This window comes from Bacillus sp. IT-79MI2, assembly GCF_949768135.1.
Taxonomy (GTDB): Bacteria; Bacillota; Bacilli; order Bacillales; family Bacillaceae_G; genus Bacillus_A; species Bacillus_A pseudomycoides.
The window spans coordinates 1-115023 of the sequence record NZ_CATKPV010000046.1 but is presented as its reverse complement, the minus strand read 5'-3'; the positions used below and the strand labels follow the sequence as shown (position 1 = coordinate 115023).

The 115023-nt window shown below is 34.5% G+C and carries 100 protein-coding genes, 13 pseudogenes, 1 riboswitch and 2 other annotated features; of the genes and pseudogenes, 42 read left to right on the top strand and 71 right to left on the bottom strand.

All coding sequences use genetic code 11. The features are described 5' to 3' along the window. Positions 1–107: 107 nt before the first annotated feature. From ACM6HU_RS04745 to msrA, 3 genes and pseudogenes are all read left to right on the top strand, one after another. On the top strand, positions 108–524 hold the full coding sequence (locus tag ACM6HU_RS04745; RefSeq protein ID WP_016114374.1) for a DUF1259 domain-containing protein: 417 nt from the start codon (positions 108–110) through the stop codon (positions 522–524). 593 nt (positions 525–1117) lie between these two features. Further along, positions 1118–1222, top strand: a pseudogene (locus tag ACM6HU_RS04740) (SDR family oxidoreductase); the annotation flags it as partial. 90 nt (positions 1223–1312) lie between these two features. Then, positions 1313–1849, top strand: a complete 537-nt coding sequence (gene msrA, locus ACM6HU_RS04735) for a peptide-methionine (S)-S-oxide reductase MsrA (protein WP_016114373.1) — start codon at positions 1313–1315, stop codon at positions 1847–1849. Between the two features lie 186 nt (positions 1850–2035). Here the strand turns inward: msrA and speB are convergent, their stop codons facing one another. Next, a complete protein-coding gene (gene speB, locus ACM6HU_RS04730) occupies positions 2036–2980 on the bottom strand; it encodes an agmatinase (protein ID WP_414848017.1) in 945 nt (314 codons plus the stop codon). 518 nt (positions 2981–3498) lie between these two features. Between speB and ACM6HU_RS04725 the strand changes: the two genes are divergently transcribed. Then, on the top strand, positions 3499–4575 hold the full coding sequence (locus ACM6HU_RS04725) for an N-acetylmuramoyl-L-alanine amidase family protein (RefSeq protein ID WP_414848016.1): 1077 nt from the start codon (positions 3499–3501) through the stop codon (positions 4573–4575). A 157-nt stretch (positions 4576–4732) separates the two neighbouring features. Here ACM6HU_RS04725 and ACM6HU_RS04720 read toward each other — a convergent pair whose 3' ends face one another. Continuing rightward, the gene (locus ACM6HU_RS04720; protein ID WP_016114369.1) at positions 4733–5371 is read right to left on the bottom strand and encodes a FusB/FusC family EF-G-binding protein; all 639 of its coding nucleotides are present in this window, start codon (positions 5369–5371) and stop codon (positions 4733–4735) included. Between the two features lie 142 nt (positions 5372–5513). Continuing rightward, positions 5514–5777, bottom strand: coding sequence for a CD3324 family protein (locus ACM6HU_RS04715; RefSeq protein WP_016114368.1), 264 nt, complete (start codon positions 5775–5777; stop codon positions 5514–5516). A 340-nt stretch (positions 5778–6117) separates the two neighbouring features. Between ACM6HU_RS04715 and ACM6HU_RS04710 the strand changes: the two are divergent. Continuing rightward, positions 6118–6381 (top strand): annotated as a pseudogene (locus ACM6HU_RS04710) (polysaccharide deacetylase); the annotation flags it as partial. Between the two features lie 51 nt (positions 6382–6432). On the opposite strand, the gene ACM6HU_RS04705 reads toward ACM6HU_RS04710, so the two are convergent. After that, positions 6433–7770, bottom strand: a complete 1338-nt coding sequence (locus tag ACM6HU_RS04705; RefSeq protein WP_016114366.1) for a sodium-dependent transporter — start codon at positions 7768–7770, stop codon at positions 6433–6435. A 303-nt stretch (positions 7771–8073) separates the two neighbouring features. Then, positions 8074–8297: a binding site (T-box leader), on the bottom strand. 230 nt (positions 8298–8527) lie between these two features. Between ACM6HU_RS04705 and ACM6HU_RS04700 the strand changes: the two genes are divergently transcribed. After that, positions 8528–10162, top strand: coding sequence for a polysaccharide biosynthesis protein (locus ACM6HU_RS04700; protein WP_016114365.1), 1635 nt, complete (start codon positions 8528–8530; stop codon positions 10160–10162). 50 nt (positions 10163–10212) lie between these two features. Here the strand turns inward: ACM6HU_RS04700 and cysK are convergent, their stop codons facing one another. The 5 genes from cysK to ACM6HU_RS04675 form a co-directional block, all read right to left on the bottom strand. Continuing rightward, complete coding sequence (cysK, locus tag ACM6HU_RS04695) at positions 10213–11130, bottom strand: cysteine synthase A (protein ID WP_016114364.1); 918 nt, start codon at positions 11128–11130, stop codon at positions 10213–10215. A gap of 15 nt (positions 11131–11145) precedes the next feature. Next, positions 11146–12354 carry an MFS transporter gene (locus ACM6HU_RS04690; RefSeq protein WP_016114363.1) on the bottom strand — a complete coding sequence of 403 codons (1209 nt, stop codon included), beginning with the start codon at positions 12352–12354 and terminating at the stop codon, positions 11146–11148. 361 nt (positions 12355–12715) lie between these two features. Continuing rightward, positions 12716–14278, bottom strand: a complete 1563-nt coding sequence (locus ACM6HU_RS04685) for a Vga family ABC-F type ribosomal protection protein (protein ID WP_077295108.1) — start codon at positions 14276–14278, stop codon at positions 12716–12718. A 330-nt stretch (positions 14279–14608) separates the two neighbouring features. After that, complete coding sequence (gene hflX, locus ACM6HU_RS04680) at positions 14609–15868, bottom strand: GTPase HflX (RefSeq protein WP_016114361.1); 1260 nt, start codon at positions 15866–15868, stop codon at positions 14609–14611. A 549-nt stretch (positions 15869–16417) separates the two neighbouring features. Further along, positions 16418–17212 carry a polyphosphate kinase 2 family protein gene (locus tag ACM6HU_RS04675; protein ID WP_077295106.1) on the bottom strand — a complete coding sequence of 265 codons (795 nt, stop codon included), beginning with the start codon at positions 17210–17212 and terminating at the stop codon, positions 16418–16420. A gap of 114 nt (positions 17213–17326) precedes the next feature. On the opposite strand from ACM6HU_RS04675, the gene ACM6HU_RS04670 reads away from it, so the two are divergent. Then, on the top strand, positions 17327–18148 hold the full coding sequence (locus ACM6HU_RS04670) for a YwqG family protein (protein ID WP_016114359.1): 822 nt from the start codon (positions 17327–17329) through the stop codon (positions 18146–18148). Between the two features lie 559 nt (positions 18149–18707). Here ACM6HU_RS04670 and ACM6HU_RS04665 read toward each other — a convergent pair. Beyond that, positions 18708–19181, bottom strand: coding sequence for a MarR family winged helix-turn-helix transcriptional regulator (locus ACM6HU_RS04665; RefSeq protein ID WP_016114358.1), 474 nt, complete (start codon positions 19179–19181; stop codon positions 18708–18710). Positions 19182–19334: 153 nt separating this feature from the next. On the opposite strand from ACM6HU_RS04665, the gene ACM6HU_RS04660 reads away from it, so the two are divergent. The 4 genes from ACM6HU_RS04660 to ACM6HU_RS04645 all read left to right on the top strand — a co-directional run bounded on the left by ACM6HU_RS04660 (position 19335) and on the right by ACM6HU_RS04645 (position 22628). Beyond that, the gene (locus tag ACM6HU_RS04660; RefSeq protein WP_016114357.1) at positions 19335–19919 is read left to right on the top strand and encodes a DUF3238 domain-containing protein; all 585 of its coding nucleotides are present in this window, start codon (positions 19335–19337) and stop codon (positions 19917–19919) included. 129 nt (positions 19920–20048) lie between these two features. Beyond that, entirely contained in the window at positions 20049–20633 is a 585-nt protein-coding gene (locus ACM6HU_RS04655) for a DUF3238 domain-containing protein (protein WP_016114356.1), read from the top strand. Positions 20634–20707: 74 nt separating this feature from the next. After that, positions 20708–21334 carry an FMN-dependent NADH-azoreductase gene (locus tag ACM6HU_RS04650; protein ID WP_016114355.1) on the top strand — a complete coding sequence of 209 codons (627 nt, stop codon included), beginning with the start codon at positions 20708–20710 and terminating at the stop codon, positions 21332–21334. A gap of 163 nt (positions 21335–21497) precedes the next feature. Next, positions 21498–22628 (top strand): MFS transporter, encoded by a 1131-nt coding sequence (locus ACM6HU_RS04645; protein ID WP_077295104.1) that lies wholly within the window; start codon positions 21498–21500, stop codon positions 22626–22628. A 102-nt stretch (positions 22629–22730) separates the two neighbouring features. On the opposite strand, the gene ACM6HU_RS04640 is transcribed toward ACM6HU_RS04645, so the two are convergent. From ACM6HU_RS04640 to ACM6HU_RS04625, 4 genes are all read right to left on the bottom strand, one after another. Continuing rightward, the gene (locus tag ACM6HU_RS04640) at positions 22731–22859 is read right to left on the bottom strand and encodes a hypothetical protein (protein ID WP_016114353.1); all 129 of its coding nucleotides are present in this window, start codon (positions 22857–22859) and stop codon (positions 22731–22733) included. 388 nt (positions 22860–23247) lie between these two features. After that, positions 23248–24531, bottom strand: coding sequence for an MFS transporter (locus tag ACM6HU_RS04635; RefSeq protein WP_414848015.1), 1284 nt, complete (start codon positions 24529–24531; stop codon positions 23248–23250). A gap of 396 nt (positions 24532–24927) precedes the next feature. Further along, positions 24928–25491 carry an undecaprenyl-diphosphatase gene (locus tag ACM6HU_RS04630; RefSeq protein ID WP_016114351.1) on the bottom strand — a complete coding sequence of 188 codons (564 nt, stop codon included), beginning with the start codon at positions 25489–25491 and terminating at the stop codon, positions 24928–24930. 682 nt (positions 25492–26173) lie between these two features. After that, positions 26174–26770 (bottom strand): DedA family protein, encoded by a 597-nt coding sequence (locus tag ACM6HU_RS04625; protein ID WP_033671108.1) that lies wholly within the window; start codon positions 26768–26770, stop codon positions 26174–26176. Between the two features lie 636 nt (positions 26771–27406). On the opposite strand from ACM6HU_RS04625, the gene ACM6HU_RS04620 reads away from it, so the two are divergent. Beyond that, the gene (locus ACM6HU_RS04620) at positions 27407–27808 is read left to right on the top strand and encodes an SMI1/KNR4 family protein (RefSeq protein WP_016114349.1); all 402 of its coding nucleotides are present in this window, start codon (positions 27407–27409) and stop codon (positions 27806–27808) included. Between the two features lie 81 nt (positions 27809–27889). Here the strand turns inward: ACM6HU_RS04620 and ACM6HU_RS04615 are convergent, their stop codons facing one another. Continuing rightward, positions 27890–29602, bottom strand: a complete 1713-nt coding sequence (locus ACM6HU_RS04615; protein WP_044880802.1) for an MFS transporter — start codon at positions 29600–29602, stop codon at positions 27890–27892. Positions 29603–29676: 74 nt separating this feature from the next. Beyond that, entirely contained in the window at positions 29677–30219 is a 543-nt protein-coding gene (locus tag ACM6HU_RS04610; protein ID WP_077295100.1) for a PadR family transcriptional regulator, read from the bottom strand. A 293-nt stretch (positions 30220–30512) separates the two neighbouring features. Between ACM6HU_RS04610 and ACM6HU_RS04605 the strand changes: the two genes are divergently transcribed. Further along, the gene (locus ACM6HU_RS04605; RefSeq protein ID WP_016114346.1) at positions 30513–30974 is read left to right on the top strand and encodes a hypothetical protein; all 462 of its coding nucleotides are present in this window, start codon (positions 30513–30515) and stop codon (positions 30972–30974) included. Positions 30975–31018: 44 nt separating this feature from the next. Here ACM6HU_RS04605 and ACM6HU_RS04600 read toward each other — a convergent pair whose 3' ends face one another. From ACM6HU_RS04600 to ACM6HU_RS04585, 4 genes are all read right to left on the bottom strand, one after another. Then, on the bottom strand, positions 31019–32281 hold the full coding sequence (locus ACM6HU_RS04600) for an MFS transporter (RefSeq protein ID WP_016114345.1): 1263 nt from the start codon (positions 32279–32281) through the stop codon (positions 31019–31021). 227 nt (positions 32282–32508) lie between these two features. Next, positions 32509–34125, bottom strand: coding sequence for a YndJ family protein (locus ACM6HU_RS04595; RefSeq protein ID WP_414848014.1), 1617 nt, complete (start codon positions 34123–34125; stop codon positions 32509–32511). Continuing rightward, positions 34113–34742, bottom strand: coding sequence for a DUF4166 domain-containing protein (locus ACM6HU_RS04590; protein ID WP_016114343.1), 630 nt, complete (start codon positions 34740–34742; stop codon positions 34113–34115). Before ACM6HU_RS04590 ends, ACM6HU_RS04595 begins: the two co-directional genes overlap by 13 nt. 4 nt (positions 34743–34746) lie before the next feature. Next, positions 34747–35655, bottom strand: coding sequence for a DoxX-like family protein (locus ACM6HU_RS04585; protein ID WP_414848013.1), 909 nt, complete (start codon positions 35653–35655; stop codon positions 34747–34749). 214 nt (positions 35656–35869) lie between these two features. Beyond that, positions 35870–36056: riboswitch (Lysine riboswitch) on the top strand. A gap of 232 nt (positions 36057–36288) precedes the next feature. On the opposite strand from ACM6HU_RS04585, the gene ACM6HU_RS04580 reads away from it, so the two are divergent. The 3 genes from ACM6HU_RS04580 to ACM6HU_RS04570 all read left to right on the top strand — a co-directional run bounded on the left by ACM6HU_RS04580 (position 36289) and on the right by ACM6HU_RS04570 (position 39471). Then, positions 36289–37518, top strand: coding sequence for an aspartate kinase (locus ACM6HU_RS04580; RefSeq protein WP_016114341.1), 1230 nt, complete (start codon positions 36289–36291; stop codon positions 37516–37518). 145 nt (positions 37519–37663) lie between these two features. Next, positions 37664–38383 carry a response regulator transcription factor gene (locus tag ACM6HU_RS04575; protein ID WP_414848012.1) on the top strand — a complete coding sequence of 240 codons (720 nt, stop codon included), beginning with the start codon at positions 37664–37666 and terminating at the stop codon, positions 38381–38383. Further along, entirely contained in the window at positions 38380–39471 is a 1092-nt protein-coding gene (locus tag ACM6HU_RS04570) for a sensor histidine kinase (RefSeq protein ID WP_016132712.1), read from the top strand. The genes ACM6HU_RS04575 and ACM6HU_RS04570 overlap by 4 nt, the downstream gene beginning before the upstream one ends. A gap of 190 nt (positions 39472–39661) precedes the next feature. Here the strand turns inward: ACM6HU_RS04570 and cyoE are convergent, their stop codons facing one another. The 6 genes from cyoE to asnA form a co-directional block, all read right to left on the bottom strand. After that, positions 39662–40585 carry a heme o synthase gene (gene cyoE, locus ACM6HU_RS04565; protein ID WP_016114338.1) on the bottom strand — a complete coding sequence of 308 codons (924 nt, stop codon included), beginning with the start codon at positions 40583–40585 and terminating at the stop codon, positions 39662–39664. A 275-nt stretch (positions 40586–40860) separates the two neighbouring features. Beyond that, positions 40861–41664, bottom strand: a complete 804-nt coding sequence (locus ACM6HU_RS04560) for a DUF4097 family beta strand repeat-containing protein (protein ID WP_077295096.1) — start codon at positions 41662–41664, stop codon at positions 40861–40863. 21 nt (positions 41665–41685) lie between these two features. Continuing rightward, positions 41686–43263 carry a hypothetical protein gene (locus ACM6HU_RS04555; protein ID WP_016114336.1) on the bottom strand — a complete coding sequence of 526 codons (1578 nt, stop codon included), beginning with the start codon at positions 43261–43263 and terminating at the stop codon, positions 41686–41688. Continuing rightward, positions 43247–44137 carry an ABC transporter ATP-binding protein gene (locus ACM6HU_RS04550; protein ID WP_016114335.1) on the bottom strand — a complete coding sequence of 297 codons (891 nt, stop codon included), beginning with the start codon at positions 44135–44137 and terminating at the stop codon, positions 43247–43249. The genes ACM6HU_RS04555 and ACM6HU_RS04550 overlap by 17 nt, the downstream gene beginning before the upstream one ends. Before the next feature lie 605 nt (positions 44138–44742). Beyond that, positions 44743–46758, bottom strand: a complete 2016-nt coding sequence (locus ACM6HU_RS04545; protein ID WP_016114334.1) for a class I SAM-dependent methyltransferase — start codon at positions 46756–46758, stop codon at positions 44743–44745. Positions 46759–47274: 516 nt separating this feature from the next. Further along, positions 47275–48258, bottom strand: coding sequence for an aspartate--ammonia ligase (gene asnA, locus ACM6HU_RS04540; protein WP_016114333.1), 984 nt, complete (start codon positions 48256–48258; stop codon positions 47275–47277). Between the two features lie 70 nt (positions 48259–48328). Further along, positions 48329–48589, bottom strand: a binding site (T-box leader). A gap of 603 nt (positions 48590–49192) precedes the next feature. On the opposite strand from asnA, the gene ACM6HU_RS04535 reads away from it, so the two are divergent. Then, complete coding sequence (locus ACM6HU_RS04535; RefSeq protein WP_016114332.1) at positions 49193–49330, top strand: DUF3934 family protein; 138 nt, start codon at positions 49193–49195, stop codon at positions 49328–49330. A 144-nt stretch (positions 49331–49474) separates the two neighbouring features. On the opposite strand, the gene ACM6HU_RS04530 is transcribed toward ACM6HU_RS04535, so the two are convergent. From ACM6HU_RS04530 to ACM6HU_RS04500, 7 genes and pseudogenes are all read right to left on the bottom strand, one after another. Then, the gene (locus ACM6HU_RS04530; RefSeq protein ID WP_414848011.1) at positions 49475–52696 is read right to left on the bottom strand and encodes an SNF2 helicase associated domain-containing protein; all 3222 of its coding nucleotides are present in this window, start codon (positions 52694–52696) and stop codon (positions 49475–49477) included. 226 nt (positions 52697–52922) lie between these two features. Further along, positions 52923–53184: pseudogene (locus ACM6HU_RS04525) on the bottom strand (LysE family transporter); the annotation flags it as partial. 136 nt (positions 53185–53320) lie between these two features. Then, complete coding sequence (locus ACM6HU_RS04520; protein ID WP_414848010.1) at positions 53321–54253, bottom strand: response regulator; 933 nt, start codon at positions 54251–54253, stop codon at positions 53321–53323. A gap of 1 nt (position 54254) precedes the next feature. Beyond that, positions 54255–55559, bottom strand: coding sequence for an ATP-binding protein (locus ACM6HU_RS04515; protein WP_414848009.1), 1305 nt, complete (start codon positions 55557–55559; stop codon positions 54255–54257). An 82-nt stretch (positions 55560–55641) separates the two neighbouring features. Continuing rightward, entirely contained in the window at positions 55642–57375 is a 1734-nt protein-coding gene (gene malS, locus ACM6HU_RS04510; RefSeq protein ID WP_414848019.1) for an oxaloacetate-decarboxylating malate dehydrogenase, read from the bottom strand. Positions 57376–57427: 52 nt separating this feature from the next. Next, complete coding sequence (gene aspA, locus ACM6HU_RS04505; protein WP_016114326.1) at positions 57428–58867, bottom strand: aspartate ammonia-lyase; 1440 nt, start codon at positions 58865–58867, stop codon at positions 57428–57430. A gap of 24 nt (positions 58868–58891) precedes the next feature. Next, positions 58892–60163 carry a cation:dicarboxylate symporter family transporter gene (locus ACM6HU_RS04500; protein ID WP_016114325.1) on the bottom strand — a complete coding sequence of 424 codons (1272 nt, stop codon included), beginning with the start codon at positions 60161–60163 and terminating at the stop codon, positions 58892–58894. 517 nt (positions 60164–60680) lie between these two features. On the opposite strand from ACM6HU_RS04500, the gene pyrH reads away from it, so the two are divergent. Then, positions 60681–61424 carry a UMP kinase gene (gene pyrH / locus ACM6HU_RS04495; protein ID WP_016114324.1) on the top strand — a complete coding sequence of 248 codons (744 nt, stop codon included), beginning with the start codon at positions 60681–60683 and terminating at the stop codon, positions 61422–61424. A 177-nt stretch (positions 61425–61601) separates the two neighbouring features. Here the strand turns inward: pyrH and ACM6HU_RS04490 are convergent, their stop codons facing one another. Further along, positions 61602–62270 carry a hypothetical protein gene (locus ACM6HU_RS04490; RefSeq protein WP_414848008.1) on the bottom strand — a complete coding sequence of 223 codons (669 nt, stop codon included), beginning with the start codon at positions 62268–62270 and terminating at the stop codon, positions 61602–61604. Between the two features lie 350 nt (positions 62271–62620). Here ACM6HU_RS04490 and ACM6HU_RS04485 point away from each other — a divergent pair, with 350 nt between their 5' ends. Then, on the top strand, positions 62621–63043 hold the full coding sequence (locus tag ACM6HU_RS04485) for a GNAT family N-acetyltransferase (protein ID WP_414848007.1): 423 nt from the start codon (positions 62621–62623) through the stop codon (positions 63041–63043). Between the two features lie 171 nt (positions 63044–63214). On the opposite strand, the gene ACM6HU_RS04480 is transcribed toward ACM6HU_RS04485, so the two are convergent. The 6 genes from ACM6HU_RS04480 to ACM6HU_RS04455 all read right to left on the bottom strand — a co-directional run bounded on the left by ACM6HU_RS04480 (position 63215) and on the right by ACM6HU_RS04455 (position 69644). After that, positions 63215–64426 (bottom strand): phospholipase D-like domain-containing protein, encoded by a 1212-nt coding sequence (locus ACM6HU_RS04480; RefSeq protein WP_414848006.1) that lies wholly within the window; start codon positions 64424–64426, stop codon positions 63215–63217. Between the two features lie 110 nt (positions 64427–64536). Next, positions 64537–65682: an ABC transporter permease gene (locus ACM6HU_RS04475; protein ID WP_016114320.1), complete on the bottom strand. Its 1146-nt coding sequence runs from the start codon at positions 65680–65682 to the stop codon at positions 64537–64539. Position 65683: 1 nt separating this feature from the next. After that, positions 65684–66793 (bottom strand): ABC transporter permease, encoded by a 1110-nt coding sequence (locus ACM6HU_RS04470; RefSeq protein WP_016114319.1) that lies wholly within the window; start codon positions 66791–66793, stop codon positions 65684–65686. Positions 66794–66825: 32 nt separating this feature from the next. Beyond that, the gene (locus ACM6HU_RS04465; RefSeq protein ID WP_016114318.1) at positions 66826–67764 is read right to left on the bottom strand and encodes an ATP-binding cassette domain-containing protein; all 939 of its coding nucleotides are present in this window, start codon (positions 67762–67764) and stop codon (positions 66826–66828) included. Positions 67765–67897: 133 nt separating this feature from the next. Then, positions 67898–69001, bottom strand: a complete 1104-nt coding sequence (locus ACM6HU_RS04460; protein ID WP_016114317.1) for a sensor histidine kinase — start codon at positions 68999–69001, stop codon at positions 67898–67900. A 4-nt stretch (positions 69002–69005) separates the two neighbouring features. Next, a complete protein-coding gene (locus tag ACM6HU_RS04455; RefSeq protein ID WP_044880819.1) occupies positions 69006–69644 on the bottom strand; it encodes a response regulator transcription factor in 639 nt (212 codons plus the stop codon). Between the two features lie 220 nt (positions 69645–69864). On the opposite strand from ACM6HU_RS04455, the gene ACM6HU_RS04450 reads away from it, so the two are divergent. From ACM6HU_RS04450 to ACM6HU_RS04435, 4 genes are read left to right on the top strand one after another with little or no spacing between them, the layout of a single operon-like run. Continuing rightward, positions 69865–70410, top strand: coding sequence for an RNA polymerase sigma factor (locus ACM6HU_RS04450; RefSeq protein ID WP_255255005.1), 546 nt, complete (start codon positions 69865–69867; stop codon positions 70408–70410). Then, a complete protein-coding gene (locus ACM6HU_RS04445) occupies positions 70407–70859 on the top strand; it encodes a hypothetical protein (protein WP_016114314.1) in 453 nt (150 codons plus the stop codon). The genes ACM6HU_RS04450 and ACM6HU_RS04445 overlap by 4 nt, the downstream gene beginning before the upstream one ends. Continuing rightward, positions 70852–71922, top strand: coding sequence for a hypothetical protein (locus ACM6HU_RS04440; RefSeq protein ID WP_088093780.1), 1071 nt, complete (start codon positions 70852–70854; stop codon positions 71920–71922). The genes ACM6HU_RS04445 and ACM6HU_RS04440 overlap by 8 nt, the downstream gene beginning before the upstream one ends. Next, complete coding sequence (locus ACM6HU_RS04435) at positions 71919–72875, top strand: LiaF transmembrane domain-containing protein (protein ID WP_016114312.1); 957 nt, start codon at positions 71919–71921, stop codon at positions 72873–72875. The genes ACM6HU_RS04440 and ACM6HU_RS04435 overlap by 4 nt, the downstream gene beginning before the upstream one ends. A gap of 87 nt (positions 72876–72962) precedes the next feature. On the opposite strand, the gene ACM6HU_RS04430 is transcribed toward ACM6HU_RS04435, so the two are convergent. The 3 genes from ACM6HU_RS04430 to ACM6HU_RS04420 all read right to left on the bottom strand — a co-directional run bounded on the left by ACM6HU_RS04430 (position 72963) and on the right by ACM6HU_RS04420 (position 76693). After that, positions 72963–74210, bottom strand: a complete 1248-nt coding sequence (locus ACM6HU_RS04430) for a DUF445 domain-containing protein (protein ID WP_088093781.1) — start codon at positions 74208–74210, stop codon at positions 72963–72965. A 191-nt stretch (positions 74211–74401) separates the two neighbouring features. After that, positions 74402–75757: a D-serine ammonia-lyase gene (locus ACM6HU_RS04425; protein WP_016114310.1), complete on the bottom strand. Its 1356-nt coding sequence runs from the start codon at positions 75755–75757 to the stop codon at positions 74402–74404. A 381-nt stretch (positions 75758–76138) separates the two neighbouring features. Continuing rightward, complete coding sequence (locus tag ACM6HU_RS04420) at positions 76139–76693, bottom strand: TlpA family protein disulfide reductase (RefSeq protein ID WP_016114308.1); 555 nt, start codon at positions 76691–76693, stop codon at positions 76139–76141. Positions 76694–76862: 169 nt separating this feature from the next. Between ACM6HU_RS04420 and ACM6HU_RS04415 the strand changes: the two genes are divergently transcribed. Beyond that, positions 76863–77561, top strand: coding sequence for a Type 1 glutamine amidotransferase-like domain-containing protein (locus ACM6HU_RS04415; protein ID WP_016132706.1), 699 nt, complete (start codon positions 76863–76865; stop codon positions 77559–77561). 73 nt (positions 77562–77634) lie between these two features. Here ACM6HU_RS04415 and ACM6HU_RS04410 read toward each other — a convergent pair whose 3' ends face one another. Together ACM6HU_RS04410 and ACM6HU_RS04405 are read right to left on the bottom strand one after the other, a co-directional pair. Beyond that, positions 77635–78963: an MATE family efflux transporter gene (locus ACM6HU_RS04410; protein WP_414848005.1), complete on the bottom strand. Its 1329-nt coding sequence runs from the start codon at positions 78961–78963 to the stop codon at positions 77635–77637. Positions 78964–79074: 111 nt separating this feature from the next. Continuing rightward, positions 79075–79839 (bottom strand): DUF2087 domain-containing protein, encoded by a 765-nt coding sequence (locus ACM6HU_RS04405; protein WP_016114305.1) that lies wholly within the window; start codon positions 79837–79839, stop codon positions 79075–79077. A gap of 412 nt (positions 79840–80251) precedes the next feature. On the opposite strand from ACM6HU_RS04405, the gene ACM6HU_RS04400 reads away from it, so the two are divergent. Further along, positions 80252–81010, top strand: coding sequence for a nucleotide disphospho-sugar-binding domain-containing protein (locus ACM6HU_RS04400; RefSeq protein ID WP_229165998.1), 759 nt, complete (start codon positions 80252–80254; stop codon positions 81008–81010). Here the strand turns inward: ACM6HU_RS04400 and ACM6HU_RS04395 are convergent. The 6 genes and pseudogenes from ACM6HU_RS04395 to ACM6HU_RS04370 form a co-directional block, all read right to left on the bottom strand. Further along, on the bottom strand, positions 80965–81354 hold the full coding sequence (locus tag ACM6HU_RS04395; RefSeq protein WP_016114303.1) for a hypothetical protein: 390 nt from the start codon (positions 81352–81354) through the stop codon (positions 80965–80967). The genes ACM6HU_RS04400 and ACM6HU_RS04395 overlap by 46 nt on opposite strands. 92 nt (positions 81355–81446) lie before the next feature. Next, a complete protein-coding gene (fumC, locus tag ACM6HU_RS04390; protein WP_414848004.1) occupies positions 81447–82835 on the bottom strand; it encodes a class II fumarate hydratase in 1389 nt (462 codons plus the stop codon). Between the two features lie 150 nt (positions 82836–82985). After that, positions 82986–83219: pseudogene (locus tag ACM6HU_RS04385) on the bottom strand (TerC family protein); the annotation flags it as partial. 192 nt (positions 83220–83411) lie between these two features. Further along, the gene (gene nhaC / locus ACM6HU_RS04380) at positions 83412–84815 is read right to left on the bottom strand and encodes a Na+/H+ antiporter NhaC (protein ID WP_016114300.1); all 1404 of its coding nucleotides are present in this window, start codon (positions 84813–84815) and stop codon (positions 83412–83414) included. Positions 84816–85154: 339 nt separating this feature from the next. Beyond that, on the bottom strand, positions 85155–85685 hold the full coding sequence (locus ACM6HU_RS04375) for a cysteine hydrolase family protein (RefSeq protein WP_016114299.1): 531 nt from the start codon (positions 85683–85685) through the stop codon (positions 85155–85157). Positions 85686–85781: 96 nt separating this feature from the next. Next, a pseudogene (locus ACM6HU_RS04370) lies at positions 85782–86321 on the bottom strand (TIGR03943 family putative permease subunit); the annotation flags it as partial. Between ACM6HU_RS04370 and ACM6HU_RS04365 the strand changes: the two are divergent. After that, positions 86312–86871: pseudogene (locus tag ACM6HU_RS04365) on the top strand (CobW family GTP-binding protein); the annotation flags it as partial. The pseudogenes ACM6HU_RS04370 and ACM6HU_RS04365 sit on opposite strands and share 10 nt — an antisense overlap. Positions 86872–86907: 36 nt before the next feature. Here the strand turns inward: ACM6HU_RS04365 and ACM6HU_RS04360 are convergent. Continuing rightward, positions 86908–87243: a DUF3784 domain-containing protein gene (locus tag ACM6HU_RS04360; RefSeq protein ID WP_016114296.1), complete on the bottom strand. Its 336-nt coding sequence runs from the start codon at positions 87241–87243 to the stop codon at positions 86908–86910. A 155-nt stretch (positions 87244–87398) separates the two neighbouring features. Here ACM6HU_RS04360 and ACM6HU_RS04355 point away from each other — a divergent pair, with 155 nt between their 5' ends. Together ACM6HU_RS04355 and ACM6HU_RS04350 are read left to right on the top strand one after the other, a co-directional pair. Next, positions 87399–88364 (top strand): DMT family transporter, encoded by a 966-nt coding sequence (locus ACM6HU_RS04355; protein WP_016114295.1) that lies wholly within the window; start codon positions 87399–87401, stop codon positions 88362–88364. A 16-nt stretch (positions 88365–88380) separates the two neighbouring features. After that, the gene (locus tag ACM6HU_RS04350; RefSeq protein ID WP_016114294.1) at positions 88381–89052 is read left to right on the top strand and encodes a GntR family transcriptional regulator; all 672 of its coding nucleotides are present in this window, start codon (positions 88381–88383) and stop codon (positions 89050–89052) included. A 62-nt stretch (positions 89053–89114) separates the two neighbouring features. Here the strand turns inward: ACM6HU_RS04350 and fbpA are convergent, their stop codons facing one another. Both fbpA and ACM6HU_RS04340 read right to left on the bottom strand, forming a co-directional pair. Beyond that, positions 89115–89285 carry a Fur-regulated basic protein FbpA gene (gene fbpA, locus ACM6HU_RS04345; RefSeq protein WP_016114293.1) on the bottom strand — a complete coding sequence of 57 codons (171 nt, stop codon included), beginning with the start codon at positions 89283–89285 and terminating at the stop codon, positions 89115–89117. Positions 89286–89501: 216 nt separating this feature from the next. Further along, a pseudogene (locus ACM6HU_RS04340) lies at positions 89502–89680 on the bottom strand (cation transporter); the annotation flags it as partial. 223 nt (positions 89681–89903) lie between these two features. Here ACM6HU_RS04340 and ACM6HU_RS04335 point away from each other — a divergent pair. Next, complete coding sequence (locus tag ACM6HU_RS04335) at positions 89904–90977, top strand: WD40/YVTN/BNR-like repeat-containing protein (RefSeq protein ID WP_016114291.1); 1074 nt, start codon at positions 89904–89906, stop codon at positions 90975–90977. A 46-nt stretch (positions 90978–91023) separates the two neighbouring features. Here ACM6HU_RS04335 and ACM6HU_RS04330 read toward each other — a convergent pair. From ACM6HU_RS04330 to ACM6HU_RS04320, 3 genes and pseudogenes are all read right to left on the bottom strand, one after another. After that, positions 91024–92119: pseudogene (locus ACM6HU_RS04330) on the bottom strand (DUF4179 domain-containing protein). Beyond that, a complete protein-coding gene (locus ACM6HU_RS04325; RefSeq protein WP_016114289.1) occupies positions 92116–92682 on the bottom strand; it encodes a sigma-70 family RNA polymerase sigma factor in 567 nt (188 codons plus the stop codon). Before ACM6HU_RS04325 ends, ACM6HU_RS04330 begins: the two are co-directional and overlap by 4 nt. A gap of 254 nt (positions 92683–92936) precedes the next feature. Then, positions 92937–93731 (bottom strand): protein phosphatase 2C domain-containing protein, encoded by a 795-nt coding sequence (locus ACM6HU_RS04320; RefSeq protein ID WP_033671830.1) that lies wholly within the window; start codon positions 93729–93731, stop codon positions 92937–92939. A 162-nt stretch (positions 93732–93893) separates the two neighbouring features. Here ACM6HU_RS04320 and ACM6HU_RS04315 point away from each other — a divergent pair, with 162 nt between their 5' ends. From ACM6HU_RS04315 to ACM6HU_RS04305, 3 genes are read left to right on the top strand one after another with little or no spacing between them, the layout of a single operon-like run. Beyond that, on the top strand, positions 93894–94304 hold the full coding sequence (locus tag ACM6HU_RS04315; protein ID WP_016114287.1) for a MarR family winged helix-turn-helix transcriptional regulator: 411 nt from the start codon (positions 93894–93896) through the stop codon (positions 94302–94304). Beyond that, positions 94288–94617 (top strand): DUF3147 family protein, encoded by a 330-nt coding sequence (locus ACM6HU_RS04310; RefSeq protein WP_016114286.1) that lies wholly within the window; start codon positions 94288–94290, stop codon positions 94615–94617. Before ACM6HU_RS04315 ends, ACM6HU_RS04310 begins: the two co-directional genes overlap by 17 nt. 12 nt (positions 94618–94629) lie before the next feature. Next, positions 94630–95565, top strand: coding sequence for an alpha/beta hydrolase (locus ACM6HU_RS04305; RefSeq protein WP_077295086.1), 936 nt, complete (start codon positions 94630–94632; stop codon positions 95563–95565). A 46-nt stretch (positions 95566–95611) separates the two neighbouring features. On the opposite strand, the gene ACM6HU_RS04300 is transcribed toward ACM6HU_RS04305, so the two are convergent. The 8 genes from ACM6HU_RS04300 to ACM6HU_RS04265 all read right to left on the bottom strand — a co-directional run bounded on the left by ACM6HU_RS04300 (position 95612) and on the right by ACM6HU_RS04265 (position 102065). Further along, positions 95612–96001: a hypothetical protein gene (locus ACM6HU_RS04300; RefSeq protein WP_016114284.1), complete on the bottom strand. Its 390-nt coding sequence runs from the start codon at positions 95999–96001 to the stop codon at positions 95612–95614. 119 nt (positions 96002–96120) lie between these two features. Further along, positions 96121–96684: a histidine phosphatase family protein gene (locus ACM6HU_RS04295; RefSeq protein ID WP_016131308.1), complete on the bottom strand. Its 564-nt coding sequence runs from the start codon at positions 96682–96684 to the stop codon at positions 96121–96123. Positions 96685–96828: 144 nt separating this feature from the next. Then, positions 96829–97917, bottom strand: a complete 1089-nt coding sequence (locus ACM6HU_RS04290; RefSeq protein ID WP_016131307.1) for a serine hydrolase — start codon at positions 97915–97917, stop codon at positions 96829–96831. Positions 97918–98052: 135 nt separating this feature from the next. Continuing rightward, positions 98053–98679, bottom strand: a complete 627-nt coding sequence (locus ACM6HU_RS04285) for a cupin domain-containing protein (protein ID WP_033671093.1) — start codon at positions 98677–98679, stop codon at positions 98053–98055. 171 nt (positions 98680–98850) lie between these two features. Beyond that, positions 98851–99012, bottom strand: coding sequence for a hypothetical protein (locus tag ACM6HU_RS04280; protein WP_016132696.1), 162 nt, complete (start codon positions 99010–99012; stop codon positions 98851–98853). 165 nt (positions 99013–99177) lie between these two features. Further along, positions 99178–99972: an SDR family oxidoreductase UcpA gene (ucpA, locus tag ACM6HU_RS04275; RefSeq protein ID WP_088093785.1), complete on the bottom strand. Its 795-nt coding sequence runs from the start codon at positions 99970–99972 to the stop codon at positions 99178–99180. Between the two features lie 164 nt (positions 99973–100136). Beyond that, positions 100137–100661 (bottom strand): DUF4398 domain-containing protein, encoded by a 525-nt coding sequence (locus tag ACM6HU_RS04270; protein WP_016114279.1) that lies wholly within the window; start codon positions 100659–100661, stop codon positions 100137–100139. Positions 100662–100796: 135 nt separating this feature from the next. Continuing rightward, positions 100797–102065 carry an MFS transporter gene (locus ACM6HU_RS04265; protein ID WP_016114278.1) on the bottom strand — a complete coding sequence of 423 codons (1269 nt, stop codon included), beginning with the start codon at positions 102063–102065 and terminating at the stop codon, positions 100797–100799. A gap of 118 nt (positions 102066–102183) precedes the next feature. On the opposite strand from ACM6HU_RS04265, the gene ACM6HU_RS04260 reads away from it, so the two are divergent. The 6 genes from ACM6HU_RS04260 to ACM6HU_RS04235 all read left to right on the top strand — a co-directional run bounded on the left by ACM6HU_RS04260 (position 102184) and on the right by ACM6HU_RS04235 (position 105254). Then, positions 102184–103398, top strand: coding sequence for a helix-turn-helix domain-containing protein (locus ACM6HU_RS04260; protein WP_414848003.1), 1215 nt, complete (start codon positions 102184–102186; stop codon positions 103396–103398). A 68-nt stretch (positions 103399–103466) separates the two neighbouring features. Beyond that, positions 103467–103646 carry an H-type small acid-soluble spore protein gene (locus ACM6HU_RS04255; RefSeq protein ID WP_006094378.1) on the top strand — a complete coding sequence of 60 codons (180 nt, stop codon included), beginning with the start codon at positions 103467–103469 and terminating at the stop codon, positions 103644–103646. A gap of 226 nt (positions 103647–103872) precedes the next feature. Continuing rightward, positions 103873–104208, top strand: a complete 336-nt coding sequence (locus ACM6HU_RS04250) for an antibiotic biosynthesis monooxygenase family protein (protein WP_088093787.1) — start codon at positions 103873–103875, stop codon at positions 104206–104208. Between the two features lie 3 nt (positions 104209–104211). After that, positions 104212–104817, top strand: coding sequence for a dienelactone hydrolase family protein (locus ACM6HU_RS04245; RefSeq protein ID WP_016132692.1), 606 nt, complete (start codon positions 104212–104214; stop codon positions 104815–104817). A gap of 12 nt (positions 104818–104829) precedes the next feature. Then, positions 104830–105009: a hypothetical protein gene (locus ACM6HU_RS04240; protein ID WP_016114273.1), complete on the top strand. Its 180-nt coding sequence runs from the start codon at positions 104830–104832 to the stop codon at positions 105007–105009. Continuing rightward, entirely contained in the window at positions 105006–105254 is a 249-nt protein-coding gene (locus ACM6HU_RS04235) for a hypothetical protein (protein ID WP_016114272.1), read from the top strand. The genes ACM6HU_RS04240 and ACM6HU_RS04235 overlap by 4 nt, the downstream gene beginning before the upstream one ends. Positions 105255–105780: 526 nt before the next feature. Here the strand turns inward: ACM6HU_RS04235 and ACM6HU_RS04230 are convergent. After that, a complete protein-coding gene (locus ACM6HU_RS04230) occupies positions 105781–107127 on the bottom strand; it encodes a SpaA isopeptide-forming pilin-related protein (RefSeq protein WP_016114271.1) in 1347 nt (448 codons plus the stop codon). Between the two features lie 827 nt (positions 107128–107954). On the opposite strand from ACM6HU_RS04230, the pseudogene ACM6HU_RS04225 reads away from it, so the two are divergent. Then, a pseudogene (locus ACM6HU_RS04225) lies at positions 107955–108036 on the top strand (IS6 family transposase); the annotation flags it as partial. Beyond that, positions 108021–108182: pseudogene (locus ACM6HU_RS04220) on the top strand (IS6 family transposase); the annotation flags it as partial. The pseudogenes ACM6HU_RS04225 and ACM6HU_RS04220, both read left to right, overlap by 16 nt. Positions 108183–108240: 58 nt before the next feature. Here the strand turns inward: ACM6HU_RS04220 and nrdG are convergent. Continuing rightward, positions 108241–108690 carry an anaerobic ribonucleoside-triphosphate reductase activating protein gene (gene nrdG, locus ACM6HU_RS04215; protein ID WP_016114269.1) on the bottom strand — a complete coding sequence of 150 codons (450 nt, stop codon included), beginning with the start codon at positions 108688–108690 and terminating at the stop codon, positions 108241–108243. Continuing rightward, positions 108687–110554: pseudogene (locus tag ACM6HU_RS04210) on the bottom strand (anaerobic ribonucleoside triphosphate reductase). The gene nrdG and the pseudogene ACM6HU_RS04210 overlap by 4 nt, the downstream one beginning before the upstream one ends. A 442-nt stretch (positions 110555–110996) precedes the next feature. Between ACM6HU_RS04210 and ACM6HU_RS04205 the strand changes: the two are divergent. Then, positions 110997–111704, top strand: a pseudogene (locus ACM6HU_RS04205) (IS6 family transposase). Positions 111705–111835: 131 nt separating this feature from the next. On the opposite strand, the gene ACM6HU_RS04200 reads toward ACM6HU_RS04205, so the two are convergent. Then, entirely contained in the window at positions 111836–113203 is a 1368-nt protein-coding gene (locus ACM6HU_RS04200) for a glycosyl hydrolase family 8 (protein ID WP_016114266.1), read from the bottom strand. A gap of 414 nt (positions 113204–113617) precedes the next feature. Continuing rightward, positions 113618–113848 (bottom strand): annotated as a pseudogene (locus tag ACM6HU_RS04195) (IS4 family transposase); the annotation flags it as partial. Between the two features lie 196 nt (positions 113849–114044). On the opposite strand from ACM6HU_RS04195, the gene ACM6HU_RS04190 reads away from it, so the two are divergent. Beyond that, positions 114045–114398, top strand: coding sequence for an SdpI family protein (locus ACM6HU_RS04190; RefSeq protein ID WP_016114264.1), 354 nt, complete (start codon positions 114045–114047; stop codon positions 114396–114398). A 452-nt stretch (positions 114399–114850) separates the two neighbouring features. Here the strand turns inward: ACM6HU_RS04190 and ACM6HU_RS04185 are convergent. Further along, a partial coding sequence (locus ACM6HU_RS04185; protein ID WP_414848018.1) for a choline-binding protein A occupies positions 114851–115023 on the bottom strand: 173 nt, incomplete at its 5' end.

The window sequence follows — 115023 nt, the reverse complement described above, 5'->3', positions numbered from 1 at the left end:
AAAATCTGCATGAGCCTATCGCATGAACTATACGATAATATAAGATAAATCTTTTTTATCTTATAACTCTAAATACATCATTTTGTACGATAAAGGGGAGTAGATCCATGAATGACTTAAATATTCTTTGCGGACAATTTGCTACAATTCTTAAAGGAAAAAGTAAAATAAATCAAAATGGTTGTTCGGTATCTTTACGTCGCAATTTTAATGTTCTTGTTCAAGGAAAGCTGAGTGGCTATGTAATACCTGTAGGAGTAAGTTTTGAATCTTTGGATCAAAGTGGAAATGCTTTAAATTTAGGAGAAATTGCTGTTTTGCAAGAAGAAATCCCTTCATTTATGCGTTCAATTGTGCAACAGGGAATTATTGTTAGTGCTTTACACAACCATTGGTTATATACGAGTCCATTAATCATGTACATTCATCTCCAATCAGTGGAGCCCCCATTACATTTTGCGAAAAAATTAGCAAATTCTTTTTCAGCCTTAAGTAGTTATCCGGTTGCTGACACCGAGAGTTAATGTTAGACGAATCATGTGTATTTACTTTTACTAATAATGTGCAATTATACCAAAATAATCATTAAAATAAGATCCATTTTACTACAACTCTTATCATTTGAATGAATATATAAAAGCTAAAAGAGAACTCACCGTTCTTTTGCGACTGTTACCTCTTATCATCAAAAGTCCAATTTTTATAGGGAGTAAGAGTTTTCTTTGCCTACTTATTTTTAGGGTCAAGCTATTCGTACAATTATTGGCTGATAGGAAGTTTTCAGGTACTTCACCGTTTATACTCCAAATAAAAATTTGCTACTGAATCTAACCGTACACCTACCCTAACCTTCTGTTCTTGCATCTTTTTTAGATCCTAGGAGATATAGCTCAATTCAACTTATGAAAATTCATCGCATTCCAATATAATGAATTTTCACGCTATTTGCAATAGCCTGAAATATGAATCGTTGTTCTTTAATGCGCCTCCATAATGATTCAGATTCATCATTAAGTCATTTGTATAGCCAGCTTAAATTCATTGTGAGGAATACAAAAATGTTCACACTGTCTACAATCCCTTTAACTTTCTTTACAGTAACCTAAGAAGTGAGCAAGGTGAAATAGAGGACATTGCAGATACTGCTGCATTTCTTGCTTCCCCTGATAGCCGTTGGATTACCGGTCAATTGATTGATGCGAGCGGTGGTTCTTGTCTATAAAAAACATATAGTTTCAAATCTTTTTTATTGCGCAATAAAACAATTTATATAATACTAGATAAAACATATCTATTTAGGAGGATTACAGCAATGACAGAAAAAACATACGAACTCGCAACCTTTGCAGGTGGCTGCTTTTGGTGCATGGTAAAACCATTTGACGAACTTCCTGGTATTCAAAAAGTTGTTTCAGGCTATGCTGGTGGTCATATCGAAAATCCAACATACGAACAAGTGAAATCAGGAACATCTGGACATTTAGAAGTTGTTCAAATTACATTCGATCCCTCTATTTTTCCTTATCAAAAATTGCTAGATTTATATTGGCCACAAATTGATCCGACTGATGACGGTGGACAATTTTTTGACCGTGGGCCATCCTATCGCACAGCAATTTTTTATCATAATGAAAGCCAAAAAGAACTAGCTAAGAAATCAAAGCTAGCAATAGCAGAAAGCGGTATGTTTAAGGGTCCAATCGTGACGGAAATTCGTCCAGCTGCTCCTTTTTACGAAGCGGAAGAATATCATCAACATTTTTACAAAAAAAATCCTGAGAAATATGCTCAGGAACGTAAAGAGTCCGGTCGTGAAGATTTTATTGAAGAAAATTGGAAAAAGAATTAATCATATCTCTCACTACCTTTTCAATAATTTGAACAGGTAGTGTTTTTTTATTACCTGACATCTTGCTATGGTTAACTTTTATTATCTTTTAAAAATTCCTGCTTCATGAACAACGAGAATACTTTAGGTCAATGAGAAGATCTTCTCATTGACCTTTTTTATTTTCCAATATAATAAATCATTTCTCTACTTATTCGCTGCATTTTTCAACTGTAATGCAATCAAACTAGCAAAATCATGTACTAGTGTCGCAGCTAATAAAGAAGTAATTTGAGCTTGATCATATGGCGGTAACACTTCCACTAAATCGAAACCAATATAATTAAAACCACTTAATGAACGCACCATATTTAATGTCTCACGACTGTTAAATCCCCCAACTTCTAATGTCCCTGTACCAGGCGCACAAGATGGATCTACAAAATCAATATCAAACGTTAAGAAACACGGTGTATCGCCAATCGTTGTTCGCATTTGCTCAAGGACACTTTCAAAACCACGATTACATAATTCTGCTGTTGTAATAACGTTATATCCTAAGTCATTGCTAGCTTCTATATCACCAGGATGATTCAATGTTCCACGAATTCCAATTTGAAATACTTTGTCTGGCTGTAGTAACCCTTCTTCATGTGCACGTATAAACGGCGAACCGTGCCAATATTTTTCCTCATAATATGTATCCCATGTATCTGTGTGCGAATCGAAATGAATCATTGCCACAGGTCCATGAACTTTCGCTGCCGCACGAAGGCTTGCTAATGTAACAGAATGATCCCCTCCAAGACCTATTGGAATGATTCCTTGCTGCATTAACCCAAAAACGGCTTCCTCTGTTAAATCATAGCTGCGATGAATATTATGTGGAATCACAGAAACATCACCAATATCAATCGCATTTGTGTCATCAAACGGATAAACATGATGAATCGGATGATATGGAAACAAAGTCATCGATGCTTGACGGATTGCTTGTGGAGCAAAACGCGCACCAACGCGAAAAGAAGCAGCAGTATCAAAAGGCATCCCTAAAATAGCCACTTTTGCTTGCTCATTACTTGAAGGTAATCTCATAAATGTACCTGTCGTACAAAATTCCGGTTTTACATCTGGTGTTAGTGGATATTTCATTTCTCATTTCCCCTTTTCAAACATAATTTTTTGCACCCGAAAGAAACTTTTTTTATATGAATGTTTTTTTATTAAAGTGCAAAAATCATGCCATATAGAAAATGATTCGTTACCCTCTATTCACTCTTTTTCTGTCTATGCATAATTGAATAGCTTATTCTAATCAACATACAAAGTATGAAAAATAGTTTTTATTAAAAGGCAAGAAATTTCATAAATCACTTATTAAAAGAGTGCGTTTATAAAATGGCACACATGATATAATAGGCGTTTTTATTTTACATATATAATTGTAATTGGTGCGGTCTATTCAAGGGATGATAATGATTCAAGAAATAAAGTAAGTTACTTAAATTGGAAACCCACTTAATTTATGACAAAAAAGCAAATTAAATTTCAATAAATCAAAAAACATTACATTTATATTACAAGACACATTGATTATTTCAATATTACAGAATATAATTCTTTTGTGAAAATAAAAACTAAAATTATTCATTATTTGGGGGATATGGAAAATGAAGAAATCTATTTTACCAATTTTAATGGCTGCAATGTTTGTAGTTCCTACAGTTTCTCATGCAGAAGAAAATGTAGTTGTTCAAAATCATACATATGCAATTGAGCAAGGTGAAGTAAATGGGGCTATGGTTCCACATTGGTCAAAATATGGAGGTTCTTGGTATTACTTTAATGAAGATGGTAATACAGCTAAATATTGGAAAAAGATCAACGGCACTTGGTATTTCTTTGGTAAAGATGGAATTATGGTTACAGACTTGAAAACTATTAATAAAAAAACATATTATTTTAATGATAATGGAGCTATGATGACAGGTTGGAAACAATTTAATGGACCTGTGTCTTATAACGGAAAATGGCGTTATTTTAATGAAGATGGCTCCATGGTTAAAGATTGGAAAAATATTAAAGGCACTTGGTATTACTTCGATGAAGAAGGATTCATGGCCACAGATAAAAAAACGATTATAGGACAAACATTTTACTTTAATGATAATGGCAACATGGTGACAGGTTGGAAACACTTTGGTGGTTCCGACGGCTGGCATTACTACAATGAAGATGGTTCCATGGCTATAGGGGAAAAATTGATTAATGATAAAGGGTATTATTTTAATGATAATGGGACTATGGTGACAGGTTGGCGTGAGATTACTAGTGGGCCCTATAAAGGCACTTGGTATTACTATAATGAAGATGGTTCCATGGCTACAGCATGGAAAAATATAAAAGGGACTTGGTATTTCTTTTATGGAGATGGGACTATGGCTACAGGCTGGTTACCAGCAGGCGATACTTGGTACTATCTAAATGCAAATGGTTCTATGGCTACTGGCTGGTTAAAAGAAGGATCTACTTGGTATTATCTAAATACAAATGGTTCTATGGCTACTGGCTGGTTAAAAGAAGGATCTACTTGGTATTATCTAAATACAAATGGTTCTGTGGCTACTGGCTGGTTAAAAGAAGGATCTACTTGGTATTATCTAAATACAAATGGTTCCATGGCTACTAGCTACCTGTTCATTGATGGAAAGTGGTATCGCTTTGCAGATAATGGCGTTATGATCTAAGTGAATTTCAATGGGTAGAGATTTACATCTCCTACCTATTGAAAAGTATCCCTAGACCTGTTCCCTCTATTCTTTAGGGAACAGGTCATTTTTGTTTTCTTGAACTCACATACAATTATAGTGATGAATGTAGTTTAGTACGATCTTTTGCAATAATTTATTTCCTCAATCTCTCAATAAAGTCATGTAATTTATCAAGTGAAGTCATATTCTGATTACACACTATACTATCTTTGCAAATATAGTTTCCTTTCTTAACAAAGGTACCTGGTACATCACCTTTTATTTCAACTAAAAACATCCCTACTTCTTCATGACCGTGGCATAATGAGCAAATGCCCTTTTTATTTATACTTTGGAATGTGCCTTGCAAGCCAACAAACTTATTTTTAGCCTTTGCTACAATAAACTTTCTGCCCGTTCCTTTATCAATCCAACCTAAATACGACATTTCTTTCATATTTATTTCTTCTATTTCAGGAAGCTTCAATTTTTTAGCTTTAGGAAATATTTTTTTTAACGCTTGTGGTGTAATTTCCTGAAACGGAATAACATATGGATTTAACTGAAGTAAAAACGCTTCTGCGTTCTCTCTATTTTCAACTGCCAAAATCGTATCGATTATTTTTTTTTGTTCATCAGTAAGATTTTCAAAAACATGTAACACTTTTTCTATTGCAAGAGACTTCAGCGCAGCAATAACACCTCTATCGTTTGCTGTTGCGTGTCCATGCGCTAGAATATGAGTTTGTGATTTTATAAAATTATATTGATCACTTCTAATAAATGCTTCCATTATTATCACTCCATACAAATTGTTGATCTCTTTTTATTGTATACAATACACTTATTTTATAAAATGTCGAAAACGATTCATAAACAAAGTATACACAAAAAGCACTGATTATTTCTAATTGAATAATCAGTGCTTTTCATTATTATTTTGAATACACGATTTTTTTTATCGTTTCCGTAGAAAGAAAGTATTCCTCTGCTAATCGATGAATGGTAGTTCCACTTTTAAAAGCATGTTTAATGTCTCTATTCCGTGCATCAAGTTGCTTTCTTCCGCCAGATCGTGCACCCCATTTATAATGTTTAGTTTCTTGTTTTGGAATGTAAATTGTTTCACCTTGTACATACTTTTGAATTTCTGCAATTAAGCTTTCTGGTAAAACAGTCGCTGCCTTTACGTATTTCATTTCTGCTCGCCCCTTATTTTTTATAGTTCATTTCAATAAGGTGCAAAGCCAAATATAAAAGAAATGATACGAGCTCATTTTGGCGATTGAATATTACTTGTCTACCTCACGCAAAGTATCGCCATTTCCATACTTGGCTTTGCATGAGACGCTGCAGTGTCTGGCAATTGTATTGTAATCGCCATATCAACACCTCCTAATATACCTTTTGATTCAACTTTATTATATGATAAATTTTCCTCACTTGCATCCCACTACTTTTTAAAATTAAAAATAATGTGAGGGCGCTTTATGAACAAAAGAATCATTACATCATTGATTATACTAACCACTCTTCCTACTCTTTGGAACTTATAAATTAATGAATTCACGAACGTATCAACTATTTGGTAAATTAACAAATCGAGTAGAAACAAATCAAAAAGTCTTCGCCCTAACCTTTGATGATGGTCCTACAAAAAATGTAGAACCTGGATCTATCATTTTATTACATTCCATGTATGACGATTCTGATAATTCCTTAAAGACCATTGAAGGCATTTTAGATTCTTTATCTAAAAAAGGCTATCAATTTGTTACAGTAAACGAATTGCAGAAAAGATAATTCTATAATTAAAAGGCTCTAGCATAACGTTATGCTAGAGCCTTTTGTACTTTAAATCACTCCAATTACATTTAAAAATACGGTAATAATTGCAATTGGCGCTATATAGCGAAGTAAGAACAACCATAATACAAATAATTTATAGCCTTTATTTTTACTTACACCCAGTTCTTTCATTAATACATCTTTCTTCATTTTTAACGGCACGAAGATTGCAACTAATAATACACCAAGCGGCATAAGAACGTTACTTACTGCAAAGTCTGCTAAATCAAACACTGTTTTTCCAAAGAGCTTCACATCACTTAATACACCATATGATAGTGCCGATGGAATTCCAACAACAAAGATTAGTAATCCAACAATCAATGCCATTTTTTCACGTTTTCCCTTTCCTTTTTTTGTTAAGGAAGCAACACTAATCTCTAACATAGAAATTGCAGATGTTACAGTAGCAAAAAAGAATAGTAATAAGAAAATAATGAAAAATAGTTTTCCAAATGCCATTTTACTGAAGATAGCCGGTAATACAATAAATAGTAATCCCGGTCCTTGAGATGGCTCCATTCCAAATGCAAATACAACCGGGAAAATTGCAAGTCCCGCAAGTAATGTAATAACAAGTGTTAAACCAACAATAGAAAATGCTGAACGCGGTAAATTTTCTTCTTTCGGCAAGTACGAGCTATACGTTACCATTACTGCCACACCGACAGATAATGAGAAGAACGATTGCCCCATCGCATATAAAACAACCTCAGACGTTACATGCGAAAAATCAGGTTGTAAGAAGAAACGTACCCCTTCTCCCGCTCCATCTAATGTAAGCGCACGAACAATTAACACAAAGAACAAAACGAATAGTGCTGGCATAAAGTATTTATTTACTTTTTCAACACCATTTTGCACGCCTTTACTTACGATAAAAATAGTAATAAGAATAAATAATAGCTGTGATCCAACTGCTAAATATGGATTGGAAATGATTTCACCAAATGTTGCTTCGTATGCACCATTTCCTTCCCATAGTCTACCTGTAATTGCATTCCATAAATATAATAAAATCCAACCTCCTACAACACTGTAGAAAGAAAGCAATATGAAACATGTTACAATCCCTAACTTACCAACCCACGGCCATAATGTTTTAGGAGCGATCTCTCTATACGCATCAACAGCCTCTTTTTGCGTACTTCTTCCGATTGAAAATTCTGCCAATAATAAAGGTAAACCAATCAGTAAAGTAAAACCAATGAATATTAGGAAGAAGGCACCGCCCCCTCCAATACCGGCCATATACGGAAACTTCCAAATTGCGCCAAGGCCAATTGCTGAACCTGCTGCAGCTAAAACGAAACCTAATTTCGATGTCCATTGCTGTGAATTCATCTTTCTATCTCCTCTCTTCTTCTATTTTTTCTTGTTATTACATTTCATACTTACTCGTATTGTTCTATCCTCTTCCCTTTCTAATACAACCACTTCCCTTCAGAAACAAAAAATCGCCCCTACAGTAACGTAGGGACGATAAAAATATCGCGGTACCACCCTAGTTGTGAAGAATACTAAGAAACTGCCGAAATAAAAAAAGCCCCTACGAAAACGTAGGGACGATAAAATATCGCGGTACCACCCTAGTTATGAAGATACAACTAAAATAACCCCTAAATAAAAAACGTCCCTACGTAAAAACGTAGGGACGATATATATCGCGGTACCACCCTAGTTGTGAAAAAATTCTTCACCACTTTATTTGATAACGGTATATACTACCGTCTTTCATTTCTTCACAATGTGAGATTTATGAAAGATGCTCCAGGACGAACTTCATGAATAATCTATATACTGATTCGCACCAACCATCAGCTCTCTGTCATAGGGAGATTTTCACTACTTTACCCTTTCATTGCCCAACTATATGTTTTCCGAATTGATTACTATCATTTTTATCATACAATAAAAAGAGTGTCAACTGATTTTTTTGAATTTTTATGTATTAATTTGCTATTTGTTGCTATAAAAATTCAAAATATGACTTTTTGATGAATACTATTGCACGACTTATGGTTTATGCTTTATAAAATCCACTGACAGGTTTATAGTAGTATAGGATGATTGTAACAGAGCACGAGTAGGAGGAAAGGTTTTGTCTACTTCAAAAGTTTTAAAAGGTACAGCTTTACTAAGCGGTGCCACAATGATTTCGCGTATTTTAGGCTTTATATACTTCTTTCCCTTTCAACTATTAGTTGGTGAACAAGGGGTTGCTTTATATGCGTATGCATATTCTTGGTATGGCATCTTGCTTAGCTTTTCAACAGCCGGCATTCCAATTGCTGTATCGAAATTTGTCGCTAAATATAATGCATTAGGTGACTATAACACAAGTAAGAAACTGTATAATTCTAGTGTGAAAATCATGCTGCTTATGGGTTTCGCTGGATTTTTAATCTTATTTATCGGAGCACCTTACGTATCGCAGTTTATTATTCGTTCCAAAACACCTGATCCGGGGTTTATCGCTGATGTAACACTTACAATGCGAGCATTAAGTTTTGCGCTCATTATTGTTCCAGCAATGAGTGTAACACGTGGATATTTCCAAGGATTCCAACATATGAAGCCAAGTGCTGTTTCTCAAGTTGTGGAACAAATTGCACGTGTCATTTTCATTTTAGTAGGTAGTTTTATCGTTTCAAAATTACTAGGTGGTTCCGTTGCTTCTTCTGTTGCAGTCGCTACATTCGGAGCTGTTATTGGAGCAATTGCCAGCGTTTCAATTTTAATCATGTATTGGAAAAAATATAATCATTTAAAACCACCTGCAGGCGAACTAAAAACAAGGGCTTCAAACGTTTCATTAAAAAGCATTTATATGGAGCTACTTCGTTACGCAATCCCTATTGTTTTTGTAGGGATCGCTATTCCACTTTATACTTTAGTGGATCAATATACAGTTGCTGATGCACTAAGAGCAATTGGAACACCGCTTGAAACTGCGAATGCGATTTTCGCTTATATAACGAACTATGCTCAAAAATTAATTATGATTCCCGCTTCGCTCGCAACTGGATTTTCACTTACGATTATTCCAGCGATAACAAAATCATTTACAAGCGGGAAACTAGAAGAATTACAAGAACAAATTACAAAGATTTTCCAGTTGTTATTATTCTTCACAATCCCTGCTGCATTCGGACTCGCTAGCATCGCATATGACGCATTCCGAATGGTATATATGAGTCCTGATACCGCTTTAGGCGGGTCTCAATATTTAATTTCTTATGCACCATCAGCAGTATTAAGTGCGATTTTCACTGTTTCAGCAGCCATTTTACAAGGCATTGATTATCAGCGAAAAACAATGATTGCATTCTCAGTTGGTATTCTCGTAAAAATCTTAGTGAATACGCCACTTCTATATCTATTAGGTGGGCATGGAGCAGTACTTGGAACAATTCTTGGATATCTCGTTTCTGATATCATTATGCTATATTGCATCGTCAAATTTGCGAAGTTTGATATTGCAGAAACAGCTAAAACAGTATTTCTTATTACAATTTACTCCGCAGCAATGTCCGCTGTCGTAATAGGATTAAAAACGATTATCGGATGGCTAATCCCTGGACAACCTTATATCGAATCATTGCTAATCGTTATTATTTGCGGCGTGGTTGGAGGAATTGTCTATCTTACTTTCGTATTAACAAGTGGCCTAGCATCACATATTCTTGGTGATCGGATTGGTCGTTTACCTATATTAAAAAAATTAGTAAAATAAAACAAAGAAGAGATTGTATATGATACATACAATCTCTTTTATTATGTTTCTTATTCAAACAATCCCATACTTAAATAACGCTCTCCCGTATCAGGTGCAATACATAACACTTTCTTACCAGCACCTAATTGTTTTGCTATCGTGATTGCAGCATAGACCGAGGCACCTGAAGATGGTCCTACTAATATCCCCTCTTGTTTTGCTAGATTTCTCATTGTACTAAGCGCTTCTTCATCCGCAATTTGAATAATTTCATTATATATTTCCGTATTTAAGTTTTTCGGAATAAACCCTGGGCTTGTTCCAACCAGTTTATGAGGACCCGGCACACCACCAGATAAAACAGGAGATCCTTTCGGTTCAACTACTGCAATATATAAATTTGGTAGTTTCTCTTTCAATGTTTCCCCTGTGCCAGTAATGGTTCCACCAGTTCCGGCAGTTGCTACAAATGCATCTAACTTTCCATCCATTTGTTCATAAATTTCAAGAGCTGTTGTATAGCGATGAACATTCGGGTTTGCTGGATTTTCAAACTGCTGCGGAATAAAGCTATTTGATATTTGTTTTTGTAATTCTACTGCCTTCGCAATTGCTCCTGGCATTCTTTGTTCTGCAGGTGTCAAAACAACTTCTGCTCCATATGCCTTAAGCAAGTTAATCCGTTCTTTTGACATATTATCCGGCATAATTAAAATCGCTTTGTATCCTTTAGCAGCTGCGTTCATCGCTAAACCAATCCCTGTATTTCCACTTGTTGGTTCAATAATCGTATCACCTGGCTTAATGAGACCTTTCTCTTCCGCCATATGAATTAAATTATACGCCGCTCGGTCTTTCACACTACGAGATGGATTAAACATTTCCAATTTCACATACACATCTGCCGCATCTTCTGGAACGAATCGCGATAACCGTAAGACAGGTGTATCTCCAATTAATTCTGTAACATTTTGACATAGTTTCATAGCGCAGCCCCTATTCTATCGTGTTTTTCGATCGCTTGGTAGTAACCATGACGTAAGTCCAATTAATGGTAAACAACTACATAATACCATAATAAATTGCAGACTATACACGTCTGCTAATTTCCCAAGAACAACGGCACCTAATGCTCCAAGGCCAAACGCAAGACCGACAATTAATCCTGACACCATTCCAACTTTTCCCGGAACAAGCTCCTGCGCATACACAACAATAACACTAAAGCTACTGGAACTAATAAAACCGATACATAAAAATAACGGCACAACCCACGCTAGAGAAACATGTGGTAATAAAAGTGCAAGCGGCGCAGAACCTATCATTGAAAATACGATAATATTTTTCTTACCAAATCGATCTGCTAATGGCCCGCCAAAGAATGTACCCAGTACCCCAGCAATCATAAAAGCAAATACAAAGTACTGTGCATTTCTAATAGACAAACCATAATGCTCGATTAAATAAAACTGATAGAAGTTCCCAATGCCAGCTCCATACCAAGAACGAACAAAGGTTAAGAAAACAAGAAGAACAATTACAAACTTAATACGTTTACTAACAATTGCATTCTCCGCCTCAAGTGCAGCTCGTTTCTTTCTTCGCATCGCACCATTTACTAACTCTTTTTTATACCAATTTGAAACAAAAATTAATAACACAATACCTACCGCTGCAAAAGCCGTGAATCCAAGTGATCCAATTTGCCCAAGCGGAACAAAAATTAGTGCTGTAAAAATTGGTGCAAGAGAATTCCCTGTATTTCCTCCTACTTGATAAATTGACTGCGCTAACCCTCGCTTTGCACCAGCTGCCATATACGCAACACGTGCGCCTTCAGGATGAAAGACTGCTGATCCTAATCCGATAAATAAAACTGAAATAATAACGATAATAAAGTTTGGTGCGAACGCAAGTCCAATCATCCCAAGCATACTCGAAAACATACCGAGCGGTAATAAAAATGGAGATGGTTTCTTATCTGAATACATCCCAAACACCGGCTGCATAATCGATGACGTCATATTTAACGCGAATGCAATCCATCCTACCTGCATATAAGACAAATTCATCGACTTTTCCAAAATAGGAAACAGCGCCGGTACAACAGCTTGCATCGAGTCATTTAAAAAATGACCGAAACTAATCGCAAATAAAATACGATATATCGTTGGTGAAGCTATTTTATTTTCCTTTGAAACTGCCTGCATAATTCACTCTCTCCTTCCCTAAAAAACAGAAAATGTAACTAATTAACATTACAACTTACTGTAATAATTTCTGATTTTTAAAACATTTTCTATTCTATACTGGTTTTATTTCTTTTTCCAGCAACACAACTTCGATTTCACCTATATACATAAATCATTAAATTTATATATTTTTATAACGTTGAATGGAAGGAGTTTTCTTTAGATTATTTTATATCAGCAAAGATGAAGAGAGAGACAAACAAGATTGTTGCACTCTTAAGTTCTATCCGCATGTTAGCAAAAACAAAAGACAGCACCTAGCTCAAAAAAAGTACATCACTCCATTAGTCGTGATGTACTTTTTTCTAATCAACTTTAATTATAATTCTCGTTTTTCTTTTAAAAGTTTTTGAAATTCTATTTCTAATTCTTCGGACGGTTCAATACTTAAGCGACTTAGCACTTCCGATATTTTTGTTTCAAGTAAAAGAAGCTTATCTTCTTTCGTATCTCGCGTCTTTCCCACTTGATTGAGTTTATATTGCTGATAGTTCCCTTCAAATAATTCAATCTTTTGATTACGAATTGTTAAAATTCGCGTAGCAATATTTTCGATAAACCGGCGATCATGCGAGACAAAAATTACACTCCCTTCATATTCTTTTAGAAGAGACTCTAACGCTTCAACAGCTTCCATATCAAGAAAGTTCGTCGGCTCATCTAACACTAAAGTATTAATATCACTTAAAAATAGCTTTGTCAGCGCTACTTTCACTCGCTCACCGCCACTTAAAACCCCTACCCACTTATAGACATCATCTCTGAAAAAATGCATTCTCGCAAGAACTGTTCGAATCAGTGTTTCATCCTGTTTTGAAGAGGATTGGACATTCTCGATAATTGATTTCTCTGTATCTAATATGTTTAAATTTTGACTAAAATATCCAATTTTAACAGCCGGTGAAAGCTTAATACCATACTCTTGGTTCATGATTTTTTTTACAAATGTCGTTTTCCCACTTCCATTTGAACCGATAATCGCTAATTTATCACCGCCTCGAATGTGAAAACTTGTTTTGCTCCAAAGCACACGTTCCCCAACTTTACCTGTTACACCATCTACACGAAGAATAATCCGGTTTTTAAACGTTTCTGCATTTGGCAAATTCATCTTAATTGGCGAAAGCTCTTTTACTTTTTCTACCTTTTCAAGCTTTTCTAATCTCGTTTCAATGGCCGTTGCTGTTTTTTGTAGCTTCTTTTGCTTTTTGGCAAAGTATGGCTTTGCTCCTGTAATTCTCGCTTCGGATTTACTTACCTTTTTTGGCGCCTTTGTTGCTCTTTCCGCTTTTTTCTCCTTTAACTTCAATGCTTCTTCCAACTGCCTTTTCTTTTTCTCATACTTTTCATACGCTAATTGTTCTTGATTGAGCTCTACTTCTTTTTGTTTTACATAATCGCTATAGTTGCCTGTATACTCTTTTATCTTTCCTTCATCCAATTCCCATATCGTTGTACAAAGAGCATCTAAAAATGCACGATCATGTGAAATAATGATAAATGCTCCTTGCCACATATTTAGCTTCTTCTCCAACCATTCGATATGTTCTGTATCGAGGTTTGTGGTCGGTTCATCTGCAAGTAAAAGCTCTGGATCTTTCAGAAGAGCTTTTTGGATATATTCTTGCGTCACTTCACCACCGCTTTTTGTTGTATCTGTTCGTTTAAGCTGCGGTAAAAGTTCACACCCAGTATGTTGAATAACGCTCCCTTCTTCTGGAGAAATTTTTCCAGCTAACATTTGGAATAACGTTGTTTTCCCACTTCCATTTCTACCAACTAATCCAATTCGAGCATTTTTATGGATTTGCAATTGATCCACATCTAGTAATAAACCATCCTGTACATAGTACTTTATATGATTAGCTTCTAATAAAAACATAGTAACATCTCCTTTTATCCAATGTAGGAGACAAAAAATGCCCCCTATATCCATTCAGAATAGGAGGCATAAATCATTTATAGGTGTACCCCAAAAGAGACTACCCCTTTTAGATCCAACTATAGAAGTCCCATCCTATTCTGAAAAACGCAAATTGAAGACATCACAAATAACAGAGTAATGATCTGCTAAAAATAACCTTCAATTGTTTGCTTTCGTAAATAGGATTAGTACTTCATGTAATTGGTTCACCCTTCCGTTCTTTCAATTTCATTAACGCTATTTTTAGTATAGCTAGAAATTTCAAATAAAATCAATATCTTTTTCATTTTAAATAACAAAACGCTTATATTTTTCAAAATCACTCGTCTTACATTCAAGTGAAATTTTCGTACCTTCATTTTCATAACTCGTAGATGTAACATGTGCATAATCATTGAAATAAGAAACAACTTGCCCTTGGTCATAAGGAATTAACATCTCACACTTTGTATACTCTTTGTAAATGTGAGAACGAATCATTTCTACAAGTTCTTCAATCCCAATTTGTTGTTTTGCAGACAGATATACTCGGTCCTCCTGGGTTTTCGGAATTTCAACATCCATCATATCTGATTTATTATATGCGTAAATGGTCGCGATATTTTCAACACCAATTTTCTTTAGTGTTTGGTTTGTAATCTCAATTAATTGTTCATAATTTGGATTTGCATAATCGACCACATGAATCAATAAATCTGCCTCCGCTACTTCTTCTAATGTAGAACGGAATGCCTTTACAAGATGATGTGGCAACTTGCTTACAAAACCAACTGTATCTGTTAATAAAAACGATTTATTATCTGGAAGTTCAATATTTCGCACTGACGTTTCCAACGTCGCAAATAGCATATCCTTTTCGAATACTTGTTTCTCAGTCGAACCGTTAAAGATCTCAAGCATCGTATTCATAATCGTTGATTTACCAGCATTTGTATATCCCACTAATGAAACAACAGGGATTTCATTTTTCTTACGCTGTTTACGCTGTGTTTGTCGCTGCGCAACAAGCGCTTCTAGCTCTTTATTTAATACTGCAATCTGTTCTTCAATTTTACGACGATCGAGCTCTAATTTCTTCTCACCAACACCTTTGTTTTTCGTACCAACGCCGCCGCTCTGTCTTCCTAAAGATTCACGAAGACCAATTAAACGTGGCATCATATATTGCAGGTGCGCTACTTCAACTTGCAACTGTGCTTCTTTCGTCTTAGCACGCTGCGCAAAAATATCTAAAATTAAAATGGTACGATCAATGACCTTACAATCTAAGTCAGCTTCTAAATTTCGAATTTGCGAAGGTGATAACTCATCATTAAAAATAACCATATTCGCATCTGCTTCCTTCACAAAAGCAGAAACTTCTTCAATTTTCCCTTTTCCGATATAATGCGATGGATTCACGCGATGTAAATTTTGCACAACTTGCCCTACAACTTCCACATCACACGCTTCCGCAAGGTTTGTTAACTCCTCCATTGAATATTCAAAATCACTTTCATTATTTAAATTCACTCCGACTAATATTGCTTTTTGTACTAGTTCTTCCATATATTCATTCCTCCATTTCGATTACGTAAAATTAAAAAACACAGGTCACTGCCTGTGTTTTTCGTAAACGGATGAGAGTGCGACAAATAAACAAAAGAAAGCATAGCTTTCAAATTGTTACATGGCCAATACGTCACAAATGATATACGTATCCCTAAAAAACATACACATATATCACATCATTCTATTATAAAGGCAAAACAAAAAGAGGGCGTATTCGTCCCTCCCTCTTTTCACATATCAGTTCAATAAAGGGTTCCTTTAAAATAGGCAGACCAATCCCGTTCACTCTGCACACAGACAGAGCCTTTGAGCGCTATTCAATTATCGGCACAAAGTATTGAGACGTAATCTGATTAAAATCAAAGGAGACCCCTCCGTTCATTAAAAGTTACATAAAGCTTAGCATAATTATACTGGTTTCACAAGAATAAACTTCAATTATGGGCATAAACAAATTCATTAATTTTCGATAATATTCTTCATTTTTTGCATACACTTCTTATGATGAATAACGTTCAATCCCTTGGAAATTTAATACATTATATCTTACACACGTTCGCTTTCCTCTTGCATGTTCTCTTTCATTTCATGATAGTATGATGGCAATTCGATTCCATGCTCCACAAAATAATCTTCAATTAATGAAATGATTACTTTCAATGTTTTCACACGTGCATATAATTTATCGTTACTGGCGATAATATTCCATCTTGCATTCGGTTTATCTGTTTTCTCAAACATTTCTTCGATTGCCTCGACATATTCATCCCACTTTTCACGATTGCGCCAATCTTCATCTGTAATTTTCCATCTCTTCAAAGGATTTTTCTCACGATCTTTAAATCGTGCCAGCTGCTCATCTTTACTAATATGATAGAAGAATTTTGCTACTATGTAATGATCATCTGTTAATCGTTTTTCAAAATCATTGATTTCATCATATGCTCTCGTCCATTCTTCCTTTGTAGCAAATCCCTCTACACGCTCTACCAATACACGACCATACCAAGAGCGATCAAAAATTGTGATTTGACCATACTGAGGAATTTTCCGCCAGAAGCGTTGCAAATAATGGTAACGTTTTTCATGAGAAGCAGGCGCACCAATTGGATTTACTTGAAATCCACGCGGATCCAGATGCTCAGTAATTCGTTTAATTGCCCCTCCTTTTCCAGCCGCATCCCAACCTTCCATCGCCATAATAACGGCTATTTTTTCTTTTTGTAAAATTTGCTGCAACGCTAATAAGCGCCTTTGATACTTTTCAAGCTTCTTATTATACTTTGATTTTGATTCCATTCTTTTCGTTAAATCTACCTGAGCAAGACGATCTTTTGTCATAAAATAATCCCCCTTTTCCTACACTAACGCTATTTTAACATAATTTTCAATATTTTTGATTATTTCCAGAAAATACAAACAAGTTGTTGTACAATAAGAATGGGGTGATACATTATGAAACAAACACTACAAAATGTGCTCGGAAAATATAGTGCCATGCATCTAGAAAAACATATTTTAAATTCTCTTGAGCCAACAATTCAAATTCGTCTACGTAAAGGATCTGATGAGCAAATAGCAATAGGAACGTCCAAATTAGGGGGTTTTCCAGATTTACCTGATGAATTAAAGATTCCAACATACAACGACATACCGCTACACTTTATTGGACAACTGAATTTAGAAGAAGTACAACCTTATCACAAAGGAAACCCACTGCCTACGAAGGGCATGCTGTATTTCTTTTATGACGCAGAAGAACAACCGTGGGGATTTGACCCGAGGGATATGGGAGGACACTGCGTTCTGTACACGAAAAATATAGAAAACCTAAAGCGACGAGAACTTCAAACAGAAGTGTTCCCTCCTTCCATCATTTCCTTTCAAGAAACATGGACATTAGCAAAAGAAAAAATCGAAAAAACAGGTTTATCAAATGATGATGAATGGGATCTTTATAAAGAAATAGAAGATTTATATCTCGATGGACTGCATCATTTACTCGGCTCCGCACAAGCTATTCAATCAGAAGAAATGGCGGAAGAGTGTCATCTTGTTACAAACGGAATCTCTTTAGGAAATGGGTATCCTTCAGATAAAGAGATAAAACATTTGCCTGGCAGTCCTCAAGATTGGATGTTACTGTTACAACTTGATACTAACGATGAGTCTGGAATGTACTGGGGAGACACTGGCTTATTGTATTTCTGGATCAAAAAAGAAGATTTATTGCGAAGAAACTTTCAAAATACATGGCTGATTTTGCAATGTTGTTAAATCAACCATGCATTTACAACATATCCCTCTCCTCTGTTCCTATACATTGCTGTAATTGGTATAAAGCGAAAGAGAATAGAAAAAACGGCTAACTTTTTCTATAAAGTTGGCCTAGTCATTATAATTCAAACTCCGCTATACGAAGAAATATGGTAACTGCTTGTGAACTCCTTTGCCCCTTAGTTTTTGCATCATATTGTCCACATGATTACGGACATGCCTTTTTGTTATTAAATAATTCATCTATAGTATCAAGATACCCCTCCGCCTCCTTGGCAGTGGAAAGATTGAAATATTTATATAGACCCAAAATTTGTTTGGATCTATAAAGACTAATCATAAATTCTCTAATATATACTCTTCACTAAAATACAAAGAAGCTACCCAATAATCAAAATGGGCAGTCTTCCTTATTTCACTTCTTCCATTCCATCCAATGATTCCTGAAACAAAAATTTTGTGCACATTCGATAGAAAAGCACCTACTTTTATCATTTAGGGGATTATCTGTTTCCTAAGTTAATGGGTGTTTAGTTGGTCATCTTTGTAAACTCTACGTTTACCAAACAGGTCTTAACCTCGATGATGATTTACCTTCATTTGCTTCATAAACTAATTTTGTTAAATCCTCTTTGAGCATTTGCATTCGTTCAGCGCCTATGTTTTCAATCCAACGTTGTTCAATTTCAGTTAGTATCTTCTCTTTTGCTTGCACTACTAGCCAACCTTTTTCTGTCAAAACAATAATTTTCCCTCTCTTATCAGTTGGATGCGCTTTGCGCATTACATAACCACTTTTCTCAAGATAATCCACCATTTTACTCACAGCTTGCTTTGTAATTCCTAAATATTCGGCTAGTTCTATACCTGTCGCTCCATTAGGAGTGATGCATTTAAACATAAAACCATGTACAGGTCTAATGTCTCCAAATCCCAATTCACTCAATTTGTCATGTAGTTCATTGATTGATGCGCTAAAGGATAATGACAAAAGTGACGTAAGATCCAATTCACTAAATACTTGATGACTCATACATAAAACCTCCTTAAACAAAGTCAATCAGGTTGACTACATCTAATTTCTATTGTACTATATGGAATATAGTCAATCAAATTGACTATATTTAGTTATAAGAGATATAAGGGATTCAACGAAACAAAAATTAATAAATTATGGAGGTTTCTCATGGCTAACATCGTGAAAATTAGAGGAAGTGTCTTTGCCCCGTATGCTTGGTTGGAACCTATTAAAGATCCTACAACAGGAAAACTTTTTGAATATACTGGTGATGCACGTGAATTTACACCTTATGCTGTAAACACAATGCGGTCGAGATTAGAGCAAGAAGTGATTATTGATTTTTATAAAAAAGAAATTTTTTCACATGCAAATGCTTGTATCGTAACTGTGAAAATTACAAATCCAGATGGTTCTATCGAGTATAAAAAAGGGAAAACAAGCACAGAAAATATTGTATGCACTAATGTTGTGTGGGGTACTGATGAAGTTTCTTTTAAAATGAGTGCAAGTGCCAGCAATCCTTTAAATACAGCAGCACCTGCAGCTGACTATGTATTAACTATACACGTTAACAAAAGTGGGGTTGCACATATTGAGGGTGCACATGATGGGTTCCCCTGCTATGAATTTTATAAACAAACAGATTTTGATCCATTTGAATTAATATATACACATGATTTCAGAAAAACTGGTGACACTCCAGCAGCGCTAGCTGGGGAAATGGAATACAGTTTTAAAACGACAATCTAGATATAAATACTGAATAGAAGTTTACAAGCAGCAAAAATATTTATACGAAAGAAATTGCGATCTGTTTTGCTCAATGGGTCAATATTATTATTATCCAAAATAAAATTAAGAATTGCAGAGGTGTGTCTCATGACTAATATCGTTAAAGTTAGAGCAAGTGTATTTATTCCAATGTCTTGGACTGAACCTAAGAAGGATACTCAAACAGGAAACGTGATTCAATTCGAAGGTGACTCACGTGAATTTACACCATATGCTGTAAACGCTATGCGTTCCAGAATTGAACAAGAAATAGTTATAGATTTTTATAAAAAAGAAATTTTCACATATGCGAATACCGGCATAACAACAGAAAGAATCACAACTCCTGATGGTTCCGTTAATAAGAGAACAGGAAAAGCTAGTACGGAAAATATTTTGTGCACTGATGTTGTATGGGGGTCAAATGACGTCAAATTTAAAATGAGTGCAAGTGCTAGCAATCCATTAAATGTATATGCACCTCCTGTTGACTATCTATTAACTGTACATGTCCAAAAAGATGGTACTGTCGATATTGAAGGTGCACATGATGGATTTCCTTGTTATGAATTTTATAAGCAAGTAAATTTTGGTCAGTTTGAGAAAATTCATACACATGACTTCAGAGAAACTGGTGATACAGCTGAAGCTCTAGGTGGAGACATGGAGTATAGTTTTAAAAAGATATTATAAAGAACAATATAATACCCTTTTTATTAAATAAATATATAACAACATAAGAGAGTGAGTAACAGGAGGAATAGAGAATGACAACAGTTTTATTTGTAAAAGCAAACAATCGTCCAGCAAACCAAGCAGTTAGTGTGAAATTATATGAGGCTTTTTTAGCAAGCTACAAAGAATCACATCCAAATGATACAGTGGTAGAGCTTGATTTATACAAGGAAGAATTACCATATGTAGGTGTAGATATGATTAACGGTACATTTAAGGCTAGTAGAGGATTTGATTTAACAGCAGAAGAAGCAAAGGCTGTATCTGTTGCTGATAAATATTTAGATCAATTCCTTGCAGCTGATAAAGTTGTATTTGGTTTCCCGTTATGGAATTTAACAATTCCGGCTGTACTACACACATATATTGATTACTTAAACCGCGCGGGCAAAACATTTAAATATACGCCAGAAGGTCCAGTAGGTCTTATTGGAAATAAGAAAATTGCATTATTAAACGCAAGCGGCGGTGTATATTCTAAAGGTCCAAAAGCTGAAATGGAAATGGCTGTTAAATATGTAGCAAGTATGATGAGCTTCTTCGGTGTAAAAGATATGGAGAAAGTCGTGATTGAAGGCCACAACCAATTCCCTGATAAAACAGAAGAAATTATTGCTGCAGGGCTTGAAAAGGCTGTTAAAGTAGCAAGTACGTTTTAATTAACAAAACACTTGGCACTCAATATGGCAGTACCAACACTTCTATAGCGGTGGTACTGCTTTTTTATTTGCTTATCTCGTTACTTTTGGGCAGTAAAAACCCAATTGATGCGAGCTTTCCATTCTCAACTTATTAAACGATAGAAAGCAGGATTACATTACAATGGAACGTTTATGGACAAAAAGCTATATAATGCTGACAATTACAGCATTATTACTATTTAGTGGTTTTTATTTACTAATGCCAACATTGCCTATGTTTATTAAACAATTAGGTGGAAGTGAATCTCAAGTTGGATTTATTATTGGAGTGTTTACAATATCAGCAGTCATTTTTCGTCCTATTGTTGGAGGATTAATGGATCGATATGGCAGGCGGGTATTTATAATAAGTGGACTACTATTTTTTGCAATGACAATGTATTTTTATGATTGGGTAACAGGAATTGTATTTTTAGTTGTATTACGTATCTTACATGGAATCGGTTGGGCAATTGCTACAACCTCGATAGGAACGGCTGTGACTGATGTTATTCCACAATCTCGTCGCGGAGAAGGAATGGGATGGTATGGACTTGCAATGACTTTAGGCATGGCTTTAGGACCAATATTAGGTCTTTGGGTAGCAAAATCATTTTCATTTCATTATCTATTTCTTCTATGTACAGCATTAGCAATTATTGCATTCATACTTGCACTTGGCACAAAAGTCCCAGTAGTTCAACATACATCAAAAAAACCAATATCATTTTTTGAAAAAACCGTTTTACCAATCGCTATTGTTACATTTTTCCTATCCTTTACTTTTGGTGGCATTACAACATTTTTACCACTGTTTGCGGCGAAAATTCAAGTTAATGTTGGTACTTTCTTCTTAGTTTATGCTGTTACACTTATAGTAATTAGACCACTTGCGGGAAAGATATCCGATAAACATGGAGAAGGAGTCATTATTGTTCCTGCGCTTTTTATACTGATAGTCGCACTATTAGTCCTAACAATGACAAATGGGCTTATCGGACTAGTTATTACAGCTATTTTGTACGGAATTGGATTTGGATCGGCACAACCTGCTCTTCAAGTAGCAACTATACGATTAGCTCCACCAGAGAAAAGAGGAGTGGCAAACGCTACATTTTTTACTGCTTTTGATTTAGGGATTGGTTTAGGAGCTATTCTTCTAGGATTTGTTTCACAGCTCATGGGATATCAAATGATATTTATTGTTTGTGCTGTATCGGGACTTATTAGTTTGTTAATTTTTATTTTGTTTGTAAAAAAGACACTAAAATAATTATAAAATTTACGAAAAAACTGACTACCTGTTCCCTATAGAATACAGAGAACAGGTAGCCAGTTTTTTCTGATATACGCCCCATTTTAAGTGTTTACTTCATTAAACAAGAGACTTTGTATCTTTTCGCTTTATAAAATATGATTCTAAAGCTTGTAAAAACGCTTCCTCTACCTTGAGTGTTCCGTATGTTTCATTTCCAAGTTTAAGTGGGGATGCTTTCCTTGTCATGTAACATCACCTCACTCCAATATATGCAAAAACACTTTATGGACTAACCTATTTTCCAAAAACAGCATTAATTTAATTACATCAGTAAAAGTTTTCTATACTATATATTTACTCAGTAAAATATACCGAATTGAACTTTATCGAATCGTATTCATTTGCAAACACTACACATCACATTACTAATATGATTGCAGACAAGCCTTCTACTAAAATACACCTTTTATCAGCGGAGGGCTTCAGCCTCTACTAAGCTATTAAAAGAAGATATACCTCTTACAATTTTATGAGATTCATTTTATGCAGTAACTTCTTTGATTTCTTCTAGCAACTATCTATCCATCTCTTTTTCTCTGTCAGTACAAATCAATCTGCAAAACTTTCAGGACTTCTATTTTATGTCATGCTCTTCACCTTTTCGAGACCAAATCACAACAGGAACGAGCAACAAGGCTAAAGCCCCTCCAGCTAATGATAATGCCGTATAGCTTGCATTAGCTACCACCATGCCTGACATTGCTCCCCCAGAAGCTCCTGCCAGCGCAATAAAAACATCTACTTTCCCTTGTGTCTTTGCACGCGTTAAAGGTTCTGCTGCATCAACAATTTGAGCAGTCCCACTTATTAATCCAAGGTTCCATCCTAAACCAAGTAAAGAAAGAGCAATGATCAGGAGAATTAAAGAATCGCTCGGTGCAATGGCAGCTACCACTCCCGCACTAAGTAGTATAACTCCGGAAGCAATACTCATTGCCATTCTACCAATCTTATCAACAAGAATTCCTGTAACGAGTGATGGAAGGTACATTGCTCCTACATGAAATCCAATAACAAGGCCCACTTCATTTAATCCATGCCCATGGCGTTCCATATGTACTGGAGTCATAGTCATAATCGCAACCATAACAATTTGAGTAAGTATCATAACAATTGCCCCGACTGTAACGCCTCTTGTATTTTCTATTGATTTCTTAGTTATCACATGCCCTTTATTTGTCTGTTCCTGTTTATATGTTTCTATCATGTTCGCTATCATTAATGGATCTGGACGAAGCATAACGAACAGTACGAGACCTGCTAACAAAAACGCAGCTGCTGATAATATGAATGGACCAGCAAGTTTAGGAATACCAATAGAGAGAGCGAAATTCCCCATTACACCCACCAAATTGGGTCCTGCTACCGCACCAAAAGTCGTCATAACCATTGTAATACTAATCGCAGTTGCCCTTTGCTTCTTATTTGCTAAATCTGTACCAGCATAACGAGCTTGTAAATTTGTGGCTGTGCCTGCACCATATATGAGTAAGGAAGCAAGTAAGAGAATAATACTATTTGTTAAAGCTGCGATTACGACACCAATAGCACCAAGCCCACCTACCATAAACCCTGTTGCAAGCCCAATCCGGCGCCCATAACGTTGAGACAGCCTTCCTACTATTAAAGCTGCTCCTGCAGATCCCATTGTAAACATGGCTGCTGGCAATCCTGCGAATACATCTGTTCCAAGCATTTGCTGTGCAAGAAGTGCACCTACAGTAATACCAGCAGCTAACCCTGCGCCACCAAACATTTGTGAAATACTTACGATTACTAACGTTCGTTTATATAACTTTTGTTGTTCTTCTGCTGTATACATATGATTCCTTATTGAACCATCAGCTTTATCGAGCATTTTCTCACCTTCTTTATGAAAGATTTTCCTTTTTTAAATGTACTATGTTTAATGTTTCCTATTCAATAACATTTTCATCTGTTCTCTTAGTTCTAAAAGAGAAAAACAAAAAAAGTTGTCCAAACACCTTGAGTTAGGGCAGTCTTTTCTTAGGCACAAATATTTTCTATTTATAAAACTAAGCTTCTCTTATATACTTTTAATCCATACCTAAAAGCCCCCTATTTAATTAGGAGGCTATCAGTCTTTTAATCTTATAAAACACACTTCCACAGTTTGTAGGAATACTTCTTCAATACACACTTACTAAAAATCGTGTAACCATGTTTCTGCTTTTATCTATTCTCTTATGCGCATGAAAGCTAGCACTCATCCAACCGACTCGACTCTTTTTAGCTAGTTTTCCCCTTGAAAAATAGGCTTTGCAATCAATGTAGAAACAGGACGTATTTTAAATACAACATACTGCGTAAATAATGCTATCAATACTCCATGTACAATTCCTGCAATTACATCAAATGGATAATGCACTCCTACCCATACTCTCGAAAACGCTACAACGAGTGCTAAGAAAAACCAAGTATATTTAAAGCGATAGGCAGATAATAATAGTGTAGCTGCAATTACAATAGCTGATGTTGCATGATCACTTGGAAAAGAAGAATTGGCAGCATGATCTACGAGTTGTGTGATGTTATGTGAGATAAAGGGACGGTCTCTATAAATAAATAACTCAATAAATCTATTTATGGAATAAGCTAAAGTAAACGCAACAATCGATTGAAAAGCCATTACACGAAAATTAGGTTTATTCTTTATCCATAACAGGATGAGTAGCAACACGAAAGCATATTGTACATATTCTGCAAATACAATCATTACATTATCTATTAATGGATATTCCTGTACTTTACTATTTATAAAGTTGAACCATTCATAATCTAAATCTTTAAAATTCATTACATAATCTCCTTTAATGCTTTAGTCCACTCTACATTTTAACAAACTCTACCTTATTAAATGATTTTTCATAGGATTCTAATAAATTCTTATTATATTTTTTATTGTTTTCCACCTACAAATCATATCCTATTCAATTTTAAATAGATTACTCACAATGTACTATCTTATTTTGTGACATAAACATTACATTTTTGTAAGGTTCTTTTTTCATTTTGATAGTTCAACTTATCTGAAATTTTATAAAAAAAATTCAATGTTAACAAACACACTAACATTCACATTCATTATAGGATTACTCCTTACTTAAATCAGCAAAAAGAGGGACCCAAAAATAAAAATAAATATTATTAGGCTGATATTGCAGTTGTTGTAATACTAACGATTTGTGGCTTGTATAAAGAATACAATGAAGAGATTAAAATTAGTAATGAAGACAAGACCATAATTCAACAAGCTATATGCTGATTATTTATTTTATAATGAGGCCATAATTCGCATCGTCAGACAATGAAAGATTACATGATTTGAATAGAGAAAAGACCGACTCACGCATAGAAGTCGGTCTTTCATTTTGTCAACAAAATCAATAATATAATAAATTCTTGTCATTATTTGCAGGCAGTACATATCGCTAATTTGCATATGCTTTAAAATAATATTTATTATGATTATCCATCGCTCATCGCCTATCTTTTTTGAATCGAAAGTATAAAACAGCCAAACATGCAATAATCAATAATAAAATCACAAGAACAAAACCATAATGGTGAACATAATGTCCTACCTGACGCCATTTTTCTCCGACCACTAACCCTAACTTAATAAAAGTGAAACTCCATAATAATGCTCCCGAATACGCATAAAGGCAGAATGCCGAAAATCGATAGCGGGAAATCCCAGCTAAATAGGCAGTAACATGTCGAACTCCGGGAATAAAATAGCCAATAAACAATAGAGCAGGACCAATTTTTTGGAATAAAACCTGCGTCCGATTTATTTTCTTTTCTGTAATATGTATTTTCGGACCAAATTTTTTCAAGAATGGAATCCCGAGTTTCACTCCTAACACATAACTAATAGAAATACCAATTGACGATCCAATCCATGCACTTAGTAACGCAAGCAGAAATTTCATTTTTCCCTTATATACATAGTATCCTACAAACGTTAATAGCGTTTCATCAGGTATCGGTAATCCGATAATTCCCCCCACCAAAGCAATAATAATCCCAAAATATCCGAAATGCGAAATGAGATAATGCAATTGTTGTTCTATTTGTAATCACCATCCATACCAATTGCGAACTGGTATCTCAATCATTGAGACACTTTTCAAACAAAAAACATTATATACCTCCTAGTATTATTCCAATAAACCCCATTAAAATTCTAACCGTATAACTTACTTCCAAATATAAAGTGAAACTTCCATCAGTGGGAGTCTTCACTTCCCCGCAGATGGTTAGCTGAACGAATCGAGCTTTTACGAGATAAAATGTGGTACTAAACTTTTTTCTATATTTTCAAAATGAAATTGTATGGATTTTTCTTTTTTATCCAATATAGTTAATTTAAACAGGAATTTTGTATTATGCTAATAATAGCCTCTATTCCATTGTGTTTATCTCTAGAACTAGTAATATAAAAGATAAATAAGCGAGTCACATAAGATTTATGGTTTATAAGAAAAATCAAAGTTAACAAAACAGATAAAGTGAAACTTTAATCAGTGGGGGTTTTCTTCATCCCCCACTGATTATTAGCCTTCACCAATCGGGCTTTTACGGGCAGTTGATCCCCCACCTACCTTCCTTGTTTCTCTCCGAATCTTGAGGTGGGGATCTTACTGCCCGTTAATGCGGGGTAAATTTATAATATGTGGTTACACAAAAAACGTTTGGAGTGTTTACAAATGGTATACAAAGATATTATTAAAAAGATTCATGATGCACCTACTGATTATGATTTTAGTACATTAACTGATTCTATTATTGAGGAAGAATCCATGCTTAACGGTGTACCCCAAGATTATATTTCCTTCTTAAAGGAAGTGGGCTATGGATCTGTTTCTAATTCCTATTTTATGTTCTACGGAGGACTTATCGAAGCAGATGAAATATATGATGCGGATGACAATCCAGAACTGAAAAATGTTTTACTATTTGGTGATAACTTTGCCGGCGATGCTATAGGCTTTCATATAACAAATAACTGGGAAATTATTGAGATTTGGCATGAAGACGTATCAATCGTACCAAGGGAGGAAAAGAGTTTTACAGAATTGGTTCAAAACATATTTTCGAAAGAGCTTTAAGTTAGTAGTTACTTGATATAAAACAGAAAAACATTCCACTAATGCAGCTGCGGAATGTTTTTCTCTAATTAAACTTACTTTCTAGCCTTTACTCATTAAAACCTTTCTTCTTTTACCAACCCAGGGCTTCCCTTCATAAAACACCAAACTCACCAAACCACAAATCAAAATGATTGGTACACTCAGTTTATATAAATCTGTAAAACTCATTGCCATCTTGCTTTCTGCATAATGACTAACATCATTTGAGAATGCGAGAATCTCTCCTCTTACTTTTTCTTGTTTTTCCTCAATTATTTTTGTTACTTGCTTTGTAATTCCCTCTCTTTTTACCTCTCTATATTCCACTGGAACTCCGTTTAAGGCTTCGTTCACTTTTTCATGAATCAATTTCTCTTTTTGTTCCTTGCTCAAGCCGAGATCGTCTTCACTTTGTTTCTTTTCAGCATTTGATTCTAAACTTTTATCTCGGATTTTTTCTTTTGTTATTTGCAATATTTTTTCTTGCTCAACCTGATCCACATGAATATCACGAACTTTTTCTTCAGCATAACTGTAAACCTTATCTTTATTTACAGATAGATTCTGAGTTAAAGTTGATACAAATATAGCAACAGCTAATACAATCCCTACTTGTCTCAACATCGATACAATGCTTTGGGAAGCGGTTAGTAATTCCCCTTCAAATGAAGAAGCACTTAAAATCGTAATGGGACCTACGACTAAACCATATCCAACACCCAATATCATACAAGGAACAATGATATCTTTACTCGTTGAATCTACTCCAATCATTTGTAACCAATAATAAGCTAAGCTCATCACGATAAAACCCGATAAAATAATAAACACTTTTCCTAGCTTCTTAATCAACAAAGAAGCAAATGGGGAAACAACAAATATCATCGCTGAAATAGGCGTAACTACAAGAGCTGCTTCCATTTCTGTTCGATGTTGTATTTTTGTAAGAAAGGTTGGGAGTAATACAGTCACTCCAATTAAAAACAAATTGCTTAATATGACAACAATAGCAGCTCCAACAAACGTTCGATCTTTAAATAGTTGTAAATTCACCATAGGCGCTACGGCTTTTCTTTCGACTACAATAAATAATAGGAAAGAAATAATACTAGTAATATAGCAAATCCACGCTAAAATACTCAGCCATCCCCATGTATTTCCCTTTACTAATACGAGGGTGAAAAAGAAAATTGCTGAACTACTTAGTATTAATCCTATCCAATCAATTTTCGATACAACTCGTTCTTCATTTTTTATTTGTAGCATAATAAAGCATAAAACAATCCCAATAATACAAATTGGAATATTGACAAAGAATACCCATCTCCATCCTAAATTTTGTGTAATAATCCCGCCTATTACAGGGCCAATCGCAGCTGATAAACCTTGTGTTACTCCTAAAATACTAAGCGCAATATGCCTCTTAGCTAACGGAACTGCTGATACTCCAATTACCATACTCGTCGGAAATAAAATTGCAGCTCCTATACTTTGAATAAAGCGAGAAAATATAAGGAAATCTCCTGTATTCGCAAAGGCACAAAGCGCCGATCCACCACCAAAAACGATTAAACCAATGATGTACATCTTAGCCTTTCCAAAAATATCAGCAATACGTCCTAACGGGATTGCTAGCACCGCAATTGTCATTGTATACACATTTAATATCCAAGACATTTTTTCTAATGACGTATTTACACTAGACTGAATTGCCGGTAAAGCAATGTTCATAATGGTTGTATCAATCATACAAAGAAAAATACCTAAACACATCAAAAATACAATCTTAATTCCCTTTGATTGCTCCGTATCAATCTCCCCCTTTTATTTACCTTGAACACTTCTTTTTACTCTTTCATTTCATTAGTCTCTTCTTTCAGTGCAAGCTGGGCTAATTTCTTCTTTAATGTCTCGACTTGCGCAGTATACGATGCAATACCAACATCAAGAGAAATCTCTTCTGCAAAAGTAATGCCTTCCTTCCACTTCTCATACTTCAAGCGAAGATCGGCGATATACGTTTCTTTTCTTTCAATTTCTTCTTCAATCCACTTTTTCATCGTATTTGTATCACTATAGTCTCCAAAATACATACGCATTAGAAAATCAGAACGTAGAACATCCTTCTCTACATCAGTCTTCATATATTGATAAAACTCTTCTCTTCCTTCATCCGTTATGAAGTACATTTTTTTATTTGGCCTTCCTTCTTGCATGATTACCTCTTTTTTAATCTTCCCTTCCTTCTCTAACTGCCTTAAAGTTGGATAGATCATACCGAAGCTTCCATCAAAAAAATGAGCGAACACATCTTCAAATACAATTTTTATATCATAACCCGACAGCTCTTTTTCCATCAATAGCCCTAAAACAACGTCTCTTCCCTTCATCATAAACACCCCATAAGTTTAATATAATCAATAATCATATTAACAATGTTAATATGATTATTGATTATATATTATATTTTAAAATTTGTAAAATGTAACCAGTTATTTCGTATTCTTTAAAAAATTTAAATACAAAAAAGACTGTGTAGAATTTTTTCTGCACAGTCTTTTTTGACACTGATATATCCACTTTTCTATAACTGCTAAATCAAATATACATGCATAACTTCTTTAAAATTAGAAAATGCTAACAAAATCAAAACTATCCGCTATAGCGAATTGGAGAATTGTACATGAAAAGAAAAATACTATTCTTACTTACCTTCATATATTTCGTAGTTCCACTTCAAATAAGCGCTTTTACTTTCACAGGACTCCCTGCTACATCAAAATCTACACAATGGTATATTAAAGTTGATAAGACTAAAAATCCTGAAATAGTACAATCAAAAGAAGATACGTTTCATACATACAGTTTACTTGTAAAAAATATCGGTAAAGACGTATCTAATGTATCCGTTGAGATACGCGACAATAACCCAAAATCCAAAGCCTCTTTCAAGCCTTTCAACAAGTCTGATATGAGTGTGTCATATAGTCAAACTAGTTTTACACAAATGAAATTCCCATTATATGAAGACGCCAATTCATTTGACATTGTTATTAGCTGGGAAGAAAATCAATTTAGTTATAACGGTCACCCAGAAAAAGCAGAAAAGGAATTCACACAAACATTCGTATTTCATGAACAGTAAGCTCTGCCATTTGGCAGAGCTTACTTATTTTTTGTAAACATATATTAATCAAATTGACGAATACTCGGAACAAGTAGTGCGATTACTACTACTACAATTGCTGCAATGGCTAAAATCGTAATCGTCACAGTACCACCAATTATATTCGCCAACCAACCGACAACTAAATACCCTAACGGTAATAATGCAAAAGACCCTAACATATCAAGACTTGCTACTCTTCCGAATGCCTCTTCTGGCACGAGTTCTTGTAAGCTCGTTTCCCATATTAGACCAAAAATCATAATCCCAAACCCTTCTAATGCCATTAACCCAATTAACCCTGGAGCCCATGAAACAAAAGGCATTATTAAAAGTGCCGCCCCACTAATGAAGACACCGCCATAAGCGAGTAAGCCTCGTCTATGCCACCTCTGTCTCCCGCCAAAAATAAGAGCTGCAACAACGGCACCTCCTCCAGAACATGCCATTCCAAGACCATAGACAAATGGTTCAAAGTGATGATGTACATTAAATAACCAAGGGATTAATACAACGATAATTCCTGCGTAACAAATATTAATAAATGAAAATGCTAAAATTGTAATCCAAAGCCAGGGATGGCTTTTTAAGACAACAATGCCTTCTGTAAAATCTTTTTTGAAATTCATTTTTTGATTTGTCTGTTCCTGTACTTTTTTAGCTGTTACATCTTTTAAAAATAATAAACATATAAAAGACAACAAATAAGTCAATGCATCTAAACCAAATCCAATTCCAGCCGATGCAACCGAAACAATAAGACCACCAAGCGCTGGACCTATTAAACGGACACCTTGATTACTCATTTGTGTTAATGCGTTAGCTGCATTGCGAATTTCCGGTACAAACACCTTTGCTCGCACTGCTGAATATGCCGGTTGAAACAGGCCTTCCATTAGTCCATATACTGCTACTAATACATATAGAATATTGATTGTTAAAGTGTCTGTAAAAATAAGTGTCGCAAGTGTTATCATCACTATGCATCGAACAATATCAGTAAATAACATTAATTTAACTCGATTCATGCGATCAACGATTAACCCAGAAAACGGTAAAATAAGAATATTCGGAAGCATATACATAGCCATCGTCATTCCCATAACAACCGTTGATCCTGTTAGCGTATATACAACTACAGGTAGAATCACCATTGTAACCGAACTTCCAAGTACCGAAAGCAGCTGACCAATCCATAAGAAAGTAAACTGTCGTGACTTTGTAATTGGTAATAATAACGTATTTACATAACTAGAACTCTTTTCTTTCTGTATCTCTCCTTGCATATGTATCCCCTCTCCCTAGACATCTTCCTTCTTTTTCCTTTTATTATAACATTTAATTTTCTCCCTTTTCTTACAATTGAGTTTTTAGATGCACAAAACATCAATACATTTCGATTTACAACTGAATTCAATTCATGAAATACACTATATAATAAGGTATCCCTTACCATTACACACACATAATACAAGGTTCATAATATTCCCCAAGCCTTGTACACAAACATATTTTAATGTCTATTCTCCCTCATTCTCTCAATCTCATAATCAATCTCTAAAAACCTCACACAAAACACCCACATTTGATGGTGCGCTGTCAAAATCTGATCAGTTTTTTCTTTTATCGTAAAAGTCTCAGCTAACGGTAATCGAATCGTAAAGAAAGGGGTATGTAAATAAATCCCTTCGTCTCCTTTTGTACTCTCTCTTAACTGACTAGTAATGATAAGATCTTTGTTATCATTACGTAATTTTAAAATACCCGTCATATTAGAAAATGGTAGCGGCAAAGCAATATTCATATATGTATCTCCGCTATATGTATGCTGCGAGTAAAGAGCTACAAAGATTGTTTCATCCTGTTCATTTTTTCGAATCCATGCTCTCACATCTTCTCTACCATCTCGTTCACCTTTTATCGCAATGATATTACCATGCATGACTTCCCACCTATTTCCCATTCCTAAATGAATTTGCTGTACATGTCTACTTATTTTTTCATAGAGAAAAGCAAAGGGACGAAACCAATGAGACCACTTAATATTTGCTTTTAATTGAAAATTTTTCGTACGCTCATAAAAATCAATGATAAGTGGAGATACTTTTCTTTCATCAAACTGCATACTATGAAAATCACTCATTTGATCTATAAGACCTGTATGCATCTTCTCCTCTATAAAATCTGTTCCTCCTACTTTCATCTTCCCTTTGATACGACTCATCGGTTTTCCATAATGAATGTAAGCTGGCACATTCTTTTCAATCATCCAGCCAATAAAAGCGGGCAATGTTACACCAATTCCATTCATAACACCATGAATCCAAACCATTTGCGTAATTGTGATTGTCATAACTTGTTTAAAGTTTCCGTATGAATATACGAGCGAAAACAAAATTGTTATCATAAGTGTACTCGATGAAATGATTAGAAGAATTTTTGCAATTATCGAAGTGAATTTTGTTTTCCATACATAAATACTATAAGCATAAAGTGAAATGAGATAAACTAATACCGCATAAAATTCGAATGTTCTTGAATAAGTAATACCAATCGCTACTGTCATCGGTGAAATAACAATAATAACCGTGATAAATTTATATAGTTTACTTTTCTTTTGTTGCTTTCTCCCAAGTAAACCTACAGATAAAGGTAGTAAAAAGGCTGAATAATGAAAGTGAGCTGCTGTAAGCAAAACAATATCTGAACTAAACTGCATAATGGATATATTCGCTACAGAGGCAAAGAACCAAAAACCCCCTAAAAACAAATAAATAAACCCACTATCAATTGCCGTCTCTTCTAACGGCTTCCATCCTCTTTCTAACAATCTACTTACACCGAATAACGCAATAATGCCTGTATATATCAACCAAATAATTGCAAACAAAAAATAATCTGTTATAAAAGCAAGCGTTGCACTGATTGCAGCAACTGGATAAAATAACGATACAAGTTTATAAAATGACACCTGAGATCCATCTCTTTTCTCCTTATCAACAATACAAAGTGCCATTGGTATGAATAGGAGAATAGATAGTAATATAATTGATTCAACAGGATTTAATTTCGACCATTCCAATATAAGAAAAATCATATAACAAATAAGGCCAAGAATTATATTTCCCATCTAGTCTGATCCCTTTCTACAAACGTTCCCTTATATGAGAAAAGCGGGCCAAACAATGGATTTCGTACTTGAACATGAATTTTGTAACAGTTTAATACATCATCATAGCTCTCTATAACTTTCGCCTCTCCATATAAAAATTTGGGTAGTGATATTTTCTTCCCAAGTATGTAAAACCATTGTTTTTTTGATGAGATATGCATTGCTCCTTCTTCATCAACATAAAACGCAAGTGTTGATACGAGCAAATGCGGTTCACCAAAGTAATCAATAATTTCATTCTGTTTTGTATTCAGGTACATAACGGCATTGAAATAACGTTTTTTGTTATCAAACCGAAACATCCGATTCCACCTTACAAAAACATTTCCTTTCGCATCCTCTTCAGCAATATTATGTATTGTAAACGGTACTTCTTTTCCTCTTTCTGAAAAGAACATGTGAAACTTAGATGCAACTCTTAAAAGCATTTTGACAAGGAACGATCCCTCATCAATTTCATCCATTTTCCCTTCACCCATAAAACTATTGTTTTCCGTAATTGCATAACGTTTTTGTAATTTTGGATGTAGCTGCTGATAAGATTCTCCTAATAATAGTTCATAGATGCTAGCCACGCATTTACCCCCTTCTTTTTCTCTTACAATTTTTCGCTCTTGGTAAATCACTACTGTTCATATACCCAATAATTGATAATCCAATTAATATAAAATTTAAGGAAATGGGGTTAAATGGTTGGATAAAACTCAAAATATTTGTGAATCCTGCTACTATGGTTAAACCAATTAAAATAATAATGTGCAGCAGCAATAACTTCTGTTTTTGAAACGGCAGCAACCACATGATCCCGAATCCTATTTCTAAAAAGCCAATTATTTTAAGAGCAAGAATGCTATTTTTGTTTAAACCAATAAATACAGAAAACATCTGTACCTCTTCTGGGTGATTAAATAATACTTTTGGCATAAGCCCTTGATACATCCATACAAAAGAAAGTAAAAAACAAATAAGCCAATACGTAATCGATTTTCTTATTAACAAGCGAGGATGCAACCCTTTTTCTAACCATAATTTTAAAGCATCAAAGCTCCATGCTGTCGCCCATCCTAATAGCGGCCGAAATACATATGAATCTATAATTCTCCCTACACCACCAAATCTCGTCTCATAATCATACTGCGTTTCAAAGCAAATCTTTTCTCCATTCGGTGTATATTTCCAATAACCTCTTCCTATTTGTATCAATGAAAGTCTATTGTCTGTCCAAAATTTTAACGAAGATATTCTTTCTCCTGTTTCCTTTTGGAATTCCCCTACCGATTCCCCTTCACCAACTATTTCAAGCCCGAAACCGATTTTCGTTTTGTATAAAAAACGTTGTGGTTCATCATCTTGTTTCTCTAAATATGATATTTCGGTAAACCGAGCATCCCACTCTGTATGTAACATTGGATCTTGTGTATACTTCCAGAGTTCATCCATCGATGTTTCCATTTCTGTTTGAACATAAATCGGTTTCTGCTTCTTCATCCACTATCCTCCAATCACTCTATATCTATATCACTAATGTATATGTAAAAAATGGTTCCCGCTATATTTTTCAGATAATTCTTTTATTAAATTCTCTCTAAAAAAAGATTCAATTTTCAAAATATTAATAAAGCACTTGATTTCCTAAAATATTTTAATTATTATAAAACAAATGTTACCAAACAACTTCATAAACCAAACACTCTCGCCCAAAACGTGAGATAGAGGTTGCAACGCTTATAAGTATTCTAAAGGAGACACAGAGATGTCGATGAATTTAGAAAAAAGGAAGTGTTGCCGAAATTAATAAATTTCTCTGCATTTATTAATTGGGGCTGTTTTCGAATAGAAACAGAACTGTCATATGTACAGACGTGTATATATGAAGAGCTATCTACAAAAAAGAGATATCATGTTTTATATGGTATTCCTTTTTTGGCGGTTTTTTTATTAGCTCCTTTTTCTGTTTCCCTTTTCCTGTAACAGCACCATCCTCACCTATTTGAGATGGTGTTTTTTGTTTTTCTTTCCGGTAACTACAGGAATACTGGGGGATTTATACATTTCTCTCTTATATGTTTTTTATACCTTTCCTAATTTATAAATAAAAACGGACGAAAGAAGGAATTTGTAATGGAAACGATTGTTCAAAAATTCGGTGGTACTTCTGTCGGAAGTATCCAGCGCATTCAACATGTAGCAGATTTAATTATTGAGGAATACGGGCAAGGTCATAGCGTTGTTTCTGTTGTTTCTGCAATGGGAAAAAGTACGGATGAACTCGTTGCACTCGCTACCGCTATTACAGAAAATCCAAGTAAACGCGAAATGGACATGCTTCTAACAACTGGCGAACAAGTAACCATTTCACTATTAACAATGGCATTACAGACAAAAGGGTATAATGCCATTTCACTAACTGGTTGGCAAGCTGGCATTACGACAGAGTCCGTACATAGTAGCGCACGGATTACTGATATTCATACAGAACGCATTCAATCACATTTACAAGAAGGTACGATTGTAATTGTTGCTGGTTTCCAAGGATTAAGTGAAGAAAACGAAATTACCACACTTGGCCGCGGTGGTTCTGATACAACTGCTGTTGCATTAGCTGCTGCACTAAAAGCGAAAAAATGTGATATTTACACAGACGTAACAGGTGTCTACACGACTGACCCACGCGTTGTAAACAGTGCCTATAAACTCAATGAAATTTCTTATGATGAAATGTTAGAGCTCGCAAATCTTGGTGCTGGTGTACTGCATCCACGTGCTGTTGAATTCGCGAAAAATCATAACGTAGTTTTAGAAGTTCGTTCAAGTATGGAACAAGAAAACGGAACAATTGTAAGGGGAGAATGTAACATGGAACAACAATCAATCGTAAAAGGTATTGCATTTGAAGATAATATTACACGCGTAACAATTAAAGGATTAGAACAAGGAGTACTTTCAACTGTTTTCTCTACGTTGGCTACCGCTCACATTAACGTTGATATTATTATTCAAAGTATTACAAATGAAGGTACTGTACATCTATCCTTCTCTATTCATTCGGGTGACTTAAGAGAAACATTAGAAGTATTAGAACAAAATCAAGAAGCACTTCACTATGAATCTGTAGAATATGAAAATCATCTAGCTAAAGTGTCTATTGTTGGATCTGGCATGGTATCCAATCCAGGTGTTGCCGCTGACATGTTCTCTACATTAAAAGACGAAAATATCCATATTAAAATGGTAAGTACATCTGAAATTAAAATATCTGTTGTTATTGATCGTCTACACTTAGTCGATGGTGTAGAGGCACTCCATCAAGCATTTATGGCTAAAATTGAACCATTAGTACAAATGAATTAATTTGATTATCAAAATAACAACAAAGAATAGTTCTTTGTTGTTATTTTTTATCTAGCAAAATAGTATTATGTTACACTATTACATGTGAAATATTTTCCAAAAGTCTTTCTAACAGATTCGAAAAACATGTAAAGGTGGATTTATAATGAGAACAGAAAAAATCCTTTTAGTAGATGATGAACAAGGCATATTAGATATGTTAGTACTTACGCTAAAAAAAGAAAACTTCACGCATATAACAACCGCTCTAAACGGAAGTGAGACGTTAAACTTAGTTAAAAATCATCCATTCGATATTATCTTACTCGATGTTATGCTACCAGATATAGACGGCTTCGAATTATGTAGACAAATACGTAACTATACAAATACCCCCATTCTATTTGTGACAGCGCGCTCTAGCGATTTAGATAAATTAACAGGCTTAGGAATTGGCGGAGATGATTATATAACGAAACCATTTAATCCTTTAGAAGTCGCTGCCCGAATTAATGTCCAATTACGTAGACAAAGTATGCTGCTAAATAACCTCCAAGCAGAACATTCAAACTTACATTTTGAATCCTTTTCTCTATATCCAAGCGAGGGACTGATAACAGTAAACGGAGAATCTGTACATTGCACTGCTAAAGAACTAGAATTACTTACTTTCTTATGCACACATCCAAATCGAATTTTTACTGCTGAACAATTGTACGAACAAGTATGGGGACTGACTTCCATGGGTGATGATAAAACAGTAGTAATACATATTTCTAAATTACGTAAAAAAATAGAAGAAGATCCTAAATCCCCCACATACATTGTTAATTTGAGAGGAATTGGCTATAAATTTATCCCGCATACTAAGGAGCAAAAAAAATGAAAATTGGTTTTCGACTAGGCTTTCATTTTATTCGTAGTTTATGTATCGGTACTTTTTTTATGGGTATTTTCATGGCAATCTTCATGGAAGGCATACTACCTCTTATTGGAATAAATAAGGATAACAAGGACACAGAAGCTCTTATCGTTTTTAGTCTATTTATATGTACTCTTATTTTAGGTGCTATTATATATGGGTGGCATATCGGGAAACCTTTATTTCGAATAATTTCATGGATTAACCATCTAGCAGAAGGCTCTTATGTAACTCCAGAAAGTACGAAACAAATGTACAATAAAAAAACTGGAAAATTAAAAGGCCCTTATCGCTTATATAAAGACGTCTTTCTAAATATAGAACATTTAACAAATAGATTACGAGAAATAGAGAATGAACGAGAACAACTTGAGAAAATGAAACGCGAATGGATGGCAGGAATCTCTCATGATTTAAAGACACCTCTCACTTATATTACAGGGTACAGTGCACTTATGTTATCACCCGATCATGAATGGAGTGAGGAAGAAAAAGAGAAGTTTCTGCAAGAGATTCAACAAAAAGGGGACCATATGAAGGCGTTAATTGAAGACTTAAACCTCTCGTTCCGCCTTCATGATTCACAAATCCCGCTAAAAAAAGAAGAAATAAATATCATTGAATTTACAAGAAGAATGATAGCTGATATGACAAATGATCCACGATCTGAACACTATCATTTTAGCTTTCACGCAGACAAAACAAACATTATTATTCCTATTGATACAAAATTACTACATCGCTCTTTGCAAAATTTATTTATGAACGCCGTCTTACATAACCCTGTAGAAACAAAGATCCATACATCCATTCTATTAAAGGATACTGTACATATTACAATAGAAGATACTGGCGCCGGTATGGATGAAGTAACGGTGCAAAATTTATTTAAACAATATTACCGAGGGACGACTACAAATGTTTCAAGTGAAGGCACCGGCCTAGGAATGGCGATCGCTCAAAAAATTATAACAGCACACGGCGGGAGCATTCATGTAGACAGTGAAATAGAGAAAGGCACAACGATTCATATTACACTTCCAACTCTATAGTACTTATTATCGAAAAAAATATAGTTTTATTAAAGTGACGATTACTTTCGTTCAATTTAGTAGCACAAACGTAAGTGAAATTTATTCACACGCTAAAAAACCAATCTCTCATTCTAATACACGAGAAATTGGTTTTTTCTTATTCTTTACAAATTAAATCGTTCTAAAACTTTTCATTCCTTACCTATATTCATCTTCCAAAAAAGACACCTATAAGGGAATAGATAATGATCGTTGAAAATAAAATCGTCATATGGAAAAGAGAAAAAATAAACAATGATTTTGCCCATTTCTCTGAATCCATCTTTTTATAACCATAAATGCTTAAAACAAGCCATAAAATACTTAAAAGAAGCGCTACTAACATAAGACCAATGCTTAAAGTTCCTAAAAGAACACTTATTCCAATTAAAACAATTAAATAGATATTCGTTTGTATATATGTTCTTTTAACACCTTTGACTACTGGAAGCATCGGAACCTTTGCAGCCTTATACTCATCATGTTTACGAATAGCTATAGCGTAGAAATGAGGCATTTGCCAAATAACCATTATGATAAAAAGCCCAATAATAGCCGGATGCATTATATCCGGATAAATAGCAGCCCAGCCAATGAGTGGTGGCATTGCTCCTGAAATACTTCCAATTTCTGTGTTGTAAATTGTTCTTCTCTTACTCCACATTGTATACGGTACAACATACAAAAATAAGCCTAAAAACCCTAATAAGGCTGCTAAATATGTGGTTAGTGCAAGAAATACTAATCCGGAGATTGTCATCAATATTCCAAGCCATAATACAGCCTTAGAGCTTATTTCTCCGGTTACAGTTGGTCTATTTTTTGTTCTCTCCATAATCGAATCAATATCACGATCATACAGATTATTAAAAGCCCCTGCTGCACCTATGATTAAAATAGAACCGATGAAAGCAAATATAATCTCTGGAATTTTCTCAAACGGGCTAATCTTATATTTATATAAAGCCAATGTTAACCCAGCAAACATTGGGACCAAATTCGATTTAATAATTCCGGTTTTAACCGTTTGGGCTAAAATGTTCGATAACTGTCGTTTCGAATTCGAATTTGTTAATTCTTTTTTCCTTCGCATGACACCCTGTACTCCTTTTCATTAGACGTTTTTACCATGTATATAGTATTAATATACTCCCCGGTATATTAATACTATATGATATTCATGTCAAGAAAAAGAGAGTATACAGTGCACTGATGAAGAGCAGTCTAGAATAATTTAAAAAGCTTAAATAAACACACCTATAAAGAGATTTATACTGTACAAACATATTCTAAGTAGAGCGAGAGTATCCATTCAGAATGTATCTTTCATAATCGAACTTTATTTTTTAAAGCTGTTTCACACTCTCATTACTCATTACGTTTTAACTCAATCGTTCCTGTCATAGACTGCACCGTTAGCTTTGTATCATTCTCTTTTCCAGTTCCTATACGACCTTTTACTTTATGATTGTTTCCTTTTTCACCAGTTGAAAGTGAAAATTCATTTTTTATTTGACCCGCACGCGTTGACAAGTCAACCTCTAGATTTTTTGGCTCTCTCTTAAAGTTTATATTTATATGAGATGATTCGGTTTTTATTTTACTTTCATTTTTTAGATTTGAAACAGCGGATACATTCACCTCTCCCGTGTCGTTTTGAATATCGAAGCTTCCTTCCACTCCCTGTAACGTAATCCCTCCTGATTTGGAAACTCCTGTTATATTGTTTCCTTTATACTCTTTTATTGTCATATCACTTGAATCGCTATACAAATTCAATTGTTCAGCTGCTATATTTTCACTTATTACCTCACCTGATTCTGTTTTAACATCTATTTTTTTATATGTTTTTTCAGGAAGATATACATGTACAGTAGCTGTTTTCAAATTCACAATAGACGTCGAATTCTCCGTGATAATCTCTAATTTCTCCCCATCTTCTTTTACCTTTGCATCTTTCACTTCTCCTGTATCAACTTTAATATCTTTTTCTGTTGTAGAATGAAGTTTAATATTTTCTCCTACTGTTTTTATATCAATCTCATTTATATTTTTCACGGCGAACTGTTTGGAGACTGGCGCTTCACTCTCTTTTGTACCACAAGCTACTAGACTTAAAGTCATTAGACTTATAGATGAAAATAAATATATTTTCTCTTTGATACCCTTCATTACATCACCCCTCTTGACTACTTACTTGAATATTAGCCGTAGCCTTCCCATTTGCTGCAACTGTCCAATTAATGCAATACTTAGCAATAAGATAGATAACCCCATATACAAAATAGCGTATGATGTTGATATTCCTAAGAAGTCTACATATGGAAGATGATTCACTGGCCCTAAATACCATAAAAGTATATACACGACTTCAAACAATTTATGCGTTCGGCTCCACACTCCAAATACTAACGCTAGCGTTGGAATGAATACTATACCGCTAAGCCAAGAAAACAAGAATGAAATATCTTCAATTAATATAAATTGAATGATAAGACCACTGGAGATAATGAGGCCCACGATAACACCTGAAATCCATGCTGCAAAAAACTTATACAATGGGGAACAACTCGAAATAACAATTTGATCCGTACCATAGTATTTTTCTCTCGTCATCATCTGTGACCAAATTGCAATTGGCCAAATCATAATGATAGATAGCCACTCTCTTGCTATATTTACTGGACATATCAACCCAAATGCGATCAGTCCAATTGCAATTACATACCACCAAATCGAAAAGCCTTTTAACATAATAGATAACTCAGCTTTTACTAAACGCAACATGCTAACACCCTTTGTTCTCGTTATAGAAGTCAATGTAAATAAATTATTACTATGTTCACTCATAGCAATTAATTCGTTCCCTTGTCTTAACTCAGTTATCTTCTTTTTCCCTTTACTAGGCATACTAAATCTGTGAAATACAAGTGAAGTAAGCAAAATGAGTACCAATGTAATCCCCAACCAAATAAAACGCGTTATCAATATTTCACTGGTCCAATGCACTCCATCCCATTGAAATGTTTGCATCTGCCCCTCTATTGGATAATAGCCAAAACTTCGATTTTCTTCACCCCTGCTTAAAAATTCAAACTTACTCACTGCATCCTGAAGCATGTCAGAACTAATTATATGTAAACCAAAGACATCCCAATAATTATTTGGTTGCTCCATCGCCATAATCCCCAAGAAAACCCACAAAAAAAAGAAAACAATATTTCCAACTACGCCCTTTAAACCAGGAAATACATCAAAGAAGGTAGTCAATGCCGCTAAAAGCGCCAATGAAGGAAACACGATATAAAGCAGTGGATATACATAACCACCTAATTGAAACGAAAAATCTTCCCCCCGTATAAATTGCATAATGATAAAAGCAATCATAAATACCATTTCAATGACGACTAACACAACAAAATTAGAAATTGTTTTACTGAAAATATATTGAAATTCACTTATAGGTGAAGCAGCAATCAATTGTCCTATTCCTAATCGTTGATCATCTGAAATTTGGCTTCTTAACATATAGAAACCAAACAACCATAGAAATAAAGAAGAAATCATCGCTCCCATACCACCAAGCCAATTCGAATTATATACTCCTCTCACACCGCCAAGTTCAAATACTTCATAGCCAGAAGAAGTTGCTGGCACACATGCATACCCCAAAAAAACCGTTAGTCCAATTACGATTAAAAATGGATAACTTCTCATTTGTCTAATTAAATTTTTTTTAATGAAATATAGTAGATTATATACATTGTTCAATTTTCCCACCTCCCAGCGAAGAAACATAATAAAGATAAGCATCTTCAAGTGAGGCTGCAATCATATGCGCCTTAGTACTAGGTGCATTATCCGAAACAATGCGCGCATGAATGCCATCAATCCGGTGAACTGCACTACTTACTATATATTTCTTTTGAACATGATGTAACTCAGAAGCTGGTATAACCCATTCCCATACTTTTCCCTCTACATGCTTTAATAGTTGTTCAGGTTTCATATGAGCTAATACATTTCCTTTTGATAATAAAGCAATATCTGTCGCAATTGATTCAATATCCGTTACAATATGCGTCGATAAAATAACAATTCTATCCGTAGAAAGACTAGATAATAAATTTCTAAATCTAATTCTTTCTTCAGGATCCAATCCTACTGTCGGCTCATCTACAATCAATAATTTCGGGTCATTTAATAACGCTTGTGCAATTCCAACTCTTTGCCGCATTCCACCAGAGTATCCACCTAATAGTCGTTTTCGATCATTCGTTAAGTTCAGCGCTTCAAGCAGCTCATTAATTCGCTTTTTTGAAGAGCTCATTGATAAACCTTTCATCGCTGCGATATACTCTAAAAATTCGACCGCGTTCATATTTGGATAGACGCCAAAGTCTTGTGGTAAATATCCAATTTGCGAACGTAACAACTTCGGTTTCTTTTGAATATTTTCCCCATCCCATACCACGCTACCATCCGTCGGTTGTTCAATTGTTGCTAGCATACGCATAAGTGTAGACTTCCCCGCACCGTTCGGTCCTAAAAGTCCTAATACTCCCGATTTTAAATGTAAACTACAATCATTCAGTGCTATTTTCTCACCATATTTTTTTGTTACGTGGTCAATTATTAATTCCATCACGTTACCTCCTCACTTTATGAAACAAGTGTAAATTTTTATCACTTACGTTTTCTTAGTTTCATTGTAGGGGGTGAAAGTAAAATCTAAGTAAAATCTAGAGAAAATCAGCTTAAAATATACAGTGCAACTTTAATCAGTAGAGGTTTTCTTCATCCCTTATTGAATATCAGCCCGCACCAATCGGACTTTTACTGCCAGTTAATGCGAGATAAACTAGGAAAAAATTTCCAAAGATTAATTCGTGTTCTAAAAAAAGATTCCGAAACAGATTATATTCAAATCTGTTTCGGAATCTTTTTTACTCTTTATTCCCTTCGACAGTAACTCTTAAAAACCCAAACATAGGAGGCAAAAAAAAGACTACTAACAACCAAAACATTCCTATTTTTTCTTTCGCAAAACTCTTTTCAATTATCTAATAACATGCTGTGATGATACCTATTGAGATATATGTAAAACCTATGATTCGATCTATTTATTCCCACATACATATTCTCCTTATACTTTTCCTCATATTGATCATATGTATAATAAGGTGAAACTTTAATCAGTAGGAAGCTTACCGCCCATTCATGTGCAGTAAAATGCAAACATAAAAAAATTTATATTTTCTCAAACACAATCAAACATGTACTATTTGGCAACGCGATTTGTTTACCGTGCTCGTCATACAATGTAACTTTTGGTGATAAATGTTCTATATAACCTTCTAAAAGATACTGCTTAACTTCGATTACTTTTACATTCTCTGAACCTACAACACTCTCTACAAAGTCAATATATTCTTGAAGTGTGAATACACCAAATTGCTCTTGCACCTCATGTGGATATGCTTCTTCTCCCCACGTATACGTATATAAAAATTCCATTGCATCATTAACTGGCATTCTTACTCGATCCACATCTAATATATTCACCTTAATTTGTCGCCCTTGAAAATCACGTTGATAATTTTTTAAGAAAGGCATAGCGGTTTCATCATGAAAATGTAATTCACACCATTCTTTACTTTCTGTCTTTACTCCATCACGAATAATCCAACGTCCTCCAGGAGTCAATACCCGAAATACACTTTTCACTAGACGTTCCATTGTCGCAACATTAAATTTCTTACCATCTGTTTCTCCGTAAGAAAAAATCTCATGATTTACTGAACCACAATGAACTGTAGAAATACTTTCCGGATGGAATGTATCTGCAAGATGTAAAGCATCTCCTAGTGTAACTTCCCAGTTGTAGCCTTTTTCGTATTTATCACTTGTTAACTTCTCAATTACATTTCGTGATAAATCTACTCCGATAACCGATTTATTTGGATACACCTCTTTAAATTTATTCATCATCGCGCCCCCGCCAGGGCCAATTTCTACTATTGTATCGCCTACTACATATGGAAGAACTGCTACTTTATCATCAACACTTCCATTCATATGTGAAAGATATTCTTCTTCATTTTCCAATCGATCAAACGCATCCCGGCGCAAACCAAATATTTCACATAACATCATGACAGCTTGTTCATAATGAGCATTATTTTCTTTTTTACAAGCTAAACAAAATTCGATAAGCGTCTTTCCAACTTCACTTGTTCCAAAACCAATTGTTAATACGTTTTCAGTTTCCTTTAATTCAGGATACATTTCTGATTGAGGAATTCGACTCATATTTAGCAATTCTACTATTGATACACTTCGCAATACTTTTTCAATTGCTCGTTTCGTATAAATATTTAAGTATTTTTCTTCCTCTCTCTCATAATACAATGCGTCCATAAGAGGCTGGAAACTGATATGATCTACATTCTTTTGAGTAATATGTTGATAAGCTAATGCGAATACTTTCACGAATTCTTCGAAACTAAAATGAGTTAATGCTGCTTCTACATACCAAAGGTCATAATCAAATAAAACTGTAAACATTTCTTCTAACCTATCATTCATAATTGAATCATACTCTTGAACAAAATATGTATCGTTAGGTGAAGCATTCGTACGTAACCGCCGAATTCGTTGCTTTACACTATATTCAATCAGTTCTCCGCAAAGTATTTGTTCAATACGTTCATATACCTCTCCCTTCACTCTTATCCATAACTTATCAGATACCCCGGTAATAATACATTCATTTAAAACACGAAGCACTTCACGCAGTTCATCTTTTTGAATCACACCTCGCTGCCATAATCTTACCAGTTCGTCATGAGAAGTCATGGATACTTCTCCTCGTAATACTTGCCCTATTAATCCATGTGTACGAATGAGTGTAAACGTTACATCATCATATGGAAAATAGCGTCTATAAATATAAGCTGAATCTTCGTTATGTGCTAAAAACGATACCCCTAAATCCTTCCACTTCTTGCGCTGCGTTACAGAACCACACTTCGATACTTCACTCCAGCATAATACAGTTTCTACACGAGCACGAATACCGTATGAAACATTCATTTTTTCTAAATGCCTTAGCGTCCGTTCCACATACTCTAATACACTTCGGTAATTCCTTTCTATACTTACTACCCCATATTCTTCCAACAAAAACCCTAACCATATATTTGCTTCTCTCGTATATATGTTTCCATTTCGTGCTTCTTCTATTGCATGTAAACTATGTAACATACTCTTCTCTCCTTTTGGTTATTCAATACACATTCTATCAGAGACATCTACAAAACAAATGCGTAACCTGTATCCTAATAGACTAATTACTACATACATGTTTCAAATTTCAGTCTATCATACAATTAGCTGTTATTTCTTTTGATAATGTACGGTATTCCAATTTACGAAACGCAAAAAACATCCAAAAATATCATGTGTCTCTTTTCTTCTGCTTTATCTTCAACAGAAAAAGATAGCCTTTGATATTTCGGATGTTTTTTTGAAGAGCTTCACACTTCAAAACCAGTGAAAAGGTAAAGCTAATTTAAATCATTCTTTTTGTAGATTTATAAAGTGAAACTTCCATCAGGGGGGTTCTTCATCCCCCACTGATGGTTAGCCCTCATCAATCGGGCTTTTACAGGTACGTTTCTTCCTTACTTCTCACTGAATCTTGAGATGGGGGTCTTACTGCCCATTAATGCGGGATAAATCGTCAATCCTCGTTCAAAAAACAATTCAATTCATTCTTCATTAAAACAAATGAATGTTTTCCTTCTTACAGGCTTCACGTAAATCATCAGGCCATACAGAAGATTGAACTTCGCCGATATGCGCTTTACGTAAGAAGTACATGCACATTCTTGATTGTCCTATACCACCACCAATTGTAAGTGGAAGTACTTCTTCTAAAATACCTTTATGGAAATCATAATCACGTTTGAAATCTTCACCTGTCTTTGTTAACTGTTTATCAAGTGATTTACTATCAACGCGTATTCCCATTGATGATAATTCAAATGAAGATTGCAATACTGGATGCCAAAATAAGATGTCTCCGTTTAATTTCCAATCGTCGTAGTCAGCTGCACGTCCATCATGTTTTTCACCAGAGCGAAGCGCATCGCCAATTCCGATAATAAAGACTGCACCGTGCTCTTTCGCAATCGCATGCTCACGATCTTTCGGTGTTAACTCTGGGTATTTATCTTCTAACTCTTGGGATGTGATAAATACGATATCTTCTGGTAAATACTTGCCAAGGAACGGATATTTTTCAAACAAATGATCTTCCAATTCTTTGAATATTCCATAAATTGTTTGTACTGTTTTTTGCAAGTAATCCACTGTACGCCATTCTTTTTGAACAATTTTCTCCCAATCCCATTGGTCAACATAAATTGAATGTGTTGCATCAAGTTCCTCATCACGGCGAATCGCATTCATGTTTGTATATAAACCTTCACCAGCTTCGTAACCATATTCGTGCAAGGCAAATCGTTTCCATTTCGCTAGTGAATGAACAATTTCTAATTCTTCTCCTGAATGAAGCATATCAAATTCAATTGGACGTTCTACACCGTTTAGGTGATCGTTTAAACCTGATTTTTTCGTTACGAATAATGGTGCAGATACGCGGAATAGTCCAAGACGTTTTGCTAATTGATCCTCAAAAAATGTTTTAACTTCCTTAATTGCGATTTGTGTCTCTCTTACTGTCATTAATGATTGATACATGTTGGTTTCCTCCTAAAATGTTTGGATGTAGTGGAAAGAAGCCAACAAAAAAAGCCCTTCTTTCCCAAAAAACTGGGACGAAAGGCTTTGGTTCCGCGGTACCACCCAAATTAGCAACAGAGGTTGCTCACTTATTCAGTACGGAGATTAGAGAAATCTCGATACTGTTCTTCTTGTAACGGCGAAGTTTCCGGCTAAGTCTACTTTCCTCTAAAGGATTTCGGTTAGCGACTCCAGGAGGTTCTTCATAACAGGCTTCGTATCAGGCTCACACCACCCCTGACTCGCTTTGACTACATCCTACTACTACTCGTCCTTTCACAGTCGTTTTGTTGTCACATCTCTGAAACATTTTATTAATGATTATTCTATACAAAAAAACAAGAAAGTCAACAAAAAGTTTGAAAATATTTTTCAATTCTTTATTTTACGGCTTTATTGATTGTTGTAAATAAAACATCTTTATAAAGTAAAACTTTAATTAGCGGTGGGGGCTTCATCCCCCACCTATCTCCTTTGCTTTTGCTGAATTTTGAGGTGTGGATCTTACCGTTCACGAATAGCGGGATAAAATTTATCGCTTCTTTTGTGGCTTCAATCCAAAAAATAATTTACTCAACGTAACCATCATGTATATGACAAGTAGTGTAATTGTCCGAAAAACAGAATCCATTGTATTTCTCATAAATTTCATTTTCTTTATAATTTTTATCATATGTAATAACATTCTACAATTCGAATAAATCTATACAAATTTCGATAATGATTTCATAATGCATCAAATTACTTCCCATTTTATGATATACTAGAGCATTCAGTTGTTTGTTCTGATCAGCAACTGTTAGGAACAAACATAGTCATGGATCGAGATTATATTTCAAAGACATTGACTACTATCAAAGTAGATTTTCTATAATAATAACGGAGTGATTATATGAGTAAAACGAAAACTAAAGCTAAGAAAGGTACAGGACAAGGAACGGGAAGTAAAGGCTGGAACCGCTGGCAATCTAGTGCTAAGAAAAAGAAAAATGCTAAACCTTATAAAAGTAAAGGTACAAAAAATAACTAAAAACCCTCGTAAAAACAAGTAATCCAAAGCAGGATAATTAGCATTAATATCCACTTATTTTAAACGAAGAAAAATGTGATTATTACGTTCATAATGAAAAAAGCTATTCTTTCGTATCTATGGAAGAATAGCTTTTTTATTCTGTTAAATCATAAGAATATCCCTGATTTCTTCTTCAGTGATCGAAGACAACTTTTCTTGTCCGGGTTCAATAATCTCGGCAATTAGATTCTTTTTGCTCTCCTGCAGCTCATGCATTTTTTCTTCAATCGTGCCATGTGCTACTAACTTGATAACTTGTACAGTGTTCTTCTGCCCCATTCGATACGCCCGGTCTGCCGCTTGCTGTTCGACTGCAGGGTTCCACCATAAATCGTACAATATAACGGTATCCGCTCCTGTTAAATTGAGACCAGTACCACCAGCCCTTAAAGAAATAAGGAACAAATCTCCCTCTTCTTCGTTAAACCGATTACATAACTCTACACGTTCAAACGCCGGAGTATTCCCATCTAAATAAAAATACGGGACAGCTTGACGGTTTAACTCCCGTCCAATAATGGAAAGCATCTTCGTGAATTGTGAAAATATAAGAATTCTCTTCCCTGTACTTCTGCACTCCTCCACAATTTCTAGAAGCTGTTCAAATTTAGCTGAACTCCCCCTATAGTCATCGACAAACAAACCTGGGTGACAACAAATCTGCCGAAGTCTCGTCAAACCAGCCAAAATTCTAATTTTGTTTTTACGCAATGTATCTTTGTTTAAATGCTTTAATGTTTCTTCTCTCAACTTTGCTAAATAAGCTGCATATATTTTTTTCTGCTCTGGAAGCAATTCTGAAGACTGTAAATGCTCAATTTTCTCTGGCAATTCTTTTAACACATCTTCTTTCAAACGACGTAATACGAACGGTTTCACCCGCTTTGCAATATTTTCACGCTTCAAGTCCCCAAATTCTTTTCGTCCTGGTAACAATTCTGGGAATACTACATAGAAAATAGACCAAAGTTCCTCTAAAGAATTTTCTACAGGCGTTCCGGTCAATCCAAAACGATACTCTGCTTGAATCGTTTTCACTGCCTTTGCGGTTTGCGTCGTATGATTTTTAAATGCTTGTGCTTCATCAAGAAATAACGTATGGAATGGCTGTGCATATTGCCTTACATCTCTTCGTAATAAAGGATACGACGTAATAATAACGTCAAACTTTGTAGCATCTTTTAAAATATTTCGACGTTCTGTTTGATTTCCATCCACAATAATAGCTCGAATATCTGGAGCAAATTTCTTTAATTCACTTAGCCAGTTATAAACTAAAGAAGACGGCGATACGACTAATACAGGTAGCTTCTTCTCTCGAATTTCAGGCAAAATAGAAGCGATAAAAGTAATGCTTTGCAGCGTTTTACCAAGTCCCATATCATCTGCTAATATGCCACCAAAACGATAATATGCGAGTGTCTTCATCCATTCAAATCCATCTTTTTGATATTCTCTAAGGATTGTATCTAAGCTATCTGGTACAGTAAACTTTAGATTTTTAGGGCTTTGAATGTTTTCTACCAACTCTTGAACAGATTGATCTACACTCAAAACATTTCCTTCTTGAAGTGAACTCATCCATTTTACACTGCGCACGAGCGGTACATTCACTTCTTCTCCTTTTAGAATTTCTTTGCGAATACCCGATTCCTTTATAAACTGGTTAATCTCATTAAACTCCTCGCTCTCTAGGGATAGCAAGGAACCGTTCGCTAATCGATAATATTTACGTTTCTCCTCAAGTGCTGCTAATACACCTTTAATCTCAGCTTCCGGAATTCCTTTTATATCAAAACGGAATGATAACCAATCAATTCGCTCTTTCCGCCTTACCCTTATGAGAGGTGCACTGTTTCCTCTATGAATGCGCAACTTAATAGCTGTAGTCGCATAAATCTCCAGTAAACCTTTCAATTTCGGAACAACGTGATATAAGAAATTATATTCCGCTTCCTCATTATGCATAAAATAACCGCCTTCTGTATTCGCGAAGGCACTCTCATTCATAATTTCTAAAATTTCTTGTTCTTTTTTCTCCTCCCGATTGAAAACTGAAGGTTGTCCATCCTCTTCTAACGGATTGATAACAACATTTCCATATTGGAATTCTAGTCCTGCCAGTAACCGATCCTTGACTCGATCTAAAAACAATTTGGCTTTGAGAGGTGTTTTTTCAATGCGTTCCGATACAACCTCATCAATCCGAACGTTACCAAGCTTCATTAAACCTGGTACTACTTTCGCTACGAAATGTTCCATTTTCTCAGTTGGAATATGAAATTGATTACTTCTAGAACGATTCATCATTCTCTTTAATTCAATAAGCCGATTACAATCCTCCACGTTTAAACGATATAGCTTCCCTCCAAAAAGAGCATAACTATATGTATCCATTACTTGAACTTGTTGTAACCCACTAATCTCAAGTATATATCCCCCATTTACACCTTTATTGAACTCAAAATTTATAGGTAATAATCCTTTTGATAAATGTACACCATGAAATGATTTCCCATCATGCTCAACCGTTACAAATGAAGTAGCGGAAAGCAGTGAAAGCATATAATCCCAGGACGCAGGTGGAATTAAAATCATACTTTCATCTTGTTGAGCGTTTATTTGCAACGATTCTACATACATTTTTTCATTTCGGTAAATTTGAATCAGTTGCTGAATAACAGCATCCGTTTCTGGCTGAAAACTATAAGTATCTGACGTGTAAGTAAAATTATTTGAACATATGAAAGGCTCTCTTTGTTCCACTCTATTAAGAAAATCCCTAATTTTATATACAGGGTATTGCTTCTCAAGCTTCACCTGGATTCCAAACAAAGCCCCCCCATTTCTTGAAGCAACCGGAATACAAACGAATTCCACATCAAGTATCTTACGTGTATCAAATCGATGCTGTCTACTTTTTGGCCGCAATGGCTTCTCACCAAACAAATTCAACATCCCGTTCGCTAATTGAACATCCCTAGACGAACTATTCATGAGATCCTTTTTTGAATTAGATGCTAGTGATTGTCCGGTTTGTTGAAAATCATTTATATATAGTAATGTAGCTGCGATATGTTGACAATATGCATGAAAAGAAGCTAGTGAAGGACAACTGCATTTCCCAATAATTTCATCATTATCAGCGGTTTCTATCGTGACATAAAAATCTCCGTTTCCTTTCACTGTCGCCTCGCAAATATTTCTCTTAACATCATAATTAGTAATATTAACTTTGTTTGTCCTATAATAGGCCTCACCTTTTTTATATGAGGTTTCTCCACATAACTGTTTAATTATTGTTTTATTTAATGTAAAACTCATTATTTTGATCCTTCCCTAAAAATAAAAATCCACCGTTCTAGACGTTATATTAGAAAACCTTTAGACTACAAGTTTTTCTAATGTTTCTATCTACTATGAAGTATCTACTCTTATACAACATTTTACATGTATACACATGAATATAAAATAGCAATTACTTTTGAAGCACAAAATAGATTGCGTCTTCACAACGCAATCCCTTTTCTTATATGAGTTCCCCAACCCCTTTAATTGCTTCATATCCAAGATATAGTAGCGTAAAAAAGCCAAATAATTAACTTCGCACCAGGTGTTGTTAAATAGACAGAAACACCAAAATAAATTAAGAGCATCATAATGACATCTGCGGACATTGCTCCTACTCCAACAAGCCACGCACTTAAAAAACCATTCTTTATCCCTTTATTAATTTGAGCAACATTGATTGGTCCAACAGGTGCTGAGAGAGAAATTCCAAGCAACAAGTAACTAAAAATAGTGCTTATCATTTTTCATTTCACATCCTTATATATGTACTCCAAAACAAATTTATATTCAATTACACCCTTTCATTACCATTAAATGGAGAATATTAAAAATTTTAATAATAGAAAAAAGGACGCTCATTTGTAAGCATCCTCTTTTCTATTCTACCTCCATCAACCTCTTCGCCTCAAAATACAATACTTGAATAAACTTCTTCGTATTAATTCTCGTATGCCCAGATGCCGATAGCTCTTCCTTCGTCATTTCTGTCATACGTTTACGAACAATGGTAAAATCAAAAAATTTCGGAGCATAGCTTTCAAATTTAGGGTTCGAAAAATCAGTTAAACCAAGAGAGGCTAAATGATTTAATGACTGATAAATCGCTCGGCGCACCCTTTGTTCTGAAGCTTTTCTTTCTTTATCAATTTCCGTTTCTGAAGCTGCACCACCTAATTTTTTGACCGTAATATAGTGAAAAATATCTTTCAATGCTGGAAAACCATATTCAAATGTTTTTTCATTTTCTTGTCCCAATAAATATTCCAACATACTAAGTAAATCTTTACTTCCATTCTCTCCAGCAATACCAAGTTCTGATAATAAATAGCGACCTGAGTCCATTATCTTCTTCTCTTCTAGCAACGGTTCATTTCGCACTTGCGGTTGTTCCCATTGAAAGACGTTATTCAGTGATTTTTGAATATCTTGTATAGATCGTTCCAGACGAATACGATCCATCACTTTTCGCACAACAGATACAACCTCAATTTTATTTAATGGTTTCGTAATATAATATTCAACCCCAAGTGAATACGCTTCTCCGATTAGTTGTTTAGACTCAACTTGAGAAATCATAATTACTTTTCCTGTAAACGCTGGTGCGATATGGCGAACTGTTTCAATCCCATCTCGAATTGGCATTAATAAATCAATAAATAAAATATCTACCTTTTTAAAATTCAACTGATCTGCTTCAACAAAAGCACCATCTTCCGCTTCTCCCACTACTTCTCCAAGATCACCATCTTCAATAATTTGTGATAGCATAGAGCGGAATACTTCATCATCATCTACGATATAATAAAACACTCTATTCCCCCTCTCGCGTTAAACTAGACTCTGGTAAACGGACAATAAACTTGCATCCTCTGCCGCTCTCCTTGCATTGCAGATTCACTTCTCCCCCAAGTTCTGTAACCATCTCTTTTATATAAGAAAGACCAATTCCTGTAGATGGTGTACCCGTTTGATCATACTTCGATGTAAAACCTGGTTTAAATACGAGTTCTTTATATTTCGGTGAAATACCGGGACCATCATCTATTACTTCAAACATTATATTTCTTTCTTGTTTATATGTCATTATTATAATTGTACCAGTGCTCTCAATTGCTTCAACAGCATTTGCAACTAAATTATTTAATATCGACAGTACAGTATAAACATGATATTCCGCATGCTCACCTTCTATGTTTTTAGAAAATGTTATCTCTTTTCCTAATAGTTGAGCGTACTTCTCATTTATCCTCACAATCATTTCTATCAGTTCATGACCTTCTATGTATTCAGAAAGATTTTTATCTAATAAAAGTTTTGATAACCCCGCAAAAATTCTTTGATTATCTTTTTTTATTTCGTGTACTTCCCCAGCGATTTTTAATATTTTTTTACTATGTATTTCTATGCTGCTTACATCATTACTAGCTTGTAAATTTCGATATAATTGATACGCTTCTTGTGTAATTAATTCTGCATTTTGAAGTGTCTTTTTTAAATGAACAGATTCCACATATAAGTTCGAAAGATGCATTAACATTTTTTCATTTTCTTTCCGGACTTGTGCTTCCTTTAATTTCGTTTCATATAGACTCATCATATTTAAGAAACCAAGGGCAAAAAAGCTTCGAAAAACAGCAATAATAATCAATTTATTTATTTCAGAAATAGTAATTGTTGTACCAAGTACTAAAACATGATAAAAAGCTAATTCTGACATACTTGCTATAATCTCAATTGTAATCCCAAGGCACCCTATTATGAATGGTTTCTGATGGAATTTATTCACTCTACATAATGAAAAAAGACTTCCATAAACAAAATAATAAAAGAAGACTGGATAACGTAAATAAAAAGAGTCTGTTATATGAAAGGATCCTTGTAACATCCCATCAAGAACAACCCGAAATCCTACAACAGACAGCCCAACGAGTGTACCTGCTATAGCGGCTGGTATTTTTCGTAGAAATAATAGCAAAAAGAAAAAAATTGGCGTCCCAAAGCTAACACGGAATGTATCATTAAACGGATGAAAATTCAATTGTCCAGCAATTGGAACAATTAACATTAAAATAATTAAAAGGGACATATCTTTCTTCCACAATTGATTCCAATTCAAAGATGCCACTTCCTATTTATGAAATATATTTTTCAAAAATTGAACAAGGAAAGCCCGCTTATGATATAAACGGGCTTTATTTCTATATTGTTACCTGTTTAGCTGCTTTTACTTGGCGATATTCAGGTGGCCACATTGCCTCTTTAACAGCTTTTCTGATATCGTTATCACTGAATTTCTCACGAGTAACACCTTCAGCAACTGCTGCTTTAGCTACTTCAATTGCTACTATCTCTGAGATGTTACGTAGTTCTTCTACCTCTGGAAGAATAGGTGCTCCTGGTTGACTTGTATCTACCATGCTTGCCACTGCTTCTGCTGCTGCTGCAAACATACCATCTGTCATTACACTCGCACGAACAACAATTGTTCCAAGACCAAGACCTGGGAAGATAAGCGCATTATTTGATTGTCCGATTACATACGTAACACCATCATATGTAACTGGCTCAAATGGGCTTCCAGTTGCCACAAGTGCCCGTCCTTCTGTCCAATGTATTAAATCTACCGGTTTTGCTTCTGCAAGCGGTGTTGGATTCGACATTGGTAAAATAATTGGTCGTTCTACATGAGAAGCCATTTCTTTTACAATTTCTTCTGTAAATGCACCAGCTACTGTTGATGTACCAATTAAAATTGTTGGTTGTACATGTTTCACAACTTCTGCAAGCCCAACCGTTTCACTTTTCCTCCATTCGTTCACTTCAGATTCCATACGTGTATATGGGAGTTGGAAATCAAGAAGACCTTCCATATTATCTGTAAGTAAACCATTACGGTCAATACACCAGAAGCGCTCGTTTGCTTCTTTCTCTGATAGCCCTGCACGAACCATCGCATCTCGCACTTGATCAGCGATTCCAATTCCAGCTGTACCAGCTCCAAAGACGACAACTCGGTGTTCACAAAGTGGGACACCTGAAGTTTTCACTGCTGATAATACAGCTGCAAGCGAAACTGCACCAGTTCCTTGAATATCATCATTAAATGTACATACATGATCACGATATTTATCTAAAATTCGACGTGCATTGCGTGAGCTAAAGTCTTCCCAGTGCAACAATGCTTTTGGAAACTTGTTACATACAGCTTTTACAAATGTATCGATAAATGTATCATAGGCCTCGCCAGTTATACGAGGATGACGGTTTCCAATATAAAACGGATTACTTAAAAGATCCTCACGGTTCGTACCAACATCTAAAATAACAGGTAATACACGACTAGGATCGATTCCAACTGCTGCTGTATAAACTGCTAACTTCCCAATAGCAATATTAATACCACCAACGCCCCAGTCACCAATTCCTAATATTCCTTCACCATCCGTTACAACGACTAAGTCGATATTTTCAGCTGTTGCACCAATATTAGAAAACGCTTCTTCTATGCCAGAAGGATCATTAATGGATAAATACACTCCACGTGGTTTACGATACTCATGACTATATCTTTGAATTGCTACACCAACAGTTGGCGTATACACAATTGGAAGCATCTCACGTAAATGATCTGTTAGTAAACGATAAAATAACACTTCATTACGATCATGTAATGCTGTTAAATATACGTTTTTTAATAAATCGTCTGGCTGTGAACAAAACTGTTTATACGCACGGCGTGCTTGTTCATCCAATGTTAATACCGCAGGTGGTAATAACCCTTTTAGCCCTAGTTCTTCTCTTTCTTCTTCTGTAAAAGCAACCCCTTTATTTAAAAGTGGTGTAGCTAATACTTCTACTCCTCTTAATGTCGTTTCTAATACACCATTAGAGGTAACTGTAAATTTACTCATACCATCCCTACCTTTATTTATATATGCCATTTCTATATTGTAAACAAAAAAGAGGGGAATGTCCCCTCCTCTTTTAATTTTTCTTTAAAAGAGTTGCTCCTGCAATCCCCGGATGTGTCATTTCATATGGGTCTAAAATTAAGTCTAATTCCTCTTGGGATAATACACCATTTTTCACGCAAAGGTCTCTGACAGACTGCCCAGTTGCAATTGCTTCTTTTGCAACACGAGCCGCTGCTTCATAGCCGATATGTGGGTTAACAGCTGTAATAATCCCTACACTTTTCTCAACGTATTCTTTCAAGTGCCCTTCGTTCGCTTCAATTCCTTTTAGACAATTATCTGTAAAGGCACGGAAACCATTATTCATAATGCTAATTGATTGAAGTAAGTTGAAAACAAGTACTGGCTCCATAACATTTAGCTCTAATTGACCCGCCTCTGAAGCAAGGCAAATCGTATGGTCATTACCGATTACTTGGAATGCGATTTGGTTAATTACTTCTGGCATAACAGGGTTTACTTTCCCTGGCATAATAGATGAACCTGGTTGACGAGATGGAAGCATAATTTCTGCAAGTCCAACACGCGGACCAGATGCCATTAAGCGTAAATCATTTGCAATTTTAGACATATTCATCATACATACTTTTAGTGCAGCTGATACTTCCGTATATGCATCTGTATTTTGTGTTGCATCTACTAGATCTTCTGCTCCAACAAGAGGCAATCCACTAATTGAAACTAAATGTTTCACCACTGCTTCAATGTACTCAGGATCTGCATTTAATCCTGTTCCAACTGCTGTTGCCCCCATATTTACTTCATATAAATGTTGACGGGATTGCTGAATTCGTTTCATATCACGTCCAATTACACGAGCATATGCTTTAAATTCTTGCCCAAGACGAATTGGTACAGCATCTTGTAAATGTGTGCGCCCCATTTTAATCACATGGTCAAATTGTTCTGCTTTTAATTCAAATACATCATGCATATAGCCCATTGTTTGTAATAACACTTCTAATGCATTTAATGTCGCAATGTGAATTGCTGTTGGAAATGCATCATTTGTTGATTGTGCCATATTCACGTGGCTATTTGGGCTAATATAATGATAGTCTCCCTTTTCCATTTCTAATAATTCAAGGGCACGATTGGCAATGACTTCATTTGCATTCATGTTCATAGAAGTTCCCGCGCCGCCTTGAATTGGATCGACGATGAAATGATCATGCCATTTCCCTTCAAGAATTTCTTGCGCTGCTTCTGCAATCGCACCGCCTTTTTTCAATTCCAATCTACCTACATCAGTGTTCGCAAGTGCCGCTGCTTTTTTTACAATTGCCAAAGCTTTAATTAACCCTTCATGGATTTTATACCCTGTAATTGGAAAATTCTCTACAGCACGCATTGTTTGAACTCCATAATAAGCATGCATTGGTACTTCTTTTTCACCTAAAAAGTCTTTTTCAATTCGTACATTTTTTGTAGTTTCAGTTAATGTTGCCATTATTACTCACTCCTCATCTATTTCTTATGCTGCTTCTGTTTGTTTGACTGTTTCTACATATTGTTTCGCTTTCTCATGATCAAATTCGCCTTCCCACTTCGACATAACAATGGCTGCTAATGCATTCCCTAACACATTGACAGACGAACGAATCATATCTAAAATGCGGTCGATACCAGCAATTAATGCTATACCTTCTAACGGCAATCCCATTGAACCTAATGTCGCAAGTACAACAACAAATGAAGCACCTGGAACTCCTGCCATACCTTTTGACGTTAACATTAAAACGAATAATAATGTTACTTGCTCTGTTAAAGACATGTGTACACCATACATTTGCGCGACGAATAATGCTGCTAATGCTTGATAAATAGCCGAACCAGTTAAATTAAATGTATACCCTGTTGGAATAACGAAAGAAGCGACTGCCTTCGGACAACCGAACTCTTCCATTTTTCTCATTATATTAGGTAAAACAGCTTCTGAACTTGCTGTTGTAAACGAAAGAATAAGTTCTTCTTTTAAAACTTTCATTAATGTAAAAATGTTTATCCCTACCATTCGTGCATTAATACCTAATACAACAATAACAAATAGTATAACAGTTACATACACAGCTAGCACTAATTTTCCTAAAGGAAGTAGTGTTGCTACTCCAAATTTTGCGACCGTAACCGCAATTAATGCAAATACACCGAATGGTGCGAATTTCATAACCTGATTTGTAACCCAAAACATCGCTTCGAGTACACCTTCAAAGAAGTTAAATACAGGTTTTCCTTTTTCCCCAATTGCTGCAACTCCTAAACCAAATAACACAGAGAAGAAAATAATCGGTAATAAGTCGCCTTGTGCAATTGATTCAAATACATTCTTTGGTACAATGTGAACAATCGTTTCTGCAAAACCTTTTTTCTCTGTTGCATCAGCCGTCTGTTTATATGATGAAATATCACTTTGCTGTAAGTTATTCATATCAACACCCGTTCCTGGATGGAACACGTTTGCTGCGATTAATCCCATTAAAATCGCAATTGTTGTGATAATTTCAAAATAGAGAATTGTCTTACCGCCTAATTTCCCAAGCTTTTTCATATCCCCTACACCAGCTACTGCAACAATCAGCGCTGAAATAACGATCGGTACTACAATCATTTTAATTAAATGGATAAATATATCCCCAATTGGTGTGATATAAGAAATCGCTGTTTTATTGCCATAAAAGATTGCCCCTACTACAATCCCTAAAACAAGTGCAACAAAAATCTGTGTTGCTAATCCGAATTTTTTCATATATTTTCATCCCTTCATGCGAACGCTTTCAATTTGAATTTATAAAAGCTTACTCACATAATATAGGCGAACCTACAAAATCAGACAAAAAACTACAGATTCGTCACAAAAAATTCGAATTTTTTTCTTTAAATATTCATTGACACCCTTTGAAGATAAAAAAATGAAAATAACATTGATAAAATATCTGATTTCTTTGTATAATCTAAAAGATAGGTTTATTTGAACATATATAAAATGAAAAGGAGTGGAGGTTATGAAGAATTCTACGAAAGGTTTCATTACAACTCTTCCTTTCCTATTTCAATTTCTCTTAAAGGAGCAAAGGCATTCGCCTCTGCTCCTTTTTTATTGCAAATCGATATGCTACTTGCATGCAAAATTTTTTCACGTGAGCAAAGCAAGTAGATCAAGAATAAACTGTCTATAAGAATCCAAGTATGATGAGAACTAATTCTCAGTGATAGTTACGGACTCCACCGGAAAAACCTATTCTTCAAAATAAGGAGTGATGATAATGAAACCATACAAGCGTGTTTTAATTAAACTCAGCGGCGGCGCTCTTGCTGATCAAGATGGAAATAGTTTCGGTTCCAAACGTTTAGAACATATCGCAACGGAGATTTTATCAATCGTCGATTTAGGTATTGAAGTTTCTCTTGTCGTTGGTGGAGGAAACATTTTCAGAGGAAACTTAGCTGAAGAATGGGGGATTGATCGCGTTGAAGCAGACAATATAGGGACATTAGGTACAATTATTAATAGTCTCATGCTGCGCGGTGTATTAACAAGTAAGACAGATAAAGAGGTACGCGTTATGACATCTATCCCCTTTACAGCAGTGGCAGAACCCTACATCCGTTTACGGGCTGTTCATCATTTAGATAAAGGATATATCGTTATCTTTGGCGGCGGGAATGGGCAACCGTTCGTTACGACAGATTATCCGAGTGTCCAGCGAGCAATCGAAATGAATAGCGATGCCATTTTAGTTGCAAAACAAGGTGTAGACGGTGTTTTTACAAGTGACCCAAAACGAAATAAATCAGCCAAAATGTATCGTCATTTAAATTATAATGATGTCGTTCGAAACAATATAAAAGTGATGGATCAATCAGCCTTATTACTTGCTCGTGACTATCATTTACCAACACATGTTTTTAACTTCGATGAACCAGGAGTTATGAAAAAAATATGTTTAGGTGAGCATATTGGCACATTAATTAATCATGAATTAACAGAACTCGTAGAAGAAAAATAATATTTTCTCGAATAGAACAACTGTAACTTTGACCTTAAAAATAGGTGCGGTATTTTGCCGCACCTTACTCTTTCTAAAAAAGTAGTACCCTAGCGGTATTGAAAAGAAAACAGTGCCCTATTATCCACTATTCATAAAACTACCTTATAACAATCGCTATCAATACCATTGCTAAAATCACAAATTCTGAAATACAACCCTTGGTGCTTCAATAACATTATTCATAAAAACTACATCTACACATTGCTTTGGTGCATGCTCTTCTATATACATATGGCAAGCCGCATGATATCTTTGTAAAAATATTTCCTCTGCCCTCTTTTTATTCCCAAAGGCTTTCGCCTCCCGACTTGAACCACGTTCTCTTGCAGTTTCAAAATCTGTTTCTACAAATATTTTATAATCAAATAAATGTTGGAGCTCTTTTTTTAATAAAAAAGTACCATCTATTATAAATATCATATCTTTTAAAGCGAGTATAGATTCCGTTTTAGTATACATATCCGTTTCTAAATCATGTGATTTCATCACATATCGCATATCTCCATCAGGTCCTAACGGAACCAATAATCGCTCAGCAAATGCTTGATAATCATGAGCATCTTCATAATATCCTTTAGCTGATTCCTTACCTTGTGAATATCTAACTACCTTTGGATTGTGAAAATTATCTATACTCGCCCGAACGACTTTTCTTCCTTGCAAATGAATTTCGTTTTGTAACTCATTTGCAAATGTTGTTTTCCCAGAAGCTGTTATACCACTAACACCGACTCTTAATGGGTGATCTAGTTTAAGCATGAGCATGCGCTCCACAATCTCACGAATAGCAATTTGAAGATTCAATGCTAATCCACCTCCAAAACATCTATATTTATCCTTCAAAGGATATTTAAATGGAAAAATACGGTTCCGCGTGTGAAATATTATAGAACTTATTCTCGCTTGTTAATTGTTATATGGTTCGAACCGGTAAAATAAAACCCAAAATAGTATTCCTTTCCATGAGTTAACAGTAGATGTTATATACCTAAGCCAGAGGCTAGACCGAATTATTATTTTTGAATATCAGAAAACACAAAACAGAATATTGTAAATTTTATGTTAGAATAAGTATATTGAGATGATGTACTTATTCAATAAAGAAATTCGTTTCATATTTATCATTTCACAAAAAATTGCGGGAGGAAAGACGAATGGATTTACATATTACGAAAGAATTAAATGCAACTAATAAAGACAACATTAATAATAAACTTTATGAATATAATTTAAAACATTTCCCAACAGATTTAAGGGGAAGCTATCAGGAGATTCATTTATTTCTTAAGGATGAAGACAGCAAGATTCGCGGAGGAATATTAGGTGAAATTTGCTGGAATTGGTTAGAGATTCATACTTTTATAATGGATGAAGACATACGCAAACTGGGTTATGGAACTAAACTTTTATTAGAAATCGAACAAATAGCTTTAGAAAAAAATTGTGATTTCATAAAAGTAGATACTTTAAGTTTTCAAGCATTAGATTTTTATAAAAAGCACGGTTATCAAGAGTTTGGTGTCCTTGATAATGTCGGTAGAGACTTTAAACATTACTATTTAAAAAAAGATCTATAGGCAATTTTTTTTAAGAGATTGAATTCAAAATACTATACAATAAACAATAAAACGCTTCGAGTTTATTCTCTAAGCGTTTTTGAATACAAATTACTTTATTATTTCATTTACTATTTGAAATTCCTTTCACAACAATAGAACTATTTTACATGAATCCCACATCTACCTTTATTATAAATAATAATTAAACACCCACGCTATTTTTTCTTTGCACTTCTCTAAAAACGATAAACGATCAAAAAAGGATGAAGTGATCTCTTTTGAATTTTGAAAATCTTGTGTTAACGCGTGATTCACTTGTTGAATCATCGGGCCACCGTATACATAAAAGTCCATCTCATCATTAATATGAAAACTACGCGAAGTAAAATTTGTTGTACCAATCACAGTTATTTCATCGTCGAATACCATTACTTTCCCATGAAACATTCCTTTTTTATATCCATATACAGCGATTCCATTTTCAATCGACTGACGAATATATGGGTAGGCTGCTTCTTTAATAAGCGGAACGTCAGGTTTATAAGACCAAAGTATTTTTACCGATACTCCCCGTTTTCGTGCCTGAATTAAAGCATTCATAAGTTCTTTATCTCTTGGTATAAAATAAGGCGTGGCGATCACGATAGAACGCTTTGCTTGTTGTATTAATTCCATATACTTCGTAACTACTTTATGTCCATTGTAACTAGACATAGTGTGTAACGTTTTTCCTTTAATAACAGGCTCAGCTGTTCTCACAATTTCTTCCGAAGTATCTCGTTTCCAATCTAATACAAACTGCTCCTCTAAATCTGTTATCCCTTCTCCCTGCAAGCGTATATGATAATCCCGCCAATATCCAAAGCGCTTATCTTTCCCTAAGTATTCATTACCTATATTAAATCCACCACTATACCCGATTTTCCCATCTATCGTTGTAATGCGGCGGTGATTACGATGATGGAGCGAATAAAAAAAGAATGGGAACTCCGGTTTCCTGCTATATGTAAAATGAACACCACTTGCTTGTAATTCATTTTTATATTTTCTTTCGAAAGACAAATCATTAATCCAATCGACCGATAAGTACACTTGTACTCCTTCTTCTGCTTTTTCTTTTAACAAATTTAAGAAAGTATGGCTACTTTTATCATTCGAAATAATATAGAAATAAGTAAAAATAGAACGCTTTGCTTCTTTTATATCAGAAAATAATTGACTATATAGAGGTTTCCCCTCTACATATAATTGAAAATCACTATAATGAGGAACATATTCTTTCCGTTGGTTTTTATCAGCTTCTACTTTCCTTCCCAGTGTTACATCAATATGCATCCAAACAACTAGAAGAATTACTATGCTAATAATAATAGAAATAATGCGTAATATTTTTTTTACCATTTTGTTTTCCTTCCGTACAAAATAATTGTCTTCAGATAGTATTTCAATAGCGATTATGTTTTATGAGCAATTACAAAAAAAGGATGCGGCATGATGCCGCACCCCTTTTATTAAATAAAATTCCTCGCATCATTATTATGGCCAAACTTATAAATCGCAATTAAGAAAAAGGCAATCGCAAAGGCGAATAAAATTAAAATGTTTAAATACAAATCAGAAAACGGTGTCCCTTGCTGTAATTCCCCTATCGTATCTAATAACCAACGCTGAGGAAGAAAATCAGCTATTTTTTGCACAGATGCTGGCATAATTTCAAATGGAAAGAAGCATCCCGCTAGCAAACATGTTGGTGTAATAATGATATTTTGCATTGCATTAGCAGAAACTGAATTCTTAGCAAAAGACACAACTGCTAACGATAAACCAATTGCAATTAAACCAAATATCATCAGTACTCCAATCATAACAAGCAAAGGCATATTTGTATCAATATGAAATACATTGGTCATAAACAGTACCGTTACAATGATTTGCACCATCATGATAACCATATTAACAGCAACGTTAGATAATATATATTTCTTCCCATCTATCGGTGTTGATAATAATCGAAAATACGTTCTATTCTCTTTTTCTCTCAAAATCCGTTCTGAAAAATTCACTGCTGAAAACAACATAAACATAATGAGATAACCAACTGTTTGATTCGTCATATCTTTATTTTTCGAAGTATCCTTAAGCGTATATGCTGTTAGCTTGAATGAATTTTTTTGATAATTTGCATACATCTTATCAAACGTACTTTGATCCTTTTGTGCTACTTTACTAATTGCTGTTATATTATCAATATAATTATACAAATACGATTTTATAAACTCTGTTACTTGAGCACCTTTAATCGAGGAAATTTGAATATGACTCGGCTTACCATCTCGAACACTTTGCGAAAAACCTGAATCTAACGTAATCACTCCATCAAGTTTTTTCGAGGCAAGCTTCTCTTCTATTTCTGACGCCTTAATTTTACTCACTTCTACATGATTTAACCCTTCTATAAATTTCACCGTATCATTTGCTATATAATGATTTTCATTATTTACAACCCCAATACGTAGGGTACCTTGCCCTGCATTTCCGTATATTAAAAATGCCATTAATGACCCTACTATTGGCAATCCAATAATAAGAAGTAACCCTTTTTTATTTTTCAAAAGTACAGATAATGTTTTTTGTATGAGCCATAAAATATCTTTCATGTTATAGCCCCTCCCGTCTGCGTAATGCGATAATCGCAATCAATAAAAACAGTGCTGAAATCCCAAGGTTTAAAAAGATTACTGGAAGTGCCGCTCCTACTTCATTCGCATAAATAATTTTCATAATCGCTGTATTCGCCCATGTTAATGGTGATAAATTTGTAATCATATTTTCTTCAACTACGAAATACGCCCCTCCAAAAATAGAAGCTAATTGTACAACAACCATAATGATTGCCTTAGATGCCTCACCTGTTTTCGTAATATACCCGATACCTAATCCGAAGCTAATTGCAAGAAATACTTCTGTTAGTAAAATAAGAAAGACTACTCCAAGATGGTCGCCCCAATTTGCCCCATAAACAAATTTACTAAAGAAAACGACGAGAAAAAGACAAAGTGCATTTACTACAATACTACCAAGTATCTTCCCAATGAAAATTTCCGCTTTACTAACAGGTGCAGCAATTAAACGATCTCCCGTTTTTCGTAATCGCTCTCCGCGAATCAGATAGCTTGCTCCCATCGCTCCATACAAGGCAATCATTGTCGTCATCGCAATCGCATAATAGTCCATAGAACCTGGTTTCTTAGCAGCTTGTAAAGATGTCTCTTTTATATAATCATCATGATTTCCACTTGAAATAACTGTACTAACTTTCCCTGGATCTACTGTCGCAACTTCCACCGCTACGTTGTACTTATCGACGAATGTAGTAAGCATCCCTTCAATAATACTTCCTTCAATACTATTCCGATCACTCTCATATAACTTCACGCCGTTTTGATTCATTTCTACATAGCCGGCATACTTATTTTGTTTCACTTCTTCTTTTCCATCTACATCCTTTGCTGCTTTTTTAAAGTGAATGCCCGATTTGCCTGTTTCCTTTATCAATGTTTCAAAGGCCTGAGAGAACCTACCACCTGCTTCATCTTTGTATAACACCTGGATATTTTTAATAGAAAGGTTATCACTATTAAATGCATTCGTTAAAGCAGTGCCCAAAATGAGCATAAGCATAACCGGGAATGCTAGCATAGACACTAACGTTTTTATATCTCGAAAGTCACTTTTGATTTCCTTTATGGCTATATTGAAGATGTTCAATCGATGAACCTCCCTTTTTTTACTAGTAAATCTTATTTATCCCGTAGATTTCTTCCTGTCAATGTCAAGAATACTGTTTCTAAGTTAGGTGCTTGCTCTTCAAGTGAACGTATTTCTATATCATTATTGATAAAATGCTGAACGATTTTGTTTAAGTTGTTGACCCCTGTATCAGAATTCACTTTAATTACGTTTTCTTCTATTTGAACAGCCTTAACACCACTAATTTCTTTTAATTTGTTCACATCTATATTTTCAACTGACTTTACTTCAATCCAAATATCTTTTGTATCTGTAATAATAGCTTTCAATTGTTCTTTCGTACCTTCTGCAATAATTTTTCCGTGATCAACAATTGCGATTTTCGTACAAATCTCTTCTACTTCCTCCATGTAGTGACTCGTATAAATAATGGTGCTACCCATTTCATTTAATTTCCGTACAGACTGAAGAATATAGTTTCTTGACTGCGGATCAATTCCAACTGTCGGCTCATCCATAATAATTAACTTCGGATGATGCGCAATGGCACAAGCAATGTTAAGTCTTCGTTTCATCCCACCGGAAAAGTTCTTTGGATAACTTTTATGTTTATCACTTAGCCCTACAAACTGCAGTGCTTCTTCTACTCTCGCTTTTAATTCTGCACCTCGTAATCCATACAGACCCGCAAAGAATTTCACATTTTCATAGGTGGTTAACTCCTCATAAATTGCTATATCTTGCGGTACAATTCCGATATTCATTTTTGCAAATCGATTATGTTTCTTTATATTTTTTCCTAGTATGCTAATCTCACCTTCATTACTTCTTAACAATCCAGCAATCATATTAATTGTTGTACTTTTACCAGCACCGTTTGATCCTAGAAATCCAAATATCTCTCCTTCTTTAATAGCTAAAGACATATTATCTACTGCGATGAAATCACCAAATTTTTTTGTTAAATTTTTTATTTCTAATGCGTTCATCATTTCACCCCTATTTCGGTTTCTCTGCTGTTATTATAAACAAAAAGAATGAACCTGCTCAGTGCAGAAGTTCATTCTTTTCACATGAGAATATTCACTTTTTTCATATGAGATCCTTCATCTCAATCATGTCTTACTGAATCGGCAACAACATTGTTACCGAAAAGCCATTCGTTCCATCTACAATTATTTTCCCATTAACAGACGCTGTTCTCTCCTCCATCCCAATAATACCGAGTCCTTTTTTAACAAAGACTACACCCTTTCCGTTATCTTTCACCTGTACCTTGACCATCTTGTTAAGTACATGAATATCTATTGAAATAACTGTCGCATCAGCATATTTCATCGCATTCGTTAACGCCTCCATAATATTTTCACCAATGATTTTCCATTGGATAGGGGAAATTGTATCCAAATTCCCTTTATACACAAACGGAATTTTTATATCATGCTTGCTCGCAAATTCATCTATGAATAATTTCATACGATGAATTCCAATTTGTTCAGTTGGTGGTTTCATATTTTTAAGGGTAATTCTAATATTTTCAATCCCATCTTTAGAAATATGAATCGCATTTTGTAGTAACTCCGTAGCTTTCACTTTATCTATTTCCATCAATCTCTTTGCTGCTTCCATTTGAATAAGTGCGCCTGTCATGGAGTGACCAATTTTATCATGAATTTCTTGTGATAATCGATTTCGTTCTTCTAACTTAAATGTGTATTCTGATTGCCTTATGTATTCTTTATTTTCATTTAAACTTTTTGTGAGCCGCTGCATATCTTTTCGCATCTTATCATTTTGCTTTTCAAGCTTTAGTAATCGTACTATGTAACGGTCTGCCATCATTAAAACAAGAAAACAAAATGCAGTAATGAGTCCATATGTCATTTGAACACTTTCATCCGCAAAAACGATAGGGAGAATCATAATGAAAAAGATCTGCCATTTCTTTTCTATGTAATAAGATACAATTTCGTATAAGTTCAAAGGTAAAAACAAAATAAAAAACGGATGAATCCTCCATGTAAACAAAGCGATAATACCGATTGATAGTCCAATTAATATTTTTTTATACGCATCTTTTTTTAAAATAGAAATTGTCACGTTTATACAAAGGTACGAAAGCAAAGTAAATATAACCCACGGTAAGTTCGTAACATTTGAGTGAATATAACTGAACACTATATATAAGAAGACAATTAATTTACTTACAATTAACCAAAACTCCATAAAATTAGTCTACTTTCCCTGTTAAATAATAAATCGCAATTTGCGTACGATGTTCAAGACCCGTTTTCCCTAAAATAGACGTAATATAATTCGCAATTGTTCCTTCCGATATAAAAAGCTGTTTTGAAATTTCTTTATTAGAGAAACCTTTTGCAATTAATGCGATAATGCTAAGTTCCCTTTCTGTGAAAAGATTCTTATCTATTTTTGATTCCTCTTCTTTATTTTCCAGTAAGTTACACTTAATTTTATCAAGTACTACGTCTTGCATAACAGTTTGCCCGTTATATACCCCCTTTATCGCATCACGAATGCGCTCCGGATCGTTATTTTTTAGCAAATAGCCTTTCGCTCCGTTCTTTACTGCCTCCAAAATATACTCATCATCATCAAATGTCGTTAAAATAAGCGGCTTTGTTTTTGTCTCCTCACAAATTAATTTTGTGGCTTCCACACCATTCATATTTGGCATACGAACATCTAAAAGCGCAATATCCACATCATGTTTTTTGCAATAATCTAGAGCCTCTTGCCCATCATTTACTGTTTCTAGCACTTCGAATTCTTCGTATGTACTTAAAATAATCTTCATACCTTCTCTAATAAAAGAATTATCATCGGCTATCAATACTTTTATTTTCATGTTTGTTAGTATAGGAGTTCCTCTACTAACATTCACATCCTTTCTCCCATGTAACATTTCCCTATTGCTCATTATATACTTCCCTAAACCATTTGTTCACACTTTTTTGAAGTAGTCTCTTCCCCTAAAATATATTATTCTTTTTATGATATATGTGTAGGGTTACTTATCATTTCTTACGTCTATATAATAGAATGCGTCAAAAAGGAGGGAGAGAACAATTGAAGAAAGACAATTAATTGAAAAAGCACAGCAAGGAAATGAACATGCTTTTCGCATCCTTGTAGAAACATACCGTCATTATATTTTCCAAGTTATTTTTGCTATTTTAAGACATGAGGAGGATGCCCAAGATGTCACACAAGAAGTATTCGTAAAGATTCACGCTTCTCTCCCTAACTATCAATTCCGCGGATTAAAAACGTGGATAACGCGGATTGCTACAAATCATGCCATTGATTATAAGAGAAAGAAAGCAAGGGAAAAAGTAGAGCTCTCCTTATCAAAAGAAACTCAGGAAGATATAAAATCCTCTCATAATATTGAGGCATTGTTACTGACGAAAGAGCAAAAATTGCTGATTACTCAAAAACTAAGAGAACTTCCAGAGAATTATCGTGATGTCGTTCTCGCACATTACTTAGAAGAAAAAAGTTATCAAGAAATTGCTACTCAACAAAACGCTGAAGTCAAAACAGTCGAAATGAAGCTTTATAGAGCAAGAAAATGGATCAAAAAACATTGGAAGGAGGAAGATTTTTTATGACGCATTTTTCAAAAGAAGCTTGGTGCAATTACACTTTAGATCTTCTATCACATAACGAACGTGAATCCATGGAACAACATCTTTATGAATGTGATCATTGTTTAGCACTTTATATGGAAATCATTGATGAACAAAATGAAAACCTTCCAATGATAAATGATGATTCATTTACAAATGAGGTTATGAAGCAAATCAACTTCGAAAAACTTAAGTTTGAAGAAAAAATGAGTAATAAGCAACCAAGACAAATGAAAAGTACGCTCATTCACTACATAATTGCAACTGCAGCTACTTTAATTTTTATGGCAAGCGGTTTATTCCATTATATTTTCACAGTAACTTCTAGTTTTGAACAATCTTCCAAACAAAGTGGGATTTCGATTTCAAAACAAATTTTAAACAAAGCTATACACACTTCAAAAACGAACGGAGGTTCAAAACATGAATAAAAACCCATTTTTAGCGCTAGTTCTAGGGTTAATTCCTGGGCTTGGACATTTATATTTAAAGCGAATTGGTCGTTTTATTATATATGGTGGTAGTTCATTATTATTATTTCTCGCTGCGGTAGGCTTTACTATTAACTTCGGAAATCACGGGATTGTTTTCCTTATCCTATTTTTATTAGCACTTGTATGGGGAATAAATATACTAGACTTAATTATTTCTATAGTGAATCAGTCATGGAAAAAAGAGAAAGACCTAACGCAAGAAGCAGCACGTGAAAGTGAACGATTTTATATCATTCTCTTATCCATCATCCCTGGACTTGGGCATTTCCAATTAGGACTTATGCAGCGTGGACTTACATTTTTAGTCGCTTTTACAGGACTAGGTAGCATGATTATATTCGTTACACTATTAACATCTCGTGAAAGTTTTCTTATCTTTCTCGCTACGTTACCTGTTCTATGGATTTATAATTTCTTCGATGTCGTCCAGCAGCTGCAGAAAAAAGAATGTGGGGAAATATTAGTCGATCGTACTATTTTCGAAGATTTTGAGGAGCACCGAGAACAAGGAAGGAAAAGTAAAACATACGCTTCTATTTTAGCGATGTTCCCTGGAGCGGGTCATATGTATTTAGGCTTACAGCGCCGTGGTCTTCAGCTAATGGCAGCCTTTCTACTTGCCATTTATATGCTTGATTTATTAAGACTTTCCGCCTTCTTATTTTTAGTACCTATCATTTGGTTTTATAGCTTTTTCGATACATTACAGCAAACATCCAAATACGGAAAAGAAGACTTACAAGACACACCTATTATCGATTATTTTATTAATCATCAAAAATGGCTTGGCATCGGACTCATCGGGTTAGGATGCTATTATTTACTAGATCAAACACTCCTCCCTATTTTTGACGATTATTTCGCTACTATATTTAAGATTCATATTAGCGAATTATATTATCGCTATTTCCAAACATCTATCGTTGCCCTCCTTTTAATTGGTGGTGGCTTTAAATTATTACTAGGAAATAAAGAAGAAAAAGGCGGTGCTAAAGAATGAGAACATGGCGTGTAGGAACGATATCTATGGGGATTTCAATTATCGCATTAGGTTGTTTCTTATTATTTTCAACTATAAAAGGTATACAAGTATTTGATAACTTTACAGCCTGGTGGCCTATTCTTTTCATTGTGCTCGGTATTGAAATTTTACTATATATTACATTCTCTAAAAAAGATCAGCCTATTATTAAATATGATATATTTAGTATTTTCTTTATTGGTGTATTAGGAACAGTTGGAATTGCATTCTATTTCTTATTATCCACTGGATTGCTAGAGGAGATTCGTTATTCCATTGGAACAACTGAACAAACAAATAACATCCCAGAAGTGCAACATGACATCCCTGATTCTATTAAAAAGATTGTAGTTGATACGAGTAATACTCCTCTTACAATAGAAGGTAGTAACATTAATAAAGTACATTTATTAGGAACATATGAAATGACTATGAAAGCAAATGAAAAAAGCAAACTAAAGCAGGACGATTTCATTGCCATTCACACAGTTGGTGAAACAATGTATGTAACATTAAAACCTTTACCTGTTCACCATAAATTCTTTGCTTCGCAGTCAAGAATGACAGCAACACTCGTTCTCCCTCAAAATAAAAATGTGGAAATTCGCGGTTCTGAAAGAGAACTCTCTCTTTACCCAGGCCAATTACAAAGCAATTGGTCTGTACAAGAAAGATCAAACGTGTCTGTTCATCTTGTAAAAGATAGCGACATAACACTATCAGCAGTAACAAATCAAAAAGATTCTCATGGGAATACACCTTGGGAACATGTAGAAGAGTTAACGAAAAAGGTGAATAATTCTTCAGAAGAAAATCCAGATTCAAATCAGCAAGAACAATGGTATAAAAACACACTAAAGCTCGGAAACGGGACACATCAGCTAAACATTCAAAAAGCTTATAATATAAACATAAGCCTTCTTGAAGAATGAAGCGCTAGCATATAATTGAGGAAGGAAACTTCTTCGGATACTAAAAAACCTTCCACATGCATTTCATATCATGAGGAAGGTTTTTTTCTATATAAGTGCTTTAATCCCTTCCAAAACTACCCCAATCATAAACCCGCAAACAGCACCATTAACACGAATCCATTGCAAATCTTTGCCGACGTTATTTTCAATCATTTCAATCAATGTTTGATCGTCTAACTTATCAAGGTTTTCTTGTACAAGCTTTCCAATCTTGGAATGATTGTTCTCAACAAGATTTACAATTTGCTTTTGCAACCAGCCTTCTATTTTTTGAACTGTTACTGGATCTTCTTTCACTTTGTTCATTTGCTTCGTTAAAAATGGAAGAAGATATTGATCTGCAAACTCTTCTTTTTTAATAAAAGCGCCTGCTCTTACCTGCGCTTGTCCTAACAATTCTTTTATCTTGTCAGCCGCATTCCAATTTGCGATCCAACTTTCTTTCCAATTCTCTAATTCCTGTAATACCGCTTCATTTTCCTTCACATTAATAAGTTCTTGACGAACTTTCATTAATATAAGTTGTCTTGTGGTATTATCAGGATTTTGTAAACTACTAATATTACTAATCACAAACTTCTGCAATATGCTTCCTATTTTTTCTTCATCTACAATATTCATGAAAGATTTTAGAGTAAACTGCAAGAATCCATCCACTTTTATATTTTCCATCGCTTTCATGCCTAAACTTCCAAGTTGATAACGAGCTTCATCTTGAGCCGTCCACTCTTTCGCTTTAACTAACATGTAATCAAGTGTTTTTTCATCATATTCTTGTACAACCAATTGATCAATAAGGACTTGCAGTATATTTCCTGTATTAATCGTATGTAAATATGTTTTTAATTCTTTTTCAATTACAATAGCTAACTTTTCGGTATCAATTTGAAGAATCGCTTTTTCAGCAATTGTAACAATCCCTTTTTTCACAGCATCAGATTGCAGCTCTCTTTCTGCAATCTGTAACACCATTTGTGCTAACTTCATTTCCTTCACTTTATTTGTTATGCTTTCTTTTGTCAGCCAATCATTCTCCAGTGTGGAAACGAGACCTTTCGTAATCCGTTTACGATTTTTTGGAAGTAGGGCTGTATGCGGAATTGGAATTCCCATTGGATGACGGAATAGTGCCGTGACTGCAAACCAATCAGCAAGCCCCCCTACTAATCCTGCTTCAAATCCACCTTGTACAATTGTTCCTATCATCGATCCCTGAAATGGAATAGTCGCCGCAAACCCTACTCCCATTACCCCAAGTGAAATACCCGCTAAATATTTTGACTGTAGTGACATTGTATATACACATCCTCTTATTTATGTAAAATGAAGCTTTCTATTGCATAACGAATTTATTAAGCTTATATCGTCAAGTCCTTACTTTCAAAAAAAGCCTATATCTATACTATAATGAACCACGTTAAAAATAACAAAAAAATTCGAATAAAAAAACACGGGGGTTAAACTACCCTCGTGTTAAATTACTTCTAGTTCTCTGGCGCTAAATTCAAGCCTTTTTGATAATATTGATTCCTCACTTCTTCAGGAACCATACTTCCGCCAGTCCCCCAAATAATATGTGTACCCTTCCTCACTTTTTCTGTTAAATTATGCTTCAATAAATAATCGGTTCCCTCTTTACATAATTTCATTGGTCCTATCATCCCTGCTAGTGCAGAAGGTTCTAAATGGAGCCCCTCTGTATCGACTAATTTCTTAAGTAACTTATACAACTGTTCATCGCTAACTGTATAACTACCACTTAAAAAAGGTTCCATAGTTTTACCCACAAATCCAGATGGTCTTCCTACAGCAAGTCCGTCCGCGTCTGTGACATTATCAATGCCAATATCTTGTACAGAAATTTTATCATGAAGTCCAGTCATTAAACCAAGTAGCATACATGGAGAGTGGGTAGGTTCTGCAAAGAAACAATGGGCATTGTCTTTATACAATAACTTTAAGCCAAATGCTACTCCTCCAGGTCCACCACCTACTCCGCACGGAAGGTAAACAAATAAAGGATGTTCATCATTTACTGTTATCTCTAACTCTTCTAATTGTTTTTGCAATCGAGATGCAGCTACCGCATATCCTAAAAACAAATCATGGGAGTTTTCATCATCAACAAAATAGCAACTAGGGTCTGCATTTGCTTGCAGTCGCCCTTCTTCTACCGCTTTACTATAATCAGCTTCATATTCAATCACTGTCACATTTTTACTTCTTAACAAATCTTTTTTCCACTCTTTTGCATCGGCTGACATATGAACAGTCACATTAAAACCTAACTTAGCACTCATAATACCTATACTAAGACCTAAATTTCCAGTCGAGCCTACTGCAATTGAATATTGCGAGAAGAAACTTCGAAACTTATCACTATCTAAAATCGAATAATCATCTTGTATCGTTAACATTTGATGTTGAAAAGCTAATTCCTCTGCATGTTTGAGAATTTCATAAATTCCCCCTCTTGCTTTAATAGATCCTGATATAGGAAGATGACTATCACACTTTAACAATAATTCACCTAATATAGGTTGTTGATAATCCTGTTCTAAGGATTGTTTCATGAAAGGAACTCTCACTAAAGGTGATTCTATGATACCGTTCATTCCTTTTGTTTCTGGAAAAACCTTAGCAATATATGGAGCAAAACGTTTCAGCCTTTCCTCTGCATCCCTTACATCTTCTTGAGTGAGGGGGGATTTTTTAATTCCCGTTTGAAATTTTTCGATATTGGGATTAATCCAAAATACTTCTTCCATCGAAATGAGCCTGCTTAGTAAAGGATATTGGTCTTTCCATTTTTGTATATCTTTGCTTTCAATCTCCTTCATTTATCTAATCCTCCTAATTTTCTTATAGCAATTTGCACAATAAAATTACATTAAATTAATTTTAATACAGTTTAACATATAATTATCTTTACGTTAATTTTTATTTACTTTGTTTAAATTAAATTTAACACTTTATTAAAGAGAATCCATTATAGGCAAACAACTTTAGTCAAAATGCAGATGGAAGCTTGTAAGAGCATTAAGTGGCGGGTAGTTCACTGTAGATACATGTACAATCGATCGTATTTATTAAACAAGAAGTAAAAGGGTAATACATATTGTACATCGCTAATATATATTATCCTTTATTTTTTATGACTTTTTACGATTTAGATCTTGATAATAACTTCATTTCAAATCAACAAGAGGAATATCCCCCTCTTACTTCTCAATTAATTCTTTAAATTTCTTTTCCAACTGATCCGGAGGTAATACTCCACGCGCTTGATCTACAATAATCCCATCTTTATCAACAAAAAACGTTGTTGGCAGTGAAACAATTTTATAATCAAGTCCAGCCACCCCATCCATATCTAATAAAACTGGGAACTTAAATCCGAAACGATCTGCAAACGCCTTTGCTTCTTGTACTGGATCCCCAATTGTTGCATTTACCGCAAAAATTTCAACGTCTTCTTTATACTTATCATAAAGACGAACTAAATCTGGCGCTTCCATTTCACATGGTCCACACCATGACGCCCAGAAGTTGATAACATACGGTTTTCCTTTTGCATCATTTAATGAATAAAGCTTTCCATCTAATCCTTTTAGTGTGATTTTCGGCGCCTTAAATCCTACTTGAGGTAATACTTCTTTCTCTTGCAGTGCTGCTTGTTTTGCTTTCCGTTCTTTTTCTTCTTGCTTGGAATTATAAAAGTTAACTCCAGCCCAAATAAGTGCTCCAGCTAGTATAATTACAATTAATTTTTTCACTATTTCCCCTCCTATTATCGAGTTCACTTTTTATTTAACTTCGGTATATCACACACCTTCCCTTTATTCATTCATGCTTTTTACTTTTCATCTTTTGTTGCAGAAGGAAAGACACTCTCCTGTAGCGAAATTTTATCAATAATAAAAATCTATTAGGTGGTGCTTCATTATGAAGTTAGCTGTAATTGGCGGAGGTTATCTCGAACAGACAGATCATTTCCATATAAATCAACGACTTATAGAACTAACTGGGAAACAATCTCCAAGAGTATTGTTTATCCCAACAGCAAGCAATGATGATGAAGGTTATATAAAAGAATTTAGAGAAACATTTGAAAAGCAGTTAGGGTGTGATGTTCACATTCTATGTTGCATAAAGGAAAGCTATAGCGAAGATACAATAAGTGAAATGATTCATTTTGCTGATTTCATCTATCTAGGCGGAGGAAATTATATCAATATGCTTGAAAAGTGGAGGGAAAACAAAATAGATGAAAAGTTAATAGCAGCCCTACACAATGGAACATTCATTGCAGGATATAGCTCTGGTGCTATGTGCTGGTTTACAACCGGCTTCCGTTCTAATTATAAAGGAGATGGCTATATAGAAAGCGATGGCTGGAATATGGTAAACAAACACTTCTGTCCCCATTACAATCAGCCAGATAGAGCAACTGCTTTCCATTTATTCTTACAAAATCATGCATGTGATATAGATGGAATTGCTTTAGAGGATAATTGTGCTTTATATATAACAGAAAATTCCTTTGAGATTATCGGAGATCCAGAGAAAGCTTGGGAATTCTATATGAATGATGGAAAACTCATAAGACACCATTTTGATGTAACTTTGAAAAGTTATTTATGAGTTCTTTGTACTCATACAAAATAAAAATGTCCCTAAGCTTTCAAGCTTAGGGACATTTTTATTTACTTTCAATCTAACTAACAAGTCGCGTAATCCGTTTCTTCTGCCATGAAAGTTTATAATACCCATATTGTAAAAGTAAACTCACAATAAATGCTGCTGGATATCCAATCCATATACCCTTTATACCAAGACTTGTATGATACGAAAGGTAATAGGCAACAGGAACTTCTACAAGCCAAATTGATACAACACTGATAATAGTCGGCCATAGTACGGTTCCACTTGCCCGCATTGTCGCACCAATAATTTGTGCATGACCGAAAATTAAATAACTCCATAATGTAATCATCACTAAACTATGAGCAATTTCGATTGTATTTGGACTTGTTAAGAACAACGATAAAATTTCTCTTGAGAACAAATAAATAAGAGCAATTAATACCCCGCCGATGATATAATTCATCACAATACCTGCCCGAACAACTTTCTGTAATCGATCGAATTGATTCGCACCAATGGATTGTGCAGCAAAAATGGATACTGTAATTCCAAGACTCACTGCTGGCATTTGTACATAACTTGCCACTTGGTTCACGACTCCATAGGCTGCGGTCGCATCAGAACCGAAGCGATTTACAAATGCAATGACTGCAATCTCAGATAACGAAACTAATATCATATTAATACTTGCTGGAATACCAAGACGTAGTAATAACTTTAATAATTCCCAATCCATCCGAAGATATTTTCGTACTGCCCCATCCAATTGCAATGGATGATTTTTCTTCTTTAAATAAATAAGCATTACAACAAACGTTATAATCGTTGATATAACAGAAGCATAAGCTGCTCCATAAACATCAAGTTCCGGCAATCCTAACCAACCAAAAATAAGAACAGGCAACAATATCATGTTCAATACTGTACTAACAATTAAAAAGTAAAATGGCGTTTTAGAATCTCCTGTACCTCGCATAAATGTTGTATATGCAAAATATAAGAATAAGACCGGCATTGAAATAAATAAGATACGTGCATAGTGAACACTCATATCAATAATGTTTTCTGGTGTCCCCATAAGGCGCAGAATGTCCATTGCAAATATGCTTCCAACTACCGCTAAAATAGCTCCAATAATAAATGTAAATGTGAGCGTTGTACCGACAACCGCTTTTATCCGATCTTCATTTCGAGCACCAAATGCCTGCCCGATTAAAATTGAACTACCAGAGCCAATTCCAATTACAAATGAAACAAGTAAAAAGAACAATGGAAAAAATGCAGAAATGGCAGCTAAATCATTCACACCGAGCCATCGTCCTACCACTACCATCCCAAACAATTGTCCAACTGATTGTAATACATTACTTAAAAGTAAAGGAACTAAGAACATGGACATTGATTTTCATATCGGTTTCCCTTCCTTCTCCTGATTCTGTGATTCTACACCTTCTTCGGTGTTATCTGTAGGTAATTTCAAATTTCATTTCTCCTTTCTTTTGTCTTTTTCTTATAACTTAACCCAATATTTACTTCCATCAGCTGTTCGATCTAGAAAACCATATTCAATTAAATATCTTCTCAAAGTTACAAAATCCGGATACACACTTTCTAAAATTTGATTCACTTCTTTTTCTGTATACTTCTCACTACTATCAAACTTTTTCACTAAATGTCTCAATATGATAAGTTTACGCTTTTGTTTCTTCGGAAATTTAACAAGTGGCCCATCTAATCCTTCGGTAAAATGCAATTTCAGCACTTCATCATTCTCATCTTCTGTAATATTATACCTGTCATCCACCATTGTAGCTGTGCGGTGAATCGGTAAAAATTTAGACTGCACTTTTGATTTTTCTTCCGACAATTCCATCAGCGCTAAAAACACCTTAGCCTGTTTCATCTTCTCCCGTAATGTAAATCGATGATTACGAATTGTCGATGTACTGCCTCCATCCATCTCTTTCACAATTTCTTTATCATTTAAACCCATATAAAAAAATTGCACCATTTTCTTTTGTAAATCTGTTAAACCTGTAAACTTCTTATCCAGACTTAATAAATATGCGAACATAGATGTATGTTCCTTTTCAATATGCAGCTGTGCGAATTTCTCTGCTTCATACAAAACATTATGCTCTTGATAAATAACACCTTTTATAAAAGTTTCTCCGCAAGCTAAGCAAACGTATTCTTCTGTATCCTCTTCAAATACATATCCTTTTTTCAGTTCTTCAACGGAAGCGTCCCAAAACTTCTCTGAAATATCACTCATATTAAACAATCCTCCAAAAAATTTATTATTAACCTAAACAAATTACGATATCGTTTATCCACTTTATCATATTAGCATAAACTCAACAAACATTTCAACATTACGTTTACTTATTTTATAAACAAATTCAAAAAACGTTTGTATACAATGTGAAATGAAAGGAATTTTATAATTAATAAAAAAACAAAAATCTGTGAAAAGATTTTTGTTTTTTACGCCCAATTATATCGCCTTATTTACGATTCATGTTCATGTTCATTTCCATATCATGATCAAAAGCAACAGATTACTATTTCACCACAACATCTATCAAGATCTTACTTACTTTTATAATTTCTTTTTTATTCTCTAGTTGGTTCCAATCCCCTCGAGATCTATTCGAATATTCACAACCATTCAAAGTGAAAAGCAGTTGAGTTTTTCTTCATCTCCCACTGAGTATTATCCCTCACCAATCCGACTTTTACGGACAGTTAATCCCCAGCCTCAAGAATATTTATTGCAATTTCTAAATGCAATGGAAATGATCACCGACTCCATTCTAGAGGAAATTTCCAACGAAACGTATGATTATATTATATACGATGCACAGTCTTTACCTGGAAAATGGATTGCCCACCAAAACAAATTATTATCTATTGCAACTTGGACCACTTTTGCATATTCACAAGATCCAAAAATAAATATGTCCCTGACAGGAATAGATGATATGGAACAAAAACAAGAGCGTTTGACCATGCTAAAAGCATTTTTACAATTAGAAGAAATCGCCAAACGCAAACAATTAAAAGCAGAGCAGCTAAAGAATATACCCGATAATTTTATTGTTCGTAACTATGTTCCTCAATTAGATGTACTTCGCCAAACTGATGTCTTTATTAGCCATTGTGGAATGAATAGCACCAGTGAATCACTTTATTTTGAAGTACCCTTAGTTATGCTTCCTATCATAAATGATCAACATACGATTGCTGAACGAGTGAAAGAACTTGGTGCAGGAGCTATGTTAAATATTCAACAACTATCGGCGGAGGATATCAAAGAAGCTGTTAGTGAAGTGTTAAGGAATCCTATTTATAAGAACAATACGAAAAAAATTAGTCAATCATTTCGTAACGCGGGTGGTTATTCTAGGGCTGCTAATAAGATTTTCAAATTTACTCGTTCATGAAAATCATTAAAGATCCATGTTTTCACTAACATAGATTTTTTTTCATAGCCCATAAGCATTATCTTGTAGCTCCTATTACCGGATTTACTTTTAATATAAACTCTTTTCCTTCTCTCAATAAATTTAAGTGTAACAAATCCTACAATGAAAGATAAAAAAACGAAGAATAATTGTATGTAGTCAACATCAAAGAAGTAATTAGCAGATACCGCTGGAGTTATTGTTGCAACGCTCGTCCAATCCCGTGAATCCTGCATGTAAAAGTATGTGAATATAGTTCTTGGTAACAATTGTAATACGATAAATGTAATCAGCACCGCTAGTGTAGAAATGGCGTATTTCATTCTCCTCACCTTCCTTTCATTTCAAATATTTTACCATGAAAAAAGAGCCAAGATTCTAAAATTAGAACCTGGCTCTCCATTATGAATTAAAATTATTCTTTCGGCGCAATCATTTTCTTCGGATCTACAATTTCATCAAACTGTTCTTCCGTTAATAATCCTGATTGTAATGCTGCTTCTTTTAACGTTAATCCCTCTTTATGAGCATGTTTAGCAATTTTCGCTGCATTTTCATAGCCAATATGTGGATTTAATGCTGTAACAAGCATTAAAGAACGATTTACATTTTGGTTAATCACTTCTTTATTTGCTTCGATGCCAACCGCACATTTATCATTGAACGAAACTGTTGCATCAGCTAATAAACGAGCAGATTGTAAGAAGTTATATGCAATTACTGGCTTAAATACGTTTAACTCAAAGTTACCTTGGCTCGCCGCAAATCCAATTGTTGCGTCATTTCCCATAATTTGCGCTGCAACCATTGTTAATGCTTCACTTTGCGTTGGATTTACTTTACCTGGCATAATAGAGCTTCCTGGCTCATTCGCAGGAATAATAATTTCACCCAGACCACTACGTGGACCGCTCGCAAGCCAACGTACATCATTAGCAATCTTCATTAAATCAGCTGCTAATGCTTTTAATGCACCATGTGCAAACACAACTTCATCATGACTCGTTAATGCATGAAACTTATTCGGTGCAGACACGAATTGTTTTCCTGTAAACTGACTAATTTCCTCTGCGACCATCTCACCAAATTTAGGATGAGCATTAATTCCTGTTCCAACTGCAGTACCACCAATCGCAAGTTCTTTCATATATGTATTGCTATCCGCAATCATACGCTCTGTTTTTTCAAGCATACGATGCCAACCACTAATTTCCTGTCCTAGCGTTAAAGGCGTTGCATCTTGCAGATGCGTACGACCAATTTTAATAATATTTTGAAACTCATTTACTTTTTTCTCTAATGTTACTTTTAATTTTGTAATTGCCGGTAACACTTGGTTTTCCACCGCAATCACACATGCAACGTGAAGTGCTGTCGGGAATGTATCATTTGAACTTTGAGACATGTTTACATCATCATTTGGATGAATATGTACATCAAGCCCTTTTCCCTTTAAAATTTGATTCCCCCGGTTTGCGATTACCTCATTCACATTCATATTTGATTGTGTACCGCTGCCTGTTTGCCATACAACAAGCGGAAAATGTTCATTCCATTTTCCTGCTAGGATTTCATCGACTGCTTCTACAATCGCCTGCGCTTTTTCTTCTGATAACTTCCCTAGTTTCTGGTTACTAATCGCAGCACTTTTCTTTAAAATTGCAAATGCTTGTACAATTTCAATCGGCATATACTCTGTTCCAATCGGAAAGTTTTCTTTACTGCGTTGTGTTTGCGCTGCCCATAATTTATCAGCTGGAACTTTCATTTCTCCTAATGTATCTCTTTCAATTCTGTACTCCATGTTTTCATCCCCTTGAAAATATAATAGCTACGCTTTTATTGTAACAGACTTCCCTTCAAACGATAAGGATTCTCACTCCTGTTTATTCATAATTCTATATTTAAAAAATTATGTTTCAGATGAATCGGGAGATAAAAACCAACCAGAAACACCAATCGCTTGCATCTGCCATACATTCACAAGAAATGAAATTAAAAATAATGACCCAAATCGAAATATGAATGCTCCGAATAATCCATAAAATAAAGCCTTTTTTCTATCATCTTCAGGTATATGTTTAACCATAATAGCAAGTACAAGAGCATTATCTGCAGATAAAACTCCTTCTAATGCGATAAGAATTAATATAACTCCCCCATACTCCAGCAGTAATGATTCAGTCATATTTCTCCTCCTGTTTTTGATACTATATATTTTGCTTTTTGATAAGCGAAATATACTAATCTCATTAGAAACTGAACAACCCGTAAGTTCTAATCGAACTTACGGGTTAACTTCGTACTATACGATGAAGAATTGTCATCTTCTATAGAAATTAAAAATCTCTAATACACCAATGGAAGGGATGATTTTATATTATGACACTTGTTTCCCTTTTTCAGCATCATCAACATACCAAATGAATTTCCCTGTATATCCGTATATAACTGCCAATGCTAATGATACAAAGCTCATCCACATGAATGGAATGTATGATAATGTTGCGACCCCTAATATACCAGCCATGTAAATCCCATTATCAGACCATGGAACCATACCTGAAGTTAGCGTTCCACCCACTTCTGAGTTACGAGCCAATATACGACGATCGAGCTTTAATTTATCATAGCTGTCTTGCATAATTTTTGGAGTTAAAATAAGTGATACGTACATTGCGCAGCCGAATACGTTTGCTAAGAAAGCGACGATTAATGTGGACAGTGTTACATTTCCTGCAGAGTTTAGTTTCTTCTCAAATTTTGATACGATTACTTTTAAAACACCGAGTTTTTCAAGTAACCCTCCGAAACCTAATCCAAAAATAATAACTGCTACTGATCCAAGCATACCATTGATTCCACCGCGATTTAGCAACTTATCAATGAAGTCCACACCTGATTCAATAGAAAAACCGTTATATGCTGTTCCAATTGCCTCTCCAAAGTGCATACCTTGGAACAGAGTTGCCCAAACTGCACCGAGAAGCGCTCCCATTGCAATTGTTGGCATTGATGGTTTTTTCATTGCTAATAGTCCGATGACAATAACCGCTGGTACAAGCATCCATATTTTAATATCAAATTGCTTTAATAAAGCTTCTTTTAAAAATTCCACTTTGTTTAAATCAACATTATCTCCACCATACATCCATCCGGCAACTGTAAACATAATACCGGTAATAATATATGCTGGTACATCTAGTACAAGCATCGCACGAACGTGCGCAATAACATCTACTTTTGCCATTGAAGCAGCAAGTACCGTACTATCAGAAAGCGGAGATAACTTGTCTCCAAAGTATGCCCCTGAAAGTACTGCTCCGGCAACTAATGGCAGCGGTAAACCAAGACCTTCACCGATTGCCATCATGGCAATACCAGCTGTACCAACTGTTCCCCATGATGTACCTGTTGCAATAGAAGTAATTGAACAAATAATTAAGGTTGCTAATAAGAATATACTCGGATGAATAAATTCTAATCCGTAATAGATTAATGTCGGTACAACCCCGCCAGCAATCCATGTTCCAATTAGTGCTCCTACAGCAACTAAGATGAGAACAGCTTCTAATCCGTTAGAAATTCCTTTCGTAATTGCATCTTGCAATTCTTGATAACGAAACCCTAGCCTTAATCCAAGCGCAATTACTAAAAACCATGAAATAAATAGCGCTAATTGAATCGGCAAATTAAAGATCGTTTGAAAGGAAAAGACAACAGCAAGAAACAGTAATAAAAGAATAATGATTTCTGGAATCGATGGTAATCTTACACTTTTCATTTGCTTCTCTCCTTACAAGTCGATAACATGATGTGTGTCGTCTTACGTGTATACGATATACAATGAACGAAGACAAAACGTAATTTTCACATTATTTCGATTTATTTTTTCAGTATAATATATACGACCTTTTCTATTGTAAAAGTAGATTGAGATTTTCGCAATGGAAATTATAAAAAATATTGTATTTTTATTTATAATTTACAAAAATACATATGAAAACCTTACGAAGAAAAAATCTAGAAATCGCTTACAAAATAACACTATATGTAATCCGAATCATGTTTCAATCTGAAATCAATTGTATATTCGTACTATATTATAGAATGAAAATACCCACTAAAATCTAATTTGCTCAGCAGGTTTAACATGAGCGAACCATTGTCCAATTACTTGGTTATGATGATCGATAATTTGGGATGCAGATAAGATTGTGGAGTCGTATGTACTATGTCCATCTTCTACAAGAGTAAGATTATATCCAAGACTATAAGCACGTCTACATGTTGCATCCACACAAATCTCAGTTTGAATTCCTACCATTACAATTTGTTTTATACTTCTTTCATCTAGTTCCTGCTGTAAGCTCGTTCTATGAAATGAATCAGGATGATTTTTTTCAAGAGTAATGTCTTCTGCTAATGGAGCTATAGATTTATGAATACTCCAACCTGAAGTCTCCCGTTCAAGTGGAGAACCAGCTTTTCCATTATACTTCATGTAAATAATAGGTGCTTGAGCAGTACGAGCTTTTGAAATTAACAACTGAATATTTTCTAATAATTCCTTTCCTTTATATAAAGGTTGCTTCTCTTGAAAAGAACCTGTTTGTACATCAATAATGAGTAATGCTACACAATTTCTTCTCATAAAAAATACCTCCAAAACATTTCTTTCTAATACAATTTCTAAACATGTTCACTTGAAAACTCACATTTTTAAGTGTGTCCAAAATATATGATTCGATTACTCATCATTACGAAACGAAATTAGCATTTGAAGGATAGCGTTGCATTTCATATCTGAGTTTTTAATAAGAAATAATCTCCATACTGAAGCGTCTGCAATACAACATGTAATACCATACCTGGCAACTACTATTTTATCTCCTTTTACTTCTTTATCGTTATAAATAAAACCTGTAAATGTAATTTGTTTCCCTTTAAATCCAAGAACATCTTTTCCGATTATATTCATTGTTTGAATATAGTTTTTATCATCTATTTGTATTTCCTTCTGGTTCATTATCGTTTTCTCTAACTGTTCTGGCGACTGTTCTGATGTAGGTAGATTTTGAATTGGCTCTTCTTCCTGATCAACTAATAATTCTCTCCAATCAGAACTGATCTGTTTCGTTTGTGGTACTTTCTGCTCTACACTTTTTGCCTGTGCACTCTGATTCATTTCCCTGTTCGCTGCGAGACTACCATTAATTGTTACGTTGGAAAATAAAAACGCACTTACAATCGGAATAACAAACAGTGCATATAGAAGAACAATCTTCATTTAGTGCAGTACCACTAAATGAAATTTTAAATACAAATTTATTTAACTATGATGAAGCAAGTCAATCAGCTGGCTGGATTCAGGAGTTAAATAGCGAACACCATACACCAGAAACAGAAGAATACGGCATTAGTTCCTTTGTTTATCGCCGTAAACGTCCATTTCATCCTGTTCGACTTATGAATTGGTTAAAAAAATGGCCTTTGGATGTTGTAAGAGCGAAAGATTTTTTCTGGCTTGCATCTCGTAATCACATGATGGGGCTTCTATCTCAAGCTGGCTCTTCCATTATCATCCAAGGAGCTGGTGAATGGATTGCAGCATTACCAGAAGCTGAGCAGCAGCAAATACTTATAGAAGAGCCAGAAATACTAAAAAATTGGATGAGCAGTACGGAGATCGCATAACAGAGCTAGTCTTTATTGGAGTTAAAATGAAACAATATGATATTGAACGCTCTTTAGATACATGCTTATTAACCGATGAAGAAATGAGACAGGATTGGGATGATTTTGTTGATCCAATCCCTCCTTTTACCGTGGCATCATAATACAAAGTAGAAAAACAAGATGGTTTCCCTAAAAGGTTACCATCTTGTTTTCGTTTGTTCTTTAGAGTTACTAGGCTTATTTATTACATTAGCCCATATAACAAGTACAATTGTACTTATAACAACAAAAATCCCATAACCAATTCCCGCAGCATCACCAATTGTTTCTAATCCAAATGGTAACAGAGCCGTAGTAATTCCTATTACGTAAGAAAAAACCCCAAATATTTTTGCAAGTTTCTCTTTATCCCCCACGAAAGTCTCTTCTTGATATCCTGCAATGAGAAATAACCGCTTTTTTATATGAATTTGGTATCCCATAATAATGATTAACATGCCTACAAGAAAACTGATTATAAATCCACCGATCATCAAATCCCTCCTTTACAATATTTTACCATGATTATAACTATCACATGTCTATCTTTAATATTAAAAAATTCTGTTTTTTTAATATTACTCGTGATATATTACATATTGTATTCAATATTTCAATTAAATTTTCTTTCTGAAAGGAGAACCCAGCTATGGATTCAGGAAGGTTGAAAGGCATTATTATGGTCATTACAGGTGCTAGTTTATGGGGATTATCCGGGACCGCTGCACAACAACTGTTTCAACAAGAAAATGTTTCTACAGAATGGTTAGTTACAATTCGATTACTTATATCCGGAATTATTTTGCTCTTATTCTCCTCATTTGGCAGTAAAAAATCAGAAGTGCTTGGTATTTGGAAGCAAAAAGCCGAGGCAAACAAAATAATTCTGTTTGGATTGTTAGGTATGCTGGCTGTACAATATACCTATTTTGCTTCTATTCAGGAAGGAAATGCTGCAGTCGCAACATTGTTACAATATTTAGCACCAATATTTATAACTGTTTACCTTATCTTTAAATGGAATATTCGTCCTACTAAAATCGATTTTATTTCTATCGTACTATCTTTAATCGGGACCTTTTTCTTGCTAACGAATGGATCCATTGATAATTTAGCTGTTTCAACACCAGCTATCGTTTGGGGCATTTTATCCGGTTTATCACTAGCATTCTATAGCCTTTATTCAAAGGAATTATTAGAAAAATGGTCTTCATCTGTCATTGTTGGATGGGGGATGATTATTGGAGGAGTTGGTGTAACCGTCTTACATTTTCTCTCCACGAACGAGTTTATCTTATTATCTGGCATGAAATATTTACAGCCTAACAATCTTTTTCTCATTACATTCGTTGTTATTTTCGGCACACTCATCGCATTTTATTTATATTTAGACAGCATACGATATCTTACACCGAAAGAAACTACATTATTTGGTTGTACAGAACCACTTGCAGCTATCATTTCTTCTATTCTCATTTTGCATGTTCCGTTTCAATCATTTCAATTTTTAGGCGCTCTTTGTATTATTGTAATGGTACTTGTACTAAGCCAAAAGCCAGATGAAGGAAAACCGAAACTACGACTTGCCGTTACGAAAAAACAAAACATAAAATGAAAGGAACTGTTCGATTATGCCTATTCCTCAAAACTATCGAAAGCAAGAAAGAGTATCTGCTAAATCCCTCGTTTTAAATCAACTACAAGATTGGATTATTGAAGGTGTTTTACAACCTGATGAAAAGATTAATGATGGAGAGCTAGCTGAAGCTTTAGGTGTGAGCAGAACACCGGTTAGAGAAGCACTGCAAGTGTTAGAACTTTCAGGACTGGTCGAGATGGTTCCAGGACAAAAAACAAAAATCGCTCCTATAAAATTAGAAGATGTATCTGTCATTTATGAAACGATCGCTGGTCTTCATACCATTATTGGAAAACAAGCAATTCATCAAATAAACGACACCGACCTGATAAGACTTTCTGAAATAAACGAGGCATTTCAAAATGCCATAGATGAAAAAAATTCAAAACAAGCATTAAACTTAGATATACAATTTCATAATACAATCGTATCAATCGCTAAAAATACATATATCGAGCCTTTCTTAGCAAACATACAACTTCATGTGTTACGTCTTGAATACCTTTTTTTCCAAAACTTCATTCCTGCACGTAAATCGATTGAAGAGCACAATTTAATAATTGAGGCATTAAAAAACCAGGATGCAGCACAAATAGAACAAATCATGTCTCAAAACTGGTTACGACCAATGAAAGAAATCCAAAAAATAATCTCTATGAAATAATGAAAAGAGCCGTTTACGTGTTCTCTCAACGCAAACGGCTCTTCCTTTACAATTCTATATAACTATGCGCGAATCTCGGCATATTTCTCAATGTCCCTATACTCTTTTTCTAGTTCCTCTAAAGAGAGCTCGTATAATTGTCGATTGAGAATTTTAAACACACCCGCCCCAATTAACTGATCAATTAACTGCCTCTTACGATTTTCAACAGCAAAACGGAGTTGACTGCTCATCTTTTAAAAACTCCTTTCTACAATCATTGAAAATGATAATCTCTATCAATTACCACTTTGATTATAAAAGATGATATTTTAGAAGTAAAGTAATATCATGAAATATTCACCTTACAAACTGTTTGTGGCCACATTATATATATGTATGTTTCCTAAGATGGTTTATGACACTTTTTATCATCTTTTTTCTTTCATACTTTGCAAAGTGGTTCTTTATGTTTTTTCTCCAATTTTAAAAGCAAACAAACTTAAAACAAGAGATACCGCGTGTCACTTAGCATATGCCCAGCATCTGATAAAAGTGCTAAACTATTCGTTACAAATCCGCCAATGACTTCAGCAATCATTAATGCTTTTTTATTTTGTGAATGACCATGATGATGTGAATGTCCCATGTGAATTTCCTAAAAAAATAATTCCTGCATTCTATTATGTGACAGACCTTACCAATTTATCCAAGTCTATTCACTTATATCCCTAGCCACGATCCACCCCTTACTTATACCCCTTTCGTTATTCCTACTACCATTTCCTTTTTTCTCAACAAAAAATAAGACTACTTCTTTTTCTTTCTCATATTGTTTAATACTGTTAAGAAATGAAAAGGAGGATATAAAATTGAAGCGATTATTCCTTTGTATGGAACGTGAACTTCTTGTCGTAGAAGAAAGAAATGAAGAATTTCAAGTTCAATATCACTTACAAAATATGCAACCTACTTGTATTGCGGTTGACCCATTTCAACCAAATCGTATATATTGCGGAACATTTGGTCGGGGATTATGGTTAAGCGATGATCGAGGTGATTCTTGGAGACCAATTGGAGATTCTTACTACTATTTTGACTTTCCTAAAGAAGATGGCATTTTACATTCTGCTATTACTTCTATCGCTATCAATCCCTTAAAACAAGTTAATGGCTATGGGATTGTTTATGTAGGAACAGAACCTAGCGCTTTGTTCTATTCCGAAAACGGTGGTGAAACATGGAAAGAGTGTAAAAGTATGAAATTATTACTTTCTTCATATACATGGGCATTTCCACCACGTCCATTTACACATCATATTCGTTGGATTACAGTTGATCCAAATAAGCAAGATACGATCCATGTATCAATTGAAGCCGGAGCTGTTATTCAAAGTAAAGATAATGGACAAAATTGGGAGGATAAAAAATTCGGCGCTCCTATCGATGCTCACCAACTACTTATGCACCCTCAGGCTCCTAATCGCCTGTATGCATCATGTGGCGACGGATTTATAGGCGGACCTGACCGTGCATATCTTGAAAGTTATAATAGCGGGCACAGTTGGACTTCTTGTAGCGAAGGTTTAGAACATCACTATTTATATAGTATGGCTATCGATCCTGGTGATTGTGATACGATACTTGTCTCTGCTGCACCAAGTGCTGACCTAGCTCACCATCGTATACCTTATGAATCTTATATTTATCGAAAAACAAAAAACACTCCTTTCCAAAAAGTGCAGCACGGGCTACCGTCAGCAATCGGAACTGTCATCTCTATGCTTGCAACAAATCCTGCCGAACCTCATACATTTTATACTTTAAATAATAATGGTGTATTTCAATCTTTAGATAGCGGGCAAACTTGGGAGCAATTAAGCATTCCTTGGAAAGAAGAATATAAAACACAGCATCCACATGCTTTATTAGTTACAACTTCTTAATAAAAGAAAAAGGACTGCTTATTTATCAATACAGTCCTTTCCTTTTTTATTTCTTTAAATCAATTACGATATCATCTAAAACAATATCTTTACTTTTCGCTTCTTTTTTAGGCACTTCAATTTTCTTTTCCGTCTCTCATTTCTACCCCGCCATGATTTTCGGGGGTATGAATTCGTAAGTTAACACGAGGAGTGATAATAAGTTTCGTTGCATTTTCATTGAGATTTTGAAATGTATCACTCCAATGAATATTATAGGAATCCTTACCTGATCCACCATTTCCTTCTCCAGAATAATGATTACCTAAATCATCTTTAACTTCCAACTCAACATCTACAGCATCCCATTCCTTCCTTGTATTTTTAGAAACTTCTTGATTGTAATAAAGAATAAACGATATCGGTGACACTGCCACCTTTTCCATATTTACTTTTACGCCTTCTTTTTCGGAACTTTCACTAATTGTTTTTTCTTTACTATCCATTGCCTTTACAGTAAGAGCAAAATTCCAATTCCCTTTTATTTCTTTCTTTTTATCCGGTGTTTCTATTTTGTCTATATTCCATCTAAGGTTTATTTTGTCTTTTTTATTACTGTTATGATGTGTCGTTGTCGCCATACCTACATACTTTTTATCTGCAACTTTAGAAATTTTAGAACTTCCTGTTCCTCCATCAGACCCAATTATATCTAACCCACCTAATATAATTGGGTCATCTCCTAAATCTTGCTCACTTTCCACTGAATATGTTATTGATACAGTTCGTCCATCAGAAATCACATCATTGATTGTTATTTTAATCCCATTACTTTCTCTCACCATATTTAACTCAGTAGAAAATTCTTTATAATTTTCATAAAATCCCGTTCTACCATTATCTAAAAATCGAAAAATATTCCCTACAATCGGAAGCCCTCCTGCATAAGTAGGAAATCCAATTCCAAGTGTTACAACTGACAAACCTACTAAAATAGATGCAACAGCGACACCCTTTTTCCAGTTCTTCGTTTTTTTCTTTTTATGTATAGCCTGTTTTAAGTTACGTTTCACTTTTTCCTTTTCAAATTCATAAGCCTTCATTTCCTCTAATTCTTTTTCATCTATATCAATGTCATTTAACAGCTCGTAGATGTCTTTCATATTACACTACCTCCTAAACTAAGATTCGTAGCATTTTTTTGTAATTTCTTTTTCCCTCGATAAATCCGATTATCTATCACCGCTCGCGTTAAACCGAGCTTTTCTCCTATTTCTTCTGTCTTTAACCCTAGAAGAAATTTCATGATAAAAATCTTTTGGTCCACAGGCTCTAATTCATGAATTAGCTTCATAAGTTCATTTCTATCTTCCATTACAATTAATTCATCTTCTGCCGATTTTCCTGTATTTACATCAAAATCATCTGAAGTAGCCTTAACTCTCTTACTAACTTTTCTGTAATAATCAATTGCCTTAAATTTAGCAATCGCTGCAATCCACTTCTTAAAATCTTCCGGCTCTCCATGAAACTTGTTTGCATTATTCCAAACTGAAAGAAAAATATCATTGATACATTCGTCTATAAGTCCATCATTTTTAAGCGGAATAAGGACCTTATGTACTATTGCTTTTATTAATGGCAAATAAGTATCTACAATAAACTCTAACGCATCTTCTTTTTGTCGCTGCAGCCTTTTTATAAAATTTTTCTCATTTGATTTCATTTCGTAATTCCCCTTATTTTTTTGTAAAAGCTTCTACACTTTATATAACGTACAGGAAAATTTTTTCTCTCATATTTATAATCATTTTTTCATTTTCACAGAGTAAATGTGTTTCCACATATACAATAAACCTTCGATACACTAGAAATATACTGAAGGTTTGTTTGCATTGGATTATTTAAATTTTACTTTTATTCAAGAAAAAGAAAATGAGCTTAGAATGGATTTATCCTAAGCTCACTTTATGAAAAATATTAATTCGCACATTCTCTATTTTCTGTATCAATTGACCACCCAATGATAGTCGCACAATCTCTTCCCTTCCATTCAAGCACATTCGCTAATGCAGGTTCAATCTGAAGAGAATCTCCTTTATGCAGTACTTCAAGTAAGGAATGGTCATCATCAAACGTTTGCTTATCACACTCTAACACACCGTCTGTCGCCAAAACAATATGATTCATTCCCTTCTCTAATCCACGAACCCCAGAAGTGAAGCAGGGCGAATTAGCAGCAAAAACATTTTTCCTTCCAATATATTCATAAAATTTACGCTTATTTAATCTCCCTTTTCCATTCTGTAATTGTTCCGAATGAAATAAATAAGCAAAGCACTCTCCTACTGATAACCAATATAAAAATTCACCTTTTCGTAAACAAATTAAGCACGCGAGTTCTTCATTCTCTTGTTCACATTTCTCAATAAATAACTCATCTGTAAATAACGCTAATAAATACATATGTGTATGATGAAACGCAAGATGAACTGGATATGAGAATAATTCTTGTAACTTCTCTTTTCTTTCAGAAATTGCTTCTATTATATAATGTATATTTTTCGTTTTATGATGAGCATCAAAGATCATAACAAATTCAAATTCTAATTGCGGATCCCACCAAGCTAGTACTGCATCTCCTCTTTCATACGCATCACTCTCTTGATTCCCCCCATATACACCAACTGAAAGAGGACCACATTTTTCAACATGTATTTGGTCTAAATACATCTTTTCATGACTAATCCATTTAAATGTATTCACTTCTATCATCCTCTCTCTTGCTATTTGTATGCCTTTACACTAAGAGTACCGTATATTTCAAGAAAAATAAACTTTTCCAATAATTTTTATGCAAATAAAGGAATTTACTTCTTGCAAAACGAATATATCGTATTATAAGATATAAATAAAAAACGGAGGAATATTATCATTATGAGGAACATCAATCAAAATTGGGAAACCATTTATTATCATTTACGGTATGAATATGAAGATAATCTCTCTCACCAAGCTATCCGGATTCTGCAAATCATTTCCCGAGAAACGGAAACTACAATTGGTAAGGTCGCATCTGAATTAGGCTTATCTCATAATACAGCATCAGAGCATGTGAAACGCCTTATTCAAAAAGGATTCGTGATAAAGGAGCGAAATAAACAAGATGAACGAGTCGTTAATCTAACATTGACTACAGAAGGTAAGGAAGCATTAACGAAACATACATTATTAGATGAAGAAAAATTAAAAATGTTAGAATCTCAATTTTCAAAAGAAGAACAGCAATTAATCGAAAAGGCTTTTTCATTACTAGCAAAGGAGTCAAAATATGCATTTCCTCGTTAAAGTAATCGTTTCCGCCCTCATCATCGGTGGTGTAACTGAGTTTGCCAAACATTATAGTACAATTGGTGGTTTTATTGCTGCCCTTCCACTTATCAGTTTGCTTAGCTTGTTTTGGCTTTCATTTGAAGGTGGGAGCAAACAAGATTTAAGTCAATTTGCTTTAGGAGTATTATACGGATTTCCTGCATCAGCACTTCTATTATTTGTTGTTTATATTGGATTAAAAAATTCTTTTTCACTCAGTACCTCTGTACTATTCGGTGTAGGCATTTGGTGTATCGCATTTGCTTGTCAAAGAATATTTCAATCCTAGAGGAGGATTACTATGAATCATTTTGTAGAAGTACTTAGAAAGAAGATGGAAGTTTGTATAAAAGGAACTGGTTCTCAAATAGTAGTTATTCAAACTGGAATGGGCTGTTCTTTTTATGATTGGATGCCAATTGCAGAGAAGCTTGCTCTCAATTATAAAGTTATTCTCTTTCATCGCCCCGGTTATGGGAAAAGCGAACTTGGTAACGAACCACGTACGACACTACAAGCAACAAAAGAATTACGCGAATTATTACATGTGCTTACTATTCGGCAACCCATTATTTTAGTTGGTCATTCTTATGGAGGACTATGTGCGCAGCAGTTTGCTATGTTGTATCCGGAACAATTAAAAGCTGTTGTGCTTGTTGATTCCACTTCTATGAACTTACATCGATTAGATGAGCTTGATTTACCTATCTCTGATCAAACCGACTCAGATGATATATGGCTACAAAAATATAGGAGTTACTCCAATATGAATTCAGAATCACTTCGGGCAGTACTACAATCTACATTGTTAAATCAATACAGTCTCTTGTCATCATATAAACAAAAACAATATGCAGAATTTCTTACATCCCCTTTCTTATATAAGGCTACTACTTCTGAGCTTTCAGAATGGAAATCTTGTGCACAAAGAATAAAACAACTTGGAGTAACATTAATAACACCATTGATCGTCATGGGAAGAGATCCAAATCATTCTATCGAGCAAATGATTCAAGGGGGAATGCCTGATGAAGAAGCTATAAAACTTGAAAAAACATGGCAAGAGCTCATTCAAGAACAACGTATGCTCTCTCAAAATAGCCGGTATATCCTGGCACAAAATGCTAGCCATGGAATCGAAAGTGACCGTCCTGATATCATAATTCAGGCAATCCATTCCTTCGAAGTAAGTGACGTACATGACCCTGAAAACAATGAGCATTCTAAAATTAAATAAACATGCAAAAAAGAAAGCAGCCTTCACTGCTTTCTTGCCTTTTCATCTATTCATAATCTTCCTCGTCTTCATTACCATCATAATACGAGTTTCCATTATTCACATATATAGGTCCATTTGCAACATCAACACGAAGTACCCATGCCCAAGGTACAGCTAAGCGTTTATGTAATGCCCGCCAAAACCCTATTGACTTTCTTTCATACTCCTGGAACTCCTGAAGTATATCCTTGTAGGAGGAACCGTCTAACTGAATATTTGCTTCTAGTAAACGAGAATAGGCATAGTGCTGTAATTCGAGTTCGGCAGCAACTTCCATCTCTTCTGGTGTTGCCATACCAATAATTGTTCCATCAGGTGGCACAATTTCATATACGTTATGAACTTCAATGAGTCCTTCTGGATGATCTACTAACCCCTTCTCTTTCTCAAACATGTAAACAGCCTCCTTTATCACGCATTTTTTTATGTTACAAAAGCATACTTCTCTAACAAACCCGTTCTTTCCTGCTTTCTCGATAAAATTTTACAAATTATTCACATGATGACCTGTTTCTATATTTTAGTGCGCTCTTCTACTCTTGCAGTAGCAAGTAAACTCTCTTCATTAAAAGTCAATTTATATACATCTGGCATGTCGAGTGTTTTCCAAAAATGATAGTCATATGTAGAATCAAAATAATTCATTATTAACACCATAATATTTCCATGGGTACCAACTACAATATTTTTCCCTTTATATTGTTTTAATATATTTTGAATACATTTGACACCACGTTTTTGTGCTATATCATTTGATTCCCCGCCTTCAAACGAGAAGGCGGGATTCTCCCATACTTTCATAATTGCTTCCTCAAAATCTTCTACCTGTTCTTTACTTAATAGCCTCTCACGTAAATCTTCTTCAATTTTCATAGATAATTGAAATTGATTTGCAACTCCTTGGACAGTTTGAATCGCTCGTTTGTATGGACTAGAAATTACAACATCAATTTTCTCTTCTTTTAATAACTCTGCCACACTTTGCGCATCATTCCGTCCTTTTTCGGATAATGGGCGTTCTCTTTCCTCCGGTGTATAGACAGAATGAGCATGACGAACAAAATAGATTTGAGTCATAAAATCCCTCCTTTTTACTTTCTCTTCTATCCAAATTGATTCTATTAGATATTGACCAATTCCTTTCAATATTTTTTGCTGTATAACAAACAAAAGGCACTTCATGAAAAAAGCACCTTTTGTTTACATAATAAAATTATATTGTTATAACTTTTCTCTAAATTCCTCACTCGTTACTACAGATCGAATAAAATAATCTAAGTTATTCTTAAGTTTTTGTGATTCCATAGAATCTAAATCATTAGACATAAAGACTATTTCAACCTTGTTTCCTTCTTTATCTGTACCATAAAAACTATTTGTCAATACAAATGGAGTTGAACCTCCTTTTTTACCAGCATGTTCATATATGCTATCTCCAACAGTCCCATTAAAAATCTTCTCAATCTCATCTTGCATTGGCTTTGGAAAAGCAGTTCTATTATTGATTTTCCCTATTAGACTCATATAGTCTTTTGCAGTTGCCCTTACTAGCCTATCAGACCAAATACGTTGAAATTCCATGTCAACTTTTAATGGTATATTGTGTTTTTTCCATTCCGCTTCATCTTTCATCCATTCATGTATTTTCAAAGCATGCTTTCTATATTCATCCATAGACATTTTACGTAACACTTCTAATGATTGATCTTTAGGTACATTCAGTTCTTTTTCTACATATCCTCTCATATATAAGGAGGATGTATATGGATAGAATGCATCATGGCTATTTAGCTCTAATTCTTTTAAGCTATTATTTATTCTTTCGAGTCCTAATTTTTCTAATAAATAGGTTGTATTTGCATTAGAACTAAAGTGAATCATACCTCGGGCTACTTCTTCTAAAGAAAGCTTTTCATTTTTTATTGCATTTCTTATTTTTGCATCCTCTAACCATGCAGGATGTGCTCCAGCATCTGTGTCTGGTACGTAGTATTTTTCTAAATCTTGTAATGGAATTTGCTCCTGTGGATTTATCTTTTCTTCTGAAACTTGTTTTGCAAATTCCACTGCTACTACTATTTTTGCCATACTTGCTACTGGTAGTTTTTTATTCTCATTCACAGTAGCTAAAATTTCACCATTTCTTCTAATCATTAATGAACATGTTTGCTCATTCTTATGCTCTTTTATGTAATCCAGCACATAGTTTGGATCTTCTTTTGAATAGTAATATTCCATAATCGCTAAAATCGCTATGATGATTGCTATAATAATAAAAATACTCCATCCTATAACCTTTAACACCTTCACTATATTACTCCCCCTAACAAAATACCATTTATCAATATATCTATTATATCAAATATATAAAGGGAGGTTATGTAAAAAAATACAGTATTTTGCTAGAAACGCACAAATGAAATAGCCCTCACTCGAGAACAAGGGCTACTCTACCTCACACGAAGTTACCTCTCCATTTAATACAACCACTATATCGGACCGTTGTTCATCCATAGAACGCTTTAAATTAGGTGGCCCAATCACAACAGATCCTTTAATAGGTGCAAGATCCTTAGCTAAATGTTCAGCATTAACACCGTAAGCGACTTGGAATACTTCTGGTGGGGTCATTCTAAGTACATCTGAACCCTCAGCTGTTTCAAATTGATCATTATTGAAGAAGAGATGTAAATGGGCTTCTTCTGATACAGCCGTAATCCAGTGCCACCAACCCATTGGAATAAATACCGTTTGTCCAGCTTTTGCTCGATAATTTTGCAGTTGATTTGTTTCTGGATTTAAAATAGAAGTAATTGCTTCTCCAGAAACGATGACATCTAATTCCCAAGCGTTTGGATGCCAATGTGGTTCCCTCATATGACCTTTCGTCATAAAAAGATCGACAAACGCTCCTCCAATCATTGCTGGTAATTGTGTTGAAGTCACTTCATAAGCAATATTTTTATCATCTCGTTTAAAAAATACATTTTCTCGTGAGTCAAAGAAAAGATTTGGTGTCCCAGAACTTTTCTTTAAGTTTTTATTATCTGGAACATATCCTGAATTAGCCATTCGATCCCTCTTTTCTATTCCCAACATTTCATACTTAACATTGTATCGTATGGAAGAAATGGAACGAATGTGCCTATCTACTATCGTTTTTACATAACAAAAAAACATGCTCCACAATGCTAGCATGTTTTGTGATATCCTTCACATTATTTAACTGAAAAATAAACCTCTTTACTTACCATGATGTAACATTAAATCGCTAAGTTCTTCTTCAATATGATTTAACTTTGCAATCCCTTCTTTCCATTTGTGTATATAACGTGAAACTCCAAAAACAAATAAAGCAATAATAGTAGAAAGAATAATACCATATACGATAGCTACAGTACTCATAAATTACACTTCCTTGTAATAGGTTATACATTTATTATATTCCTTTTTTTGATGAAATAGTGGAAATTCAAGTTATTGTAACAAAATTGATTTTTCTAATTATACGAAAAATTACCCTAATAGGAGAAACCCTAAAAACATTAAGATTCCTCCTATATTTAAATATTATTCCACACCAACAGAAACCGTTTCTGGCAACGTACTTCCACCATCAATTACAATGTGTGTCCCTGTTATGTAACTTGATTCATCTGATGCAAGGAAACCAGCTAATTGACCAACCTCTTCAATCTTCCCTAAACGACCTAACGGAACGCCTGAAGCGATTCCATCAATAATACTATTCGGTTCATTTGGATCGGACTCATTTGCAATTTGCTCTGCCATTGGCGTCATAATATAGCCTGGACAAATCGCATTTACAGTAATATAATGCTTGGCTACTTCACGTGCTAACGCTTTTGTAAATCCCCAAATAGCGGCCTTTGTTGTCGCATAAGCTGTTTCTCCTTCATCTGCAACTAGCGTTCCTGTTACAGATGACATGTTCACGATTTTTCCATAGTTTTTCTCAATCATATATGGCAAGACTGCTTTAGAGAAGTTCCACACACCGTTAATATTTACTTGAAATTGAAAATCACGCATTTCATCTGACATCTCTAAAAAGTTAGCAAGACGAATAACTCCTGCGTTATTCACTAATATATCAATCTTCCCATATTTTTCGTATGCATCTTTTGCTATTTCTTTTACAGCTGCAAAGTCAGTTACATCTACTTCGTAACTAGCTGCTTCTAACCCCTTACTAACAATTTCTTTTGCTGTTTCATGAACCTTGTCTGAAATATCAACAAGTAATACTTTCGCTCCTAATTCAGCAAATACATGGGCAATTCCAGCACCATTCCCCATTGCAGCACCAGTGACAAAAGCAACTTTTCCATCTAATTTTCCCATTTCATAGCCCCCTTATGATTTGTAGAAAACCCTTTCAACATTTCCATCATACCAAATATTTCCTATCTTTTAAAAAATTTTTCAATTTGTTAAAAAACGTTCAAAAAGAAGAAGCTGTCTTAACAAACGACAGCCTCATACATACCTTTTCAAATACTATTCTATTAGTTTTTCTTCGATTCTATTTTTTCTTTTGCATTTTCAGCTTTATCCAATACTTCTCCAGCTTTCTTCTGCTTTTCTTTTACTTCATCAATACTATCTACCGCTTTAATTACTTTATCAATTCCTTCTTCGTCCACTTTTTTCTGCTTTGCAATTCTTTCCTTTTCTTTTTCTTCCATGTCTTTTGCCTTTTGAAGCATATTTTCTGCGTTTGACTTTACAGATTTCTCAAGGGATGCATCCTTTTTCTTTTGTAATACTTGGTTCGCGTCATCCTTTGCTTCTAAATATTTACCATCTTTTAACGCCGTTGCACCATGATCCATCAGGCTAGCAACTTCTTTATAGGCTTTTGCTTCGTTCGTAGATTTTTCTTTTTCTGCTTTTTCAAACCACATAATTGCGTCACTATATTTCTCATCTTTTAATGCCTGCATACCTGTATCAACTTGGATATCGTAATTACTGCTACATCCAGCCATTGCAAACAATGCACATAGCATAACCAATATTTTGTACTTCATGTTGTACTTCTCCCTCTCTCAGTATTCCACATGGACTTCTTCATTTAATGTATCATAACTAAAAAACACTTTCAAAAAAGAAGAGACTTCATTTTCCTTAATAATGAAGTCTTTTTATAAACATACATTCTACACCTACGCTGATACATCCACTTGTTTTTTCACATCCATTTGTTTCATCCCTAATAATACTACCATCCATACTCCAATAGCCGAAATAACCATTACCATACTAGTTGGCATTATATCTAATAAAAATCCATACAAAATAATTCCAAGAGGCGTAATTGCCGTAGAAATTGTTTCAATTAATCCAAAAACCCGTCCTAAATATTGTGAATCAGTTGTTTTCTGAACATATACTTGAAGGGGAACATTGATGGAAATGCTCGTCATTCCAAAAATAAGCATAAAAATTATATAGTAAATAAAACTTACCGTCCCTGGAATTGTAACTAATAACGGAAATGCAGTACACAAATACAAACCCGCTAAGACAAATAAACTAATGCGAACCGTGCGAAATAAATTATTCATTTCCTTACGAACAGATAAAACAATTGATGCAACCAGCATTCCTACCGCCAACATTCCTTCCACAACACCTAGTTGCTGAGACGATAAACGTAAGTTTTGAATGATAATATACGGAAGTGCAACAAACAGTGCACTGCCAAAGAAATTAATCCAAATAAACACTTTTAACATCGTATACATATCATCACGTCTTTTTACATATAAGAATCCTTCTTTAATACTGGATAAAAAATGAGCTTTCTTCAGTTCTGCTTGTACTTTATACAGATCAAATGCAATAAAGAACTGTACAATTACCGCTAAAAAAAATGTAATACCATTTAACAGAAAAAAGAATTTCATTGAAAACAAACCAAACACCATTCCACCAATAACTGGTGCTAAAATAGTCGAAAGTGCTGTCGCTGTTTGGTTTAAAGAACTCGCTTGTTGAATACGTGCACTGTCAACTAAAGTTGGAATAGAAGCCGTAAAAGAAACAGAATAGAAACTTGCACATATCGATAACAGTGCTGCAGATACATAGATGAATAGAAGTGAAATGTCAAATAAAGTAGAAAGTGCAAACATCGTGAACATGATAAGACTACTTAATAAATCTGCAACAATAACAACCCACCGTCTGTTTATTCGGTCTGCCACAGCCCCAGCAATTGGTCCACATACCATTCTTGGAATAGAACCGCAAATAAGCGTAATTGCAAAACCTACGCCTGATCCCGTCGTTTTTAAAACATATAACCCCATTGCAAACGTATAAATCCCTGCACCTAATAAAGAAGTCATTTTTCCAATCATCATCAAAATGATATTTCTCGTTGCAATTTTGATTCTTGGATCATTTTGACTTATACTTACATCCCCCATTACGTCACTCTCCCCTTAAAAGTTAAATTGTGTTAAACTTATTATATAATCATTTTTCAGATTTCGACAACAAAAAGTTTAATTGTATTTAACTTTTTTGTGATAAAGGAGCAACAATATGGCTACTCTTGGTGAAAAAATTAAAGCATTACGAAAAGAAAAGCGTCTTACTCAGACACAATTAGCTGGCTCAGAGCTAACGAAAAGTATGCTGAGTCAAATTGAAAATGGGAAAGCAGCACCTTCTATGAAGACATTACAATATCTTGCTAGTCAGCTTGAATGTGAAGCAAGTTTTTTACTAGAGGAGGACAATGAAGAAGTAACAAAGCTGATTCCAAAAATGGAACAAGCTATAAAAAATAATCAATTTGAAGAAGCTTATCGTACACTGCTACCTATTGTTCAAAAAGAACTACCACCTACTTTAAGTACAGCTCGTTTATATAAACAATTTATAAGCGTTGCATTTAATATGAAAGATTACAGCATACATTCCTATATTGAAAAAGCCGTAGAAATTTTTCAAAAGTATACTTTATATCGTGAAAGTACACAAACTAGTTTAAAGCTATGTTATGTATTATTTGTCCATAAAAAATATAAAGAATGCCTAGAACTTCTTACCTCTATTCGAAAAGAGTATGAAGCAAAACAATTAGAAATGGATCTTATTATACAAATAGAATTATTCTTATGTGAGGCAATTGTTTTACTCGCATATGGTGATTATGAAGGGTGCGAAAAAATTATCTTACAAGCTCTTGACTTCTCAAAAGAAAATCAAGTGTATTATAAAACAGATGAATTTTATCGAATTCTCTCCTACCAAAATGTAATAGTAGCAGATGAAAATAAATATCTACACTATATAAAAAAATCCGAACAATTTGCCGTTTTCACAGAAAATATTTTATCTATTGCGATTATAGATATATTAAAAGCTTATTATTATAATACAATAACAAGTGAATATACATTAGCTCTCAAACATCTAGATTTATTTAGAAAAAAACTTCAAGATAAATCGCTCTTTCAAGAGGACGGGATTTATTACCTAGAAAAAGGAAAGGCTTTATACGGCCTTAAGCGATATGAAGCAGCATTAGAAACATTACAGCAAGCGACAATTCCAGATTATATGTTTCACCCACTAGACCAAGCATGGATTATAACTGGGGGGGCTTACCGTGCCCTTTGTTATATGGAACTCAAAAATAAGCAAAAGGCGCTTCAAGAAGCAACAGAAGCTTTTCATGCTATACAAGAATTCCCTGATTCGACATTTACTGTGTTTATTAAAGAAACATTACAAATAATACAAAAACTTTAAACCCATCTCAAAATGGTATATTATTCCTCCTTTTCAGCAAAAATAATAAAGATGGGAGGAATGTAAGAATGAATGTACAACGTGCAAAAGAGCTTTCCGAATCATCAGAACAAGCACATGTCAGTTTTCAAGGCATGCCCGTTATGATTCAACATGTTGATGAAAGCAATGAAACCGCCCGCATATATGATGCAACGAATCCAGATCGCGAATTAACAGTTCCAGTTAATAGCCTAGAAGAAATATAAGAAACCCCACTTCAGTTTTATTTGAAGTGGGGTTTTTCTTGTATGCCGTATGATTTGTCTTTCCAAATATTTTTATCATCACTGCACGAATAACGTAAATTTCTATTTTTTCAACAGTTATCCCAATATGGTACGGGATATTTCTCAAAACATTTTTATACTCAAAAGACATACTATTCAATCTTTATGATATGATACAATCCATAAGTATATTTGGAGGGATACGATGAGGGATACAACGCAAAGTAACGAACCTTATTATGCAGTTATATTCACTTCCAAGCTTTCACAAGACACGACTGATTATGACGATGTCGCTGAAGAAATGGAAAAACTCGCTAAAGGGCAATCTGGCTTTATAAACGTTGACAGCGTACGGGATGCATCTGGTCTCGGTATTACAATTTCATATTGGGATTCACTTGAAGCAATTAAACAATGGAGAGAAAATGCAGCACATACTATAGCAAGACAAAGAGGACGTGAACAATGGTATGAAAGCTTTCATATGAAAATATGTGTTGTAGAAAGAGAATATAATTTTCAGAGGAAAGGTTTATAATCAATGAAGAACAAAGTAGCTCTGATTGTTGTTCACGAAATATACGGCATAAATCAGCATATGCAGGATGTCATATCCAGGTTTTCTTCACCACAGATAGATATCTTCTGCCCAAGTCTTTTACAGCTAGATGCTCCCTTTCATTATAATGATGCAAAAAAAGCTTACTTGCATTTTATGCAAAACGTTGGATTCCAACATGGAAAAGAAAAAATTGAAGAAATGATTCAAACACTAGCAAAAGACTACCCATACATAGGACTCATAGGCTTTAGTATTGGGGCAACCATCTCTTGGCTATGCAGTAACAATCCAAAAGTTACTTTTATTATTGGTTGCTATGGCTCTCGCATACGAGACTACTCTTATATTATTCCTACATGCCCTACTCTTGTAATTTTTCCAGAAACAGAATTGAACTGTTCCATTTCTTCTCTTATCGCGACATTACAAAGACAAAACAACCCATTTCTACATATACAACAGTTCCCAGGAAATCATGGATTTCTGGATCCTTATACTACAAACTATAACGAACAATCTACAAAACAAGCATATGAAATGATTGATTCATTTCTTCTAAAAACTACAATGAAACAAATGTATTAAAGGAGTTTTGCTATGTCATTTACATTACTTTTACTTGCTTTCGTTATTCTAATCATTCTCATAACGCTAGCTTTTATTTTTACAACTCTTAAAAATCGTAAATATTTAAACCGTCCTTATCGACATTCCTTTATCGTTATGACCTTATTTCTTGGACATTGGATTTTAGTTTTGACTAGTTTTTATACGTGAGCGTAAAAGACAGGCTAAATTATATACATAGTACATCATTCGTAACAGATACAGGTGAAAATGTTGTGGATATTGTTTTTCTTTGCGAATATGAATCGGGGGAAGCATTTTCTAAAAGTCCCGATGAGGTTGAAGAGGTATTATGGTTAACTACTGAAGAAATATTAAACCACCCCAATTCGTCAATTTATTTAAAAGAAAGCATTAATCATGCGGAAGCGTTGATTCGTATTCATTCTTCATAACGCTTTAAATTTATAATTTTAGATTTTTAAACGACTTTATTGTTATATTTTTTAGTGTAGTGAAGTATCTTACATCAAGATTAAACAACTATATTTTAACCCCGTCCTAAATTTAGAACGGGGTTATGCTTGTTTGAGCTTTTAAAATTTCCGTAGTCTTTTAAGAATAAGTAGCTTACTAGAAATCAAAACAAATTCAATGAATAAAGAAAAAGGGTTCTGGTGCAAAAATGTTAGTTAGAAACATAGAATAGCAATTTCCTCTACATTTCTAGCTTATGAAGCTAAACCAAACAATTTATGAATAAATTGTTTGGAATTGCTGCTTAAGACTAGATTCCACTAGGAAACTTTTCGCCTCTTTATATCTTTCCTAAGTATTTGCACTAGAATAGTTTTTCCATAATTCGATTTATTGCAAGCGTTTTCATTTATAGGAATTTTTATAATCTACATTTTTCACAAAACATTTCTTAGCATATTTAACTTTAAACATTGGTAACAAATCCCTTATTGTTTATAGTTTTTAACTATGATTTTTTCTTATTTTTAATATATAGATTCCTAAAATAACAAATCCTAGTCCTACAAACGGGTCAGTTGGAAACTTCGTTCCTGTTGATGGCAGGTGATGCTTTTCCTTACTTGCAGGATCATTTTCTATTGTCTGCTCTTTACTTTGTATATCATAAGATTGTTTAGCATTTCCATATGTAGCATTCACTTTTTTAATTTCCAGGCCACTTGTTATTTTTTGATTCTTTATTTCTATTTCTGCTATCTCGCCAGTTTTTACTTCCATTTTTTTTATTGTAGGATCAAGTACATAACCCTCTGGAGCCTGAATTTCTTTTACAACATACGTACCAATAGGAAGTTTATTTAATGTAGCAATCCCATTCTCAGTTGTAGTGATTTCTTGTCTAAAATCGCCATTTTCACTTACAACCTCAAACACAGCCCCTTTTAAAGCTTCTCTATTTTCTCCTACCTTCATAATTTTTAACGACCCTAAAAATTCCCATCTTACTACTATATCTGTACTGCTTTTTTCACTCATTCTTGGTAATAAAGCAGTTGCATTTTGAATCCTTTGTTGGCCATCAAAGGTAATTGCTTGTAAACTCTGCAATTTTGCATTTACTCTTATCTTGAAATTTCCACTTGTTGCGTTTTTGGGAATCATAACTTTAAATTTTTCCTCTACAGAGAATTCATTCTTTTTTTCACCTTGTTCATTTATAATTTTAACTCCTTCTGGTGCGCCCTCCATTTGAACTGAGTATACTCCAGATACTGCATTTGATTGAACTCTATATAAATTTGTTTCAAAATATTCCCCATTTTGCTCTACAGTTTGTTTTCCAGTAGGTATTACGTTCAAATATGTTTCCTGAACTTCAGTACCTTTATAAGCTTTTTCTACCAAATGTTTTACAAGATTATATACCTGTTGGTTTTCTGGCTTTGAATCGGCAATTTCAATTTTTTTAGATGCAATCCAGATAGCTAGTTGAGTTGCATAGTAGGCTTCCTCTTTTGTAGAAACTCCTAATTCAGCCGGCGTTTTTTGAGGGTATCCATAAAGTAAGACACGATATACCAAATCATTCTCCTTTCCAATTTCAGGAAGATCATCTCCATTAGGTGAATTCAGATCAGGTGATAAACAATATGCAACATCTTTTGATGACGTTCTTAGTAAGTCTGCCTTTATCTTTACTTTAGTACCTTTGAATTTAATATAATTCCAGTTCATTTGAAACTTTTCTTGATGTATTATCTCGGCTGCTGCTTGTGGAATAGAAACCCCTAGCAATATAATGATTAAACTTATAATTCCAAACCATTTTGTTAACATCCTGCGTTTCATTTCATTCCCACCATTCATTAAATTTTCAGGAAAAACCTTACATGCTGATTGTATTTGCTGTAAAAGAATATTGGTTTGATTATTCAGAAATTTATAGGTATAAATAATGATTGTGTTATAATTTCATATTTCCTTATAATCTTTATCGTTTAACTATATTTATAATATTTGTTAAACACACTACTTACTTAACTAAATGTACGGGCGTAAATATTATTCTATACTATTAAAAACTAATTCAAAAAATCAATTTTCAGAATTTAAATCTATGTATTTAAAAATAAATATACTTAACAGTCCACCTATTAAATGAATGTTTTTTCTATTCAATTTACCTTCACAAAACACCTATCTGTATTTTGAAAAATTTAGCTATATTTTTCATTTATTACATTTAGAGAATACATGGCTTGCAATTCTTTTTTTATGTTATGATATTTTGTTTATTGATTCTTGTACAAGAATCAATAAACAAAATATCATAATTTTAATCCTTTATCATTCTTTTAGCTGTTTATATACATTCACGGATAGATTGAAAATCATATATACGCATGTGCGTTGTAACTTAGAAGGTTAATACACGGGACAATCAAACTGTTTCAACAGAAACATAAGGGACACTATTTGATGACTGGTTTGACAATTTCATTATATAACAAATATTAACAATTAAAGATTTAAATTTTGAGAATTATGTGAATTAAGAAAATAAAACCATTCATCGTATTTTTTATTCTTAAAAAATCCCAATGTTTCATTTTGGGTTCTGTTGCAAAGTTTTCTAAACTACGCTAAACTCTGAAAAAAACCAAGGAGAATGACAGATGAGATATTTTAAAGGGAAACAATTCAAAAAAGATATTATTTTGGTAGCCGTTGGCTATTACTGTCGTTTTTCTCATTCCTTAGGCTTTCAAAGTCTTCGACATGCCTCTCGTACTATAAAAGGTATAGAAACTGTTCATGCAATATACAAACAAAAACGAAGTCTTCAACCAGACTCCGTTTTTTCGACGTATAACGAATTACATAAATTGTTGACGGTTGCATAAAATCTAACCGCAATATTCCAGATGCTTTATGTTTCAGCTAACTTTGCAACAGAACCGTTCAATTTAAGTTTATAATACGTTGATTGGAGCTTCCGCGAAATGGAAGTGTCAAATCTCTTTTTTCGAGTTCAAATCTTCCATCAACTAAAACATCCCCATAATGTAACAACTCTATCATATCGTTGTTTTGTGAATTCTGGATCTCTTCTAACGTATAACCAGTATAAATCCATAGATTCTTGTTCAAAGCTTTTACGGCTTTTGCTACTTCTTTCACTTCGGCAGCTTGAAAAAATGGATCTCCACCTGAAAATGTTACATCATTCAACGAATTTGTAGCAATCTCTTTTACAATTTCTTCTGCGCTCATCTCGGTACCGTTACAAAGGTTCCAAGATTTTGGATTATGACAACCTAAACAATGATGCGGACAGCCCGCAAAAAACACAACTGTCCGAAGCCCTTCTCCATCTACAACACTATCATGAATAATATTCATTACTCTCATTTATGTTTCACTCGATCCGCTTCTTCACTACGTTTTGCACTGTTCCATTTCGACATGTCACCGACAAGGTATCCAGTAATACGGCGGATTCTTTCAATATGATGTTCATCTTCATTCCCGCAGCTTGGGCATTCATTCTCAATCACTCCATTATAGCCACAGCATTTACAGCGATCTACCGGGTGATTAATAGAGCCGTATCCAACTCCATATTGTGCCATTGCCTGTACAATTTGCTGTAATGCTTTTTGATTATGAACAGCGGCTCCGTCCAATTCAATATACGTAATATGACCGCCGTTACAAAGTGCATGAAACGGTCCTTCTAAACGAACTTTATCAAGTGCTTGAATAGGGTAATAAACCGGGATGTGGAATGAATTTGTGTAATAGTTATGATTTGTTACACCACTAATTGTTCCAAATTCAGCGCAATCTTTTTTTATAAACTTTCCTGATAATCCTTCTGCAGGGGTTGCGACTAATGAAAAATTCAACTGATATTCTTCCGTTGCTTGATCCATTTTTCTTCTCATAAAGGCAACAATTTCATTCCCAAGATTCCATGAATTTTTATCTTCTCCATGATGTTTTCCTGTTAAAGCAACTAAGCATTCAGCAAGTCCAATAAAACCAATACTTAACGTACCTTGTTTCAAAATTTCAGCAACAGAATCTTCTGGTTGAAGTTTTTCACCGCCGCGCCATACTCCTTGAGAATAGAAAAACTGAAACCCCCTTGCCTTTTTTGTAGATTGGTAAGCAAATCTTTCTAATAGCTGGCGAATGCCGAGATCTACATAATGATTCAATGATTCAAAAAATGATTCTTTTGAGCCACTTATTAATGCTAGTTTTACTAAGTTAATGGACGTAAACGATATATTCCCTCTTCCAATGGCTGTTTCTTCTCCATGAATATTAGCCATAACACGGGTACGACAGCCCATATAGCATACTTCACTTTCAGGGCGACCATCATAATGCATCGCATTAAATGGTGCATCTAAAAATGAAAAATTAGGGAACAATCGTTTTGCTGTCGTTTCTAATGCTAATTCAAACAAATCATAATTTGGATCGCCTTCTTCAAAATTGACACCTTTTTTTAATTTAAAGATTTGAATTGGAAAGATTGGTGTTTCTCCTTTTCCTAACCCAGCTTGAGTTGCTCGTAATAATTGTCTAATTAGCAATCTTCCTTCTTTTGATGTATCCGTTCCGTAGTTAATCGAAATAAATGGTACTTGTCCGCCACCGCGGCTATGCATGCTATTTGAATTATGAATAAAAGCTTCACACGCCTGATGCGTATCATTTTCTGTTTCTTTCCATGCAAACTCTTCTACCTGTTTTGCTGTTAATGGATATGCTGCCAAACGTTTTTTGTTTCTTTCAAACGTTTTTTCACATACGGTGCTAAATCTATATCAAACATTGCAAAGGATTGCCCACCGTGCTGCATATTTTGATTTGCCTGAAAAATAATAGAAGAAAGAGCCAAGGCACTTTTAATATCTTGTGGTTGTCGCATATGTCCATGACCTGTATGAAACCCTTTTTCTAGTATTTGTGCTAATGGAATTTGTGAACACGTTGTTGTACCTGTTGCATAAAAATCTAAATCGTGCGGATATAAAATATTTTGATCAATTGCCTTTTTTACCTGTTCAGAAAGTAAGTGTTCCATCGCATAATATTTTGCACTCTCAGATGCAAATGTTCCCATCATTCCCATTGGAGATCGGCCATCAACATTTGCATTTTCTTGCATTAAGTCTTGATCGTTATCCCGTACAATAGTGTTAAATGTTGTCCATAAATTATCCCATGACTGTTTTGTTATTCTACTTGATGGATTCATTCGATCCGCTCCTAATCTATATATTGAGTTTGTTACGATGAAATGATACTACATATAGATCGTTTTCGCAAGGATATCAAAAAAGTATACTATCTATAAAAATATAAAATTAATATATGTGGTAATTGAAAATGATTTTTGAGGAATAGCTTTAGAGTTTAATAAATTTATCCTGCTATTCACGGGCAGTAATATCCCCACCTCAAACCTCGGTGAAAGCAAAGAAGCTAGGTTTGAGGTGGGGGAAGAAAAAAACTCAATGATAAAAGTGTCACTTTATAAAATAAAAGGTATAAAATCATAATGCAGTGATTTTACTCACATTATCCTTCCTCAATATAGTTTATCTTGGTTCTGGTGCAAAAACTCTAGGAAAATTGCAATGAATCTATAAATCTTGGACATACTGATACTACTAATCTAAAGGAGGTGTGTAATTGATATGGAAAAGGAAAATATATTCAAATGGAAGCATTATCAGCCTGATATTATTTTGTTAACGGTAAGATAGTACCTACGGTACAACCTCAGTTTTCGTGATTTGGTGGAAATGATGGAGGAACGGGGTTTATCCATTTCTCATACAACGATTATGCGTTGGGTTCATCAGTATGGTCCTGAATTGGACAAACGGATCCGACGTTATTTCAAACAAACAAATGACTCTTGGAGAGTCGATGAAACATATATTAAAGTAGAAGGTCAATGGATGTATCTGTATCGTGCTGTTGATTCGAAAGGAAATACAATCAATTTTTGCCTAAGCAAAACAAGAGATCAGAAGGCTGCAAAGCGCTTTTTCAAGAAAGCGTTGCGGTCTTTTCATGTTTCAAAGCCTCGTGTTATAACAGTCGGTAAGAATCCAGCTTATCCTATAGCAATTGAACAGTTGAAAAAAGAAAAAAGCATACCTAACGGTATGCGGATTAGACAACAAAAGTACTTGAATAACATAGTAGAACAAGATCATCGCTTTATAAAGAAGCGAATCCGCTCTATGCTAGGATTCAAGTCTTTTGGCACAGCAACATTCATTCTTGCAGGAGTAGAAGCCATGCATATGATTAAAAAAGAACAGATTGATTCACGGAATCAATCTGTCCAAAACCAGAAAGAATTTATCCATCTTTTGTTTGAGCTTACAGCATAAAATACAATTTCACTAGAAATATATGCGTTATATTCTCTTTTACTTTATCTTTGCAACAGAACCAACATAGCCATCTCTGCATTTTTTGCGAGATGAGAACTTCCAACCTTGCATTTATAGGAATCTGATATCTATTCCTTAAATTCAGCTTGAATTTCTGAATTTATTGGGCTTTGTACGTTTTTGTTATCAGGAGTTGGTTTCCACCAATTACCGGTTAAGAATAACATAGTTAATAGATTATAACTATCACTAAAATAGCTTTCTTTTTTATTCTTCATCCAATCCCAGCCGCTATTTACCCAACCTTGGTTATTACTGTTAGTTGTACCAGCAGCGATAAATGGTGAAACAAACACAGCTGTTGGATAGTCACCAATATTTGTTCCATTTAGTTGATAACCGTCTACGATTTTAGCTGGGTTACCCTTTGTTTTATTTTCAATCCACGTAGCGACCTTATCAGAAATCACCTTACTTCTTTTTTCTCCATACATTGCATAGTCCATAGCGATTCGGAGTGGTACACGACTAGCATTATAGTAATATGCATCGGTATGTTCTGATTCATCTAGAAAGTTTTTAGGAGCAGGTTGTGGTGGATTTTTTACAACAAAATCAGAAATTAATCCTGTAGTTGGCGAGTATTTATCTGTAAACTGTGTATAAACATTGTAGAGATTGTCAATAACGTTAAGCCAAGTTTTATCCCCCGTAAATTCGTAGAAAGCTCTAAGGTGAGACATCATCCAATCTGATGGTCTAGTATCAAATGAATTTTTCGAGTCCCAATCTCCTAAATTCAAGCGATTATTTTTTGTTACATTACTGGCCTTAATTCCTTTTGTGATCATGTCTTGAGCCTCTTTTAGATAATTAATTGAACCACTTGATCCCCATTGCTTATGTGCAAGAAGAAGTGAATACGCAATGTCTAAATCACCATCTGTCGCAGAATCAAAATGTCCTTGGGCTTTCTTACTGTCTGCTACAACCCATCCCATTAAATTAGGATTTTGAGAGCTTTTAAAAGCCCTAGCTGTTTTAAATAAACCATTATAAATAGTCTGTGCATCTGGATCATAACCTGCCATTAAAACTGTTATGACCATACCATATCCTTGTCCTTCAGATGTGCCCAGCGGTTTAAAACCTCCTGCATCTCCTGTAATTTCTCCTTTTACATAATAACCACCTGGCAATGAAGAAAGATCATTTTTCAGGTACTTCTTTTTCCAGTGATTATAATAATTTTTAACTGAGGCGTTTAAATTTTCTTGTGAAACATGATTTGGCTTAATCGTACCAGGGTAGTTTACTTGTTGAGGAAATGGTTTCTTAACTTTCTCCATAGCTGATACTTCAGAAATATTTACTGTACTTTCAGTAGTTATTGCTGAATTGTTTTCTATAACCATTGCTGCGGAAGCACAATTAGAGTAACTTGCTAAACCTATCCCACATGCACATATAACGGTGAAAATCTTTTTTTGTCTCATTTTTCGTCTCCTTTAAAAATAGTTTTTTTTAAAACAGAAACAATTTTAAATATACTTATATACACAACTTTACTATTTTTCCAGAATAATCTAAATTACTTTTGGTATTTTTCAATAATTGTCTGATTTTAATCTTTTTACTATCTTTATAGGAGTAATCGAGTTAACCAGGCATAAATGGGGGGTCTGGTACAAAAACTTCCAGACACTTGTAATGAATCTCTAAATCTTGGACATACTGATCCTATTACTCTAGAAAGGGGTACTGACGCATCGCCATCAAGCTAAGGTTTTGAAGTACCCCCTAAATGAAAATTTTCTTTCTCTACAGTTAGTTATTTTGAGAAATCAGCTCTTTTTTTGTTTTGGGGGTGTTTACTTTTCTTAAGTTGATGGCCATGTATGGTGACCCCTAATAAGTGTTCCTGTAGCTGCATGTAGTTGACTACACAGTCTAACTAAAGAATCACTCGCTATCCGTTGACTCATCCAAACACAGATAGTGGCTAAGTCATGTCCTGAAAACTTACGCTTTCGTTGAACAAAATCTAACTCTCTAGCAAGCTCTTCTAAAAATGAAGGAGTAAAATATTGATATAATTCCTCAGTAAATAATTGGAGTTCATCTTGAATCGAAAGATTCATAAAAAATGCCATCCTTTCTGCATATTTCTACAAAAAGAATAGCGATTTTTTCGCTATATGGATACAAATTTATCTTAACTTGATGGTGATGTATAGTGACCCCAAATAGTGATTTTATAAATGTCAGAGTGCCACCACAAAACACCATTAAAATGGTATAATTAGTTTATAATAACATTTTATGGAGATGGTTAAAATGATATACAGTCTTGTGAATATAGGAGTAAGTCTGGTAATTGGAATTATCTTTATATCAACTTCATTACTATTGAAAAAAAGACCACCGACAGATATTAATGCAATATTTGGCTATCGAACAACTAGATCTATGAAAAACATGAAACTTTGGGAAGCTGGAAATAGGTATAGTGCTGAAATCATGACACAAAATGGATTTATAATTATTATACTAGGAAGTATTATCAGCCTATTTTTAAATAGCCCTTCCACTGCAATACTTTTAATTATGGGATCTATGCTATTACTAATAATCAGTATGTTTATAAGAGTGGAGAATAAGCTGAAAAAACTGGAAGAACCATGTAGCTAAAATTTTTGTATAGAGTATTTGTGAAGCTTTATAAAAAAGTTCGATCAAAAATACTTTGCAAACTTATATTGTACGATAAAAAAACGAATCTTTTTTCAAAATAGATTCGTTTTTTTTGAATGGACATTCCATTTTTAAAAGATGTTTGATTAAAACCCACTTAGAATTTCTTAATTAAAGGAGATAGAATATCGCAACTTTTTTATAAACACCGTGACTTTATTTAAAAGCGACATTAGAAAGAATAACGTTTTTTTGTACTTAGGGGGAGTGAAATTTCTTAAGTTGATGGGCATGCAGCTGTACCCCTAATAGAAATTATTAAGTAAATATTGATGTAAATTTAGTGAAAAAGCTCTTTACTTTAGCATTCTAAAGAGCTTTTTCATTAATTATAAATATACGAGCGTGTATTGATTTTTATTTCCCCAAAATAATTACATGAAAATCTATTATTTCGAACTATCCCATGACCCATCTGAGTTAAAATAGTACCATTTGCCATTAATTTGTTGCCAGCCTGTTTGCATAGCTCCAGAAGAATTGAAATAATACCAAATACCATTAACTTGCTGCCAATCTGTTTGCATGGCTCCAGAAGAGTTTAAATAATACCAAATGCCAT

Coding starts and splice junctions, on each gene's coding strand:
- ACM6HU_RS04745 (WP_016114374.1), top strand. CDS start 108: ATGAATGACTTAAATATTCTTTGCGGACAATTTGCTACAATTCTTAAA.
- msrA (WP_016114373.1), top strand. CDS start 1,313: ATGACAGAAAAAACATACGAACTCGCAACCTTTGCAGGTGGCTGCTTT.
- speB (WP_414848017.1), bottom strand. CDS start 2,980: ATGAAATATCCACTAACACCAGATGTAAAACCGGAATTTTGTACGACA.
- ACM6HU_RS04725 (WP_414848016.1), top strand. CDS start 3,499: ATGAAGAAATCTATTTTACCAATTTTAATGGCTGCAATGTTTGTAGTT.
- ACM6HU_RS04720 (WP_016114369.1), bottom strand. CDS start 5,371: ATGGAAGCATTTATTAGAAGTGATCAATATAATTTTATAAAATCACAA.
- ACM6HU_RS04715 (WP_016114368.1), bottom strand. CDS start 5,777: ATGAAATACGTAAAGGCAGCGACTGTTTTACCAGAAAGCTTAATTGCA.
- ACM6HU_RS04705 (WP_016114366.1), bottom strand. CDS start 7,770: ATGAATTCACAGCAATGGACATCGAAATTAGGTTTCGTTTTAGCTGCA.
- cysK (WP_016114364.1), bottom strand. CDS start 11,130: ATGAAACTATGTCAAAATGTTACAGAATTAATTGGAGATACACCTGTC.
- ACM6HU_RS04690 (WP_016114363.1), bottom strand. CDS start 12,354: ATGCAGGCAGTTTCAAAGGAAAATAAAATAGCTTCACCAACGATATAT.
- ACM6HU_RS04685 (WP_077295108.1), bottom strand. CDS start 14,278: ATGTTTTTATTAGAAGCTAATCATATAAAGTACTATGTACAGGATGGT.
- hflX (WP_016114361.1), bottom strand. CDS start 15,868: ATGGAAGAACTAGTACAAAAAGCAATATTAGTCGGAGTGAATTTAAAT.
- ACM6HU_RS04675 (WP_077295106.1), bottom strand. CDS start 17,212: ATGACAAAAGATCGTCTTGCTCAGGTAGATTTAACGAAAAGAATGGAA.
- ACM6HU_RS04670 (WP_016114359.1), top strand. CDS start 17,327: ATGAAACAAACACTACAAAATGTGCTCGGAAAATATAGTGCCATGCAT.
- ACM6HU_RS04665 (WP_016114358.1), bottom strand. CDS start 19,181: ATGAGTCATCAAGTATTTAGTGAATTGGATCTTACGTCACTTTTGTCA.
- ACM6HU_RS04660 (WP_016114357.1), top strand. CDS start 19,335: ATGGCTAACATCGTGAAAATTAGAGGAAGTGTCTTTGCCCCGTATGCT.
- ACM6HU_RS04655 (WP_016114356.1), top strand. CDS start 20,049: ATGACTAATATCGTTAAAGTTAGAGCAAGTGTATTTATTCCAATGTCT.
- ACM6HU_RS04650 (WP_016114355.1), top strand. CDS start 20,708: ATGACAACAGTTTTATTTGTAAAAGCAAACAATCGTCCAGCAAACCAA.
- ACM6HU_RS04645 (WP_077295104.1), top strand. CDS start 21,498: ATGGAACGTTTATGGACAAAAAGCTATATAATGCTGACAATTACAGCA.
- ACM6HU_RS04640 (WP_016114353.1), bottom strand. CDS start 22,859: ATGACAAGGAAAGCATCCCCACTTAAACTTGGAAATGAAACATACGGA.
- ACM6HU_RS04635 (WP_414848015.1), bottom strand. CDS start 24,531: ATGCTCGATAAAGCTGATGGTTCAATAAGGAATCATATGTATACAGCA.
- ACM6HU_RS04630 (WP_016114351.1), bottom strand. CDS start 25,491: ATGAATTTTAAAGATTTAGATTATGAATGGTTCAACTTTATAAATAGT.
- ACM6HU_RS04620 (WP_016114349.1), top strand. CDS start 27,407: ATGGTATACAAAGATATTATTAAAAAGATTCATGATGCACCTACTGAT.
- ACM6HU_RS04615 (WP_044880802.1), bottom strand. CDS start 29,602: ATGTGTTTAGGTATTTTTCTTTGTATGATTGATACAACCATTATGAAC.
- ACM6HU_RS04610 (WP_077295100.1), bottom strand. CDS start 30,219: ATGAAGGGAAGAGACGTTGTTTTAGGGCTATTGATGGAAAAAGAGCTG.
- ACM6HU_RS04605 (WP_016114346.1), top strand. CDS start 30,513: ATGAAAAGAAAAATACTATTCTTACTTACCTTCATATATTTCGTAGTT.
- ACM6HU_RS04600 (WP_016114345.1), bottom strand. CDS start 32,281: ATGCAAGGAGAGATACAGAAAGAAAAGAGTTCTAGTTATGTAAATACG.
- ACM6HU_RS04595 (WP_414848014.1), bottom strand. CDS start 34,125: ATGGGAAATATAATTCTTGGCCTTATTTGTTATATGATTTTTCTTATA.
- ACM6HU_RS04585 (WP_414848013.1), bottom strand. CDS start 35,655: ATGAAGAAGCAGAAACCGATTTATGTTCAAACAGAAATGGAAACATCG.
- ACM6HU_RS04580 (WP_016114341.1), top strand. CDS start 36,289: ATGGAAACGATTGTTCAAAAATTCGGTGGTACTTCTGTCGGAAGTATC.
- ACM6HU_RS04575 (WP_414848012.1), top strand. CDS start 37,664: ATGAGAACAGAAAAAATCCTTTTAGTAGATGATGAACAAGGCATATTA.
- ACM6HU_RS04570 (WP_016132712.1), top strand. CDS start 38,380: ATGAAAATTGGTTTTCGACTAGGCTTTCATTTTATTCGTAGTTTATGT.
- cyoE (WP_016114338.1), bottom strand. CDS start 40,585: ATGCGAAGGAAAAAAGAATTAACAAATTCGAATTCGAAACGACAGTTA.
- ACM6HU_RS04560 (WP_077295096.1), bottom strand. CDS start 41,664: ATGAAGGGTATCAAAGAGAAAATATATTTATTTTCATCTATAAGTCTA.
- ACM6HU_RS04550 (WP_016114335.1), bottom strand. CDS start 44,137: ATGGAATTAATAATTGACCACGTAACAAAAAAATATGGTGAGAAAATA.
- ACM6HU_RS04545 (WP_016114334.1), bottom strand. CDS start 46,758: ATGTTACATAGTTTACATGCAATAGAAGAAGCACGAAATGGAAACATA.
- asnA (WP_016114333.1), bottom strand. CDS start 48,258: ATGTATCAATCATTAATGACAGTAAGAGAGACACAAATCGCAATTAAG.
- ACM6HU_RS04535 (WP_016114332.1), top strand. CDS start 49,193: ATGAGTAAAACGAAAACTAAAGCTAAGAAAGGTACAGGACAAGGAACG.
- ACM6HU_RS04530 (WP_414848011.1), bottom strand. CDS start 52,696: ATGAGTTTTACATTAAATAAAACAATAATTAAACAGTTATGTGGAGAA.
- aspA (WP_016114326.1), bottom strand. CDS start 58,867: ATGGCAACATTAACTGAAACTACAAAAAATGTACGAATTGAAAAAGAC.
- ACM6HU_RS04500 (WP_016114325.1), bottom strand. CDS start 60,163: ATGAAAAAATTCGGATTAGCAACACAGATTTTTGTTGCACTTGTTTTA.
- pyrH (WP_016114324.1), top strand. CDS start 60,681: ATGAAACCATACAAGCGTGTTTTAATTAAACTCAGCGGCGGCGCTCTT.
- ACM6HU_RS04485 (WP_414848007.1), top strand. CDS start 62,621: ATGGATTTACATATTACGAAAGAATTAAATGCAACTAATAAAGACAAC.
- ACM6HU_RS04480 (WP_414848006.1), bottom strand. CDS start 64,426: ATGGTAAAAAAAATATTACGCATTATTTCTATTATTATTAGCATAGTA.
- ACM6HU_RS04475 (WP_016114320.1), bottom strand. CDS start 65,682: ATGAAAGATATTTTATGGCTCATACAAAAAACATTATCTGTACTTTTG.
- ACM6HU_RS04465 (WP_016114318.1), bottom strand. CDS start 67,764: ATGAACGCATTAGAAATAAAAAATTTAACAAAAAAATTTGGTGATTTC.
- ACM6HU_RS04460 (WP_016114317.1), bottom strand. CDS start 69,001: ATGGAGTTTTGGTTAATTGTAAGTAAATTAATTGTCTTCTTATATATA.
- ACM6HU_RS04455 (WP_044880819.1), bottom strand. CDS start 69,644: ATGAAAATAAAAGTATTGATAGCCGATGATAATTCTTTTATTAGAGAA.
- ACM6HU_RS04445 (WP_016114314.1), top strand. CDS start 70,407: ATGACGCATTTTTCAAAAGAAGCTTGGTGCAATTACACTTTAGATCTT.
- ACM6HU_RS04440 (WP_088093780.1), top strand. CDS start 70,852: ATGAATAAAAACCCATTTTTAGCGCTAGTTCTAGGGTTAATTCCTGGG.
- ACM6HU_RS04435 (WP_016114312.1), top strand. CDS start 71,919: ATGAGAACATGGCGTGTAGGAACGATATCTATGGGGATTTCAATTATC.
- ACM6HU_RS04430 (WP_088093781.1), bottom strand. CDS start 74,210: ATGTCACTACAGTCAAAATATTTAGCGGGTATTTCACTTGGGGTAATG.
- ACM6HU_RS04425 (WP_016114310.1), bottom strand. CDS start 75,757: ATGAAGGAGATTGAAAGCAAAGATATACAAAAATGGAAAGACCAATAT.
- ACM6HU_RS04415 (WP_016132706.1), top strand. CDS start 76,863: ATGAAGTTAGCTGTAATTGGCGGAGGTTATCTCGAACAGACAGATCAT.
- ACM6HU_RS04410 (WP_414848005.1), bottom strand. CDS start 78,963: ATGTCCATGTTCTTAGTTCCTTTACTTTTAAGTAATGTATTACAATCA.
- ACM6HU_RS04405 (WP_016114305.1), bottom strand. CDS start 79,839: ATGAGTGATATTTCAGAGAAGTTTTGGGACGCTTCCGTTGAAGAACTG.
- ACM6HU_RS04395 (WP_016114303.1), bottom strand. CDS start 81,354: ATGAAATACGCCATTTCTACACTAGCGGTGCTGATTACATTTATCGTA.
- fumC (WP_414848004.1), bottom strand. CDS start 82,835: ATGGAGTACAGAATTGAAAGAGATACATTAGGAGAAATGAAAGTTCCA.
- nhaC (WP_016114300.1), bottom strand. CDS start 84,815: ATGAAAAGTGTAAGATTACCATCGATTCCAGAAATCATTATTCTTTTA.
- ACM6HU_RS04375 (WP_016114299.1), bottom strand. CDS start 85,685: ATGAGAAGAAATTGTGTAGCATTACTCATTATTGATGTACAAACAGGT.
- ACM6HU_RS04360 (WP_016114296.1), bottom strand. CDS start 87,243: ATGATCGGTGGATTTATAATCAGTTTTCTTGTAGGCATGTTAATCATT.
- ACM6HU_RS04355 (WP_016114295.1), top strand. CDS start 87,399: ATGGATTCAGGAAGGTTGAAAGGCATTATTATGGTCATTACAGGTGCT.
- ACM6HU_RS04350 (WP_016114294.1), top strand. CDS start 88,381: ATGCCTATTCCTCAAAACTATCGAAAGCAAGAAAGAGTATCTGCTAAA.
- fbpA (WP_016114293.1), bottom strand. CDS start 89,285: ATGAGCAGTCAACTCCGTTTTGCTGTTGAAAATCGTAAGAGGCAGTTA.
- ACM6HU_RS04325 (WP_016114289.1), bottom strand. CDS start 92,682: ATGAAATCAAATGAGAAAAATTTTATAAAAAGGCTGCAGCGACAAAAA.
- ACM6HU_RS04320 (WP_033671830.1), bottom strand. CDS start 93,731: ATGATAGAAGTGAATACATTTAAATGGATTAGTCATGAAAAGATGTAT.
- ACM6HU_RS04315 (WP_016114287.1), top strand. CDS start 93,894: ATGAGGAACATCAATCAAAATTGGGAAACCATTTATTATCATTTACGG.
- ACM6HU_RS04310 (WP_016114286.1), top strand. CDS start 94,288: ATGCATTTCCTCGTTAAAGTAATCGTTTCCGCCCTCATCATCGGTGGT.
- ACM6HU_RS04305 (WP_077295086.1), top strand. CDS start 94,630: ATGAATCATTTTGTAGAAGTACTTAGAAAGAAGATGGAAGTTTGTATA.
- ACM6HU_RS04300 (WP_016114284.1), bottom strand. CDS start 96,001: ATGTTTGAGAAAGAGAAGGGGTTAGTAGATCATCCAGAAGGACTCATT.
- ACM6HU_RS04295 (WP_016131308.1), bottom strand. CDS start 96,684: ATGACTCAAATCTATTTTGTTCGTCATGCTCATTCTGTCTATACACCG.
- ACM6HU_RS04285 (WP_033671093.1), bottom strand. CDS start 98,679: ATGGCTAATTCAGGATATGTTCCAGATAATAAAAACTTAAAGAAAAGT.
- ACM6HU_RS04280 (WP_016132696.1), bottom strand. CDS start 99,012: ATGAGTACTGTAGCTATCGTATATGGTATTATTCTTTCTACTATTATT.
- ucpA (WP_088093785.1), bottom strand. CDS start 99,972: ATGGGAAAATTAGATGGAAAAGTTGCTTTTGTCACTGGTGCTGCAATG.
- ACM6HU_RS04270 (WP_016114279.1), bottom strand. CDS start 100,661: ATGAAGTACAAAATATTGGTTATGCTATGTGCATTGTTTGCAATGGCT.
- ACM6HU_RS04265 (WP_016114278.1), bottom strand. CDS start 102,065: ATGGGGGATGTAAGTATAAGTCAAAATGATCCAAGAATCAAAATTGCA.
- ACM6HU_RS04260 (WP_414848003.1), top strand. CDS start 102,184: ATGGCTACTCTTGGTGAAAAAATTAAAGCATTACGAAAAGAAAAGCGT.
- ACM6HU_RS04255 (WP_006094378.1), top strand. CDS start 103,467: ATGAATGTACAACGTGCAAAAGAGCTTTCCGAATCATCAGAACAAGCA.
- ACM6HU_RS04250 (WP_088093787.1), top strand. CDS start 103,873: ATGAGGGATACAACGCAAAGTAACGAACCTTATTATGCAGTTATATTC.
- ACM6HU_RS04245 (WP_016132692.1), top strand. CDS start 104,212: ATGAAGAACAAAGTAGCTCTGATTGTTGTTCACGAAATATACGGCATA.
- ACM6HU_RS04240 (WP_016114273.1), top strand. CDS start 104,830: ATGTCATTTACATTACTTTTACTTGCTTTCGTTATTCTAATCATTCTC.
- ACM6HU_RS04230 (WP_016114271.1), bottom strand. CDS start 107,127: ATGAAACGCAGGATGTTAACAAAATGGTTTGGAATTATAAGTTTAATC.
- nrdG (WP_016114269.1), bottom strand. CDS start 108,690: ATGAGAGTAATGAATATTATTCATGATAGTGTTGTAGATGGAGAAGGG.
- ACM6HU_RS04200 (WP_016114266.1), bottom strand. CDS start 113,203: ATGAGACAAAAAAAGATTTTCACCGTTATATGTGCATGTGGGATAGGT.
- ACM6HU_RS04190 (WP_016114264.1), top strand. CDS start 114,045: ATGATATACAGTCTTGTGAATATAGGAGTAAGTCTGGTAATTGGAATT.